110 protein-coding genes, 4 tRNA genes and 1 other RNA gene (2 of these 115 only partly in view) are annotated in these 111,976 nt (G+C 69.6%); 72 read left to right on the forward strand and 43 right to left on the reverse strand.

All coding sequences use genetic code 11. The features are described 5' to 3' along the window. Together GON06_RS01580 and GON06_RS01585 are read right to left on the reverse strand one after the other, a co-directional pair. Positions 1-396, reverse strand: the 5' portion of a protein-coding gene (locus tag GON06_RS01580) for a DedA family protein (RefSeq protein ID WP_116241803.1). Its footprint begins 240 nt before the window's first position; only the first 396 of its 636 coding nucleotides appear in the window; the start codon lies at positions 394-396; its stop codon lies off the left edge, out of view. Between the two features lie 77 nt (positions 397-473). Further along, the gene (locus GON06_RS01585; protein ID WP_157310539.1) at positions 474-1,070 is read right to left on the reverse strand and encodes a TetR/AcrR family transcriptional regulator; all 597 of its coding nucleotides are present in this window, start codon (positions 1,068-1,070) and stop codon (positions 474-476) included. Between the two features lie 47 nt (positions 1,071-1,117). Between GON06_RS01585 and GON06_RS01590 the strand changes: the two genes are divergently transcribed. Together GON06_RS01590 and poxB are read left to right on the forward strand one after the other, a co-directional pair. Continuing rightward, the gene (locus GON06_RS01590) at positions 1,118-1,741 is read left to right on the forward strand and encodes an NAD(P)-dependent oxidoreductase (protein WP_157310540.1); all 624 of its coding nucleotides are present in this window, start codon (positions 1,118-1,120) and stop codon (positions 1,739-1,741) included. 36 nt (positions 1,742-1,777) lie between these two features. Continuing rightward, a complete protein-coding gene (poxB, locus tag GON06_RS01595) occupies positions 1,778-3,502 on the forward strand; it encodes a ubiquinone-dependent pyruvate dehydrogenase (protein ID WP_157310541.1) in 1,725 nt (574 codons plus the stop codon). Here poxB and GON06_RS01600 read toward each other — a convergent pair. From GON06_RS01600 to GON06_RS01610, 3 genes are read right to left on the reverse strand one after another with little or no spacing between them, the layout of a single operon-like run. Beyond that, entirely contained in the window at positions 3,499-4,233 is a 735-nt protein-coding gene (locus tag GON06_RS01600; protein WP_157310542.1) for an aquaporin, read from the reverse strand. The two genes, poxB and GON06_RS01600, sit on opposite strands and share 4 nt — an antisense overlap. Before the next feature lie 43 nt (positions 4,234-4,276). Further along, entirely contained in the window at positions 4,277-7,075 is a 2,799-nt protein-coding gene (locus tag GON06_RS01605) for a hypothetical protein (RefSeq protein ID WP_157310543.1), read from the reverse strand. A gap of 34 nt (positions 7,076-7,109) precedes the next feature. Then, on the reverse strand, positions 7,110-8,933 hold the full coding sequence (locus tag GON06_RS01610; protein ID WP_157310690.1) for an HSP90 family protein: 1,824 nt from the start codon (positions 8,931-8,933) through the stop codon (positions 7,110-7,112). Positions 8,934-9,114: 181 nt separating this feature from the next. Between GON06_RS01610 and GON06_RS01615 the strand changes: the two genes are divergently transcribed. From GON06_RS01615 to nusG, 3 genes are all read left to right on the forward strand, one after another. Next, a tRNA-Trp gene (locus GON06_RS01615) sits at positions 9,115-9,187 on the forward strand. Between the two features lie 39 nt (positions 9,188-9,226). Continuing rightward, entirely contained in the window at positions 9,227-9,496 is a 270-nt protein-coding gene (gene secE / locus GON06_RS01620; RefSeq protein WP_157310544.1) for a preprotein translocase subunit SecE, read from the forward strand. Positions 9,497-9,536: 40 nt separating this feature from the next. After that, entirely contained in the window at positions 9,537-10,556 is a 1,020-nt protein-coding gene (gene nusG / locus GON06_RS01625; RefSeq protein ID WP_332837062.1) for a transcription termination/antitermination protein NusG, read from the forward strand. Between the two features lie 59 nt (positions 10,557-10,615). On the opposite strand, the gene GON06_RS01630 is transcribed toward nusG, so the two are convergent. Further along, positions 10,616-11,023: a VOC family protein gene (locus GON06_RS01630; RefSeq protein ID WP_157310545.1), complete on the reverse strand. Its 408-nt coding sequence runs from the start codon at positions 11,021-11,023 to the stop codon at positions 10,616-10,618. Positions 11,024-11,122: 99 nt separating this feature from the next. On the opposite strand from GON06_RS01630, the gene GON06_RS01635 reads away from it, so the two are divergent. From GON06_RS01635 to GON06_RS01650, 4 genes are all read left to right on the forward strand, one after another. Then, on the forward strand, positions 11,123-12,127 hold the full coding sequence (locus tag GON06_RS01635) for a helix-turn-helix transcriptional regulator (RefSeq protein ID WP_157310546.1): 1,005 nt from the start codon (positions 11,123-11,125) through the stop codon (positions 12,125-12,127). A 160-nt stretch (positions 12,128-12,287) separates the two neighbouring features. Then, complete coding sequence (rplK, locus tag GON06_RS01640; protein ID WP_056312763.1) at positions 12,288-12,719, forward strand: 50S ribosomal protein L11; 432 nt, start codon at positions 12,288-12,290, stop codon at positions 12,717-12,719. 11 nt (positions 12,720-12,730) lie between these two features. Continuing rightward, the gene (gene rplA / locus GON06_RS01645; RefSeq protein WP_157310547.1) at positions 12,731-13,420 is read left to right on the forward strand and encodes a 50S ribosomal protein L1; all 690 of its coding nucleotides are present in this window, start codon (positions 12,731-12,733) and stop codon (positions 13,418-13,420) included. A 77-nt stretch (positions 13,421-13,497) separates the two neighbouring features. Further along, on the forward strand, positions 13,498-13,860 hold the full coding sequence (locus GON06_RS01650; protein WP_157310548.1) for an iron chaperone: 363 nt from the start codon (positions 13,498-13,500) through the stop codon (positions 13,858-13,860). Positions 13,861-14,066: 206 nt separating this feature from the next. On the opposite strand, the gene GON06_RS01655 is transcribed toward GON06_RS01650, so the two are convergent. Next, positions 14,067-14,726, reverse strand: coding sequence for a LysE/ArgO family amino acid transporter (locus tag GON06_RS01655; protein ID WP_332837063.1), 660 nt, complete (start codon positions 14,724-14,726; stop codon positions 14,067-14,069). A gap of 25 nt (positions 14,727-14,751) precedes the next feature. On the opposite strand from GON06_RS01655, the gene GON06_RS01660 reads away from it, so the two are divergent. After that, entirely contained in the window at positions 14,752-15,684 is a 933-nt protein-coding gene (locus GON06_RS01660; RefSeq protein ID WP_157310549.1) for a LysR family transcriptional regulator ArgP, read from the forward strand. A gap of 120 nt (positions 15,685-15,804) precedes the next feature. On the opposite strand, the gene GON06_RS01665 is transcribed toward GON06_RS01660, so the two are convergent. Next, on the reverse strand, positions 15,805-16,482 hold the full coding sequence (locus tag GON06_RS01665; protein WP_332837064.1) for a YqaJ viral recombinase family protein: 678 nt from the start codon (positions 16,480-16,482) through the stop codon (positions 15,805-15,807). A gap of 261 nt (positions 16,483-16,743) precedes the next feature. Here GON06_RS01665 and GON06_RS01670 point away from each other — a divergent pair, with 261 nt between their 5' ends. The 3 genes from GON06_RS01670 (at position 16,744) to rplL (ending at position 19,010) form a co-directional block, all read left to right on the forward strand. Continuing rightward, positions 16,744-17,718, forward strand: a complete 975-nt coding sequence (locus tag GON06_RS01670) for a hypothetical protein (RefSeq protein ID WP_157310550.1) — start codon at positions 16,744-16,746, stop codon at positions 17,716-17,718. 368 nt (positions 17,719-18,086) lie between these two features. After that, complete coding sequence (gene rplJ / locus GON06_RS01675) at positions 18,087-18,575, forward strand: 50S ribosomal protein L10 (protein ID WP_116241817.1); 489 nt, start codon at positions 18,087-18,089, stop codon at positions 18,573-18,575. Positions 18,576-18,626: 51 nt separating this feature from the next. Beyond that, a complete protein-coding gene (gene rplL / locus GON06_RS01680) occupies positions 18,627-19,010 on the forward strand; it encodes a 50S ribosomal protein L7/L12 (protein ID WP_157310551.1) in 384 nt (127 codons plus the stop codon). Between the two features lie 63 nt (positions 19,011-19,073). Here rplL and GON06_RS01685 read toward each other — a convergent pair whose 3' ends face one another. After that, on the reverse strand, positions 19,074-20,078 hold the full coding sequence (locus GON06_RS01685; RefSeq protein ID WP_157310552.1) for a LacI family DNA-binding transcriptional regulator: 1,005 nt from the start codon (positions 20,076-20,078) through the stop codon (positions 19,074-19,076). Between the two features lie 244 nt (positions 20,079-20,322). Here GON06_RS01685 and GON06_RS01690 point away from each other — a divergent pair, with 244 nt between their 5' ends. From GON06_RS01690 to GON06_RS01705, 4 genes are all read left to right on the forward strand, one after another. Beyond that, positions 20,323-21,651 carry an ABC transporter substrate-binding protein gene (locus tag GON06_RS01690; protein WP_157310553.1) on the forward strand — a complete coding sequence of 443 codons (1,329 nt, stop codon included), beginning with the start codon at positions 20,323-20,325 and terminating at the stop codon, positions 21,649-21,651. 90 nt (positions 21,652-21,741) lie between these two features. Then, positions 21,742-23,085, forward strand: a complete 1,344-nt coding sequence (locus GON06_RS01695) for a carbohydrate ABC transporter permease (RefSeq protein ID WP_157310554.1) — start codon at positions 21,742-21,744, stop codon at positions 23,083-23,085. Further along, complete coding sequence (locus tag GON06_RS01700; RefSeq protein ID WP_157310555.1) at positions 23,085-24,062, forward strand: carbohydrate ABC transporter permease; 978 nt, start codon at positions 23,085-23,087, stop codon at positions 24,060-24,062. Before GON06_RS01695 ends, GON06_RS01700 begins: the two co-directional genes overlap by 1 nt. Before the next feature lie 240 nt (positions 24,063-24,302). Continuing rightward, positions 24,303-25,532, forward strand: coding sequence for a multidrug effflux MFS transporter (locus GON06_RS01705; protein WP_157310693.1), 1,230 nt, complete (start codon positions 24,303-24,305; stop codon positions 25,530-25,532). A 3-nt stretch (positions 25,533-25,535) separates the two neighbouring features. Here GON06_RS01705 and GON06_RS01710 read toward each other — a convergent pair whose 3' ends face one another. Beyond that, positions 25,536-25,853: a cupin domain-containing protein gene (locus tag GON06_RS01710; RefSeq protein ID WP_157310556.1), complete on the reverse strand. Its 318-nt coding sequence runs from the start codon at positions 25,851-25,853 to the stop codon at positions 25,536-25,538. Between the two features lie 137 nt (positions 25,854-25,990). Between GON06_RS01710 and GON06_RS01715 the strand changes: the two genes are divergently transcribed. The 5 genes from GON06_RS01715 to trhO all read left to right on the forward strand — a co-directional run bounded on the left by GON06_RS01715 (position 25,991) and on the right by trhO (position 29,130). Further along, positions 25,991-26,620: a phosphatase PAP2 family protein gene (locus tag GON06_RS01715; RefSeq protein WP_157310557.1), complete on the forward strand. Its 630-nt coding sequence runs from the start codon at positions 25,991-25,993 to the stop codon at positions 26,618-26,620. A gap of 14 nt (positions 26,621-26,634) precedes the next feature. Continuing rightward, positions 26,635-27,255 carry a GNAT family N-acetyltransferase gene (locus GON06_RS01720; protein WP_332837065.1) on the forward strand — a complete coding sequence of 207 codons (621 nt, stop codon included), beginning with the start codon at positions 26,635-26,637 and terminating at the stop codon, positions 27,253-27,255. 19 nt (positions 27,256-27,274) lie between these two features. Further along, positions 27,275-27,362 (forward strand) — tRNA-Ser (locus GON06_RS01725). A 56-nt stretch (positions 27,363-27,418) separates the two neighbouring features. Then, positions 27,419-28,189, forward strand: coding sequence for a tyrosine-protein phosphatase (locus tag GON06_RS01730; RefSeq protein ID WP_157310558.1), 771 nt, complete (start codon positions 27,419-27,421; stop codon positions 28,187-28,189). A gap of 35 nt (positions 28,190-28,224) precedes the next feature. Next, complete coding sequence (gene trhO / locus GON06_RS01735) at positions 28,225-29,130, forward strand: oxygen-dependent tRNA uridine(34) hydroxylase TrhO (protein ID WP_332837066.1); 906 nt, start codon at positions 28,225-28,227, stop codon at positions 29,128-29,130. On the opposite strand, the gene GON06_RS01740 is transcribed toward trhO, so the two are convergent. From GON06_RS01740 to GON06_RS01750, 3 genes are read right to left on the reverse strand one after another with little or no spacing between them, the layout of a single operon-like run. Then, positions 29,117-31,348, reverse strand: coding sequence for a transglutaminase family protein (locus GON06_RS01740; protein ID WP_157310559.1), 2,232 nt, complete (start codon positions 31,346-31,348; stop codon positions 29,117-29,119). The genes trhO and GON06_RS01740 overlap by 14 nt on opposite strands. Beyond that, positions 31,341-32,525, reverse strand: a complete 1,185-nt coding sequence (locus GON06_RS01745) for a DUF58 domain-containing protein (RefSeq protein WP_157310560.1) — start codon at positions 32,523-32,525, stop codon at positions 31,341-31,343. Before GON06_RS01745 ends, GON06_RS01740 begins: the two co-directional genes overlap by 8 nt. Before the next feature lie 2 nt (positions 32,526-32,527). Further along, on the reverse strand, positions 32,528-33,505 hold the full coding sequence (locus tag GON06_RS01750; protein ID WP_157310561.1) for an AAA family ATPase: 978 nt from the start codon (positions 33,503-33,505) through the stop codon (positions 32,528-32,530). 89 nt (positions 33,506-33,594) lie between these two features. Between GON06_RS01750 and ffs the strand changes: the two genes are divergently transcribed. The 13 genes from ffs (at position 33,595) to GON06_RS19025 (ending at position 47,107) form a co-directional block, all read left to right on the forward strand. Further along, an RNA gene (gene ffs, locus GON06_RS01755) (signal recognition particle sRNA small type) lies at positions 33,595-33,691 on the forward strand. Between the two features lie 48 nt (positions 33,692-33,739). After that, on the forward strand, positions 33,740-34,420 hold the full coding sequence (locus GON06_RS01760) for a hypothetical protein (protein WP_157310562.1): 681 nt from the start codon (positions 33,740-33,742) through the stop codon (positions 34,418-34,420). Between the two features lie 39 nt (positions 34,421-34,459). Further along, positions 34,460-34,750 (forward strand): hypothetical protein, encoded by a 291-nt coding sequence (locus GON06_RS01765; RefSeq protein WP_157310563.1) that lies wholly within the window; start codon positions 34,460-34,462, stop codon positions 34,748-34,750. A gap of 85 nt (positions 34,751-34,835) precedes the next feature. Then, positions 34,836-36,962, forward strand: a complete 2,127-nt coding sequence (pta, locus tag GON06_RS01770) for a phosphate acetyltransferase (RefSeq protein ID WP_332837067.1) — start codon at positions 34,836-34,838, stop codon at positions 36,960-36,962. Beyond that, positions 36,959-38,179, forward strand: coding sequence for an acetate/propionate family kinase (locus GON06_RS01775; protein ID WP_157310564.1), 1,221 nt, complete (start codon positions 36,959-36,961; stop codon positions 38,177-38,179). Before pta ends, GON06_RS01775 begins: the two co-directional genes overlap by 4 nt. A gap of 60 nt (positions 38,180-38,239) precedes the next feature. Then, positions 38,240-38,971: an HAD family hydrolase gene (locus GON06_RS01780; RefSeq protein ID WP_332837068.1), complete on the forward strand. Its 732-nt coding sequence runs from the start codon at positions 38,240-38,242 to the stop codon at positions 38,969-38,971. Positions 38,972-39,019: 48 nt separating this feature from the next. Next, a complete protein-coding gene (locus tag GON06_RS01785; protein ID WP_157310565.1) occupies positions 39,020-41,509 on the forward strand; it encodes a glycoside hydrolase family 65 protein in 2,490 nt (829 codons plus the stop codon). A 161-nt stretch (positions 41,510-41,670) separates the two neighbouring features. Continuing rightward, positions 41,671-42,027 (forward strand): Imm8 family immunity protein, encoded by a 357-nt coding sequence (locus GON06_RS01790; RefSeq protein ID WP_157310566.1) that lies wholly within the window; start codon positions 41,671-41,673, stop codon positions 42,025-42,027. Positions 42,028-42,454: 427 nt separating this feature from the next. After that, positions 42,455-42,661: a hypothetical protein gene (locus tag GON06_RS01795; RefSeq protein WP_157310567.1), complete on the forward strand. Its 207-nt coding sequence runs from the start codon at positions 42,455-42,457 to the stop codon at positions 42,659-42,661. 46 nt (positions 42,662-42,707) lie between these two features. Continuing rightward, a complete protein-coding gene (locus GON06_RS01800) occupies positions 42,708-42,941 on the forward strand; it encodes a hypothetical protein (RefSeq protein ID WP_198346570.1) in 234 nt (77 codons plus the stop codon). A gap of 52 nt (positions 42,942-42,993) precedes the next feature. Further along, positions 42,994-45,534: a DNA polymerase III subunit gamma and tau gene (locus GON06_RS01805; protein ID WP_332837069.1), complete on the forward strand. Its 2,541-nt coding sequence runs from the start codon at positions 42,994-42,996 to the stop codon at positions 45,532-45,534. Further along, the gene (gene recR / locus GON06_RS01810; RefSeq protein WP_116241835.1) at positions 45,534-46,127 is read left to right on the forward strand and encodes a recombination mediator RecR; all 594 of its coding nucleotides are present in this window, start codon (positions 45,534-45,536) and stop codon (positions 46,125-46,127) included. The genes GON06_RS01805 and recR overlap by 1 nt, the downstream gene beginning before the upstream one ends. After that, complete coding sequence (locus GON06_RS19025; protein ID WP_332837070.1) at positions 46,124-47,107, forward strand: DMT family transporter; 984 nt, start codon at positions 46,124-46,126, stop codon at positions 47,105-47,107. Before recR ends, GON06_RS19025 begins: the two co-directional genes overlap by 4 nt. 83 nt (positions 47,108-47,190) lie before the next feature. On the opposite strand, the gene GON06_RS01820 is transcribed toward GON06_RS19025, so the two are convergent. Further along, on the reverse strand, positions 47,191-47,643 hold the full coding sequence (locus GON06_RS01820) for a DUF2871 domain-containing protein (protein WP_378736417.1): 453 nt from the start codon (positions 47,641-47,643) through the stop codon (positions 47,191-47,193). Between the two features lie 94 nt (positions 47,644-47,737). Between GON06_RS01820 and GON06_RS01825 the strand changes: the two genes are divergently transcribed. From GON06_RS01825 to GON06_RS01860, 8 genes are all read left to right on the forward strand, one after another. Next, positions 47,738-49,045 carry a sensor histidine kinase gene (locus tag GON06_RS01825; RefSeq protein WP_198346571.1) on the forward strand — a complete coding sequence of 436 codons (1,308 nt, stop codon included), beginning with the start codon at positions 47,738-47,740 and terminating at the stop codon, positions 49,043-49,045. Beyond that, complete coding sequence (locus GON06_RS01830) at positions 49,042-49,656, forward strand: response regulator (RefSeq protein ID WP_157310570.1); 615 nt, start codon at positions 49,042-49,044, stop codon at positions 49,654-49,656. Before GON06_RS01825 ends, GON06_RS01830 begins: the two co-directional genes overlap by 4 nt. Before the next feature lie 76 nt (positions 49,657-49,732). After that, positions 49,733-51,019 (forward strand): aspartate kinase, encoded by a 1,287-nt coding sequence (locus GON06_RS01835; RefSeq protein ID WP_332837071.1) that lies wholly within the window; start codon positions 49,733-49,735, stop codon positions 51,017-51,019. Positions 51,020-51,155: 136 nt separating this feature from the next. Then, complete coding sequence (locus GON06_RS01840; protein WP_157310571.1) at positions 51,156-52,229, forward strand: aspartate-semialdehyde dehydrogenase; 1,074 nt, start codon at positions 51,156-51,158, stop codon at positions 52,227-52,229. Between the two features lie 82 nt (positions 52,230-52,311). After that, entirely contained in the window at positions 52,312-53,769 is a 1,458-nt protein-coding gene (mqo, locus tag GON06_RS01845) for a malate dehydrogenase (quinone) (RefSeq protein WP_332837072.1), read from the forward strand. A 9-nt stretch (positions 53,770-53,778) separates the two neighbouring features. Then, positions 53,779-54,405, forward strand: a complete 627-nt coding sequence (locus GON06_RS01850; RefSeq protein ID WP_332837073.1) for a thymidine kinase — start codon at positions 53,779-53,781, stop codon at positions 54,403-54,405. Positions 54,406-54,627: 222 nt separating this feature from the next. Next, complete coding sequence (locus GON06_RS01855) at positions 54,628-55,347, forward strand: FadR/GntR family transcriptional regulator (protein WP_157310572.1); 720 nt, start codon at positions 54,628-54,630, stop codon at positions 55,345-55,347. A gap of 11 nt (positions 55,348-55,358) precedes the next feature. Then, on the forward strand, positions 55,359-56,615 hold the full coding sequence (locus tag GON06_RS01860; RefSeq protein ID WP_157310573.1) for an alpha-hydroxy acid oxidase: 1,257 nt from the start codon (positions 55,359-55,361) through the stop codon (positions 56,613-56,615). Positions 56,616-56,687: 72 nt separating this feature from the next. Here GON06_RS01860 and GON06_RS01865 read toward each other — a convergent pair whose 3' ends face one another. From GON06_RS01865 to GON06_RS01885, 5 genes are all read right to left on the reverse strand, one after another. Further along, a complete protein-coding gene (locus tag GON06_RS01865) occupies positions 56,688-57,452 on the reverse strand; it encodes an HAD-IIB family hydrolase (protein WP_157310574.1) in 765 nt (254 codons plus the stop codon). Continuing rightward, a complete protein-coding gene (locus GON06_RS01870; RefSeq protein WP_157310575.1) occupies positions 57,449-57,898 on the reverse strand; it encodes a VanZ family protein in 450 nt (149 codons plus the stop codon). The genes GON06_RS01865 and GON06_RS01870 overlap by 4 nt, the downstream gene beginning before the upstream one ends. Positions 57,899-57,955: 57 nt before the next feature. After that, a tRNA-Pro gene (locus GON06_RS01875) sits at positions 57,956-58,032 on the reverse strand. A gap of 590 nt (positions 58,033-58,622) precedes the next feature. After that, the gene (locus tag GON06_RS01880; RefSeq protein ID WP_157310576.1) at positions 58,623-59,579 is read right to left on the reverse strand and encodes a metallophosphoesterase; all 957 of its coding nucleotides are present in this window, start codon (positions 59,577-59,579) and stop codon (positions 58,623-58,625) included. After that, positions 59,576-62,215: a transglycosylase domain-containing protein gene (locus GON06_RS01885; protein WP_157310577.1), complete on the reverse strand. Its 2,640-nt coding sequence runs from the start codon at positions 62,213-62,215 to the stop codon at positions 59,576-59,578. Before GON06_RS01885 ends, GON06_RS01880 begins: the two co-directional genes overlap by 4 nt. A 79-nt stretch (positions 62,216-62,294) precedes the next feature. Between GON06_RS01885 and GON06_RS01890 the strand changes: the two genes are divergently transcribed. Beyond that, positions 62,295-62,513 carry a hypothetical protein gene (locus GON06_RS01890; RefSeq protein ID WP_157310578.1) on the forward strand — a complete coding sequence of 73 codons (219 nt, stop codon included), beginning with the start codon at positions 62,295-62,297 and terminating at the stop codon, positions 62,511-62,513. A gap of 4 nt (positions 62,514-62,517) precedes the next feature. Continuing rightward, positions 62,518-62,976: a RidA family protein gene (locus GON06_RS01895; RefSeq protein WP_157310579.1), complete on the forward strand. Its 459-nt coding sequence runs from the start codon at positions 62,518-62,520 to the stop codon at positions 62,974-62,976. 110 nt (positions 62,977-63,086) lie between these two features. On the opposite strand, the gene acs is transcribed toward GON06_RS01895, so the two are convergent. Continuing rightward, positions 63,087-65,057 (reverse strand): acetate--CoA ligase, encoded by a 1,971-nt coding sequence (acs, locus tag GON06_RS01900; protein WP_157310580.1) that lies wholly within the window; start codon positions 65,055-65,057, stop codon positions 63,087-63,089. A gap of 374 nt (positions 65,058-65,431) precedes the next feature. Here acs and GON06_RS01905 point away from each other — a divergent pair, with 374 nt between their 5' ends. The 12 genes from GON06_RS01905 (at position 65,432) to GON06_RS01960 (ending at position 76,148) form a co-directional block, all read left to right on the forward strand. Beyond that, entirely contained in the window at positions 65,432-66,433 is a 1,002-nt protein-coding gene (locus tag GON06_RS01905) for a TadA family conjugal transfer-associated ATPase (RefSeq protein ID WP_157310581.1), read from the forward strand. Next, complete coding sequence (locus GON06_RS01910; RefSeq protein ID WP_332837074.1) at positions 66,430-67,344, forward strand: type II secretion system F family protein; 915 nt, start codon at positions 66,430-66,432, stop codon at positions 67,342-67,344. Before GON06_RS01905 ends, GON06_RS01910 begins: the two co-directional genes overlap by 4 nt. A gap of 45 nt (positions 67,345-67,389) precedes the next feature. Beyond that, positions 67,390-67,593, forward strand: coding sequence for a DUF4244 domain-containing protein (locus tag GON06_RS01915; RefSeq protein WP_157310582.1), 204 nt, complete (start codon positions 67,390-67,392; stop codon positions 67,591-67,593). Beyond that, the gene (locus GON06_RS01920; RefSeq protein ID WP_157310583.1) at positions 67,593-67,946 is read left to right on the forward strand and encodes a TadE family type IV pilus minor pilin; all 354 of its coding nucleotides are present in this window, start codon (positions 67,593-67,595) and stop codon (positions 67,944-67,946) included. Before GON06_RS01915 ends, GON06_RS01920 begins: the two co-directional genes overlap by 1 nt. Before the next feature lie 13 nt (positions 67,947-67,959). Continuing rightward, the gene (locus tag GON06_RS01925) at positions 67,960-68,289 is read left to right on the forward strand and encodes an Rv3654c family TadE-like protein (protein ID WP_157310584.1); all 330 of its coding nucleotides are present in this window, start codon (positions 67,960-67,962) and stop codon (positions 68,287-68,289) included. Between the two features lie 80 nt (positions 68,290-68,369). Further along, the gene (gene topA, locus GON06_RS01930; protein ID WP_157310585.1) at positions 68,370-71,258 is read left to right on the forward strand and encodes a type I DNA topoisomerase; all 2,889 of its coding nucleotides are present in this window, start codon (positions 68,370-68,372) and stop codon (positions 71,256-71,258) included. Next, complete coding sequence (tmk, locus tag GON06_RS01935; RefSeq protein WP_332837075.1) at positions 71,255-71,875, forward strand: dTMP kinase; 621 nt, start codon at positions 71,255-71,257, stop codon at positions 71,873-71,875. Before topA ends, tmk begins: the two co-directional genes overlap by 4 nt. A 235-nt stretch (positions 71,876-72,110) precedes the next feature. Further along, positions 72,111-73,268, forward strand: coding sequence for a DNA polymerase III subunit delta' (locus GON06_RS01940; protein ID WP_157310586.1), 1,158 nt, complete (start codon positions 72,111-72,113; stop codon positions 73,266-73,268). After that, entirely contained in the window at positions 73,265-74,818 is a 1,554-nt protein-coding gene (locus GON06_RS01945; protein WP_332837076.1) for an alpha/beta hydrolase, read from the forward strand. Before GON06_RS01940 ends, GON06_RS01945 begins: the two co-directional genes overlap by 4 nt. Before the next feature lie 72 nt (positions 74,819-74,890). Continuing rightward, a tRNA-Thr gene (locus tag GON06_RS01950) sits at positions 74,891-74,962 on the forward strand. A 74-nt stretch (positions 74,963-75,036) separates the two neighbouring features. Further along, positions 75,037-75,615 carry an isochorismatase family protein gene (locus tag GON06_RS01955; protein ID WP_157310587.1) on the forward strand — a complete coding sequence of 193 codons (579 nt, stop codon included), beginning with the start codon at positions 75,037-75,039 and terminating at the stop codon, positions 75,613-75,615. Continuing rightward, the gene (locus GON06_RS01960) at positions 75,612-76,148 is read left to right on the forward strand and encodes a DUF1697 domain-containing protein (protein ID WP_332837077.1); all 537 of its coding nucleotides are present in this window, start codon (positions 75,612-75,614) and stop codon (positions 76,146-76,148) included. Before GON06_RS01955 ends, GON06_RS01960 begins: the two co-directional genes overlap by 4 nt. Positions 76,149-76,194: 46 nt before the next feature. Here GON06_RS01960 and GON06_RS01965 read toward each other — a convergent pair whose 3' ends face one another. Further along, the gene (locus GON06_RS01965) at positions 76,195-76,641 is read right to left on the reverse strand and encodes an SgcJ/EcaC family oxidoreductase (RefSeq protein WP_157310588.1); all 447 of its coding nucleotides are present in this window, start codon (positions 76,639-76,641) and stop codon (positions 76,195-76,197) included. A 75-nt stretch (positions 76,642-76,716) separates the two neighbouring features. On the opposite strand from GON06_RS01965, the gene GON06_RS01970 reads away from it, so the two are divergent. Beyond that, positions 76,717-77,298, forward strand: coding sequence for a PadR family transcriptional regulator (locus GON06_RS01970; RefSeq protein ID WP_157310589.1), 582 nt, complete (start codon positions 76,717-76,719; stop codon positions 77,296-77,298). Beyond that, positions 77,295-77,942 (forward strand): IMPACT family protein, encoded by a 648-nt coding sequence (locus tag GON06_RS01975; protein ID WP_332837078.1) that lies wholly within the window; start codon positions 77,295-77,297, stop codon positions 77,940-77,942. Before GON06_RS01970 ends, GON06_RS01975 begins: the two co-directional genes overlap by 4 nt. Before the next feature lie 9 nt (positions 77,943-77,951). Here the strand turns inward: GON06_RS01975 and GON06_RS01980 are convergent, their stop codons facing one another. Further along, entirely contained in the window at positions 77,952-78,167 is a 216-nt protein-coding gene (locus GON06_RS01980) for a hypothetical protein (protein WP_157310590.1), read from the reverse strand. A gap of 25 nt (positions 78,168-78,192) precedes the next feature. On the opposite strand from GON06_RS01980, the gene GON06_RS01985 reads away from it, so the two are divergent. Next, complete coding sequence (locus GON06_RS01985; RefSeq protein WP_157310591.1) at positions 78,193-78,711, forward strand: CGNR zinc finger domain-containing protein; 519 nt, start codon at positions 78,193-78,195, stop codon at positions 78,709-78,711. A gap of 11 nt (positions 78,712-78,722) precedes the next feature. Here GON06_RS01985 and GON06_RS01990 read toward each other — a convergent pair whose 3' ends face one another. The 7 genes from GON06_RS01990 to GON06_RS02020 form a co-directional block, all read right to left on the reverse strand. Beyond that, complete coding sequence (locus tag GON06_RS01990) at positions 78,723-79,334, reverse strand: response regulator transcription factor (RefSeq protein ID WP_157310592.1); 612 nt, start codon at positions 79,332-79,334, stop codon at positions 78,723-78,725. Further along, the gene (locus GON06_RS01995; RefSeq protein WP_157310593.1) at positions 79,331-80,557 is read right to left on the reverse strand and encodes a sensor histidine kinase; all 1,227 of its coding nucleotides are present in this window, start codon (positions 80,555-80,557) and stop codon (positions 79,331-79,333) included. The genes GON06_RS01990 and GON06_RS01995 overlap by 4 nt, the downstream gene beginning before the upstream one ends. 33 nt (positions 80,558-80,590) lie before the next feature. Then, positions 80,591-81,412: an ABC transporter permease gene (locus tag GON06_RS02000; protein WP_157310594.1), complete on the reverse strand. Its 822-nt coding sequence runs from the start codon at positions 81,410-81,412 to the stop codon at positions 80,591-80,593. Between the two features lies 1 nt (position 81,413). Next, entirely contained in the window at positions 81,414-82,385 is a 972-nt protein-coding gene (locus GON06_RS02005) for an ABC transporter ATP-binding protein (RefSeq protein ID WP_157310595.1), read from the reverse strand. A gap of 138 nt (positions 82,386-82,523) precedes the next feature. Then, on the reverse strand, positions 82,524-83,969 hold the full coding sequence (locus GON06_RS02010) for an MFS transporter (protein WP_157310596.1): 1,446 nt from the start codon (positions 83,967-83,969) through the stop codon (positions 82,524-82,526). A 26-nt stretch (positions 83,970-83,995) separates the two neighbouring features. Continuing rightward, entirely contained in the window at positions 83,996-84,769 is a 774-nt protein-coding gene (locus tag GON06_RS02015; protein WP_157310597.1) for a hypothetical protein, read from the reverse strand. A 73-nt stretch (positions 84,770-84,842) separates the two neighbouring features. After that, positions 84,843-85,289 (reverse strand): pyridoxamine 5'-phosphate oxidase family protein, encoded by a 447-nt coding sequence (locus GON06_RS02020; protein WP_198346572.1) that lies wholly within the window; start codon positions 85,287-85,289, stop codon positions 84,843-84,845. A gap of 936 nt (positions 85,290-86,225) precedes the next feature. Here GON06_RS02020 and GON06_RS02025 point away from each other — a divergent pair. Further along, entirely contained in the window at positions 86,226-86,855 is a 630-nt protein-coding gene (locus GON06_RS02025; RefSeq protein ID WP_157310599.1) for a DNA-directed RNA polymerase subunit beta, read from the forward strand. 106 nt (positions 86,856-86,961) lie between these two features. Here GON06_RS02025 and GON06_RS02030 read toward each other — a convergent pair whose 3' ends face one another. The 9 genes from GON06_RS02030 to GON06_RS02070 all read right to left on the reverse strand — a co-directional run bounded on the left by GON06_RS02030 (position 86,962) and on the right by GON06_RS02070 (position 97,540). Continuing rightward, positions 86,962-87,840, reverse strand: coding sequence for an aminodeoxychorismate lyase (locus tag GON06_RS02030; RefSeq protein WP_157310600.1), 879 nt, complete (start codon positions 87,838-87,840; stop codon positions 86,962-86,964). Between the two features lie 373 nt (positions 87,841-88,213). Further along, a complete protein-coding gene (locus GON06_RS02035) occupies positions 88,214-89,131 on the reverse strand; it encodes a type IV toxin-antitoxin system AbiEi family antitoxin domain-containing protein (protein ID WP_198346573.1) in 918 nt (305 codons plus the stop codon). Positions 89,132-89,511: 380 nt separating this feature from the next. Continuing rightward, positions 89,512-90,291 (reverse strand): phosphate ABC transporter ATP-binding protein PstB, encoded by a 780-nt coding sequence (pstB, locus tag GON06_RS02040; RefSeq protein ID WP_157310602.1) that lies wholly within the window; start codon positions 90,289-90,291, stop codon positions 89,512-89,514. 28 nt (positions 90,292-90,319) lie between these two features. Next, entirely contained in the window at positions 90,320-91,408 is a 1,089-nt protein-coding gene (gene pstA / locus GON06_RS02045; RefSeq protein WP_157310603.1) for a phosphate ABC transporter permease PstA, read from the reverse strand. 1 nt (position 91,409) lies between these two features. Then, positions 91,410-92,354: a phosphate ABC transporter permease subunit PstC gene (gene pstC, locus GON06_RS02050; protein WP_157310604.1), complete on the reverse strand. Its 945-nt coding sequence runs from the start codon at positions 92,352-92,354 to the stop codon at positions 91,410-91,412. An 85-nt stretch (positions 92,355-92,439) separates the two neighbouring features. Continuing rightward, positions 92,440-93,546, reverse strand: coding sequence for a phosphate ABC transporter substrate-binding protein PstS (gene pstS, locus GON06_RS02055; RefSeq protein WP_332837079.1), 1,107 nt, complete (start codon positions 93,544-93,546; stop codon positions 92,440-92,442). 143 nt (positions 93,547-93,689) lie between these two features. After that, positions 93,690-94,652, reverse strand: a complete 963-nt coding sequence (locus GON06_RS02060; RefSeq protein ID WP_157310605.1) for an NUDIX hydrolase — start codon at positions 94,650-94,652, stop codon at positions 93,690-93,692. Further along, positions 94,649-96,814 carry an RNA degradosome polyphosphate kinase gene (locus GON06_RS02065; RefSeq protein WP_157310606.1) on the reverse strand — a complete coding sequence of 722 codons (2,166 nt, stop codon included), beginning with the start codon at positions 96,812-96,814 and terminating at the stop codon, positions 94,649-94,651. Before GON06_RS02065 ends, GON06_RS02060 begins: the two co-directional genes overlap by 4 nt. 48 nt (positions 96,815-96,862) lie before the next feature. Next, positions 96,863-97,540: a response regulator transcription factor gene (locus GON06_RS02070; protein WP_332837080.1), complete on the reverse strand. Its 678-nt coding sequence runs from the start codon at positions 97,538-97,540 to the stop codon at positions 96,863-96,865. A 40-nt stretch (positions 97,541-97,580) separates the two neighbouring features. On the opposite strand from GON06_RS02070, the gene GON06_RS02075 reads away from it, so the two are divergent. From GON06_RS02075 to ygfZ, 3 genes are all read left to right on the forward strand, one after another. Further along, a complete protein-coding gene (locus GON06_RS02075; RefSeq protein ID WP_157310607.1) occupies positions 97,581-97,874 on the forward strand; it encodes a hypothetical protein in 294 nt (97 codons plus the stop codon). A 157-nt stretch (positions 97,875-98,031) separates the two neighbouring features. Beyond that, the gene (locus tag GON06_RS02080; protein WP_332837081.1) at positions 98,032-98,625 is read left to right on the forward strand and encodes an FABP family protein; all 594 of its coding nucleotides are present in this window, start codon (positions 98,032-98,034) and stop codon (positions 98,623-98,625) included. Further along, complete coding sequence (gene ygfZ / locus GON06_RS02085; protein WP_157310609.1) at positions 98,622-99,722, forward strand: CAF17-like 4Fe-4S cluster assembly/insertion protein YgfZ; 1,101 nt, start codon at positions 98,622-98,624, stop codon at positions 99,720-99,722. Before GON06_RS02080 ends, ygfZ begins: the two co-directional genes overlap by 4 nt. Positions 99,723-99,885: 163 nt before the next feature. On the opposite strand, the gene GON06_RS02090 is transcribed toward ygfZ, so the two are convergent. After that, on the reverse strand, positions 99,886-100,713 hold the full coding sequence (locus GON06_RS02090; RefSeq protein WP_157310610.1) for a class I SAM-dependent methyltransferase: 828 nt from the start codon (positions 100,711-100,713) through the stop codon (positions 99,886-99,888). A 238-nt stretch (positions 100,714-100,951) separates the two neighbouring features. Between GON06_RS02090 and GON06_RS02095 the strand changes: the two genes are divergently transcribed. Next, positions 100,952-101,695: a phosphoglyceromutase gene (locus GON06_RS02095; protein WP_157310611.1), complete on the forward strand. Its 744-nt coding sequence runs from the start codon at positions 100,952-100,954 to the stop codon at positions 101,693-101,695. Between the two features lie 66 nt (positions 101,696-101,761). On the opposite strand, the gene phoU is transcribed toward GON06_RS02095, so the two are convergent. Next, positions 101,762-102,472 carry a phosphate signaling complex protein PhoU gene (gene phoU, locus GON06_RS02100; RefSeq protein ID WP_157310612.1) on the reverse strand — a complete coding sequence of 237 codons (711 nt, stop codon included), beginning with the start codon at positions 102,470-102,472 and terminating at the stop codon, positions 101,762-101,764. A 200-nt stretch (positions 102,473-102,672) separates the two neighbouring features. Between phoU and GON06_RS02105 the strand changes: the two genes are divergently transcribed. Together GON06_RS02105 and GON06_RS02110 are read left to right on the forward strand one after the other, a co-directional pair. Next, a complete protein-coding gene (locus tag GON06_RS02105; protein WP_157310613.1) occupies positions 102,673-103,887 on the forward strand; it encodes a sensor histidine kinase in 1,215 nt (404 codons plus the stop codon). Continuing rightward, entirely contained in the window at positions 103,884-104,567 is a 684-nt protein-coding gene (locus tag GON06_RS02110) for a response regulator transcription factor (protein WP_157310614.1), read from the forward strand. The genes GON06_RS02105 and GON06_RS02110 overlap by 4 nt, the downstream gene beginning before the upstream one ends. Before the next feature lie 79 nt (positions 104,568-104,646). Here GON06_RS02110 and GON06_RS02115 read toward each other — a convergent pair whose 3' ends face one another. Beyond that, the gene (locus GON06_RS02115; RefSeq protein WP_332837082.1) at positions 104,647-105,204 is read right to left on the reverse strand and encodes a DNA modification methylase; all 558 of its coding nucleotides are present in this window, start codon (positions 105,202-105,204) and stop codon (positions 104,647-104,649) included. Positions 105,205-105,353: 149 nt separating this feature from the next. On the opposite strand from GON06_RS02115, the gene GON06_RS02120 reads away from it, so the two are divergent. From GON06_RS02120 to GON06_RS02140, 5 genes are all read left to right on the forward strand, one after another. Beyond that, the gene (locus tag GON06_RS02120; RefSeq protein ID WP_116241884.1) at positions 105,354-105,836 is read left to right on the forward strand and encodes a CarD family transcriptional regulator; all 483 of its coding nucleotides are present in this window, start codon (positions 105,354-105,356) and stop codon (positions 105,834-105,836) included. 74 nt (positions 105,837-105,910) lie between these two features. Beyond that, complete coding sequence (gene ispD / locus GON06_RS02125; RefSeq protein WP_332837083.1) at positions 105,911-107,134, forward strand: 2-C-methyl-D-erythritol 4-phosphate cytidylyltransferase; 1,224 nt, start codon at positions 105,911-105,913, stop codon at positions 107,132-107,134. Between the two features lie 37 nt (positions 107,135-107,171). Then, the gene (cysS, locus tag GON06_RS02130; RefSeq protein ID WP_332837084.1) at positions 107,172-108,581 is read left to right on the forward strand and encodes a cysteine--tRNA ligase; all 1,410 of its coding nucleotides are present in this window, start codon (positions 107,172-107,174) and stop codon (positions 108,579-108,581) included. Then, positions 108,574-109,572, forward strand: coding sequence for a 23S rRNA (guanosine(2251)-2'-O)-methyltransferase RlmB (rlmB, locus tag GON06_RS02135; RefSeq protein WP_157310616.1), 999 nt, complete (start codon positions 108,574-108,576; stop codon positions 109,570-109,572). Before cysS ends, rlmB begins: the two co-directional genes overlap by 8 nt. 60 nt (positions 109,573-109,632) lie before the next feature. Further along, positions 109,633-110,274 carry an NAD(P)-dependent oxidoreductase gene (locus GON06_RS02140; RefSeq protein ID WP_157310617.1) on the forward strand — a complete coding sequence of 214 codons (642 nt, stop codon included), beginning with the start codon at positions 109,633-109,635 and terminating at the stop codon, positions 110,272-110,274. Between the two features lie 9 nt (positions 110,275-110,283). Here GON06_RS02140 and GON06_RS02145 read toward each other — a convergent pair whose 3' ends face one another. Continuing rightward, on the reverse strand, positions 110,284-111,606 hold the full coding sequence (locus GON06_RS02145; protein WP_378736463.1) for a DUF4032 domain-containing protein: 1,323 nt from the start codon (positions 111,604-111,606) through the stop codon (positions 110,284-110,286). Between the two features lie 96 nt (positions 111,607-111,702). Further along, positions 111,703-111,976, reverse strand: the 3' portion of a protein-coding gene (locus GON06_RS02150; RefSeq protein WP_157310618.1) for an ABC transporter ATP-binding protein. It continues 833 nt past the right edge of the window; 274 of the gene's 1,107 nt are visible here — the last part of the coding sequence; the start codon falls outside the window, past its right edge; its stop codon occupies positions 111,703-111,705.

Below are 111,976 nucleotides of genomic sequence, written 5' to 3' on the forward strand. Positions count from 1 at the left end.
GATGAGGCTGCGCACGATCGGGACCATCCTCCCCAGGAAGACGGCCTTGCCACCGTGCCGGGCGAACCAGGCCTCGGCGCGGTCGACATCGGTGACCTTCATCAGCGGCATCCGGTCGACGATGCGGCGCAGCCGCTGCGGGCCGAGCCAGGCGCCGAGCCCGTAGAGCAGCAGTGCGCCGATCACCGACCCGATCGTGGTCCAGAGCAGCACCTCCCAGAGGACCAGTGAGCCGCGGCGCGCGGTGAAGCCGGCGAGCGGCAGGATGATCTCGCTCGGAATCGGCGGGAAGAGGTTCTCCAGTGCCACCGCGATCCCGGCTCCGACGCTGCCGAGGCGCTCCATCAGCGACATCGCCCATTCCGCGATCGTCCCGAGCTGTTCTGTGCTGTCCATGTCTCCATGCTGGACAGCCGCGCCGCCGGTGTCACTGCGGCCGACCGCACACCCGGTGCGGAAAACCGCAGTCCTCTTCAGCCCTCGGGGCTGAGTGCGGGAAGCAGCACACCGGCGATGCCGGAGGCGACCCGGCGCGAAGCGGGCACGTCGTCTCTGCCGTCGAATGCGGCCAGAAACCCCTGGTGGAACGCGGCGCCGACGAGCGTGCGCGCAGCGGCGGTGGTGTCGGCGTCGCGACGGATGCGGCCGGCCCTGCGCTCGGCCTCGAGGTATCGGCGCACCTCGGTCACAGCCTCGGCCGGGCCCTTGCCGTGCGCGGCCACGCCGTCGCGGTGCTGCGCGAGCAGCTCCGGCGTGCCGAACACCGACGCGGCGAGCGGGAACGAGCGGGCGAAGAACGCCATCAGCTGCTCCACCAGGGTCATGATCGACTCGAAGAGATCCTCCGACCCGGTGGCGTCCGGATCGAATCGTACCCGCGGCGTGCGCTCCTCGAGCACGCACAGGAACAGGTGCTGCTTGTCGTCGAAGTTCTTGTAGAGCAGCGCCTCGGACAGCCCTGCGCGCTGCGCGATGAGCTTCGTCGTCGTGTTCGCGATGCCGCGCTCGCGCATGACGAGCAATGCGGCGTCGAGGAAGCGTTCGCGGGCGGGGGGAGCGGGTTCGGCCATGGGGCTATTCTAGTGAGTAAGTGTTCACTCACCCTTAGGAGAATCGCATGCGCGTCGTCATCATCGGAGCATCGGGCAGGTCCGGCCGGCGGGCCGTCGCCCACGCTCTCGCCGCCGGGCACGAGGTCGTCTCGGTCGTGCGCACACCGTCGTCCGCGCCGGAGTCGACGGAGGTCGCGCGAGCGGATGCCCGAGACGTCGACGCTCTCACTGTCGCGATGACGGGCGCGGACGCCGTCATCTCCACGCTCGGCTTCGTCAAGGGCGACGCCGACGCGCGCATCCTGCGCGAGGGGATGGCGGCGACGCTCGAGGCGATGCACCGCACCGGCATCCGCCGCCTCATCGCGATCTCCGCCGGTGCGCCCTACGTCGCCGGCGACGATCCGCTCGCGCGGTTCGTCGCGAAGCCGATCCTGCAGCGCGTACTGCGCGCCAACAACGAGGACACGATGGCGATGGATGCCGCGATGGCGGCATCCGGACTCGACTGGACCAGCATCCGCCCCGGCCGTCTCGTGCAGGGGACAGGGGCCGTCGACTACCGTCGGCGCGTCGACCTCTCTGTGCGCTGGCACTACAGCACGACCTTCGACACGGTGGGCCGTGTCGCAGTCGACGCGCTGACGCATCCGGACTGGATCGGCCACGCGGTGTACATCACGGAGTAGCGTCGGAGGCGTCCTGTCCCTTCATGAGAGGCCGCCATGACCACCGTCGCCGAGAACATCGTCCAGAACCTGCGCGCGAACGGGGTGCAGCGCGTCTACGGCATCCCGGGGGACTCCCTCAACGGGTTCACCGACGCGCTCCGCAAAGACGGCACGATCCGCTGGGTGCATGTGCGCCATGAGGAGACCGCGGCCTTCGCGGCCGCCGCAGACGCCGCGCTGACCGGCGACCTCGCCGTCGTCGCCGGCTCGTGCGGGCCGGGCAACCTGCACCTGATCAACGGGCTCTACGACGCGAACCGCTCGCGGGTTCCGGTGCTCGCGATCGCCGCGCACATCCCGACCAGCGAGATCGGCACCGGCTACTTCCAGGAGACGCACCCGCAGGAGCTGTTCCGCGAATCCAGTGTCTACGTCGAGTACGTCGCCGACCCGAGCCAGATGCCCCGTGTGCTCGAGATCGCGATGCGCGCGGCGATCGAGCAGCGCGGCGTCGCGGTCATCGTCATCCCCGGCGACGTCGCCCTGGCGGATGCCCGTGACACGCGCACCACCGTGATCGAGCGCACCCGTCCGGTGATCGTGCCCGGGCCGGCCGAGCTCGAGAAGGCCGCGACGATCCTGAACGGATGCCACCGCGTCACGATCCTCGCCGGCGCGGGCGTCGAGGACGCCCACGACGAGGTGATCGCGCTCGCCGACCGGCTCGGCGCTCCGATCGTGCACGCTCTGCGCGGCAAGGAGTTCATCGAGTGGGGCAACCCCTACGACGTCGGAATGACGGGTCTGCTCGGCTTCGCCTCCGGCTACCGCGCGATGGATGCCGCAGACGCGCTGCTGCTGCTCGGCACCGACTTCCCGTACACGCAGTTCTATCCCGACGGCGTCACGACGATCCAGGTCGACATCCGCGGATCGCAGCTGGGTAAGCGGCATCCGCTCGATCTCGGGCTGGTGGGCGATGTGAAGGCCACCGCCGAGGCGCTCCTGCCGCGGCTGAAGCACAAGGACGACCGCGCGCACCTCGACGACGCCGTCGCGCACTATCGCAAGACGCGCGCGAAGCTCGACGAGCTCGCGGTGCCCTCGCGCGGCAAGGCGCCGATCCATCCGCAGTATCTCGCCAGCCTGCTGGACGACGCGGCCTCCTCCGACGCGGTCTTCACCGCGGATGTCGGATCGCCGACGGTCTGGGCGGCGCGGTACTTCACCATGACCGAGAACCGCCGCCTGATCGGGTCGTTCAACCACGGCTCCATGGCGAACGCACTGCTGCACGGCATCGGCGCGCAGGTCGCATATCCCGACCGGCAGGTCGTCGCCCTCGCCGGCGACGGCGGGCTGTCGATGATGCTCGGCGAGCTGATCTCGCTCACGCAGAACAAGCTGCCCGTGAAGGTCATCGTCGTGAACAACTCGTCGCTGAACTTCGTCGAGCTCGAGATGAAGGCCGCCGGGTTCGTGACCTACGGCACCGACCTGCAGAACCCCGACTTCGCGGCGGTCGCGCGGGCTCTCGGCATCTTCGCCCGGCGCGTGGAGCGCTCAGAGGATCTGCTCGACGCGGTCGCCGAGGTGCTCGCGCACGACGGCCCTGCGCTGCTCGACGTGGTCACGGAGCGGCAGGAGCTGTCCATGCCGCCGGCGATCAAGGCGGACCAGGTCAAGGGCTTCGCACTGTACGCGCTGCGCACGGTGATGTCGGGTCGTGGTGACGAGCTGCTCGACCTCGCGAAGGCGAACTGGCGGCAGCTGTTCTAGCCGACCGGCTCCGGTTCGTGCACGAGCGGCACGTCGGTCCCCGGCGTGCGCGGATGCGGGAACAGCAGCACGGCGAGGCCGATGCCCACACCGGTGCCGATGAGCTGCGCGACCAGGAAGGGCAGGAACGACGCCGGGGCGATCCCGCCCGCGGAGTCGGTGATCAGACGGCCGACGAGCACAGCCGGGTTGGCGAACGCGGTCGAACTGGAGAACCAGAACGCCGCGCCGATGTACGCGCCGACGGCGGACGCGATCACCATGATGCTGCGCCCCGCCCGCACCAGGCCCACGATGAGCAGGACGAGTCCGGCGGTCGCGACGAGCTCGCCGAGCAGCACCGGTATCGTGGCCCGTTCCACGCTGCCGAGCCCGGCAGGCACCTCGAACATCACGTTCACGAGCAGCGCGCCGAGAACTGCGCCGATGACCTGGGCCAGTACGTAGGCGCCGAGCTCGACCGGGCGAAGCCCCTTGCCGCTGCCGCGCCGGCTCAGCACCGCGTCGGTCAGCGAGACCGCGGGGTTCAGGTGCCCGCCGGAGACAGGACCGAACAGCAGGATCAGCGCGCCGAGACCGAGCATGGTCGCGAGCGACCCCTCGAGCAGCCTCAGCCCGGCATCCGTCGAGAGCTTCTGGGCCGCCGCCGCCGAGCCGAGCGTGACCGCGGTCAGCAGCGCGGTGCCGAGAAGCTCGGCGCCGGCGCGCCGGAGCAGGGGGACAGGTTCCATAGAAGGATCATTCTGCCGTGTCCCCGGCCCCGGCTGCGCCTGGTCAGCCCTCCGCGATCGCGCGCGCCTCGGCGGCTTCGGCACTGCGCCCGAGGGCCGAGAGCACGTCGCCGAGTTCGAGCGCCGCGACCTGTCGCAGCGGAGGGATCTCCGCAGCCCGGTCGATGGCGCTGCGGAACAGCGGCACGGCGTCGTCGCGCCGGCCGGCCTCGGTGAGCACACGGGCGGCGAACAGTTCGGACCCGCCGGCCGATCCGGCGTCTCCCAGCTCGGCGAACGCGTCCGCAGCGGTCAGCGCCGCTGCCGTCGCCTCGTCGATCCGGCCGAGTTCGGCGAACGCCCGACCGCGCGAATCGGTCACATCGGCGATCAGCCAGGCCGCGTCGTTCTCGGCTGCGATCCGTGCGACCTCGTCGAACAGTGCGAACGCCCGCTCGTCCTTCTGCGATCCGTAGCCCTGACCGAGCTCGTGCAGCACCTGTGTGATCGCGCCGGCGGCCTCGGTGGGGCGCACCACGTCCGCCGCCTCCTCGAGCGTCTCGATCGCCTCGTCCATCTCGCCGAAGCGCGCCAGGATCCTGGCCTGCTCGAGCATCGCCATGGCCTGATCGGCGGGCTCCTCGGCCTCGGCGTGCAGGCCGGCCTGGTAGCCGAACGCGCCGACCGCCTGTCCGAATTCGCCGGAACCTGCGAGTGCACGCGCCAGCATGCCGACCGTGATCGCCCGCGACCCCGCAGGCGCCTCGGCGGCCTCCTCGCGCTGCAGCACGTCGCTGAGCAGCTCTGCTGCCTCCGCCGCGTCGCCGGCGGCGAGCATCGCCTTGGCCTGGCGGAACTCCACGCCCTCGCGGTCACCGCCGTGCTCGGCCACCAGCCGCGCCGCCAGCCGGTACCGGACCACGGCCTGCTCGGGGGAGCCGGCGTCCTCCCACAGGGCACCGCCGAGCAGCTGCGCGTTCGCCAGAGCGCGCTCGGCGCCCAGACCTGCGAGAAGGCCGGCGGCGCGATCGGCGTCTGCCGCGCCTGCGCCGAAGTCGCCGTCGCCGCCGCGCACACGGGCGCGCAGATCGAGCGCCCTGGCCCGGTGCCCGTTGTTCAGTCCCTCACCCTCGACCAGCTGGTCCAGCAGCTCGGCCGCCTCTGCGGTCCGCTCGGATCGCAGCAGCGCGACGGCGGCCGTCAGCACCGCGGTGGTGGCGAGACGGTCCTCACCGACGCCCTCGTAGATCCGCTGCGCCTGGGCGGCCAGCTCGAGGGCGGCAGGGTCGCCCGCTCCGGTGCGCGCGGACGCGAGGGTCAGGGCGAGATCGCCGCGCGGACGCTCCGGCAGCGAGGCGGCATCCGCCCATTCCCGCTCCAGCGCGGCGATGTCCTCCGCCGTGCCGCGGCCGAAGATCGACAGGCCGAGGCGCTCCTCGAGCTCGGCCTGGTCATCCTGATCGGACGCGCGCAGCTCCGCGAGACGCGGAGCGAGCAGAGCGGATGCCTCGTCGAACTGCTCGAGCGAGACCAGAGCGCCGATACGCAGCCCCAGCATGCGGGCGCGCTTGGCGGGATCGGAGAGCCCGGCCGACTCGGCGCGGTCCGCGGCTGCGAGGGCATCCTGCTCGGAGCCGTAGCTGCCGATCGCCACCGCACGGTCGTACCAGCCGTCCGCATCCACCGGGGTGGCGTTCGCGGGCGCGGGAGCGAAGGCATCCGAGCGGATCGGCACGTCGTAGTGCTCGGCGGCCAGCGCCTGCATCCGGGCACGGCGCTGCGCGTGCCCGTCGGTGCCGTCGCGCTCGTCGAACGCAGTGCCGATGCGGTCCGCCGCCGCCCATGCCGCCGCCGCCAGCTGCTCCGCGGTCCAGACGCCGTCGTGCTCGCCGAAGAACGGCACCAGCGCCGCGGCATCCGCACCGCGCACCGGGGTGTCGCCGTGGCCCGCCGCCGTGACGCGGTCCAGCGCGAAGGCGATCGTGCTCAGGGCGGCGTGGTGCCCGTCGACGTTGAGCTGGTCGTGCGCGAGCCAGGGCAGGTGCCGCTCGATCATGGTCAGGGCGCGCGCCTCGTTGCCGGTCAGCGCGGCGAAGTCGATGTTGTTCGCGACGATCACGAGGTTGTCGGGGTTGTCCTTCGCGAGCCGGTAGCTGCGCAGGTGCGCGGCCTTCGCCTCCTCGAAGCGGCCGAGGTGCAGGTAGGGGATCAGGGCCCGCGAGAGCGCGTGCTCTGGTTCCTCGCCGCACGAGAAGCCGCCCTCGATCATCTCCTCGACCAGACGGACCGCCTCCTCCTCGCGATCGGTCGCGGCGAAGAATCCGGCGATCTGGCTGCGGCTGCAGGCGTCGCAGTGGCTGTAGTCATCGCGCGGGGCAGCCTCCAGGCGCACGCGCAGCTCCTCGGCCTCGTCCATCCGTCCGGCATCCCAGGCGTCCTCGAAACGCGCGGTGAGCACACCGCTCATGCCGATGCCGGCGGCGCGGTAGTGCGCCTCCATGTCGTCCAGCACCGCGGCGATCTGCTCCTGCGAGAACGACGGCGAGGAGCGCAGCGAGGCGGCCATCCACTTGAACTGCCACATCAGGTCGGCGCCGCCGTTCTCGATGTCGGCGGGGAAGCGCACCGGGTCGGCGTCGTGCCTGGCCAGGCACCAGGCGAACGAGTTCAGCATGACGTCGGTCGCGCCGCCCATGTTCGCGGATGCGGTCTGCCGCATCCGGGCGCGGTACTCGAGCTGCTCGTCGCCGATCTCGACCGCGAGTGCCACGGCCTCCGCCGTGAGCGCCTGTTCCGCAGGACCCCAGGGGGTGCGGTCGATCTCCTCGAGCAGCTGCTCGAAACGCTGGGCAGGACGGGGCATGGTGCTCCTTCTGGGTGCGGGGCGGCGCGCAGGGTCAGCGCGGGTCGTCGAAGGGGAAGACGTCGGCCTCGAGGCCGGCGGAGAGGGACACGAGGTCGGCGAGGGCCGTGGTCATCAGCGTGCGGTCGGCGTCCGAGAGTGGATGATGCCCGGCGAGCAGCGACTGGATGTAGAGCAGCTGCACGGTGCGAGCGAACACGGCGTCGTCCTGCACGCCGACGAGGGCGCGCACCACGCGGTTGCTCCAGTTCAGGCACAGCCGCGCCGCGAGGTCGTCGTCGCGTCCTGCCCCGACCTGGTCGTCGATCCGGGAGAGCACGCCGCCCCACAGCGAGTTCGTGATGCCCTTGGTGCGGGTGCGGTCCATCGCGCGCAGCACGTCGGGGTCGGCGACGTACAGTCCGGTCAGTTCGGGGCGGTCGATGGTCCGCACCACGACCGCGCAGCCGGATGCCGCGAGCACAGCGCTCGCCCGCTCCTCGAGCGCCACCGCGGAGTCGCGATCGTCCAGCGGCGGCGGGTCGAGCCGGTCGAGTTCGCCGGTGACGTCGACCTGCTCGACCGTGAGGTGGGGGTACAGCTCCGGCAGCATCCGCACCAGGTCGGCGTCGTACAGGTACCCGCCGTTGACCAACACCTCGCCGGGTCGCGCGATGCCCGCCACCTGGCGGAACTCGTCGACCGTCGCCGCGTAGCGGATCAGCGGATACCGCTCGGCGAGGTCGCCGAGGCGCATCGTCCCGTGCGTGGTCTCGACCGTGAGCCAGCGCGTGATGAAGCGCGCGAGCTCCTCGTCGTGCCGGACCAGCGACTTCAGCCCGATCTCGTGCACGGCGACGAACTGCGCCAGGCGGTGCGGCTCGCGCAGTCCGAGCTCGAGCACCCAGCGGCGGATGCCGGCGCCGAGCTGCTCACGGACGTGCTCGAGCGCCGGGTCCTCGACCAGGGACTCCCGGCTGGCGGTGGGGGACAGACCAGTGGAGTCGACCACCGCGCGCACGAAGAACGCCCAGCCGGGCAGCACGTCCGAGGTGTGCTCCGAGAGCAGCATCCGGCCGAGGTACATGCGGGTCGCCTGCCTGGCGCTCGGCGGCGGGGCATAGGGGAGCACATAGGCGAGGCCGCGCGTGCCGGTGCCGGGCTCCGCGATCTCGATGACGTCGAGCGGGGCGGCGCCGATGAGGTCGCGGCCGTAGCCGCGGGCGGCGTCCGCCCACGCGGCATCCGACATCGTCCCGTCGAGGAACGGCGCAGAGCGCGTGACGTCGACGTCGCCGGCCGGGGTGTCCAGCACCACGCGCACGGGCAGGAACTCGGCGAAGGTCTGCGCGAGCTCGAGCACGGCGGGGCCGCGCAGCAGGTCGTCGGCGTCGAACCGCGGCACCAGGTGCACGCTGGTGCCGATCGGAAGCTCCTCGTCGAGCTCGGCGACGACGAAGGTGCCGTCGGCGTTGCCGGTCCACTCCACGGATGCGCCGCCGCGGGCGCTGCGCGAGCGGATCACGATGCTGTCGGCGACCATGAAGCAGCTCAGCAGCCCGATGCCGAACTGGCCGAGGAAGTCGCTGCGGGGCAGATCGAAGATGTCGCGCTTCGAGCTGCGGCCGACGGTCGCGAGCAGCTCCGCGACCTCGGCGGCGGTGAGTCCCACCCCGTCGTCGCGCAGCACGAACTCGCCGCTGTGCTCGGACAGTGGGGTGATCCGGATCAGCCCGCCACCGCCGTCCACTTCGCGACGCGCCGTGATCGCGTCCCTGGCGTTCTGCAGGAGTTCCCGCAGATACACCCGCGGGCTCGAGTAGATGTGGCGACTCAGAAGGTCGACGACACCGCGCAGATCCACCTGGAACTGCTGCATCCCCTCGGTCACTGAAACCCCTCCCGTTCGCGGCCGCTCGCAGAGCCTAACAGGGGACGGGTTCCGACCCCGGTTCGTCGGAGGGTTCCGGATGTCGTACACTGGTGGGGCAGTTGTCTGCATTCTTTCGCCGTGCCTCAGGTCGGTGGGGGATGCAGATCCCAGGGGCCTCCGGGTCTCTAGGGCGGTAGCTCAATTGGCAGAGCAGCGGTCTCCAAAACCGCAGGTTGCAGGTTCGATTCCTGTCCGCCCTGCGCGTCAGCGCGACGCTGACCACGAAAGGTACATGCAGGATGGATCAGGACGAACCGCGCGGCGAGGTCGCAGCGTTCGGCGGAACCGCCACCCGCGACAAGAAGCTGGGCTTCTTCGGTCGAATCGCGTTGTTCTTCCGGCAGGTGATCGCCGAGCTCCGCAAGGTCGTCACGCCGACCCGCAAGGAACTCGTGAAGTTCACGCTGGTCGTGCTCGTGTTCGTGCTGATCGTGATGGGCGTCGTGTACGGCCTGGACACGCTGTTCGCAGCGTTGACCCACTTCGTATTCGGCGTCCCGGCCAAGTGACGCCCTGCGGCGATCGCCGCAGTGAAACGAAAGAAGCACAGTGTCTGAAAGATATTCCGACGACGCCGACTGGGCGACCGCGGCCGAGCAGTCGAGCGAGGAGGACGAGTCCCAGGAGGGGAACGTCCTCGCCGCCGAAGAGCTCTCCGCGACCGCGGTCGAGCACGTCGCCCTGCACATCGAGGACGACGAGGAATACGACGAGACAGATGACGACACTGACGACATCGACGACCCGGAGGCGGACGCGATCGTGAACGACGCTCTCAACCTGGACGAGACGGCCGAGACCGAGGCCGCCGCAGAGGTTCTCAACGATTCGGCTGCCGAGGAGGCCGCTGAGCAGGAGGCGGAGGAGGCGGCCGAGGTCGCACCCTACGACGGCCCCGAGCTCGGCGACGACTCGGACGAGCCCGACGACGACGAGCAGGCCGAGGAGGACCCGTACGAGGCCTTCCGTCTCGACCTGCGCATGCTCCCCGGCAAGTGGTACGTCATCCACTCCTACGCCGGCTTCGAGCGCAAGGTGAAGGCCAACATCGAGCAGCGCAAGTCGACGCTCGAGGTCGAGGACGACATCTACCAGGTCGAGGTCCCCATGGAGGACGTCGTCGAGATCAAGAACGGCCAGCGCAAGATGGTCACCCGCGTGCGCATCCCCGGCTACGTGCTGGTGCGCATGGAACTCAACGAGGACACCTGGTCGGTCGTCCGCCACACGCCCGGTGTCACCGGCTTCGTGGGCAACGCGCACAACCCGACCCCGCTGCGCTTCGAAGAGGCCTTCAACATGCTGAAGTCCCTCGTCGAGGTCAAGGACGTTCCGACTGCGAAGTCCATCGCCGCCAAGGGCGGCACGGCTGTGGCCCGCCCGGTCGCGGCCGAGGTCGACTTCGAGATCGGTGAGACGATCACCATCAAGGAGGGCTCGTTCGCCGGCCTTCCCGGTTCGATCAGCGAGATCAAGCCCGAGAGCGGCAAGCTCACCGTGCTGGTGTCGCTCTTCGAGCGCGAGACTCCGGTCGAACTGTCGTTCGACCAGGTCACCAAGATGATCTGACGCCCCGAGCGTACGAGAACGGCCGTCCCTTCCGGGGCGGCCGTTCTTCGTCTGCGGGATCAGGCGTGCTGCGCCGCCCAGTGCGGGCTCTGGATCAGGCCGATCAGGTTGCCGAACGGGTCGCTGACGGATGCCGAGTACCAGCCCTCGCCGCGCTGGGTCACCGGGTCGAACGTCGCGGCGCCGAGCGCGATCAGGCGGTCGAAGGACGCCTGGATGTCGTCGACGTGCATGCTGACCAGTGCGCCGCCGGGCTGGGGGAGTGCGGGGCGGAACCGGGAATCCATCAGGGCGAACTCGTCGTCATCGTCGCCGAAGCGCCACTCGGCGTACTGCGCGGGGCCCTGTCCTGCGGCGGGCTCAGGACGGACGAAATAGGGGGCCGAGTCGAACACCTGCGTGTACCAGTCGACGGCGGCGATCATGTCGTCGGCGACGAGGTTGAGGTTGGCGAGGCCACGGAACATGTCGTTTCTCCTTCGGTTGAACTGCTGATACTTCTATGCTCGAGGATTAAGTGATCATCTTCTGATCACTTAAAAAAGTTCTCGGAGAAGGCCCTCGAAATGCGTGCCGACCGCCTCATCCAGGCGCTCCTGCTGCTGCAGGGGCGCCCGCAGATCACGGCCGCCGAGCTGGCCGAGGAGCTCGAGGTCTCGATCCCGACTGCGCGCCGCGACCTCGAGGCGCTGGCGATGTCGGGCGTTCCGATCTACCCGACCCGGGGCAGAGGCGGGGGCTGGCGGCTGATAGGCGGTGCGCGCACCGATCTGACCGGACTCACCGAGGGTGAGGTGACCTCGCTGCTGATCGGGCTGAGCCAGAGCGGGCATGCCGATCCAGAGCGCATCGCCGCCGTACGCAAGCTGGTGCGCGCGATGCCGGCGCCGTTCCGCGAGGGGGCGCAGCGCGTGGCGGCATCCACCGTGCGGGACGCGCCGTGGGGTGAGGTCGCGGATGAAGCGGCGTCGACGACGGTCGCGGCCCTGCAGCGTGCCATCGCCGGGCAGCGCCGGGTGCGTCTCTCGTACGAGGGGACGCGCGGCTCAGTCGAGTTCGACCTGGTCCCGCTCGTGATCGGCAGCCGCGGGAACAGGCAGTACCTGCTCGGCGCGCCCGCGCAGGAGGAGTCGGATGCCGCGGATGCGGAACGGCTGCGGATGTACCGGATCGACCGGATCCGCACTGTGAGCGTGCTGCCGGAGCGCGGAGCGGCACCCGACGGCTTCGACGTCGCCGCAGCCTGGGCGCGCATGGTCGAGCGGGTGGAGGACCTGCGTGGCGCGGTGCGGGCGATGGTCCGAGTCGAGCCGTGGGCGGTGCGGGCGCTGCAGGACCGCTTCGGCGCGCAGGCATTCGTGCTGGAGGCGGAGCCCGACGAGAACGGGCGTGCGCTCCTGGAGGTGCGCGCGCACAGGGTGGACGCCCTCGCGGAGCAGCTGGTCGGCTGGGCCGGTGTCGCCGAGGCGATCGGGCCGCCGGAGGTGCGCGCGGCGCTGCGGGAGCTGGGGGAGCGGATCACCGCGCTCTACCGGAGCGACGGGGCACCGCGCACCCGGCATCCGCTCTGATCGGGTAGACTTGTCTGGTTTGTGCGCCGCTTCGGCGTGCGCGCATTCAACACCGCGCTCCGGAGATGCCGGATCTGCGGGAGAGGGACGCTCGTCCTGAGCGAGGCGCGAAGCGCCGAGACGAAGGGCCCCAGGGCATCCGCTCGAGAAAGGAATCACAATGGCACCGAAGAAGAAGGTGACCGGCCTGATCAAGCTTCAGATCAACGCCGGTGCAGCCAACCCGGCGCCGCCGATCGGCCCCGCGCTCGGTCAGCATGGCGTCAACATCATGGAGTTCTGCAAGGCGTACAACGCCGCGACCGAGTCGCAGCGCGGCAACGTCATCCCCGTGGAGATCACCGTCTACGAGGACCGCAGCTTCACCTTCATCCTGAAGACCCCGCCGGCTGCGGAGCTCATCAAGAAGGCCGCAGGCGTGCCCAAGGGCTCCGCCACGCCGCACACCGTCAAGGTCGCGAAGATCACCAAGGACCAGGTCCGTCAGATCGCCGAGACCAAGCAGGCCGACCTGAACGCGAACGACATCGAGGCCGCGTCGAAGATCATCGCCGGTACCGCCCGTTCCATGGGCATCACGGTCGAGGGCTGAGGGAGATAACAATGGCTACCAAGTCCAAGGCTTACAAGAACGCCGCTGCGAAGATCGAGGCGGACCGCTTCTACACGCCCACCGAGGCCGTCGTCCTGGCGAAGGAGACCGGCTCGGCGAAGTTCGACTCGACCGTCGAGGTCGCGCTGAAGCTCTCGGTCGACCCCCGCAAGGCCGACCAGATGGTGCGCGGCACCGTCATCCTCCCGCACGGCACCGGCAAGACCGCCCGCGTCATCGTGTTCGCCAACGGCCCGGCTGCTGAGGCCGCCATCGCCGCAGGCGCCGACGAGGTCGGTGGCACCGAGCTGATCGAGAAGGTCGCCGCCGGCTGGACCGACTTCGACGCCGCCGTCGCCACCCCTGAGCTCATGGGCCAGGTCGGCCGTCTGGGTAAGGTGCTGGGCCCCCGTGGTCTGATGCCGAACCCGAAGACCGGCACCGTGACCCCGAACACGGCCAAGGCCGTCGAGGAGATCAAGGGCGGAAAGATCGAGTTCCGCGTCGACAAGCACGCCAACGTGCACTTCGTCGTCGGCAAGGCCTCGTTCTCGGCCGAGCAGCTCGACGAGAACATGAAGGCCGCGCTCGAGGAGATCGTGCGCCTCAAGCCGTCCAGCTCGAAGGGCCGCTACATCCAGAAGGGCGCCGTCTCGACCACGTTCGGCCCCGGCATCCCGCTGGACGTCAACGCCATCTGAGCCTGACGCTCATTCGGAAGACCCCTGCCTTCGGGCGGGGGTCTTCTGCGTTCCCGGCGCGGATGCGAGGATGCCGTATGGGAACGATCGACGACTACCTCGAGGGACTGGACCCGGACGACCGCGCGGTGATCGCGCACGTCTACGAGATCGCCCGGGCGACGGCGGGCGAGACCGAGCAGGGCAAGAGCTACGGGATGCCGGCTCTGCTGCACGGCGGAAAGGCGCTGATCTCGGTCATGCGCACCAAGAAGCACATCGGGCTCTATCCGTTCAGCGGAGGGGTGCCGGATGTCGTGGCGGACGCGCTCGCCGGCTTCGAGCACGACAAGGGGACGATCCGGTTCCAGCCGGAGCATCCGCTGCCGGATGACGCGATCCGGGCCATCGTCTCGGCGCGGATGGCCGAGATCGACGACCCGTCGCTGCGCCGCAGTTGACGTTCGGGTCGCAGCCGGGCGCGATCCGGTCTGCCCCTCCGTCCGGGTCGCAGTTCGTCCCGGTTCCGCCGGCTTTCCTGCGTTCGGGTCGCAGTTCGTCCCGGTTTCCGGCATTCTCATCGAGCCGAAGCGCGACCTGGATGCGGGTGAGCAGCAGCGATGGTCGCTGCGGTAGGACGGCAGTCGCGACCGATCCGCCCGCTGACTCAGCCGGTGAACACCGGCACCACCAGCGCGATGCCCATCGTGACCAGCAGCACTGCGATGCCGGTGTCGAGGATGCGCCAGGCGCGCGGGGTGCGCAGCCAGCGCCCGAGGTAGCGGGCGCCGTAGCCGAGCGCGAAGAACCAGGTGATGCTGCCGATGATGGCCCCGGTGGCGAACAGCCAGCGCTGGTCGCCGTGCGTCGCGGCGATGCCGCCGATCAGCAGCACGGTGTCGAGGTACACGTTCGGGTTGAGCCAGGTGAACGCCAGGGTGGCGAGGATCACGGGTGCGAGGCGCGTCCTCGTGGCCAGGGCCGTGCCGCCACCGGGGGCCGTGCCCGCGGCTTCCGCGTCGGGATCGGCGACCAGCGACTCGCCGCCCGCCGCCCATGCGCGGCGGGCGGCGAAGATCCCGTATACGACCAGCGAGATGCCGCCGGCCCAGCGGGCGACGACGATCAGCCAGGGCGCGGAGTTCACGAGGTAGCCGAGACCGGCGGTGCCGGCCAGCACCAGCAGGGCGTCGGATGCCGCGCAGATCAGTACGACCGGCAACACGTGCTCGCGGCGCATGCCCTGGCGCAGGACGAAGACGTTCTGCGCGCCGACGGCGATGATCAGCGAGTACATGAGACCGAGGCCGGACAGGAGGGTGAGCACGGATCCACGCTAAGCGTCAGTCAGCATGAACTCCAGCGAAGAGAACTGCATCAGCATTAGCATTACTTATGTGCAGATCGACGCCCAGCTCGCCGCCACCGTCGCCGCTGTCATCGACGAGGGCAGCTTCGATGCCGCGGCGCGGCGACTGCATGTGACGCCCTCCGCGGTCAGCCAGCGCCTCAAGTCGCTCGAGCAGCAGCTGGGCAGGGTCGTGGTCGTGAGGTCGAAGCCGGTGCGCGCGACCGAGGCGGGCGAAGCACTGGTGCGCCTGGCGCGCCAGGTGGCGCTGCTCGAGCACGACACGATCACCGCCTTCGGCCTCTCGCCCGACGACGCGGGGGAGACCAGGGTGCGCGTGCCGCTCGCCGTGAACGCGGACTCGATGGCGACATGGTTCCTCCCGCCGATCGCCCGGGTGGCCCAGAAGCACGACATCGACGTGGATCTGCACCGCGACGATCAGAACTACACCGCCCGTCTGCTCGAGTCCGGAGAGGTGATGGCGGCGGTCACCTCGGAGAGCACCCCGGTCGGCGGATGCCGGGTCGAGCCGCTCGGCGTGCTGGAGTACCGTCCGATGGCGACGGCGGAGTACCTCGCGCGGTGGCTCCCCGACGAAGTGACCCCCGATGCCCTTGCCCGCGCTCCGTTCGTCGACTTCGATCGGCGTGACGAGCTGCAGCACGACTGGCTGCGCGCCCGCGGAGTCGACCCGTGGTCGGTGCCGCGGCACTACGTGCCGGCATCGTACGACTTCGCGCAGGCGGTGCGGCTCGGCTTGGGCTGGGCCCTCATCCCTGTCGTGCAGGGTGTCGAGGGGCTGGTCGACCTCGGCGGCCCGGCGACCCGGGTGCCGCTGTACTGGCAGCAGTGGAACCTGCGTTCCCCGCTGCTCGACGCCATCGCCGCGGAGGTCGCGGCCGAGGCATCCCGCGCCCTCGCTCCGCTGCGCTGAGGGCGCGGTGGCTGTGGGCGCGAGTGCACGGCTTGCTCGCGAGCGGACGGGTTGTTGGCGCGAGTACGTCGTGCACTCGGCAGGAAGGCGTGCACTCGGCACCGGGCCGGGCGGCGCGCGTTAGTCGGAGAGGGCCAGTGCGCGGAACATGTCGCGCTCGCGCAGCGCCTCGCGGGCGCTGGCGGCGGCGGGCGCCTGCTGGGGAGGACGCTGCCCTGTGGTGCGGTGGTACAGCTCGTCGATCAGGCGCGTGGCGAGGCCCACCAGCCGCCCGATCTCGCGGTCGTCTCGATCGATCCACACCGACTTCGGCTCGTCGTGGATCGGACGGAAGTCGTCGTGCTCCTCCCACACGAACAGCGTGCGCTCGGCGCCGAGCACGTGCTGCTGCCACCACACCTGACGCAGGTAGGTGCGCGGGATGGACCGCCACGACTTGTTCGTCGTCTTGATCTCGGCGAGCAGCACGCGGCCGTCCGCCTCCTGCACGATGCCGTCCGGGGTGGCCAGGTGCCGTTTCTCGACCTCGGCGCAGAACAGCGCGGACGAGGGCAGGATGCCGTGGGTCGCGGCGACCCACGCGGCGATCTCGGGTTCACGGCGGCGACCGTGGTCGGTGTAGGCGTTGCCGCCGAAGCGGGGGCCGGCACCGAGCTTGGAGTCGGCGGCCCGGGTGATGGACGCCTCGCTGGACAGTCCGGCGACATCCGTCGCGGTGATCCCTCGTGCCCTGGCCCGCAACCACGCGACCCGATCGCGGGAGTCCGCGACGATACGCGCTTCGAGTTCCGGGGTCACCTCACGAGGCTACCCCTGACCACAGGCATCCGCCCGCACACACGCCGCCCGCCCTGGCACGCTGTATGCGCGGAAGTCGGCGAGTGCACGGGATGCCGCCGAGTGCACGGGTCATGAGTGAGAACACCTCGTGCACACGCGAACAAGCCGTGCGCTCGGAAGACGCGATCTCGTTCTGCACCGGGCGAGATGCGGTGCGAAGCTTCCACAGGGCCGGGAAACAGGGGAGATCCTTCCTGTGTGGCGAGATCAGGATGTCGGATGCGAAACTCCGTCCTCGACCTCGCTCCGCAGATCCGCTCCCGTCGAATGATGCTGCTCGACGGCTGGACCGACCGAGGTCTGGCCGAGGCCGTGCGCGCCGGTGCGCTCCATCAGGTTCGTCGGGGCTGGTACATCGGAGGCGAGGAATGGCGGTCGATGTGGCCCGAAGACAGACATCGTGTTCATGTCATCGCCGTGTCGCGTGACGCGACAGGGGGAGCGGTCGCTGCGGGCCCGTCTGCCGCGGTGCTGTGGCGCATCCCGCTGTACCGCCTGCGGCTTCCGCAGGTGCATCTGATCACCGATGCGCCGAGGCGCATCTCCAGCGGCGGCGACGTCGTCCGTCATGTTGCTCCGTTGTCGGAGCTCGACACCGACGTCGTCGACGGCATCCGCTGCACGAGCCTGTCCCGCACGGTCTTCGATCTGATCCGCACGACTCCGCTCGAGGCCGCCGTCAGCGCAGCCGACGCGGCCGAGCGGATGATGGCTCAGCGAGGGAGGGAATGGGATCTGGATGCGGTCGAGTCGTGGCGCATGGCCATCGCGCAGCGCATCGCCGACGCATCCGGTGCGCGCGGTATCCGGCAGGCCCGCTGGGTCGCGGATTTCGCGGACGGGCGCGCGCAGTTGCCGGGAGAGAGCGTGAGCCGTCTGCATCTGCACCGGCTCGGATTCGCCCGTCCGCGGTTGCAGGTGCGGATCCCCGGCCCGAACGGCGCCCCGTTCTTCGTCGATTTCGGACTGGACGACGTCGACAGCTTCGGCGAGTTCGACGGCGAGACCAAATACAGTGACGAAGCTATGCGGCGGGGCAAGTCTGTCGAAGACGTGCTGCTCGAGGAGAAGCAGCGGGAGGACTGGATACGCGGACGGACGGGTCGACGTTTCGCGAGGTGGGGTTCGCCGCACATCGAGACAGTCCGCGTATTGGCGGCGCGTCTCCGTGCCTTCGGGATCACCCCGCCGTGACCTCGCGGCGACGCGAGTGCACGGGGATCTGCCGAGTGCACGACCTGTGCACGCGCGCAGGCCGTGCGTTCGCGAGCAAGTCGTGCGCTCGGCGGAATGGAGGGGGGAAGGGGAGAGGAGAGAAGGGAGGGGGCGATTTGGGCGGTGGCGCGGGATGCCTTAGAGTAGGAGCAACCGAAGACCGCCGGTCATCGTCGTGCGCGCAAGCGCGAGGCGATCGAAGCACTGCATCGCAGGGGCCCGCGCAGGTGTGCGAGATCAGTTTCCAGAGCTCCGTGCGCTTGCGCCGGAGCTTTCTTCATGCGGGGCCGGAGTCGAGGTCGATGTCCCACCTCCGTGAGGCATCTCGTACACATCAAGGAGTGACCATGGCGCAGAAGGATGCATCGGTCGCGGAGCTCACGAAGTCATTCGAGGACTCCAACGCCGTTCTGCTGACCGAGTACCGCGGTCTGACGGTTGCCCAGCTCAAGGAGCTGCGCAACAGCATCCGTCAGAACGCTGAGTACGCCGTGGTGAAGAACACGCTGACCAAGATCGCCGCGAACAACGCGGGGATCAGCGCTCTGGACGACGACCTCAAGGGACCGTCGGCCATCGCGTTCGTGCACGGCGACTTCGTCGCCACCGCGAAGGCCCTGCGTGACTTCGCCAAGGCCAACCCGCTTCTCGTGATCAAGGGCGGCATCTTCGAGGGCAACGCCCTCGACGCCGCCGAGGTCGACAAGTACGCCTCGCTGGAGAGCCGTGAGGTTCTGCTGGCGAAGGCCGCGGGCATGATGAAGGCGACGATGGGCAAGGCTGCAGCCACCATCGACGCGCTTCGCGAAAAGCTGGAGACCGCCGAAGCCGCGTGAGCGGCCTGGTGATCTTTTACCCCAAAACCCCATCAATCTAGGAGATACATCATGGCTAAGCTCACCACTGAGGAGCTGCTCGAGCAGTTCGCCGGCCTGACCCTCGTCGAGCTCAACGACTTCGTGAAGGCGTTCGAGGAGAAGTTCGAGGTCACCGCTGCTGCTCCGGTCGCCGTCGCCGGTGCTGCCGGTGGCGCTGCCGGTGCCGAGGCCGAGGAGGAGAAGGACGAGTTCGACGTCATCCTCGAGGCTGCCGGTGACAAGAAGATCCAGGTCATCAAGACCGTCCGCGAGCTGACCTCGCTGGGCCTCGGCGAGGCCAAGGCTCTCGTCGACGGCGCTCCGAAGCCCGTCCTGGAGGGTGCGAACAAGGAGGCCGCCGAGGCCGCCAAGACCGCCCTCGAGGAGGCCGGCGCCACGGTGACCCTGAAGTAATTCGCTTCACCGCGCTTTCGAAGGCCCCGGGAGAGATCCCGGGGCCTTCGTGCATCCTCGGCACTATCGGATGCCGGAGGTGGACGACCGTGCGACGAGTTCGATCGGCAGGGTCACCTGCGCAGGCGCGGCATCCGGGTGCTCCATGCGTGTGCGGAGCAGGCGCACGGCGGCGGCGCCCTGCTCGCGCGGATGCTGCCGCACCGTCGTCAGGGAGAACATCTCGGCGTGCTCGTGATCGTCGATTCCGATCACGCTGAGCTCCGCAGGGACGGCGATGCCGAGCCGGCGGGCGGCGACGATGCCGCCGATCGCCGCCTCGTCGCAGATGCCGACGAAGGCCGTCGGCCTCTTGCGCCGGTCGCCCAGCACCCGCACCGCCGCCTCGTAGCCACCGGGCATCGTCGGCGGACCGGATGCCTGTCTGACGTGCTCATCCAAGCCGGCGGCGATCATCGCCGCGCGGTAGCCGTCGAAGCGCCGCTTGTCGCCGACGGCATGGGTCGCGGCATCCGCCCGTCCGCCGAGCAGCACGATGTCGCGGTGTCCGAGATCGATGAGGTGCTCCGTCGCGATGCGCGCGGCGACGGCGTCGTCGATCGACACCGCGCTGGTGCCCTCGCTGTACGGCCCGATGCTGATGACGGGGGAGGACACCTGCAGCAGTCGCTCCAGCTCGTGCGCGCTGGGCTGGATGCCGACTGCGATGATGCCGTCGAACCGACGCCTGGGCAGGATGTGCTCGAAGAGTCGCGCCCGCTCCGCGGACCCCTCCCTGATGCCGTACAGCACGAGGTCGTACCCCTCGGCGAACAGGGCGTCCTGCACCCCGGCGAGCAGCTCGGCGAAGAACCAGCGGTCCAGCGACGGCATGATCACGCCGACGGACAGTGAGCGACCGGTCGCCAGGCTCATCGCCGACGAGTGAGCGACGTACGAGAGCTCGTCGGCGGCGGCCTGCACCCGGTCGCGGGTCTCGGGTGAGACGTAGCCGTTGCCGCTCAGCGCGCGGCTCGCAGTCGCCTTCGAGACCCCTGCGCGGGCGGCGACATCGGCGATCGTGCTCATGATTCCTCCGGTCCGCACACGGCTCCGGCACAGCGTATCGGAAGACGTGCATATACGGAACCGGTTCCATGGGTTAGGCTGTGGGAGCGCTCCCACGATGGGAGCAGATGGTTGCCCTGTTGTAACAGTCTCGGCATTGTGCCGGGGCACCGCGGCCGGATAGGTTGGGCTGGAAGCGGTTCCTGAACGGATGCCGCATGGCGACCGTCGAGCAATCGACAAGCACTCGAAGAGGAGAATTCACATGGCTTTGTCACAGCGATACCGCCTTCTTGCTCCGCTCGCCCTGGTCGGCGCCGCGGCGCTCGTCCTGACCGGTTGTGCGGAGGGCGACACCGGTGGCTCCGGCGACGATGGTGCCAAGACCGTCAAGATCGCCGGCGGCATCACCGGCTCCGAAGCGGATGCCCTCAACGAGTCCTTCGATCAGTTCACGAAGGACACCGGCATCAAGGTCGAGTACACCGGCGACAAGAGCTTCGAGGGCAACATCGTCACCAAGGTGACCGGTGGCTCGGCACCCGACGTGGCGATTGTCCCCCAGCCCGGTCTGCTGAACTCGCTCATCGACACCGGTGAGGTGAAGGAGGGCACCGACGCCGTCTCGAAGAACGTCGACGAGTACTGGGGCGAGGACTGGAAGTCCTACGGCAGTGCGGACGGCACGTTCTATGCGGCGCCGATGCTCGCCAACGTCAAGGGCTACGTCTGGTACCAGCCGGCGAAGTTCAAGGAGTGGGGCGTCGAGGTCCCGAAGACCTGGGACGAGCTGCTCACGCTCACCCAGACCATCCAGTCCAAGACCGGCACGCAGCCCTGGTGCGCAGGGTTCGAGTCCGGCGACGCCAGCGGATGGCCGGGCACGGACTGGATCGAGGACCTCGTGCTTCGCACCGCCGGCCCCGACGTCTACGACAAGTGGGTCTCCGGTGACGTGAAGTTCACCGACCCCGAGATCAAGAAGGCCTTCGACGAGACCGGCAAGATCCTGCTGAACGGCGACTACGTGAACGCCGGCTTCGGTGACGTGAAGAGCATCAACTCCACGCCGTTCGGCAACGACATCGCGGCGAAGGTCGCTGACGGCACCTGCGCGCTGACGCACCAGGCATCGTTCCTGACCGCGAACTTCCTCGCGGTGAAGAACGCCGATGGTGAGACCCCTGAGGTCGCGCCCGACGGCGACGTGTACGCGTTCGTGCTCCCGGGGATGACCGAGGGCGAGCAGGCGATCGAGGGCGGCGGCGAGTTCGTCACCCGCTTCTCGGACGACGACGCCACCAAGCAGGTCGTCGAGTACATGTCCACGCCGGAGTTCGCCGACGCCCGCGTGAAGCTCGGCGGAGCGATCTCGGCCAACAAGGGCGCCGACCCGGAGCTGGCATCCAGCGAGTTCCTCACCGACGCCATGAAGCTGCTGCAGGACCCGGCGACCACGTTCCGCTTCGACGCTTCCGACATGATGCCGGCGACGGTGGGCTCGGGATCGTTCTGGAAGGGCATGGTCAACTGGATCGACGGTCGTCCCACCGATCAGGTGCTGAAGGACATCCAGGCGGGCTACGAGAACTAGTCACGAGGGGCTGCGCTCCGGCAGGATGGGGTCGTCCGCATCGCGGACGGCCCCATCCGAGTCCGAAGACGCGCTCAGAAAGGCAGGGTCATGACTGATACCCGAACCCTCACGACCTCTGAGGAGACCGCTGCTGCGCCGCATTTCGCGCCGAAGCAGGGCAAGTACTCCGCCCGGGTGACCGGCGTGGTCGCCCTCATCATCGGCGTGCTGATCGTCGCGCTGTTTCTGTTCATGGTGACGCGCACGCCCCTGGAGGAGCCGAAGCCGACCTCGCTCGGCTTCTCACTGAACAGCTTCTTCATCTGGATCGGCGGACTCAGCCCGCTCGTGCAGATCCCCGTCGTCATCGCCGTGTTCGGCGTGGTCGTCGCACTCATCCTGGTGCTGATCGAGTACGCGCCGCGCCCCGGCACCGGCTACACGATCCTGCGCGTGGCGGCCTGCTTCGTCATCCCGCTGATCGCGTTCATGATGATGCGGCCCTATCAGGGGGCCGTGCTCTACGTGGTCGCGATCGCGCTGCTGGCGGGGGCGCTGCTGTTCTTCGCGGACTACCGCGCGAGGGCGGGCGCCGGCTACCTGTTCCAGTTGATCATCTTCCTCGCCCCGGCGGCGATCCTGCTGCTGGTCGGCCTGGTCTACCCGACCATCGCGACCTTCGTCCAGTCGTTCTTCGACAAGACCGGCAAGGAGTTCGTCGGACTGGACAACTACGTGTGGACCTTCACACAGCCCGAGGGCTTCTGGTCGGTGATCAACACGCTGATCTGGGCGCTGCTGGCTCCCACCATCTCGACGCTCATCGGACTGGCCTACGCGGTGTTCATCGACCGGGCGCACGGCGAGAAGATCCTGAAGGTGCTGGTGTTCATGCCGGTGGCCATCTCGTTCGTCGGCGCGGGCATCATCTGGAAATTCGTCTACGACTACCGGCAGGGCGACCAGATCGGCATCCTGAACGCCATCATCACCTGGTTCGGCGGGCAGCCGATCGGATGGCTTGACGCGACGCCGTTCATCAACACGTTCTGCCTGCTCGCGGTGTTCATCTGGAGCCAGACCGGCTTCGCGATGGTGTTCCTCTCCGCGGCGATCAAGGGCGTACCGGCCGAGCAGATCGAGGCGGCCGAGCTCGACGGCGCGAACGCCTGGGAGCGGTTCAGGAACGTCACCCTGCCCGGCATCCGCTCGTCGATGATCGTGGTGCTCACCACGATCACCATCGCATCGCTGAAGGTCTACGACATCGTCGCCAACATGACCGGCGGCCGGTCGAACTCGTCGGTGCTGGGCTTCGAGATGGTGAACCAGCAGCAGCGGTTCCAGAGCTACGGTCATTCGTCGGCGCTGGCCGTCGTGCTGTTCCTGTTCATGGTGCCGCTGATCGTGTACAACGTGCGCAACCTGCGCAAGCAGAGGGAGGTGCGCTGATGGCCACCGTGGACACCACACCCGCGCCGCGTTTCGACGGCAAGGAGGCCCGCCGGGTCGCGCGGCAGACGCGCAGGCTCGAGAACGAGGCACAGAAGAAGCTCGCCTCGAAGGGCGCCACGATCGTCGCGATCGTGATCGCCGTCGTCTGGACCATCCCGACGCTCGGTCTGTTCGTCACGTCGTTCCGTCCCGGTGCCGACTCGTCGGTCACCGGCTGGTGGACGGTCTTCGTGGATCCGAACTTCACGCTCTCCAACTATGCCGAGGCGCTCACCTCCGGCGGCACGGCGCTCACGCTGGCGGACTCGTTCATCAACTCGCTGGTGATCACGATCCCGGTGACGGTGTTCGCGATCGCCGTCGCCTCACTCGGCGCCTACGCGTTCGCGTGGATCCCGTTCCGTGGCAGGGGCTTCCTGTTCGTGGCGGTGTTCGCACTGCAGATCGTGCCGATCCAGATGACGCTGGTGCCGCTGCTCAGCCTGTTCTCCCGGGGGCTGACGGTCAACGGCGTGCAGATCTTCCCCGGGCTCGCGCTGCGCGACGTCGACCACAGCTTCGCGACCGTGTGGATCGCGCATACGATCTTCGCGATCCCGCTGGCGATCTTCCTGCTGCACAACTTCATCGCCGAGCTTCCCAGCGAGCTCATGGAGGCGGCGCGGGTGGACGGCGCAGGACACGGGCAGATCTTCTTCCGCATCATCCTGCCGCTGTCGATGCCGGTGATCGCGTCCTACGCGATCTTCCAGTTCATCTGGGTGTGGAACGACCTGCTGGTGGCGACGATCTTCGCGCCATCGAGTTCGCTGCCGTTGATGCAGACGCTGAACTCTCTGTCGGGATCGTGGGGCGACCGCTGGTTCCTGCAGTCCGCGGGAACGTTCATCTCCATCGTCGTGCCGCTGATCGTGTTCTTCGCGCTGCAGAGGTTCTTCGTGCGCGGCCTGCTGGCCGGAGCGACGAAGGGCTGAGCCCCGCACGAAAGGCCGCCGGGGACCGTCCGAGACGGATCCCGGCGGTCTTCGCGTGCGCGGGATGCCGGATAGAGTGGAGACTTCTCGAATCGATTCGGCAATCCGCCTCGAAAGGCCTCAGTGACAGACGAGCGCACCCCCACCGGCAGCATCCGCGCCATCACCGGCAGCATCCGCACCTCGACATCCACCGGAGCGATCCGCACCCTCGGGTCGAACCCGGCCACCGCGCCGGTCATGCTCCACCCGGGCGACGCGATCCCGACCGGTCGCAGGGTGCTCTACATCATCCTGCTCGGTGCGCTCACCGCGCTCGGCCCGTTCACGATCGACCTGTACCTGCCCGCGTTCCCGGTGCTGGAGAGCGACTTCCAGACCACCGCGGCGATGATCCAGCTCACGCTGACCGGCACCATGATCGGTTTCGCACTCGGCCAGCTGGTGGTGGGTCCGCTCAGCGACAAGGTCGGCCGCAGGGTGCCGCTGATCACGGTGACCGCCCTGCACGTGCTCGCCAGCGTCGCGGCGGCTCTCGCACCGAACCTGCTGCTGCTGGGCGGGGCGCGTGTGCTGATGGGGGTCGGCGCCGCGGCCGGCGGCGTGGTGGCGATGGCGATCGTGCGCGACCTGTTCGGCGGCAAGCGCCTCGTCGTCATGCTGTCGAGGCTCGCCCTGGTCTCGGGCGTCGCGCCCGTGGTCGCGCCGCTGATCGGATCGTGGCTGCTGACGGTCATGTCCTGGCATGGGATCTTCGTGGTGCTCGCCTGCTACGGCGCGGTCATGCTCATCACCACCGCGGTCTTCATCCCCGAGACCCTGCCCAAGGAGCGCCGTCAGGAGCGCGGCACCGGCACTGCTCTGCAGCGCTACCGCAGCGTGCTCACCGACCGGGTGTTCCTCGGTGTGCTCGTCATCGGCGGCATGACCTTCTCGGGTCTGTTCTCGTATCTCTCGGCTTCGCCGTTCCTGTTCCAGCAGACGCACGGCCTCGACCCGCAGCAGTACGGCCTGCTGTTCGCCGCGAACTCGCTCGGTGTGGTGCTGGGCGTGCAGACCGCCGCGCGTCTGGCCGCCCGGTTCGGGCCGCAGTGGGTGCTCGCGGTCTCGACGGCCATGCTGCTGATCTCGGGCGTTGCGATCATCGTGTGCGATCAGTTCGGGCTGGGTCTGTGGGGCACCGTGATCCCGCTCTTCGTGTTCATGACGTCGTGCGGGTTCAGCTTCCCCTGCGTGCAGGTGCTCGCGCTCGACCGGCACGGCAAGGCCGCGGGCACCGCGGCATCCATCCTCGGCGCGAGCAACAACGGCATCGCGGCGCTCATCTCGCCGGTCGTCGGTTGGATCGCACGGGATGCCGGGATCACCGCGACGACGATGGCGTCGGTCATGGCCGGATGCGCCGTCGTCGCGATCCTGTCACTCTGGCTGATCGTGCGCCCGCGCACGGTCGGGATGCTGGCTCCGTAGCACCTACCCCAGCAGGGTGAGCAGCACGTGCGAGGCGTCGACGGCTTCGACCTCGTGCGGCACGGAGGCGTCGACCTGGATCGCCCCTCCCGCGGAGAGGTCGTGCTCTGCACCCTCGACGCGGAACAGGACGCGACCGGACGCGACCTGCACCAGGATCGGCACGGGCGCGCGGTGCTCACGCAGCACCGTTCCGGCATCCATCGCCAGGGTCCGGATCTTGAACCTGTCGCCGTCCATCGTCTTGTGCGGGCGCACCCGGCCGGCCTCGATCGGGTAGCGGGCTGCGAGATCTGCGGCGGACGAGGCGATGAGGGTCATGGGCCGAGCATACGACCCGGTGATCGGGCGGAGATCACAGTTCGGACGGCGCGGAGACGGCGTGCCGGAGAGCGACACGCCGCACGGCGGACGGAGGGTCTGTGATTCCCGATGCTGAGGCCGGGCAGAATGGCACGATGGACAGGCGCACGGCAGGGATCACCGGTGGAGCTCTCGTGGTCGCGGCTGTGCTTCTCGGAGTGCTCGTGACTCTCGTGCCGGTCATGAGCGCACCGGATTCCGGCTGGCACGACCTGATGGTGGGGCTCCGGGCGCCTTGGATGATCGATGCCGCGCTGTTCTTCAACTGGATCGGCGGGGGATGGCGCGCGGTGCTCCTGGTACCGCTCGGCTTCGCCGCCGTGCTGCTGGTGCTCCGCCGCCGCATGGAGGCGCTGTTCGCGCTCACCGCCTTCGCCCTGAGCGCCGGGCTGGTCCAGGTCATCAAGCACATCGCGGGCCGCGCGAGGCCGGAGGACCTGCTCGTGCCATCGGACTTCGGTTCATTCCCCTCCGGGCATACGGCCAATGCGGCGACGATCGCCCTCGTGCTGTGGCTGATCGCGCCACGGGTCTGGGTCGCCGTCCTCGGTACCCTGTGGACGCTGGCGATGGCCCTCTCCCGCACGATCCTGAGCGTGCACTGGCTGACCGACACGATCGGCGGCATGCTGGTCGGCGCCGGAGCGCCCCTGCTGGTCGCCGCGCTGCTGTGGGGCTGGCTACGCTGGGATCGGCGTCCGCCGCAGGCGGAGCTCGCCGCCTGACCGAGGAGAATCCCGTGCCGCAGATCCGCCCGTACCGCCCGGCCGACCGTGACGGCCTCTACGACGTGTGCGTGAAGACCGCGGACTCCGGAGCGGACGCCACGGGCATCCTCTCGGACGACCGGCTCTGGGGCGACATCTGGGCGGTGCCCTACGCGGAGCGGCATCCCGATCTGTGCTGGGTCGTGGAGTCGGATGACGCACGGGTGATCGGCTACATCGTCGCCACGGACGACACGCTCTCGTTCGAGCGCTGGTTCCACGACGAGTGGTGGCCGACGCGCGTCGGCGAGTACCCCGAGCCACCGGTGCCGGGTCACCCGCGCCAGGACTGGGCGATGTCCTATGCGGCCGGCCGCGGCCGGAACGAGGAGCCGAACGCCGCCGAGTATCCGGCGCACCTGCACATCGACCTCCTTCCCGAGACCCAGGGCATGGGGCTGGGGCGCCGGCTCACGGAACTGCTGTTCGCCGAGCTCGCGGACCGCGGTGTCGCAGGGCTGCACCTGGGCATGAACCCGGACAACACCGGCGCCGGCAAGTTCTACGAGCGGCTCGGCATGCAGGTGCTGCCGTCCGGCGAGGGCGTGCGCGTGTACGGGGTGAGGTTCGGGGCACCCTCCGCGATCGGATAGACTGTTCAGGTTGTTCCTTGGTGACGTGTCCGAGCGGCCGAAGGAGCACGCTTGGAAAGCGTGTGTTGTGCAAGCAACCGCGGGTTCGAATCCCGCCGTCACCGCCATTCAGAGAAGGGCTCCCGCATCGCGGGGGCCCTTCTTCGCACCATCAGGAGGCCGCGTGAGCGCCATCATCGACGGAACGTACAACTCGCGCGACACCGGCGGGATGCCGCTTCGCGACGGCGGCACGACGCGATCCGGCGTGTTCTACCGCACCGATGCGCTCGCCGGTGTCACCGCCGCCGGGCTCGAGACTCTCGAGAACAGCCCCATCGGCGCGGTCGTCGACTTCCGCACCGACGTCGAGCGGGCTCAGGCGCCGGACCGGCTCCCTGCAGGTCGCGACATCCGGGTCGTGCAGCTGTCGATCCTGGAGGCGGCCCTGGCCATGCCCGCCGATCTCACGCTGGACGACGCGGCGACGAAGGCGCTGCTCTCGCGCATCCCGAGCCTGGCGGACCTCTATCGCGGCATGCTGCAGCACAGTCCTTCGGCGTTCGCCGAGGTCGCCCGCCTGATCGTGAACCCGCCGGATGCCGCGCATCCGGCGGTGCTCGTGCACTGCACCGCGGGCAAGGACCGCACCGGCGTGGCGGTCGCGCTGCTGCTCGACGCCATCGGCGTCGAGCGTGCGGCGATCGTCGCGGACTACGTATCGAGCCAGGCGAACCTCGCCGGCGAGTGGGCGGACGGGATGCTGGCGAGGATGACGGCGATGGGCGTGCCCGCACTGCCCGCGATCGTCGAGGTCGTCACCGGCACACCGCCGTCCGCGATCGAAGCGGCCTTCACATGGCTGGACGAACGCGGCGGCAGCGCGGAGTACCTCCTGAGCGGCGGACTCACCCCGGGCGAACTGGACGGCCTGCGCGAGCGCCTCGCCGGCTGAGCCTCGTCTCCAGCGCGGCATCCTAGAATCTCCTGGTGCCCACCCCGAAGATCGTGCTGTTCTATGCCTTCGCGCCGCTCGCCGACCCCGAGGCGATCCGGCTCTGGCAGCGGGACGTCTGCGAACTGCTGGGACTGCGCGGGCGCATCCTCATCTCGGCGCAGGGCATCAACGGCACGCTCGGCGGCGACCTGCCGAACGTGAAGAAGTGGCTGCGCCGGTTCCGCGAGCATCCGGCGTTCAAGACCGCCGACATCAAGTGGAGCGAGGGTACCGGCCTGGACGCCGACGGGCTGAGCCTGGACTTCCCGAAGCTCAGCGTGAAGGTGCGCGACGAGATCGTCTCGTTCGGCGCCCCCGACGAGCTCGCGGTGGACGACCACGGAGTGATCGGCGGGGGAGCGCGGCTGACCCCGGACGCCCTGCACGAACTGATGTCCGAGCGCGGCGACGAGGTCGTCTTCTTCGACGGGCGCAACGCCCTCGAGGCCGAGATCGGGCGCTTCCGGAACGCGATCGTGCCCGCGACCTCGACCACCCGCGACTTCGTCGGGCTGCTCGACAGCGGCGCCTACGACCACCTCAAGGGGAAGCCGGTCGTGACCTACTGCACCGGCGGCATCCGCTGCGAGGTGCTCTCCAGCCTAATGACCGCGCGCGGCTTCGGCGAGGTGTACCAACTCGAGGGCGGCATCGTCCGCTACGGCGAGCGGTTCGGCGACGACGGCCTGTGGGAGGGATCGCTGTACGTCTTCGACAAGCGGGGATCGATCGACTTCTCCGACCACGCCGCTGTGATCGGCACGTGCGCCGGATGCGGCTCGCCGACCAACCGCACGGCGAACTGCCCCGACGCGTCCTGCCGGCGCCAGTTCGTGGCGTGCGAGACCTGCGTCGCAGTGCCCTGCGAGGAGCACGCCGCCCAGGTCACTTCCCGGTGACGACGGCCGCGCCGTCCCGGCGGCGCGGCAGCAGTGAGCGCGGCACCAGCCGGGCGCCCAGGCGAGCCGGCGTACTGGACGACGCCCGCAGCGCGCGGTCGATCCGCGTCACCGCGCCGCCGAGACCGGATGCCTCATCCGCCGTCTCCGCGTAGGCCGCGCGCTCCACGGCACGGACGAGGGCCGCGACGTCCGCGGCATCCGCAGTGCTCTCGGCCACGATCCAGTCGCCGCGCGTGCGCGCGGTGTCGGCGTCCGACACCGGCATCCGCAGGTCGACCATGGTCGCCTGCAGCTCGCGCCAGGCGGCCAGGGCGTCTCCGGCCGCGGCCCGGCGCAGCCGCCCGAACTGCAGCGCCAGGCGGATCAGAGCGGGAATCAGCAGTGCCACGAGCAGTCCGAGCATCGTCCACAGGAACGGCGCGGGGTTCGCGGTCTGCAGAGTTCCGGTTCCGCCGTTCTGCGCTCCGGGGTCCTTGAGATCCTCGGTCGGTGCCGCCGAGGGCGTGTCGGTCGGCGCGGTGGTCGGTCGCTCGGCGTCCGGGAGGTCGTCGCCGCTGCCGCCGGCCGCGCTGAACTCGGTCGGCACTCCCAGCGTCGCAGTGGGCTCGAACGGCACCCAGCCGATGCCGTCGAAGTGCACCTCGGGCCAGGAGTGCAGCTGGTCGCTGTCCACCTGGAAGACGGTCCGGTCGTCGCGGCGCTCCTCCGTCGCCCGGCCCGGCAGATAGCCGACCACGATGCGCACCGGCATGCCCATGCTGCGCGCCATCAGTGCGAAGGCGCCGGCGAAGTGGATGCAGTACCCCGACCGCACTTCCAGGAACGACGCCACGGCCTCGGCGCCCGTCCCGTCGAATCCCTGGTCGACGGGGGTCTCCAGCGAGTAGGTGAACTGACTGCGGAACCAGTTCTGCAGCGTGATCAGGCGGTCGTAATCGTTCGTGGCGTTCGCGGTGACCTCGCGGACGGTCTCGGCGATCACGGGCGGAAGGTCCGCAGGGACATCGCCGACGTCGGCGCCCCCGGCGCTCGCGGCGCGGATCTGCTCGAGCGTGGGCAGCACGGCGGTGGATGTGACCGTGTAGTCGGCGCCGTCCGCGTTCCGCGTCTCCGACGAGGCGGTGCGGTTCCCGGGCATGGCCTCCCAGCCGTTCCCGAGGTCGGCTACCTTCTCAGCCGCGTAGGGCAGCGGCAGCCGCGAGCTCGACATGCCGGTCACCCGGATGGAGGTGTTCTGCTCCTCGACCTTCACGGAGGACGCCCAGTCCGGAGTGCCGAAGCCGTCGTCGATCGACTGCTTCGCCGGACGGTCCGGGCGCCAGACCTCGCCGTCGAAGCGCGAGAGCGTGGCCATGCGCAGATACGGCGGGTTCAGGGCGCTCGTGACGACGGACATCACGGGGACGCTCCGCGGACGGCGCAGATCGTCGCCCAGCCGAAGGCTCGCATCGACACGGACCGAGGGGCCGGTGCCGGGCAGCGTCGCCGACACGGGCATCCCGGGCGCGATGACCAGTGCGATCACCACCGCGACGGCGCCCACCGCGGTCGCCACCGCCCCAGAGCTGCGTCGGGGCGCGCGGTCGTCGTGCCGGGCACCGTACCGGAACAGGACGAGCACGAGCAGCGCGAGGAGCACGAACCACACGACATCGACGCCGTCGCCGATGATGATCATCGGCACGGCGCCGACAGTGGCGACCACGAGCGCGGTGGCGATCACGCAGCGCAGCGCGACGAGCTGATCCATGATGACGGCGAGCAGGCCGAAGGCGGCGCCGAGCAGCACCGCCATGCCCGTGGTGGCATCGATCGGTGCGACCCCGGCTGCCACCTCGCCGAAGGCCCGGCCGAGGTGTGCCGCAGCGAGGCGCAGCGCCGTCGGCGTCGGGACGATGCCGAACCAGGCGGCCTCGCGCACCAGCATCGTGGTCAGCACGAGCGTGACCACCACGAGCTGCGCGACCAGCGTCGTCCACCCGCGCACGGCGGCTCTGCGGCCACCGAGCAGTTTCCGGACCACGATTCCCGTGATCGCGGTGGCGATGATGACGACGACCACGACCAGGGTCCACCTGCCCGGCTGCACGGCGGCCGTGTACGGCCAGGCGGCGATCGCCGTCGCGCCGGCGGCCAGTAGTGCGGGCGCGACGGGGGCGGGCCTGGCGTCGGGATTGCGGACGCCCCAGGCGCTCTGCGGCGAGGGATCAGCCATGCAGCGCCCCCGGCATCGGGATGACGTCCTGCCAGGCATCCGCGAGGTCGGTGCCGGATTCGATCTCGGCCGTGCGCCAGCCGTGCGCGGCGGCGGCATGCAGAGCGCCCTCGCCGGGAGCGGCGGCGAACAGGATCGGGGCGGCCGCGCCTGCCGAGCGCAGCCGGTCGGCGTCGGTCTCGGTCACGGCGCCGGTGATGACGACGAGCGGACCGGGTGTCGATCCGCCGATCAGCGCCCCGATGTCGCGCGCCTCACCGCGCGGGGAGATCGTCGCGAGGGCCACCAGCAGGCCGTCCCGGTCGTCCTCGTGGCCGTGCAGCGATCCGAGCAGTTGTCCGGCGCTGTCGATCACGTCCACGCCGTAGCCGTCCTGCACGAGGCGGATCGCGACCGAGGCGCACAGCGAGACCGCGGTCTCGAACAGCGGATCCGGAGCGAGTGCCGGACGTGCCCAGCGTGAGGCGGCGCGGTCGAGCACGACCACGGCGTCGGGGCTCGCCTCCTCCTCTTCCTGACGCACCATCAGGTCGCCGCGGTGCGCGGTGGCGCGCCAGTGGATGCGGCGCATCGAGTCGCCGGGCACGTAGTGCCGCGGGGTGAGGTTGTCGCTGCCGGGGCCCAGGCGGCTGGACCGGGAGTGCGCGCTGCCCCCCGACGCCCCGACGCGCACCGGCAGCGGCTCGAGGGCGACCACCTGCGGCACGACGGTGATCGTGCTGGTGTCGCCGAACTGCTGCTCGCGCTGGGCGAGACCGAACGGATCGACGGTGCGCAGCAGCAGAGGACCGAGCGCCGAGACGCCGCGCCGCACACCGGTGACCTGGTAGCGCAGCGAGGTGCTGCCGCGCTCGTACTCCCCGGATGCCTCGCCGCTGACGGCGGCGGGGAGCTCGTCGCGCCAGAGACCGTAGGGGGTGCGCAGCGCCCGCAGATCGAAGCGCACCGTCACGCGTGAGGTCTCGCCGACCGTGAGCAGGTCCGTCGAGATCACCCGCGAGACCGCGCCGGCGCGTCGCGGCAGGTGCACGGCGATCGAGGCGACGATCGGCAGCGCGAACAGCAGTACCGCCAGGTAGATCAGCACGGGCGCGGCGATGAGGTTCGCCGCGATCACCAGCAGGATGCCGCACAGCAGGCACCCCACACCGCGCAGGGTGAGCGGACGCCGGCGCATGATCAGAGCCGCGCGGCGAGCGGCACGCGGACCCGGTCGAGGATCTGCGCCAGCGCGGCCTCGACGGGCTGGGCACCGGCGCGGTGCGCGCCACGCGCGGGCAGCAGCCGGTGTGCGAACACGGGGGAGAGCAGCTCGGCGAGATCGTCGGGGATGACGTAGTCTCGGCCGTCGAGGGCGGCGTGCACCTTCGCCGCGCGCACGAGCTGCAGAGTCGCCCGGGGGCTCGCGCCGAGGTGCAGGCTCGGGTCCATCCGGGTGGCCTGGGCGAGGGCGACGGCGTACTCCTCGACGGCCTCTGCGACGTGCACCCCGCGGGAGTGCGCGATCAGCGCGCGCACCGATGCCGCGTCGGCGACCGGGGCGACGGCGGACAACGGGTTGACGGTGTCGCGCTGGCGCAGCATGAGGGCCTCGGCGGCGGCATCCGGGTATCCCATCGAGATGCGCATCATGAAGCGGTCGCGCTGTGCCTCGGGCAGCGGGTAGGTGCCCTCCATCTCGAGCGGATTCTGCGTCGCGACGACGAGGAACGGATCGGGCAGCGTGTGCGTGGCGCCGTCGACGGTGACCTGGCCCTCCTCCATGGCCTCGAGCAGCGCCGACTGGGTCTTCGGCGAGGCCCGGTTGATCTCGTCGGCGATCACGATGTGGGCGAAGATCGCGCCCGGCTTGAACACGAACTCACGGTCGACCGGGTCGTAGACCGAGACGCCGGTGACGTCGCCGGGGAGCAGATCGGGGGTGAACTGGATGCGCCGCACCGTGGCATCCACGCTGGCGGCCAGCGCGCGGGCGAGCATCGTCTTGCCGACGCCGGGGACGTCCTCGATGAGCAGATGGCCCTCGGCGAGCAGGCAGACGAGGGCGCTGCGCACGGCGTCGGGCTTGCCGTCGATGACGGCGCTGACGGAGGCGATGATCCGCGAGGTCTGCGCAGCGAACTGCTCGGCCGTGATCGAGGGTGCGTCGTCGGTCATGGAGTCCCTTTCGCCCGTCAGTGCGCGTGGTTCGATCGTAACGCCCCGGTGGGCGGCTCGGACCTCCTCGGATGTCCGTTAGACTGTTCAACGGCTCTCCGCGTGACGACACCCAGGCCAATTCCCCCAGGACGGAAACGTAGCAAGGGTAACCGGGCTCTGTCGGGTGCGCGGAGGGTCTTTTCTTTGCCTGTTTCCGTTCTGTTCACAGCGGATGCTGGCACGATGGCGAGCATGCATGCCACCAGTCGGGCGGCCGCCGCACGGCGCCGCAGGAGCAGGACACGTCGTCCGGTCCGCCGGCCGAGCCGTGCTTCGACTGCGCGCCGCCGTTCCGCACGCAGCGCCCTGCGCGCTCGCCGCTGGCGCGGGTTCGCGATCGGCGGGCTGATCGTCGCGGTCGCCGCGCTGCTGGTGATGGTCCCGCTGCGGATGGCTGAGCAGCCTCCGCTGTGCGCGGCGGACCCGGCATCCTTCCCCGCTGCCGGCGTGGCAGGCTGGCAGGGCGATCAGCTCGAGAACGCGGCGACGATCGTGCAGACGGCGCGGGCGCTGGGCTTCGCGCGCGACGGGCAGATCCTCGGTGTGATGACCGCGATGGGCGAGAGCAGCCTGCGCAACATCGACTACGGCGACTGGGAGACGATCGGCTTCACCAACCCCGACGGCAGCCGCACGACCAGCATCGGCCTGTTCCAGCAGCAGAAGTGGTGGGGGAGCGTCGAGACCCGGATGGATCCCGCCGGTGCCGCCGGGCTGTTCTACGCGAAGCTGGCGACGCTGGACGGCTGGCAGAGCATGCCGCCGACCCAGGCGATCCACCGCGTGCAGGTGAACACCGACCGTGACTACTACGCGCAGTTCCAGGACGACGCGACCGCCGTGGTGGATGCGCTCTCCGGGGCGTGCGTCTGATGCTTCGGACCGCGTCGCGGTGACGATAGCGTGAAGCGCATGACATCGGACACACGACGCATCGAGCTGAACCTGCACAGGCCCAGGTTCGCGCTCTACGCCGGAATCCGTCCGACACTCGTGATCGGCGGCCGAGGGCAGCCCAGCCAGTGGGGCGTCGGTACATGGCAGGTGTCGGCCGCACGTCCCGAGCGGCTCGAGGTGTTCCTGTTCAACCGGATGTGGCGATTCGGTCAGGCCGAGATCACGCTCTCACCGGCTGACGCAGGCGAACTCGTGTACCGGGCGCCGGTGCTTCCGTTCGGACGGGGCGAGCTGCGGGTGCAGTAGTGCGCCCAGGTCAGGGGGTGCTCCTGACGGATTCCCCGGTCCTGGCCGATGGCCGTGGGTCAGCACCCCGGCATAGGCTGGCCCCGTGGCGCAGAGCATCTACATCACCTCCGCCGAGGGGCACACCGGCAAATCCACGATCGCGCTCGGAGTGCTCGACGCGCTGATGCGCGTCTCGCCACGGGTGGGGGTGTTCCGGCCCATCGCGCGTTCGACCAGCGAGCGCGACGACATCCTCGAGCTGCTGATCGCCCATGACGGCGTGCAGCTCGGCTACGACGAGTGCATCGGCGTCACCTATGACGATGTGCGGGCCGACCCCGACGCCGCGCTCGCCGCGATCGTCGCGCGTTTCAAGGCCGTCGAGGCGCAGTGCGACGCCGTCGTCGTGCTCGGCAGCGACTACACCGACGTCGCCAGCCCTGCCGAGCTCGGCTACAACGCCCGCGTCGCCGCGAACCTCGGCGCCCCGGTGCTGCTGGTGCTCTCCGGCCGCGACCAGCAGACCCAGGCGGAGCGGCTCGGGACCACCACCGCCCGTACACCGGCGCAGGTCGGTCAGATGGCCTCGCTCGCGATGGCCGAGCTCGCCGCGGAGCGCGCCGAGCTGTTCGCCGTGATCGTCAACCGCGCCGACCCGGATGCCCTGGAGCCGACGATCGAGGTCGTCGAGGCAGCCCCGCACAAGCGCACCCCGGTGTGGGCGATCCCGGAGGACCGCTCGCTCGTGGCGCCCTCCATGCGCGGCGTGCTGCGCGCGGTGGACGGACGACTGCTCAAGGGCGATCCGGCCCTGCTCGATCGCGAGGCCCTCGACGTCGTCATCTCGGGCATGTCGATGGTCAACGTGCTGCCGCGCATCACCGAGGGCGCTGTCGTGGTGATCGCCGCCGACCGCACGGAGGTGCTGCTCGCCGCCCTGCTGGCATCCGCCTCCGGCACCTTCCCGCAGATCGCGGGCATCGTGCTGAACGGCCCGTTCGAACTGCCAGAGCCCATCGAGCAGCTACTGGAGGGCTTCGAGATCGGCGTGCCGATCGTCGCGACCGACCTCGGCACCTTCGACACGGCGACCCGCATCATGAACACACGCGGCCGACTCAGCGTGCATTCCGGACAGCGCTACGACAAGGCGCTCGCGCTGTTCCAGCGACACGTCGACCTCACCGAGCTGACCATCGAGCTGGGCCTGGCGGAATCGTCGGTCGTCACGCCGCTGATGTTCGAGTACGGGCTTATCGAGCGGGCCCGCGCCGACCGCAAGCGCATCGTGCTGCCCGAGGGAGGTGACGATCGCATCCTGCGTGCCGCCGCGATCCTGCTCGCGAGAGACGTCGCCGACCTGACCATCCTCGGCGACGAGAGCGACATCCGCGCCAGGGCATCCTCCCTCGGTCTCGACCTCGACACCGCGCAGATCATCAGTCCCACCGACCCGGCCCTCGTCGAGCGCTTCGCCGCCGAGTATGCGCGGCTGCGCGCGCACAAGGGCGTCACGCTGCAGCAGGCATCCGACACCGTCACCGACGTGTCGTACTTCGGCACGATGATGGTGCATCTCGGCCTCGCCGACGGCATGGTCTCGGGGGCGGCGCACACCACCGCGCACACGATCCGCCCGGCGTTCGAGATCATCAAGACCCGGCCGGGCGTCGAAGTCGTCTCGAGCGTGTTCCTGATGGCACTCGCGGATCGGGTACTCGTCTACGGCGACTGCGCGGTGATCCCCGAGCCCACCAGCGTGCAGCTGGCCGACATCGCCATCTCGTCGGCCGCGACGGCGCGGCAGTTCGGCATCGACCCGCGGGTGGCGATGCTGTCGTACTCGACGGGGGAGTCCGGCTCGGGCGCCGAGGTCGACAAGGTGCGCGCGGCCACCGCCCTGGTCCGCGAGCGCGCGCCCGAGCTGCCCGTCGAGGGGCCGATCCAGTACGACGCCGCGGCCGACGCCGCCGTCGCACGGGCCAAGCTGCCCGACTCGGCCGTGGCGGGACGCGCGACGGTCTTCGTCTTCCCCGACCTGAACACCGGCAACAACACGTACAAGGCGGTGCAGCGCTCGGCCGGCGCCGTGGCGATGGGCCCGGTGCTGCAGGGGCTGAACCGGCCGATCAACGACCTCAGCCGCGGCGCGCTCGTGGAGGACATCGTGAACACCGTCGCGATCACCGCGATCCAGGCGCAGGGACAGACGCAGGGAGAGAACCGATGACCGCCGTCCTCGTGATCAACAGCGGCTCCTCGTCGCTGAAGTACAGCCTGCTCGACATGGATCGCGAGACCGAGCTCGCGAGCGGCCTGATCGAACGGATCGGCCAGTCCAGCGGAGTCGTGTCGCACACGATCCGTCAGGCGGCGGGGCCCGGCGAGCCCGCCACCACCATGCTGGACGCCACGGCGAAGGACGAGCGCCCCGTCGCCGACCACGACGTCGCGTTCGCGGTCATGCTGGAGCAGTTCGCCGCGCACGGTCCGTCGCTCGACGAGCATCCGCCGGTCGCGGTCGGGCACCGGGTCGTGCACGGGGGCGCCCGGTTCTTCAAGCCCACCGTGATCACACCACTGGTCGAGATCAACATCGAAGACCTCGCGGTGCTCGCCCCGCTGCACAACCCGGCCAACGTCGCCGGCATCCGCTCCGCGCGCAAGGCGTTCCCCACGGTGCCGCACGTCGCCGTGTTCGACACGGCATTCCACCAGACCCTGCCGCCGGCCGCGTACACCTACGCGATCGATGCGGATCTCGCGCACGCGCATCGCGTGCGCCGGTACGGGTTCCACGGCACCAGCCACAAGTACGTCAGCGAGCAGGCCGCCGCCTTCCTCGGCCGCGATCTCGCCGACCTGCGCCAGATCGTGTTCCACCTCGGCAATGGGGCATCCGTCACGGCGATCCGCGGCGGCGAGTCCGTCGAGACCTCGATGGGGCTCACACCGCTCGAGGGACTCGTGATGGGCACCAGGTCCGGCGACATCGACGCCGCAGCCCTGTTGCACCTGGCCCGCCGCGCGGGCATGGGAACGTCGGATCTGGACACCCTGCTGAACAAGCGCAGCGGCCTGCTCGGGCTGGCCGGGCGCAGCGACATGCGCGACATCCTCGCCGGGCGCGAAGCGGGAGAGGATGCCGCGACGCTGGCCTACGACGTCTACATCCACCGTCTGCGCGCCTATGCCGGCGCGTACATCGCGCAGCTCGGCGGCGTCGACGTGATCTCGTTCACTGCGGGAGTCGGCGAGAACGCCGCGCCGGTGCGCGCGGACGCGCTCGCGACGCTGGGCTTCCTCGGCCTGCGCATCGATCCCGAGCGGAACGCCCAGCGCGGCGGCATCCGGCGCATCTCCGCGGACGACTCGTCGGTCGAGGTGCTCGTGGTGCCTACCGACGAGGAACTGGAGATCGCGCGGCAGACGCTCGCCGTGGTCTGACGGGCCCTGTCGCCACTACGCTGGAACCGGTCCCATTCCGATCGACGACAAGGGAGAACCGTGCCCGAGTCCCTGCCCGACCTTCGTGCCGCCGCCGGAGTCCTCTTCGACCTCGACGGCGTGCTCACCCCCACGGCCGAAGTGCACATGCGCGCCTGGCAGGCCGTGTTCGACGACGTGTTCGCGCAGTGGGGCATCACGCCGCCCTACACGGACGACGACTACTACGCGCACGTCGACGGCAAGAAGCGCTACGACGGGGTCGCCGCCGTGATGCACAGCCGCAACGTGGAGATCCCGTGGGGGCACGTCGACGACGCTCCCACCGAGGACACGATCTGCGGCATCGGCAACCGCAAGAACGCCGCCTTCGCCGCCGAGCTGCGCAGCGGCGGCATCGCCCCGTACCCGGGATCGCTCGCGCTGATCGAGCAGTTGCGGGATGCCGGCATCCCGATGGGCGTCGTGTCGAGCTCGAAGAACGCCGAGGAGGTGCTCGGCTCCGCCGGCATCCGCTCCTTCTTCACCGTCGTCGTCGACGGGGTGGTCGCCGAGCGCGACCACCTCGCGTCCAAGCCCGCGCCGGACATGTTCCGCGCCGGCGCCCTGGCGCTGGGCGTCGAGCCCGCCGAGGCAGCCGCCGTGGAGGACGCGGTGTCGGGCGCGGCATCCGCGGCATCCGCCGGATACGGCGTCGTCATCGGCGTCGATCGCGGAGCCGGCGAGGCCGCCCTGCGGGATGCGGGCGCGACGAGTATCGTCGATGATCTCGCCCGCCTGCTGGCATCCTGATCCCTTCGTCCTGAGCCCTTCGTCCGAATCCCGATCCACGGAGACCGCATGTTCGACAGCGACCGTTACTCGTCCGATCCCTGGCGTCTCGTCGAGAGCCGCTATGACGCGGACGGCCTGCCCGAGACCCTCTTCGCGGTGGGCAACGGCTACCTGGGTCTGCGCGGCAACCACATCGAAGGCCGCGGCGCGCACGAGCACGGCACGTTCATCAACGGCCTGCACGAGACCTGGCCCATCCGGCACGCCGAGCAGGCCTACGGCTTCGCCGAGGTCGGGCAGACGATCATCAACGCGCCGGATGCCAAGATCATGCGCGTCTACGTCGACGACGAGCCGCTGTCGTTCGACGACGCCGACGTGCGCGAGTACAGCCGCACGCTCGACATGCGCACCGGCATCGTGCACCGCGACGTGCTGTGGGTGACGCCCTCGGGCAAGCGGGTGCGACTGCGCGACGAGCGGATGGTGAGCTTCGACGAGCGCCACCTCGCGGTGATGCGGCTCGACCTCGTGGTCGAGAACTCGGATGCCCCGGTGACGATCAGCTGCCAGCTGCTGAACCGGCAGGACGGCGGCACCGTGTACACCGGCACGCCGGAGGCGGCGCAGAAGGCGGCGGCGGGCAAGGCCGGTTTCGACCCGCGCAAGGCCGAGAAGATCACCGAGCGGGTGCTGCAGCCGGCCGAGTACTGGCAGGACGGGCTGCGCGCGGCCCTGTCGTATCAGGTGACGGACTCGGGGATGACGCTGGCCGTCGTCGCCGATCACGTGATCGACACCGAGAACGACCACAGCGCGCGCACGCTGATCGAGCCGGACATCGCGAAGAACGTGTTCCGGGTGCAGGCCAAGGCGGGCGTGCCGATCCGGCTCACCAAGCTGGTGAGTTACCACACGTCGCGGGGCGTGCCGCCGCGCGAGCTGGTGGACCGCTGCCGCCGCACCCTCGACCGTGCCGCCGTCGAGGGAGTCGACGCCCTGTTCGCCCGCCAGGCGGAGTGGCTCGCCGACTTCTGGGAGCGCAGCGACGTGCGCATCGGCGGTCACGACTCCCTGCAGCAGGCCGTGCGCTGGTGTCTGTTCCAGCTGGCGCAGGCCTCGGCGCGGGCCGACGGTGCCGGTGTGCCGGCGAAGGGCCTCACAGGGTCGGGCTACAGCGGGCACTACTTCTGGGACACCGAGATCTACGTGCTGCCGTTCCTGACCTACACGTCGCCGCAGTGGGCGCGCAACGCACTGCGGGCGCGCGTGCTGATGCTGCCGGCGGCGCGCCGCCGTGCGGCGCAGCTGAACGAAGCGGGGGCGCTGTTCCCGTGGCGCACGATCAACGGCGAGGAGGCGTCGGCGTACTACGCGGCGGGCACCGCGCAGTACCACATCAACGCCGACGTCAGCTTCGCGCTGGGCAAGTACGTGTACGCCACCGGTGACGTGGAGTTCCTGCGCAGCGAGGCCGCCGACATCGCCGTGGAGACCGCGCGGCTGTGGGCGACGCTGGGGTTCTGGCGCGGCACGAACGGCGACTCGACATTCCACATCCACGGCGTCACCGGCCCTGACGAGTACACCACGGTCGTCAACGACAACCTGTTCACCAACGTGATGGCCAGGCACAACCTGCGCCTGGCCGCCCGCGTGGTGCGGACGATGGCGGAGTCCGCTCCCGACGCGTACGCGGCGCTGGTCGCGCGCACCGGACTGGATGCCGGGGAGCCGGACGGCTGGGAGCGCGCCGCCGAGGCGATGCACATCCCGTACAGCGAGGGGCTCGGCATCCACCCGCAGGACTCGCTGTTCCTGGAGCGCGAGGTCTGGGACCTGGCGAACACCCCCGACGAGCAGCGCCCGCTGCTGCTGCACTTCCACCCGCTGGTGATCTACCGGTTCCAGGTGCTCAAGCAGGCGGACGTGGTGCTCGCGCTGTTCCTGCAGGGCAGCCACTTCACGGCGGAGGAGAAGCTGGCCGACTTCGACTACTACGACCCGCTGACGACCGGCGACTCCACGCTGTCGGCCGTGGTGCAGTCGATCCTCGCCGCCGAGGTGGGGTACCAGGAGCTCGCGCTCGAGTACTTCCGCGAGGCGCTGTACGTCGACCTGCACGATCTGCACAACAATGCCACCGACGGCGTGCACGTGGCGTCGGCGGGCGGCGTGTGGTCGGCGCTGGTGAGCGGCTTCGGCGGCATGCGCGACTACGCCGGAGAATTGAGCTTCGACCCGCGGCTGCCCGCGGAGTGGCCCTCGCTGGAGTTCCCGATGCAGTGGCGCGGGTCGTCACTGCGGGTGACGATCACCCGCGGGGAGCTGCGGATGCGGGTGCTGTCGGGCGATCCAGTCTCGTTCACTGTGCGGGGGGCGGCGCACACGGCGTCGGTGGATGCCGATGCCGAGGTGCTGCTGGCCGGACAGGGGCCGGTGCGCCCAGGTCGACCGACGCTGCGCCAGTTCGCCGACGCCCGCCGCGAGGACGGCACGCTGATGTCGCCGACGGTGCCCGTGACCACGACGATCCCGGTGCTCGCGATCGACTGACCGGCGTCCGGCTCCCTGAGCCTGTCGAAGAGCCCCGGTCGTTGAGCGAGCGACGAAGGAGCGAGACGAAACGCGCTCAGCTCTTGCTTCCGATTCTCCAGACCGGTACTTGTTGACTCACGCCTGCGAGTCCTCAAAGGTGATTGAAATTGGATAGTGGAGTGATCACCGCAGAGCTGAGATACATCTACAGCACCGACATCGACGTCGACACCTACCGGTCTCCGACGCCGGATGACGATGGGCAATGGATTCGGCTGATCGTCGGCCCGAAGGATGCTCTCGGCGAAGAGTCCCTGGACGTGCTCGTGTGCACCTCACATTGGCTCGCTCGTGAGATCCGTGACAACGGGCCACGTCTGGTTCGGCACACACTGCTCATGCCCGAGTTCGATATTCATACTGCCGAGGCGATCCTCAGGCGCGAAGTCGAGAAAGCCACCGGGGAGACATGGGAAGACGTCGCACAGTCGCTGGTTCAGACCGGCTACTGGGAGTTCGACTCCTATCGCCCGTGATGCGGGTTCTGGGGAAGCGCCCGAGGGGTGCGGACGGAACGGCCATGGAGGATCCCGTTGAGATCGCACTCACGGGCGATGAGGCGCTCGTCCTGTTCGAGTGGATCACGTGAATCAACGATGGCACGATTCAGGTTCCACGCGGAGGAGCAGAGCAGCGGATCCTCTGGGACATCGAAGCGGTGCTCGAAACGACTCTTGTCGCACCCTTCAGACACGACTACGACGAGCTGCTCGATGCCGCGAGGGCGAGGATTGAGGCTCTCGAGAATCCGGATGGGGAGATCGAGACATAGTGAAGGGCCCGAACCTTCCGTGGACATCGTATGTATGCTTCGAGATTCCGCCGTGGTGGGAGCGTGAAGAGCTATCGCGCAGCGCCGCAAGATCTGTGTTCCGGCACTTCGTTGAAGAGCGGGAGCACCGCGTGCAGCTCACATCTCTCCTCGCTACAGACGGCGTGATCATCGACGGATCGGACCGCGCAATCCAGTCCTTGAACGACTGGTTCCGCGATCAAGTCCAGTCATTGGCAGAAGATGTCCGGATGCCGGACGGGCTGACGCTGTCGATCACGGAAGACATCGCCATTCTCCTCGCAGAGACGATGATCGCGAGGGCATCCGAACCTTGAATGGCGGATGGAGGAGAGTAAGAAGCGCGATGACTATCAGTCGCCGGTGATCGCGGGCTTCATCGACGAACCGGATTGGCGCGTCATCGGGCTGTCCGGCAACGTCTACACAGACGCAGTCCTGATTCTGGAGGACCGTTTCGCGACGCTCCCCGATCTCGAGGTGGAGGTTCGCGGACGGGAGTTCGTGCTCTCGGGCGAGTTCCTGCGCGTTCGCCCGCAGACGGATCAGTTCCTGACGTACCTGCGCTTGGCGGCCGAGTTCAATACGCCCGGGTGAGCGGAAGCGCACGCCCGGCCGCAGTGTCCGGGGCACACCGTAGGCTGTTCTGGTGACCACAGCCCTTTACCGCCGCTACCGGCCCGAGAACTTCGGGGAGATGATCGGTCAGTCCCAGGTGACCGACCCGCTCATGACCGCACTCCGCGGTGACAGGGTGGGTCACGCCTACCTGTTCTCCGGTCCGCGCGGATGCGGAAAGACCACGTCCGCCCGCATCCTGGCGCGCTGCCTGAACTGCGCCGAGGGTCCGACAGACACCCCGTGCGGCGTGTGCCCGAGCTGCGTCGAGCTGTCGCGCAACGGCGGCGGTTCGCTCGACGTCGTCGAGATCGACGCAGCCAGCCACAACGGCGTTGACGACGCCCGCGACCTGCGCGAGCGCGCGACCTTCGCGCCCAGCCGCGACCGGTACAAGATCTTCATCCTCGACGAGGCGCACATGGTCACGCCGCAGGGCTTCAACGCCCTGCTGAAGCTGGTCGAAGAGCCCCCGGAGCACGTGAAGTTCATCTTCGCGACCACCGAGCCCGAGAAGGTGCTCGGCACCATCCGCTCGCGTACGCACCACTATCCGTTCCGGCTGGTGCCGCCGGCGGCCATGCTCGAGTACGTCGAGAAGCTCTGCGCCGAGGAGGGCGTGCAGGTCGAGGAGGGCGTGCTCGCGCTCGCCGTCCGCGCAGGCGGCGGATCGCCGCGTGACACGCTGTCGCTGCTCGATCAGCTGATCGCCGGCTCCGAGGACGGCAACGTCACCTACGCGCGGGCTGTTGCGCTGCTCGGCTACACCCACGCCGAGCTGCTCGACGAGATCGTCGACGCGCTCGCCGCCGGCGACGCCGCGGCGGCCTTCCCCGCAGTCGATCGCGTCGTGCAGACCGGCCAGGACCCGCGGCGCTTCGTCGACGACCTGCTCGAGCGGCTGCGCGACCTCATCGTGATCGCCGCCGTCGGCGACGGCGCCTCCGCCGTGCTGCGCGGAATTCCGGCTGACGAACTGCAGCGGATGCAGGCACAGGCCGTCGCGTTCGGATCGGTGCGGCTGTCCCGCACTGCGGATGTCGTCAGCCAGGCGCTCGACGACATGACCGGCGCCACTTCACCGCGCCTCCACCTCGAGCTCATGGTGGCGCGCGTGCTCGCGAGCGCGGGCGAGGGGGCGGCTGTCGCGCCCGCACCGGTCGCTTCTGCTCCGGCGGCTTCCACCCCCGTTGCTTCCGCTCCGGTCGCCCCGCGAGCGACGAAGGAGCGGGACGAAACGCCTTCAGCTGACGCTGAGGCCGCGTCGCCGATTCCCGCACCCGAGACATCGGCTCCCGATGTCTCGTCTGCACCTCGTACCTCGGCTCCGCTCGACGACCCGCAGAAGGATGCCCCGGCTCCGGTCGCCCCGGCTCCGGTCGCCCCGCCGGAGCCGAAGGCGGTGGTTGAGCGGAGCGACGAAGGAGCGAAGACGGAACGCAGAGACGAAACGCCTTCAGCGCCCGCGGTCTCCGGCCCCGTCACCTTCGAGCGCATCACGGCCGAATGGCCCGCGGTCCTCGACAAGCTTGCGGCGATCAACCGCAATGCCTGGCTTCTCGTCACCGGTGTGCAGCCTCTCGCTTACGCCGATGAGGTGCTCACGCTCGGTTTCGCGGCCCCGTCCGATGTCACGAGGTTCAAGGGACCGACCCCGGGCCCCGGGCCCTCCGACCACCTGCGCACCGCGATCGAGCAGCAGCTCGGCGTGCGCGTGAAGTACCGCCCGGCCCCGCTGCCGGCCGGCAACGCCCCTGGCGGGGGAGCGCGCTCTCCGCAGGACGGACCGGAGCAGGGCGGAGCATCCGCTCCCGCTGAGCCCGCGCCCGCCGACCCTGCGCCGGCGCGCGCCGAGCACCAGGGTGACACCGCGCCCGCCTCCGGCTGGGCGACACCCGGCGTGCCGCAGGCCGACGCCCCGGAGCCTGCTCCCGCCGCGGCAGCGGTGCAGCAGACCGCGCCCGCCACAGCGCAGCAGACGGGTCCCGCGGTCGCGTCGCGGCAGCAGCCGGCACCCGCCGCGCGCCCGGCGCAGTCCCGCCCGTCGGCATCCGCAGCCGCTCCAGTGACGGAATGGGCGGTCGCGCCCATCCCCGCCTCGCATGAGGAGCCGGTGCAGCCGCAGTTCGCCGTCGACGAGGAGCCCGCAGAAGTCGAGTCCGCGGCATCCGCACCGATGCCGCCGGTGGACGGCGCGATCGACCGCGACGAGCCGCCGCTGCCCGGCGACGACGAGGCTCCCGACATCGACGAGCCGCCGTACGACCCGCACTACGACGCCGCGCCGCCCGACGCCGGCGACAGGATGCCGGTCGCGCAGGCTCAGGCGCACCAGACTCCGCCTCGCCAGGCGCCGGTGCAGCACACCCCGGTGCAGCAGGGCCCGGCACGCCAGGCGCCGCAGGCGTCCGCCCCGCAGCGCTCTGCTCCGCTGACCGCCGCGCCGGTCGTCACCAGCCGATCCTCCGCCCCGGACGGCGTGGAGCGCCGCGGCGAGGCCGTGATCCGCCAGGTGCTCGGCGCGACGTTCATCCGCGAAGAGCCCTTCGAGCCCCAGACGAGGTTCAACTGATGTACGACGGCATCGTCCAGGAGCTGATCGACGAGTTCGGCCGGCTGCCGGGCATCGGACCCAAGTCCGCTCAGCGCATCGCGTTCCACATCCTGCAGACTCCGTCGTTCGACGTCGCCCGCCTCGCCGAACTGCTCACCGAGGTGCGCGCCCGCGTGCGCTTCTGCGAGATCTGCGGCAACGTCTCCGAGCAGGACCGCTGCGCGATCTGCCGCGACCCGCGTCGCAACGCCGCGCTCATCTGCGTGGTCGAGGACGCCAAGGACGTCGCCGCGATCGAGCGCACCCGCGAGTTCCGCGGGCTGTACCACGTGCTCGGCGGGGCGATCAGCCCGATCGCCGGTGTCGGACCCGACGATCTGCGCATCGCCCAGCTGATGACCCGCCTCGCAGACGGCACCGTGCAGGAGGTCATCCTCGCGACCAACCCCAACCTCGAGGGTGAAGCCACGGCGAGCTACCTCAGCCGCCTGCTGACCACGATGGAGATCACGGTCTCGCGCCTGGCCTCCGGACTGCCGGTCGGCGGCGACCTCGAGTACGCCGACGAGGTCACCCTGGGTCGCGCCTTCGAGGGCCGGCGCCGGCTGTGAGCCCGCACGGCGGGTTCACCCGCAAGGGCTGGATCCTCTTCGCGATCATGTCGATCGTGTGGGGCATCACCTACCTCTTCATCAAAGAGGCGGTGGTGTCCTTCTCGCCCCCGGCTGTGGTCTCCGCACGCACGCTGCTCGGCGCGCTCGTGCTGCTGCCGTTCGCGATCCGCTCGGGCGCGCTGAAGTCCGCACTCAAGGTGTGGCCGTGGGTGCTCGCCTTCGGCGCGATCGAGATGGCAGGGCCCTTCCTGCTGCTCAGCCATGCCGAGACCCAGCTGCCCTCAGGGCTCACCGGACTGCTGGTCTCGACGGTTCCGTTGTTCGCAGTGATCATCGCCCTGATGCGCGGCGACCGCTCCGTGCTCGCACCGACCCGCCTGGGCGGTCTGCTGGTGGGCTTCGCCGGTGTCGCGATCGTCGTCGCCGGCCCCGGCCTGTTCGCGCACGGCACCGCGAGCTACATCGCGATCGGCGAGATCCTGCTCACCGCCGTGCTGTACGCGATCGCGCCGTTCATCATCGCGCACAAACTGGCCGATGTTCCCTCGATCGGCACCATCACGCTCGCCCTCACCGTGGTCGGTCTCGCCTACCTGCCGGCGGGGCTGCTCACACAGCACGATGTCCCGACCGTGCGCTCGACCGTATCGCTCGTACTGCTCGGCGTGATCTGCACCGCCCTCGCCTTCGTGTTCTTCTTCGCGCTGATCCGCGAGGTCGGCCCGGTGCGCGCGCCGCTGTTCACGTACATCAATCCGGTGGTCGCGATCATCCTCGGCACCATCCTGGTCGGCGAACCGGTCACGCTCGGCCTGCTGATCGGGTTCCCGATCATCCTGGTCGGATGCTGGTTCGCCGCCACCGGCGGCAGGCTGAAGTCCGGAGAGGCCGATCTGACGACAGGACCGGTGACGACGGCCGAGACCGCCGAGGCGATCTGCGACGGCTCGGAGCCAGACCCGGACCCCACCCGCTGATCCACTCCCGGTTCCGGTCTCACTCGTTGCGGGTCTGGGACTGCTTGCACCCGCATCCAGTGAGACCGGAGCGGTGAGACGGATCAGTTCCGACGGATCGCCTTCCACAGCATCAGGAGCAGCAGCACGAACCCGGCGCCGATCAGGATGTGGCCCAGCCCGGCGATGCCGGAGATCGCCGCCGAAGCCTTCGTGCCCAGCACCTGCAGCGTGCCGTGCCAGACCATCATCGCCGTGGTCAGCACGACTCCCGCGTTGTAGATCCAGAAGAACCAGCCGAACAGCCTGCTAGTCGACAGCCGGAACGACTTCTCCAGCGCCAGCACGATGAGCGGCACGATCATTCCCAGCACCAGCAGGTGCGTGTGCGTGACGGCGAGCTGACCAGGGAACCCCTCGGGGAAGCCGTTCCCCTTCGTGAACTCCCGGTAGAACAGTCCCGCGCCCAGGCCGAGCACGGTGTACACGGCCGTGGCGGAGAAGAGCTTCGTCAGCGCTGAGCGCTGGGTGCGGACATCGACGGATGCTTCGGTCATGGCACCAGTCTCTTCCACGAGCTGCGCGAGCGCATCCATCGAAGGATCGACAATCCGCCATGCGCGGCGCGGCCGTTCGCGCGAGAATCGGAGGATGTCCGCCGCAGCATCCGTCTCGAGCCGCCATCGGATGCTGCGCACCGCACGCGTCGCGCTCCATCTGATCGCCGTGCTGCTCGTCGTGGTCACCACGATCCGAGCCATCGTCGCCGGCCTGGCTCCGCTGCCTGCGATCCTCGCCGCTGTCGCCTTCCTCGGCTGGTACGGCGCCGGCGCCCTGCTGATCCAGGGCCCGGGCGCGCGTTGGTGGCTGGGCGGGCTCACCGTGCTCTGGGGTGGGATGCTGGTGCTCTCGCCCGAGTACGTGTGGCTGGCATTCCCGCTGCTGCTGCTCGCCGGGCACCTGATCCGCGGGCGCGCGGCGTGGATCTACGCGATGATCGTGATGCTCGGGGCCGTAGCCGCTCCGGTGCTGCATCACACCCAGCTGACCTTCGCCCACATCGCCGGCCCCGTGCTCGGCGGGGGCTTCGCGCTGGCCATCTCGCTCGGCTACGACACGCTGCTGCGCGACGCCGGAGAGCGCGAGCGCCTCATCGCCTCGCTGCTGCAGGCGCAGCACGAGACCGCCGCCCTGCAGGACGAGCTCGCCCGCACACAGCACGAGGCGGGCGCCGCCAAGGAACGCACCCGCCTGGCCCGCGACCTGCACGACACGATCGCGCAGGAGCTCAGTTCCGTCTCGCTGCTCGCGCGCAGCGGCGACGTGGAGCGGATGCCGCAGATCGATGCCCTCGCGCAGCAGTCGCTGATCGAACTGCGCCGCATCGTCGCCTCGCTCGCGCCCGCCGAACTGGAGGACTCCGCCCTCGCCGGGGCTCTGGGCAGGATGCTCGACACGCTGCGCACGGATGCCGGGATCGAGACCGCGCTGGAGGTGTCCGAGCCGATGCCCGCGCTGCCGACCGGCGTCGAGGTCGCCTTCCTCCGCGTGGCGCAGTCCGCGCTCGCCAACGTGCGGCAGCACTCGGGCGCCATGCGGGTCGACGTGCGCCTGGGCGTCGCGGACGGGGTCGCCCGACTCGAGGTCGCCGACGACGGGCACGGCTTCGACCAGGCATCCGCCGGCCGCCCCGGGTCGTCCTACGGCCTGATCGCGATGCGCTCCCGGCTCGAAGAGCTCGGCGGGTCCCTCTCGGTCAGCAGCGCCGCCGGCGACGGCACTCTGCTGACAGCGACCGTACCGCTCGTCTTCGACGGTGCGGTCAGCACCGTCGAAGAGTCCGCCCGCGGAGCAGCGGAGCCGACCGTGCTGCAGCGGGACGCGCCCGCCGGCGCGTCCCGCGCGGCGGCCGAATCGACCGCGCCAGTCCCGCGACACTCAGGGGAGGTCCAGCGATGAGCATCCGCATCCTCCTCGTCGACGACCATCCGATCGTGCGCGCGGGTCTCCGCGCGGTGATCGAGAGCCGTGGTTTCGAGGTGATCGGCGAGGCAGCCACGGGCGAGGACGCACTCGTCGCGGCATCCGAGCTGCGCCCCGACGTCGTGCTCTGCGACCTGCGCCTGGGGGACGGCATCGACGGCGTAGCCGTGACGGCGGCGCTGCGCGCGACGCCGTCGCCGCCCGCGGTCATCATCCTCACCACCTTCGACCACGATGCGCAGATCGTCCGCGCCATCGAGGCCGGGGCCGCCGGCTACCTGCTCAAAGAGGTGGACACCGACACGATCGCGAGAGCGATCACCGATGCCGCATCCGGCGGCCTGGTGGGAGGGCTGGCCGACGACCGGCTGATCGGCGCGCTGCGGGCGCCTCGGGTGACGCTGACCGCGCGCGAGCGGGAGGTGCTCCAGCTCGTGGACGAGGGTGCGGCCAACCGCGAGATCGCGAACCGGCTGTTCATCAGCGAGGCCACGGTGAAGACGCACGTGGTGCATCTGCTCGAGAAGCTCGGCGTGCAGAGCCGTACGGCAGCCGCCGCCGAGGCCCGCCGCCGCGGGCTGATCTGACACATACGTAATGAGGCATGAACTCGCTCCGTAGAATGTGGATGGGCTGATCGCCCGGCAATCCCAGGGAGTGAACGTGGCCCTCATCGTGCAGAAGTACGGCGGTTCGTCCGTCGCCGACGCCGACAGCATCAAGCGCGTCGCCAAGCGCATCGTCGACACCCGTCGCGCCGGGCACGACGTCGTGGTCGCCGTCAGCGCCATGGGCGACACCACGGACGAGCTGCTCGACCTCGCCCACGAGGTCGCCCCCATCCCGGCTCCGCGTGAACTCGACATGCTGCTCTCCAGTGGAGAGCGCATCTCGATGGCGCTGCTCGCCATGACGATCCACTCCATGGGCTTCGAGGCGCGGTCGTTCACCGGCAGCCAGGCCGGCATGATGACCGACTCGCACCACGGCAAGGCGCGCATCGTCGACGTCACCCCGGTGCGGGTGCGCGAAGCGCTCGACGAGGGCGCGATCGTCATCGTCGCCGGCTTCCAGGGCATCAACCGCGACACCCTCGACATCACCACGCTCGGCCGCGGCGGGTCCGACACCACTGCCGTCGCGCTCGCCGCCGCGCTGAGCGCCGACGTCTGCGAGATCTACAGCGACGTGGACGGCATCTACACCGCCGACCCGCGCGTGATCCCGAACGCCCGCAAGCTCGACCACGTCGCCAGCGAGGAGATGCTCGAGCTCGCCGCCAACGGCGCCAAGGTGCTGTACATCCGCGCCGTCGAATACGCGCGCCGGCACGGCGTCCTGATCCACGCCCGCTCGACCTTCTCGACGGCCGAGGGCACCTACGTTCTGGGCGAGGGCATGAAGAACCCCCGCGAATCCGAGGGAGCAGCCATGGAAGAACCCATCGTCGCCGGCGTCGCCACCGACCTCAGCCAGGCCAAGATCACCGTCTCCGGCGTTCCGGACGTGCCGGGCAAGGCGGCCGAGATCTTCACCGTCGTGGCCAAGTCCGGCGCGAACGTCGACATGATCGTGCAGAACGTGTCCGCGGCATCCACCGGCCGCACCGACATCTCGTTCACCCTTCCCAAGGCCGATGCCGCATCCGCGCTGAAGGCGCTCGCCGCCGAGCGCGCCGGCATCGGCTTCGACTCGCTGCAGCACGACGACCAGATCGGCAAGCTGTCGGTCGTCGGCGCCGGCATGCGCACGCACTCGGGCGTCTCCGCGATCCTGTTCGAGGCGCTCTCGACGGCCGGCATCAACATCGAGATGATCTCGACCTCCGAGATCCGCATCTCCGTCGTGCTGCGCGCCGACGAGCTCGCCGACGCCGCCCGCGCCGTGCACACCGCCTACGGCCTCGACAGCGAGATCGAGGCCGTCGTGCACGCCGGCACCGGGCGCTGACCGCCTGATGTCACACCGGCGCCGCGCCCTCCGGGGCACGGTAGACTCACCGCAACCCTGACATCGGCGCCGGGCGAAGCATCCGCGACCCGGGGCTGAGCCTGGCGTATCCGTCTTAACGCCAAGGACCCCAGTCATGACCCGCATCTCCGATTCCGGATACTCCGTCGCCGTCGTCGGCGCCACCGGCCAGGTCGGCCGCGTGATGCGCGAGATCCTCGCCGAGCGCTCGTTCCCGATCCGCGAGCTGCGCCTGTTCGCCTCCGCCCGCTCCGCGGGCACCGCCATCGACTTCGGCGGTGTCGACGTGATCGTCGAGGACGTCGAGAAGGCGGATGCCGCGGGCATCGACATCGCCCTGTTCTCGGCGGGTGCGACCGCCAGCCGCGCCTACGCGCCGAAGTTCGCGGAAGCCGGCGCAGTCGTCATTGACAACTCCAGCGCCTGGCGCAACGACCCCGAGGTGCCGCTGGTCGTCAGCGAGGTCAACCCGCACGCGATCGACGAGCGCCCCCGCGGCATCATCGCCAACCCGAACTGCACGACGATGGCCGCCATGCCGGTGCTGAAGGCCCTGCACGCCGAGGCCGGCCTCGAGCGCCTGATCGTCTCGACCTACCAGGCCGTCTCCGGGTCGGGCATCGCGGGTGCCGAGGAGCTGCTCGGCCAGGTCCAGGGCGTCCTCGCCCAGGGCGACACGCTGCGTCTGGTGCACGACGGCTCGGCCGTCGACTTCCCCCAGCCCGAGAAGTACATCGCCCCGATCGCCTTCGACGTCATCCCGTTCGCCGGCAACCTCGTCGACGACGGCGACAACGAGACCGACGAGGAGAAGAAGCTCCGCAACGAGAGCCGCAAGATCCTCGGGCTGCCCGACCTCCGCGTGGCGGGCACCTGCGTGCGCGTCCCCGTGTTCACCGGGCACTCGCTGTCGATCCACGCCGAGTTCGGTGCCGACATCACGCCCGACCGTGCGCGTGAGGTGCTGGCGTCCGCCCCGGGTGTCTCCCTCGAAGAGGTGCCGACTCCGCTGCAGGCGGCCGGCAAGGACGACAGCTTCGTCGGACGCATCCGCGCCGACCAGTCCGCCCCCGAGGGCAAGGGACTCGTGCTGTTCATCAGCAACGACAACCTGCGCAAGGGCGCGGCGCTGAACGCCGTGCAGATCGCCGAGCTGGTTGCAGAGCGTCTGGGCGCACCCGTCGCCTGACCCGTCCGTCGCGGCGAATATCGTCGTCGGGATGGACGCGGCGGCGAATCGCGGCCTTCGTCAGGCGAACTAGACTGGTGTGGTGACTGAATCCGTCGACGTCGTCCTGATCGGTGGTGGCATCATGAGTGCCACCCTGGGTACTCTGCTGCACGAGCTGCAGCCGGACTGGAAGATCGTCGCGTTCGAACGCCTGAGCGACGTCGCCGAGGAGAGCTCCAACGCGTGGAACAACGCCGGCACCGGCCACTCCGCGCTCTGCGAGCTCAACTACACACCCCGCGGTGAGGACCGCCTGCTCGACTCGAGCAAGGCCATCAACATCAACGAGCAGTTCCAGCTCAGCCGTGAGCTCTGGTCGTCGTGGGTCAAGCGCGGCATCCTCGACGGGCCGAAGACGTTCATCAACTCGACCCCGCACATGACGTTCGTGCGCGGTGAAGACGACGTGCAGTACCTGCGCGAGCGCTACGCCCTGCTCAAGGACGAGCCGCTGTTCGCCGGCATGGAGTACAGCGAGGACTCCCGGGTCATCAACCAGTGGGCTCCGCTGCTCATGCAGAAGCGTCGCAAGGGCGAGCCGTTCGCGGCGACCCGCAGCGTGGCAGGCACCGACGTCGACTTCGGTGCGCTCACCCGGCAGCTCTTCGATCACCTCCGCGAGAGCGGCGTCGACGTGCGCACCAACACCGAGGTGCGCAAGCTCAAGCGCGACAAGGACGGCAGCTGGAACATCAAGTACCGTCGCACGATCGGGCGGGCACCCGGCGACATCAAGGCGCGCTTCGTGTTCGTCGGCGCCGGCGGCTGGGCCCTCAAGCTGCTGCAGGGCTCGGGCATCCCCGAGATCCGCGGTTACGGATGCTTCCCGATCGGCGGTCAGTGGCTGAAGACCTCCGACCCGAAGATCGTCGCCCAGCACAAGGCGAAGGTCTACTCGCAGGCGCCGGTCGGCGCTCCGCCGATGTCGGTCCCGCACCTGGACACCCGCGTCGTCGACGGTGAGAGCAGCCTGCTGTTCGGCCCGTTCGCGACGTTCAGCCCGAAGTTCCTCAAGAACGGCGGGATGCTCGACATCGTCACCCAGGTGCGACCGCACAATCTGGGCAGCATGCTCAAGGTCGCGTTCACGAACTTCGACCTCATCACGTACCTCGTCAGCGAGCTGCTGAAGACCCCCAAGAAGAAGGTGGCGACGCTGCGGCAGTTCATGCCGACCGCGGCAGACGGCGACTGGGAGCTGCTGCAGGCCGGCCAGCGCGCGCAGGTCATGCGCGACGGCAAGCTGCAGTTCGGCACCGAGATCGTCGCTGCCGAGGACGGCTCGATCGCCGGACTCCTCGGTGCTTCGCCGGGCGCCTCGACGGCGCCTCCGATCATGCTGCAGCTGCTCAAGCGGTGCTTCCCCGAGCAGTACGCGGGATGGGAGCCGCAGCTGCGCGAGCTCGTCCCGACTCTGGGCGCGAAGCTGAACGACGATCGTGAGACCGCCGACATGGCGATGAGCGCGACCGCGACGGCACTCGACCTGACGGCCTGACTCACGACCGTGGCGAAGCTCTACTTCCGCTACGGCGCGATGAACTCGGGCAAGTCGACGTCTCTGCTGCAGGCGGCGTACAACTACGAGGAGCGCGGCCAGCACGTGCTGCTCGCGAAGCCCGCGATCGACACCAAGGGCGCGTCGCAGATCGAGAGCCGTCTCGGCGTCACGCGCGAGGTCGATTTCCTTATCGGCGCCGAGGATGACGCCCGAGCGCTGTTCGCGTCCGAGCGGGAGCGGATCCGGCAGCGGGATGCCGCCACGTTGCTGCCTCAGCAGGTCGACGTGGCCTGCCTGCTGATCGACGAGGCCCAGTTCCTCACGCCCGAGCAGATCGACGATCTGTTCCGGATCGCGGTGCTGGACGGGATCCCGGTGATGGCCTACGGCATCCGCAACGACTTCCTCACCCACGCGTTCCCCGGATCAGCCCGCCTGCTCGCGATCGCACACTCCCTGGAGGAGCTGAAGACGATCTGCCGCTGCGGTCGCAAGGCCGTGTTCAACGGCCGGCTCGTCGACGGGCGCTTCGTGTTCGACGGCGATCAGGTCGCGATCGACGGTGCCGCCGTGACGTACGAGTCGCTGTGCGGCAACTGCTATCTCGAGGAGTCCGCGGGAGCGCTCGCCTGACCCGCTCCTGGGGAATGTCCCTGTTTGCCGCATCCCGGCCTCGGATGCGACCAATTGCGACATTCCTCAGGGGGTGGGTGCCTCGGCAGTCCTGGGGAATGTCCCTATTTGCCGCATCTCGGCCTCGGATGCGACCAATTGCGACATTCCTCAGAGAGGCTGCGCGCGGGTTGCGTGGTCTGACCACAGGGGATAACCTGTGGTCAGACCACAGGAGGACGGATGGCGGAGCCCACAGCCGCGCGCGCCTGGCGCACGGTGCTGGAGCGCATCGAGCGCGACCTCGTGGAGGGGCGCCTCGGTCCCGGCGATCGGCTGCCCTCCGAGCGCGAACTTTCCTCCGAGCTCGGCGTCGGGCGCTCGAGCGTGCGTGAGGCGCTGCGCGTGCTCGAGGTCATGGGTCTCATCCGCACCTCGACCGGCTCCGGCCCCCAGGCCGGCGCGATCGTCATCGCCACGCCCGCCGGGGGACTGGAGCAGCTGCTTCGACTGCAGGTCGCCGCCCAGGGGTTCCCGATCGCCGATGTCGTGCAGACCCGTGTCGTGCTCGAAGGGGCCGTGGCGGCATCCCTCGCCGCTTCCGAGAGTCGCGAGACGGCCGACGCACACATACTGCTGGAGGCGATGGACGACGCGACCCTGCCTGCACCGGAGTTCCTCGCGCTGGACGCCCAGCTTCATCTGGCGCTCGCCGAGGCATCCGGCAACGCGGTGATCGCGGCGATGATGGCGGGCCTGCGCACCGCCATCGAATCGTACGTGCTGGAGGGATCCGCGCGCATCGACGACTGGACCGGCATGGCCCAGCGTCTGCGCGTCGAGCACCGTGCCCTGGTCGCGGCGATCGACGACGGCGACGCAGACCGTGCGCGGGTCCTCGTGCGCGACCACATCATCGGCTATTACACCGCGGCGGGGCTGGTCCCCGACACCGCTGTCTGAAGGAGAAGACCATGGTCCAGCGACAGCTGCCCAAGCCCGCAGAGCTCTTCGAGCTGATGCAGTTCAAGAAGCCCGAACTCGACGGGCGCAAGCGCCGCCTCGACGCCGCGCTCACCATCTACGACCTGCGCACGATCGCAAAGCGCCGCACTCCGAAGGCCGCATTCGACTACACCGACGGCGCCGCCGAGGGCGAGCTGTCGCTGGCCAGGGCGCGCCAGGCTTTCGAGGACGTGGAGTTCCACCCCGGCATCCTCAAGCCGGCTCCCACCGTCGACACGAGCGTGCAGATCCTGGACGGTCCCAGCGCCCTGCCGTTCGGCATCGCGCCGACAGGGTTCACCCGCCTGATGCAGACCGAGGGCGAGGTCGCCGGAGCCGGAGCCGCCGCCGCCGCGGGCATCCCGTTCACGCTCTCCACGCTCGGCACGACCTCGATCGAGGGAGTGAAGGCGGCCAACCCCGACGGTCGCAACTGGTTCCAGCTCTACGTCATGCGTGACCGTGAGATCTCCTACGAGCTCACCCGCCGTGCTGCCGCCGCAGGCTTCGACACCCTGCATTTCACTGTCGACACACCGGTCGCCGGCGCCCGCCTGCGCGACAAGCGCAACGGGTTCAGCATCCCTCCGCAGCTGACTCTCGGCACCGTGATCAACGCGATCCCGCGACCGTGGTGGTGGATCGACTTCCTGACCACGCCGAAGCTCGAGTTCGCGTCGCTCAGCACCACCGGCGGCACCGTCGGTGAACTGCTGGATGCCGCGATGGACCCGACCATCAGCTACGCCGATCTCGACGTGATCCGCGACCTCTGGCCCGGCAAGATCGTGGTCAAGGGCGTGCAGAACGTCGAGGACTCCGTGCGCCTGAAGGATGCCGGGGTCGACGGCATCGTGCTGTCGAACCACGGCGGACGCCAGCTCGACCGTGCCACCATCCCGTTCCACCTGCTGCCGCAGGTGCGCAAGGCCGTGGGAGACGACTTCACCGTCATGGTCGACACCGGCATCATGAACGGCGCCGACATCGTGGCATCCGTGGCGCTCGGCGCCGACTTCACGCTGATCGGCCGGGCGTACCTCTACGGCCTGATGGCCGGCGGCCGCCAGGGCGTCGACCGCACGATCGCGATCCTGCGCACCGAGATCGAGCGCACGATGCGCCTGCTGGGCGTCTCGTCACTCGCCGAGCTCGAGCCCGCGCACGTGACGCAGCTGACCCGGATGGTGCCGCTGGGCTCGGCCGCCGCCCGCGCAACCGTCTGACAGTCGCGTTCCCGTCGCACTCTTCGTCGCTACCGCCCTGTGCACGGCGACGAAAAGTGCGACGGGAACGGATCAGTTCGTGGAGATTCCGGCGAGCAGCGCGTCGAGCTGGTCGGCGGTGTCCTCCCAGCCCTCCACGGCCACGCACGGGACGCCGATCGCGAGCACCGGATAGTCGTTGCCGCCCTCGTCCAGGCGATCGCCGTAGAAGAGCATGTCGGTGAGCGGGATGCCGGTGAGCTCGGCGAGCTGCCGCATGCCGTACGCCTTGTCGATGCCGGCGCGAGTGATGTCGATCGATGTCGACCCGCCCGAGCGCACCTCCAGGCCGGGCAGCCGGGCGGAGACCGCGTCGCGCAGGGCGGCGCGCTTCGCGCCGTCCGGGTCCCAGGCCACCTTCGCGTCGCGGGGAGCGCGCTGGCCGAGCGCCGAGAACGTGATCTGCGAGCCGCGGTCCTCGAGGATGTCGCCCCAGGGCTCCGGCTCCCAGAGGCCGAGACGCTCGGCCTCCTCACGGAGCGCCTGCAACGCAGCATCCCGTTCGTCAGCGGTCAGGTCGCGCGCGTACACCGGCGTGAAGTCGTGACCGTCGTGGCGCAGGTAGCGGGTGCCGCAGGTGGGTAGCAGGTGCAGGCGCGCCAGATCCGCGGCATCCGTGTCGCCGAGCTGCGCGATCACCTGGTTGCGGAACTGCTCCTCGTTGCCGCCGGAGATGATGGCGACGTCGACGCGGTGCATGAGCGCGCGCAGGAGATCGGCGATGCGAGCGTCGATCGCGCCCTTCGAGGGGGCCAGCGTGTCGTCGAGGTCGAAGGCGACAAGGCGGGGCGCAGTCATCCCTCCAGCTTAGCCGGGCCGCCCTCTCGTGACCTGCGCAGGGCCCGTACGGCGAGCGTGATGCCTGCGCCGACGGTCGCGCCGAGCGAGTTCAGCAGCAGGTCGCTGAGCGTCGCGGACCGGTGCGACAGCGCGAGCCCCTGGACGGTCTCGATGATCGCCGACAGCGCAGGACCGACGAACAGCGCCAGGGGCCAGACCCGGAGCGGGACGAGCACGGCCGCGAGCACCCCGACCGGGATGAAGACGAGCACGTTCGCGATCTTCTCGAGTGCGGTGAAGCCCAGCCAGGTCCAGCCGAGGGTGTGCCGGCCGAAGTCGAGCACCGCATCGAGGACGACCGGGAACCGGTCCTGCAGCCCCTGCGGCGAGATGGTCAGCACCAGGAGGAACGCGAGGAACGGGATGCCGATGACGAGGGCTGTCGTGACGGATCGGCGGGGCATGGCTCGAGCGTAGAGGGAAACGAAAAGGACCCGCCATTCGGCGGGTCCTTTCAGTGATGGTCGGGGTGACAGGATTTGAACCTGCGACCTCGTCGTCCCGAACGACGCGCGCTACCAAACTGCGCCACACCCCGTTTTTGCAACTGTTCGAGTCTACATGGCGGAGGCCGTAACGACGAATCGAGGGTGGTTCCGATCACCCGCCGAAAGGACGCATGGGCTCGCCTCGCTACATCCCCGAAGGTTGTTCAGGAGTGTCGGCTGGACATTCCCTCGGCTTGGTTGTCACCTGCTCGGCTGTGACCGTGACGACCTGACAGGATCGTCCCCAGTACGAACCACTGCCCCAGATCAAGGAGCCATCCTCCCACCAGAAGTAGAAGGTGACAGGGATTCGGGATCCATCTCGGTCACCCACTACCCACTCGGTGTTCCAGAATCGTTCCGCATCACCTGGGTCAAGGAGCCACGACTCAGCGGCCTGCGGACGATCCGATGGATCCACGTCCGCGATCGCGTCGGAGATCTTCGGCACCAGAATCTCACCGGTCCGCGCTGCTTCCTCATCTCCCGCACGAAGGACAGGCTCGTGGGGCGCGCTCGAACGCGCGAATACAGCGAGAACGACGGCCAGGGCGAACAGTCCGGCGATCAGCCACAGCCGCCACCGTCTGGAACCTCCATCTCGCGGCTTCGTGGTCACGTCATCTCTCTGTTGGGCTTCTCAGCGGCTGAGCGTCTCCGCGGGGGAGGGCGCCGCGACGAGCGTGAGCAGCGACGCCTCGGGCCGGCAGGCGAAGCGCACCGGAGCGTAGATCGACGTGCCGCATCCCGCGCTGACGTTCAGCGGCACGGAGCGGCTGCCGTGCGACCAGGTGCTCAGCCCCTTGGCCTGCTTCAGCGGGATGTCGCAGTTCGCGACGATCGTGCCGTATCCGGGCAGGCAGACCTGCCCACCGTGCGTGTGGCCGGCGATGAGCATGTCCGCGCCGAGGTCGACGAACTCGTTCAGCACCCGCTGGTACGGCGCGTGCGCGACTCCGAGCACCGATGCCCCGGCATCCCGGGGCCCGAAGGCGGCGAGCCGCTCGGGCAGCTCCTCCATGCGATCCCAGCCGCGGTGCGGGTCGTCCACGCCGAAGAAGTCGACGCTGCGCCCTGCGACCCTCAGGCGGGCGGCGTCGTTGTTCAGGTCTGTCCAGCCCAGCTCATCGGTGAAGTACGCGTCCATCGCGGCGGTGTCCAGGCGCGGCGCCGTGGAGTGCCGCTTGGACGGCCCCATGAAGTACTTGAAAGGGTTGCGCGGTGCCGGCGCGTGCACATCGTTCGAACCGTGCACGAACACGCCAGGGATGCCTGCCAGCGGGGCGAAAGCGCGGCGGATGCCGTCAAGGCCGTCGATGTGCCCGAGGTTGTCGCCGGTGTTCACGACGAGATCCGGCTCCAGAGCGGCGAGAGAGGCCAGCCACTGCTGCTTGCGGTGCTGCCAGGGTGCCATGTGCGCATCGGACAGATGCAGCACGCGGATCGGGGCGGACCCGGGCGAGAGCACCGGAACCGTCGCCGTGCGCACCGTGAACAGGTAGCGTTCGATTCCGATTCCCCAGGTGGCGGCCGCGATGCCGACGGCCCCCACCGCGCTGAGCGCGATGAGGGCCGGGCGGGCACTCGAGGAGGTCAACGGCCGTTGTCCTTCTCGCACTGCACCTTGATCTGCTGGGTGGCCTGAGCCATCGACCCCGCCGGGGGATCGGTGTCGGTGACCTGCGAGCTGGGCTGGCACTTGCCGTCCCACTTGACGTTCGAGAATCCGGCGCCGTTGAGCATGATCACCGCCTCTGCGGTGGACTTGCCGCTCACATCGGGCACCTCGATCCCTGTCTCCACCTGCTTGCCGGTGCTCGGCGAGATCGTGACAGTGGTGCCGGCCGCGACCTGGCCCGCTCCCGGAGCCTGAGCGGCCACGATGCCCGCCGCCTGGTCGCTGTCCACAGCCTCACCGACGCTCACCTGGAACCCGGCGTCCTCGAGTGTCTTGGTCGCAGCATCGACGGTCATGCCGACGACGTTCGGGAGGTCCTTCAGCACGTTGCGGGTGAGGTTCTTGTCCGGGCTCGGGAAGGCATCGCCGCCGTAGATCTCGTTCGCGGCGCGCTGGATCGCCTTCGCCATCGAGTATCGGATGTTGTTGAGCTGAATGCCCTTGTACGAGAACTTTCGCAGCGACTCGTCGCCGGTGACGTTTCCGACCCAGACCGCGGTGGCGACCTTGGTGCTCGACTCGACGAGCATGGTGTGCGCCTTCTCAGCGGTACCCGTCTTGCCGATCAGCTGGACTCCGTTGCGGGGGTTGGCGTTGGAGCCGGTTCCACCCTCCATCACACCGCGCAGGGCGTAGGCGGCGGTCGCCGCGATCTCGGGAGCGATGACCTGCGTGCAGGACTCCTTCGGGGGCGCGATCTCCTTGCCGTCCTGCCCGATGATCTTGTCGATCACGCGCGGCTCGCAGTACTTGCCGTTGTTGGCCACGGTCGCGTAAGCGCCGGCGATCTGGAGCGGCGCGATGTTCTTCGAGCCGAGCACCGAGGCGAACGGGTCGTTCGCACCGGGGTTGTACTTGTTGTCCGACTTCGTCACGTCCCACCCGCTGCCGAGGTGCACGCCCATCCGCTTCGCCACCTGGTTGATGTCGCACAGGTTGAGCTGTTTCGCCATCGCGAGGAAGCCGGAGTTCAGCGAGGCTGCGGTGAACTTCATCACACTGCCCGTGTAGCCCGGGTTGTTGCCGGAGTTGCCGATCGCCCTGTCGGGCTGGCGCGGCAGCGTGTAGGCGCCGCCGCAGCCGTCACGGTTGTACTTTCCGAAGACGGAGCTGGTCCGCCCGTCGAGCACCTCGTTGACCGAGTGGCCCTTCTCGAGCCAGTCGATCAACGTGAAGAGCTTGTAGGTCGAACCGACCGAGAAGCCGATGCCGCCGCCGTGCTTGCTGTCCGCCGCGAACACCTGTGAGGACTGGCCCTTGGCCAGCGAAGCATCCGCCGCCTCGCTGAACGACGTGTTCTGCGCCATCGCGAGGATGCGTCCGGTGGCGGCCTCGACGGAGACACCGGCGCCGCCGACGGCGATGCCGCCCATCGTCGGCGGTACGCGGTCGTGCACGGCCTGGATGGCAGGACCCTGCAGGCGCATGTCGAGCGAGGTGTACACCGACATGCCGCCGCGCTTCAGGTTCGCGGCGCGCTCCTCGGCTGTGGCGCCGAACGCGGGGTCGTCCTTGAGCACGCTCTGCACGTACTTGCAGAAGTAGGCGTTGTCGCCGGCGGTCGAGCAGCCCTGTCGGGTATCGGAGAGCTGGGGGGTGACCGGAGTGGCCTTGGCCTCGTCGTACTGCGCCTTGGTGATCTGGCCGTTCTTGTACATCTGGCCGAGCACGTAGTCACGACGATCCTTGGTCGTCGCGTAGCCATCGGCCTCGCTGTTCTGACCGACGTCCTGGCCGTCGACCTTCTTGGTCCAGGTGCCGCCCGGGCGGTCGATGCGCAGCAGGTTGGGCTCCTGCACCATACCGGCGAGGGTCGCGGCCTGAACCAGGCTGACATTCGCGGCGGTGGTGCTGAAGTAGCGCTGCGCTGCGGCCTCGATGCCGTACGTCGTGCCGCCGAAGTTCGAGACGTTCAGGTACCCGAGCAGGATGTCGTTCTTCGAGTAGTCCTTCTCGACCTGGAGTGCATAGCGCATCTCCTGCAGCTTGCGCTCGATGCCCGCCGAGCCCTTCGCCGTCGCAGCATCCAGGTAGCACTGCTGCATCTTGTCGTCGTAGTGCTCGTCGTCCGTCGGGACTTCCTGCTCGCACTGCTGGATGAGCACGTTCTTGACGTACTGCTGAGTGATCGTCGACGCACCGCGTGACGAGGTGCCCTTGAAGTTTTCGACCGCAGCCTTCACCGTCGACAGCAGGTTCACGCCACCGTGGGAGTAGAAGTTCTTGTCCTCACTGGACAGCAGCGCGTCTACCAGGGTCGGAGAGAGCTTGCTGAACGTGATCGGCGTGCGGTTCTGCTCGTAGAACGTGGCGAGCTTGAACGGCTGGCCGTTCTCATCGTTGGCGTAGATGGTCGTCGGAGCCATCGGCTCGGACGGCTTCAGGTAGCTCGGCAGCTCGTCGAAAAGAGTCAGCGCCTGCGAGCCGGTGTAACCGGCCATGGCGATCGCAGGGGTGACCGTCGCAGTGACCAGGAGGCCGGCGACCGCGCTCAGGCCCACGAGGCCGAGCAGTCCGCCGAGCACACCTTTCACCGTGCGTTTCGTTTGGGGCATACGCTTGATCGTAGGGGAGTTCCCTGAATAACAGCCCGAATGCCAGGCCATCACGGGCCTGCTGACGCACAGGAGTGCCATGACCACGTGGGAGTATCTGACCACCCCGCTGCTGATCCACAACACGGCGGCGATCCTCAACAACTGGGGCAAGCAGGGCTGGGAACTCGTGCAGGTCGTGACCGGGCCCGAGGGCGGGCTCGTCGCCTACTTCAAGCGCCCCGTCCAGGAGTCCGCCGCGCAGAACGCCGGCCTCGCCGCAGCGGCCGAGGCCGCCCGCCAGTTCGAAGGGAACTGATCAGATGAGCACCACCGCGCGCCTGGCCGAGCTGGGCATCGAGCTGCCCGCCGTCGCCGCACCCGTCGCCGCCTACGTGCCCGCCACCGTCCACGGAGATGTCGTCTACACCTCCGGCCAGCTGCCGTTCGAGGGCGGCGTGCTCCCCGCCACCGGCAAGGTCGGCGCCGGGATCGAGGCGGAGGACGCCAAGGGCTACGCCCGGATCTGCGCGCTGAACGCCCTCGCTGCGGCCGCGGATGCCGCCGGTGGCGCCGACCGGATCGTCGGTGTGCTCCGGGTGGGCGCGTTCGTGGCATCCGACCCGTCGTTCACCGGTCAGCCCGCCGTCGCGAACGGCGCGAGCGAGGTCCTCGGCGAGATCTTCGGAGATGCCGGCAAGCACGTCCGGGCCGCCGTGGGCGTGCCGGTGCTGCCGCTGGACGCCCCCGTCGAAGTCGAGGTCGCGTTCCTGCTCGGCTGATCTCGCTTCCCACACGAAGAACGCCCCTCCGAGGAGGGGCGTTCTTCGTGTCCGGACTCTTCGACAGGCTCAGGGATCCACTCTGGGGCGCTGAGCCTGTCGAAGCGCGCTTACTTGACCTGCGCCGAGATGATGCTCATCACCGCGGTGTCGGCCAGGGTGGTGGTGTCGCCGACCTCACGGCCCTCGGCGACGTCGCGCAGCAGACGGCGCATGATCTTGCCGGAGCGGGTCTTCGGCAGCTCGCCGACGATGTAGACGTCGCGCGGCCGGGCGATCGGGCCGATCTGCTCTCCGACCCAGGTGCGCAGCTGCGTCGCCAGCCCCTCGGGGGTGTGCTCGGCGAGGAAGCTCTCCTTGAGGATGACGAAGGCCACGACCGCCTGGCCGGTGGTCTCGTCGGACGCGCCGACGACGGCGGCCTCGGCAGTCGCCTCATGTGCGACCAGCGACGACTCGATCTCGGCCGTGGAGAGGCGGTGACCCGAGACGTTCATCACGTCGTCGACGCGGCCCAGCAGCCACAGGTCGCCGTCCTCGTCGAGGCGGGCGCCGTCACCGGCGAAGTAGAAGCCCTGCTCCTCGAACTTCTCCCAGTAGGTCTCCTTGAACCGCTCCGGGTCGCCCCAGACGCCGCGCAGCATCGCCGGCCAGGGCTTGGTGATGGCAAGCAGACCGCCGGCGCCGTTCTCGACCGCGTTGCCCTGCTCATCGACCACGTCGATCGAGATGCCGGGCAGCGGCACCTGGGCGGAGCCCGGCTTCGCGGCGGTGATGCCGGGCAGCGGCGAGACCATGATCCCGCCGGTCTCGGTCTGCCACCACGTGTCGACGATCGGGGTCTCGCCCCCGCCGATCACCTCGCGGTACCACATCCACGCCTCGGGGTTGATGGGCTCGCCCACCGAGCCGAGCAGACGCAGGGTCGAAAGGTCGAACTCGTTCGGGATCTGGCGTCCGAGCTTCATGAACGAACGGATCGCGGTCGGCGCGGTGTACAGGATGGTGACGCCGTACTTCTGGATCAGCTCCCACCAGCGGCCGGGGTGCGGGGCATCCGGCGTGCCCTCGTACATGAGCTGGGTCGCGCCGTTGGCGAGTGGGCCGTACGTCACATAGGAATGACCGGTGATCCAGCCGATGTCGGCCGTGCACCAGTAGACGTCGGTCTCGGGGTGCAGGTCGAACACGTACTTGTGCGTGTAAGCGGCCTGCGTCAGGTAACCGCCCGAGGTGTGCAGGATGCCCTTGGGCTTGCCCGTCGTTCCCGACGTGTAGAGGATGAACAGCGGGTTCTCAGCGCCGAACGCCTGCGCCTCGTGCTCGGCGGATGCCGCAGGAACGACGTCGTGCCACCAGATGTCGCGGCCCTCGGTCCACTCCACGTCGTTGCCGCCGCGCTTGACGACGAGCACGTGCTCGACGGTCTGCTGCTCGCCTTCGCCGTTGCGGTCGGCCAGCGACTGGTCGACGGCGGGCTTGAGCGCCGACACCTTGCCCTTGCGGTAGCCTCCGTCGGCGGTGATGACCACCTTCGCGCCGGCGTCGTCGATGCGCGATCGCAGGCTGTCTGCGCTGAAGCCGCCGAAGACGACGGAGTGGATCGCACCGAGGCGGGCGACCGCGAGCATCGAGATCACGGCCTCCGGAATCATCGGGAGGTAGATCGCAACCCGGTCGCCCTCGCCGACGCCGAGGTCCGCCAGCACGTTCGCGGTGCGCCTGACCTCATCGGTGAGCTCGGCGTAGGTGATGCTGCGGGAGTCGCCCGGCTCGCCCTCCCAGTGGATGGCGACGCGGTCGCCGATGCCGGCCTCGACGTGCCGGTCCAGGCAGTTGTAGGCGACGTTCAGCTCGCCGTCGCCGAACCACTTCGCGAACGGCGGGTTCGTCCAGTCCAGCACCTCGGTGAAGGGCTTGTGCCAGTGCAGCAGCTCGCGCGCCTGGTCGGCCCAGAATCCCTCGCGGTCGGCGGCCGCGCGCTCGTAGAGAGCGGGGTCGTCGATGGACTGGGCGACGAACTCGGGCGAGGGCGGGAACTGCCGAGACTCGTTGAGAAGATGATCGATCTGGCTGCTCATGGCGCTCGCTCCTTTGCGCGGATGGTGGGGTCATGCAGGGACACGACCGTGACACGGCGAATCTATCCTCGGTACCCGACGCGGCATACTGCCGAAAGTCAGTATCGCCGGCGGGTTTTGTGAGGGCACCTACCTTGCGTACACTCTTGCTCAGCCGAAATCGTATTCCGGCTTTCAGCGCGCCCGACACCCCCGATTCGGCGGCGCGCTCTGGGCGGCATCTCATTCCCCCCGTGAGATGCCGCCCTCCATTTTGGGAGCGCTCCCGCGGGTTCTCGGCAGAAGCCCTCCACAACCGGGGTCCTCCCTCTCTTGTGCACAGGGAGTGGGTTCCCGGCGTTCAGGCGTCCGCGCACCCTTCTAGCGTCTGGGACATGACCGATCCGTTCGTGCTCCGTCCCCGCCGCGCACCGGCAGCTTCCGGCGTTCCCGCCGCGCCGCTGCAGGTGGATCCGGCCTTCGGCGCTCTCGCCGAGCACTGCGCTGACGAGCGGGTCACGGACATCTTCGTCAACGGCTCGAGCGGACTCTTCGTCGACAGAGGACAAGGCGCCGAGCGGGTTCCGGAGTGGCGGGCCTCCGAGCGCGAGGTCCGTGATCTGGCCGTGGCGCTTGTGGGCCTCGGCGGCAGGCACCTCGATGACAGGGCTCCCTGCGTGGATGTGCGCCTCGACTCCGGCATCCGGGTGCACGCGGTGCTCGCGCCGGTGTCGACGTCGGGAACCGCACTCTCTATCCGCGTGCCGCGGGTGCGCGCAGCGGACCTCGTCGCGCTCGCCGCACTCGGCGCCTTCGACGGCGCACAGCATGCCTGGCTGCGCACGCTCGTCGCCGAGCGTGCCAACGTGCTCATCACCGGAGGGACGGGCACGGGCAAGACGACGCTCCTCTCGGCGATGCTGGCTGCGGTGCCCCCGGGCGAGCGCATCGTCACGATCGAGGACGTCGCCGAGCTGCGTCCGCCGCATCCGCACCACGTCGCGCTCGAGGCGCGTCAGGCGAACCTCGAGGGCGCAGGCCGGATCACGCTCGCGATGCTGGTGCGCGAGTCGCTGCGGATGCGGCCGGACAGGCTCATCGTGGGGGAGTGCCGCGGCGAAGAGGTCCGCGATCTGCTCACTGCGCTGAACACAGGCCACGACGGCGGCGCCGGAACGCTGCACGCGAGCGGGCTCGCCGACGTGCCGGCCCGGCTGGAGGCGCTCGGCGCGCTGGCCGGGATGGATGCCCCGGCGCTGGCGCGTCAGGTCGTGAGCGCGTTCACCGTGGTGGTGCATCTCGCGCGCCGGCCTGATGGCACCAGGCAGATCGTACAGACCGGCCGATTCGTCCTCGCCGGTGAACGCCTGGGCATCGAGGAGGTGCAGCCGTGGTGAGTGCGCGCTTGCTCCGTGGATCCCGCACAAGGACGGATGCCGGGGCCCAGGCCGCCCAGGCGGCCGCCGCGGTGCGCACGCTCGCCGTGCTGCTGCAGGCCGGTGCCCGGCCGATGACGGCCTGGCGGCATCTCGCCGAGTCCGGCGACGCCCACGCACAGTGCGTGGTGGCGCGCTGCGAAGAGGGCGGCGACCTGGTCGCGGAGATCGCCGCGGAGGGCGGAGCCTGGGCCGACGTCGCCGCCGCCTGGGAGATCGCGACGACCGTCGGTGCCCCCCTCGCAGAGGTACTGCGCTCCCTCGCCGAGTCGCTACAGGACGCGGCCACGGCGGCCGACGACGTGCGGATCGCGCTCGCCGAGCCGACCGGCACTGCGCGGCTGCTGCTGTGGCTGCCGTTCGCAGGGCTGCTGCTCGGTTTCGCACTCGGCTTCGACACGATCGGAGTGCTGGTGACCAACCCGTTCGGTGCGGGATGCGTCATCGTCGGCGTGCTCCTCGTGCTCGCCGCACGCGGATGGACGGCCGCGCTGGTGCGGCGTGCGCAGCCTGCGCACGGCACGCCGGGGATGCACGCCGAACTGATGTCGGTCGCTCTCGCCGGCGGCGCAGCGATCCCGCGGGCGCTGCAGCTGGTGGAGCGCAGCACCGCGTCACTCGGCGACGATGCCGAGCGCACCGCCTCCGTGCTCGAGCTGTCGCGCTCGGCCGGAGTTCCCGCGGGCGAGCTGCTGCGGGCGTCGGCCGCGCAGCAGCGCCAGGAGGCCCGGGTGCAGGGACGGCTGCGCGCGGCCCGGCTGTCGTCCAGGCTGCTGCTGCCGCTGGGTGCCTGCACGCTGCCGGCGTTCCTGCTGCTCGGCGTGGCTCCGCTCATGCTCAGCGTGCTCACCTCGACGCCGCTGCCGATCTGAAACGTCCGGGCGCAACGGGCGTCCGCCGAGAGAGAGAAGAAGGAAATGAAGGAGAACCCGATCCCCGATCTGACCCGGCGCAGAGCCGCGTCGCTGTTCACCGACGAGTCAGGCGCGGCGACCGCGGAGTACGCGATCACCACGATGGCGGCAGTGGCGTTCGCCGGACTGCTGGTCGTCATCATGCGCTCCGACGAAGTGCGCGGAATCCTCACCGATCTCGTGCGCCGGGCACTCACGGTGTCGTGATGCGAACGCGCGGGCGGCGGACGCGTGACGAGCGCGGCTCGGTGGCGGCGGAGCTCGCCGTCGCCGTGCCCGCCGTGCTGCTGGTGCTGATGCTGGGCGTCGGCGCGCTCTCGGCCGCCGCCCGCCAGGTCGCCCTGCAGGATGCCGCGGCCGACGCCGCTCGACTGCTCGGTCGCGGCGAGAGCGAGGGGCGGGCGTTCGGCTCCGTCAGTGGCGCCGTCCACGGGGCCGGCGCAGTATCCGAGCAGCGCGGCGACCTCATCTGCGTCACGGCGACGGCGGACCTGGCGATCGGGCGGGTGATCTCGGTGCCGCTGCGCGCGTCGAGCTGCGCGCTGACCGGCGGGCTCTGACGAAAGGAACCTCATGGCAGGAACAGCATTCGCGACCGGCGTCCTCGCCGTCACGGCCACGCTCGTCCTCGGCTTCGCCGCGGTGGGTGGGGCATCCGTCACCGCACAGCGAGCGGCGAGCGCGGCGGACGCCGCCGCGCTCGCCGCGGCAGACACGGCATCCGGCGCAGTGACCTCGGCCGACGACCCCTGCGTCGTCGCGGAACGCGTGGCCGCGGCAGCCGGAACCTCGGTCACGGAGTGCGTCGTCGACGGGCTGGTGGCGACCGTGCAGGTCCAGGCGGCGTACGCTGGTCTCGCCGCCGTCTCCCGGGCCCGAGCAGGGCCACCCGACGGGACGTGACTGCGGAACTCCCCTCATCGACGCTGTGTTCACGACACGAACGCGGTGTGTATGGTGTGCTTCGAAGAAAGGACGCACCCTTGGCTGAAGGCAAGAAGCTCGTCATCGTCGAGTCTCCGACGAAGATGCGGTCTATTCAGGGGTACCTCGGCGACGGCTACGAGGTGCTCAGCTCTGTGGGTCACATCCGCGACCTCGCCGACAAGAAGGACATCCCCGCCGCCGACAAGCAGGCGTACGGCAAGTACTCGATCGACGTAGATCACGGCTTCGACCCTTACTACGTCGTCTCGGATCGCAAGACGAAGACCGTCGCCGAGCTCAAGCGCGCACTGAAGTCCGCGGACGAGCTCCTGCTCGCCACTGATGAGGACCGCGAGGGCGAGGCCATCGCGTGGCACCTTCTCGAGACTCTCAAGCCCAAGGTGCCCGTCAAGCGGATGGTCTTCCACGAGATCACGAAGGACGCCATCCAGGAGGCCGTCGGAAAGACGCGTGAGCTCGATCTCGCGCTCGTCGACGCGCAGGAGACCCGTCGCATCCTCGACCGCCTGTACGGCTGGGACGTGTCGCCGGTGCTCTGGTACAAGGTCAAGACCGGTCTGTCCGCCGGCCGTGTGCAGTCCGCAGCCACCCGCATGATCGTCGACCGGGAGCGCGAGCGCATGGCGTTCACCTCCGCCGAGTACTGGGACGTCGAGTCGACCGCATTTGCGCCGCGCCCTGAGCGAGCGCAGCGAGACGAAGGGTTCCGGGTGCGCCTGGTGCGCGTCGACGGCGGCCAGCTCGCCCGCGGCACCGACTTCGACGACACCGGAAAGCTGAAGAAGGCCGTCGTCGTCCTCAGCGAGAAGCAGGCGGCCGAGATCGCCGCCGCCGTGGATGCTGCGGCCCGCGCGACCGTCACCAAGGTCGAGGCCAAGCCCGGCACCCGCAGCCCGTACGCCCCGTTCACCACCTCCACGATGCAGCAGGAGGCCGGACGCAAGCTCTCGATGAGCGCGAAGCAGGCGATGAGCACCGCCCAGCGCCTGTACGAGAAGGGCTACATCACCTATATGCGCACCGACTCGACGGCGCTGAGCACGCAGGCCGTCCAGGCCGCGCGCAACCAGGCCGTCGCGCTGTACGGCGACGCCGCCGTGCCGCTCAAGCCGCGCGTGTACAAGTCCAAGAGCAAGAACGCGCAGGAGGCGCACGAGGCCATCCGCCCGTCCGGCGAGACCTTCCGCACTCCGGCATCCGTCTCCTCGCAGCTGGACCGCGACGAGCAGCGCCTCTACGACCTGATCTGGAAGCGCACCGTCGCCAGCCAGATGTCCGACGCGAAATACGAGACGACCACGGTCACGCTCGAGGCGGACACTTCGACGGAGCTCAGTGCAGGTGCAATCAAGCGCGTCGAGTTCACCGCCTCCGGCACGGTGTACACCTTCAAGGGCTTCCTGGAGGCCTATGAAGAGGGACGGGACGAGAAGCGCAACTCCCAGGACGCCGCGGAGAACCAGTCGCTGCCGGCGGTCGCCGTCGGCGACGAGCTCGGCATGGCCGAGTCCGAGGCCAAGGGGCACCGCACCAGCCCCAAGCCGCGCTACACCGAGGCCTCCCTCGTGAAGGCCCTCGAGGAGCACGGCATCGGGCGCCCGTCGACGTTCGCCAGCATCATCGGCACCGTCATCGATCGCGGCTACGCGACCAAGCGCGGGCAGGCGCTCGTGCCCACCTGGATGGCGTTCAGCGTGGTGCGGCTGCTCGAGCAGCACTTCGCCGAGCTGATCGACTATGACTTCACCGCGGCGCTCGAGGACGACCTCGACGCGATCGCCCGAGGCGAGCAGAAGCGGGCCGAGTGGCTGAACTCGTTCTACTTCGGCTCGAACGAGCATGTCGGTCTGCGCCAGATCGTCGACAACCTGGGTGAGATCGACGCACGTGCACTGAACTCCACGCCGATCGCCGAGAACGTGACGCTGCGGTTCGGCAAGTACGGCCCCTATCTCGAGGTCGCGGATCCTGCGAACCCCGAGGCGAAGCCGCGCATCGTGAACGTGCCGGAGGACCTGGCTCCCGACGAGCTCACCGCCGCCAAGGCGCAGGAGCTCGTCGACGCTCCGGTCGCCGGCGACCGCGTGCTGGGCGAGAATCCCGAGAACGGCAAGATCATCGTCGTCAAGGACGGCCGGTTCGGTCCCTACGTTCAGGAGAACGACCCGGTCGCCGAGGATGCCGAGGTCGATGCGGCCACCGGCGAAGTCGTCGACGACGCGCGCCGTGCTGAGCGAGCGCAGCGAGACGAAGCGAAGCCGAAGAAGAAGGCCAAGAAGGAGGCTGCGCCGAAGCCGCGCACCGGGTCGCTGTTCCGCTCCATGTCTGTCGACACGATCGACCTCGACACCGCGCTGAAGCTGCTGAGCCTGCCCCGCGTGGTCGGCGCCGATCCCGAGTCCGGCGAGGAGATCACGGCGCAGAACGGCAGGTACGGGCCGTACCTGAAGAAGGGCGCAGACTCGCGCTCGCTGGAGAACGAGCAGCAGATCTTCGACATCACGCTCGATCAGGCGCTGGCGATCTACGCGCAGCCGAAGTACGGTGCGGGTTCGCGTCGCGCGTCCAGCGCGATCGCCGAGTTCGAGGCCGACCCGGTCAGCGGCAAGCCGATCCGCATCCGCGACGGCCGGTTCGGCCCGTACGTCACCGACGGCGAGACCAACGTCACGATCCAGCGCGGCCAGCAGCCGACCGACATCACCTTCGAGACCGCCGTGCAGATGCTCGCCGACAAGCGCGCCAAGGGGCCGGCCCCGAAGCGTGGTGCGAAGAAGGCTCCCGCCAAGAAGGCACCCGCCAAGAAGGCTCCCGCGAAGAAGGCGCCGGCGAAGACGGACGCCGAGAAGGCGGCGGCCCGCTCGGCAGCCGCGAAGAAGGCGGCGGCGACGCGCGCCGCGAACGCGGCGAAGAAGAACTCGTGACCTCAGGGCTATGGATCACGTTCGAGGGCGGTGACGGCTCGGGGAAGACCACGCAGTCCGAGCTGCTCTCGACCTGGCTCGGCTCGGGTGGGCGCAGTGTGCTGCACACCCGTGAGCCGGGCGGTTCCGAGGTGGGCCGGCTGATCCGTGACATCGTGCTGCACCATCGCGGAGACATCGCCCCGCGTGCCGAGGCACTGCTGTACGCGGCCGACCGCGCGCACCACGTGGCGACGGTCGTCCGGCCGGCGCTGGCTCGTGGCGAGGTCGTCATCCAGGACCGGTATCTCGACTCGTCCGTCGCGTACCAGGGAGCGGGCCGCGTTCTCGACGGCGCCGAGGTGCGCGACCTGTCGCTGTGGGCGACCGAGGGAGCGCTGCCGGATCTGACGGTGCTGCTCGACCTCGATCCCGCGGCGGCACGCCTGCGCCTTGATGCCGACGACAAGCCCTTCGACCGCCTGGAGGCCGAGAAGGAGGAGTTCCACACCCGCGTGCGCGAGGCGTATCTGGCACTGGCGGATGCGGAGCCCGAGCGCTTCCTCGTCGTCGACGCGGCGCTTCCCGCGCACGAGATCGCCGCCCAGATCCGCGACCGCGTGGAGCCCCTGCTCTGACCAGCGGGCGTCGCCCCGGCTCGGTTGGCGCTACTGTTCTCTGCTCGCGCTGCTGTTCTCTGCGTCCGATCCGGGTCGCGCTGCTGTTCTTTGCTCGTGTGGCGCGTATTCGCATAGCTCGAGCGAGATCGTGTAGCGCGGCGGCGCCCCCGCGCGCCTGACCCGCCCGCGCCGAGGCGCGCAGCGCCGCTGCTCTGACCGGCGGGCGTCGTACCCTCCGATTAGGCTGGAGTCCATGACCCCCACGACGCTCGCTCCGTTCCCGTGGACGGACGTCTGGGGGCAGGACGCCGCAGTCGAGACGCTGCGTCAGGCGGCCTCCGATCCTGCGGCGCTCTCGCACGCCTGGCTGCTGACGGGCCCGCCCGGATCCGGGCGCTCCACGCTCGCGTACGCCTTCGCCGCCGCGCTCATCGCGGACGGCCCCGACGACGAGAACACCATGCGGCAGGTGCTCGCCGGCACGCATCCGGACGTCACCGCGCTGCGCACCGAGAAGGTGCTCATCACGATCAGGGAGGCGCGCGACCTCGTGGCGCGCTCCTACTTCGCGCCCTCCGCGGGCCGCTATCGCGTGATCGTCGTGGAGGACGCTGATCGCATGGTCGAACGCACCTCGAACGTGCTCCTGAAGGCGCTCGAAGAGCCGCCCGAGCAGACGGTGTGGATCCTCTGCGCCCCCAGCGAGGCAGATCTGCTGCCCACCATCCGATCCAGGGTGCGTGCGATGCGCCTGCGCGAGCCGGATGCCGCGGACGTCGCACGCCTGATCGTGGAGCGCACCGGTGTCGACGAGCAGATCGCCGAGCAGGCGGCACGCCACGCGCAGCGCCACATCGGCATGGCCCAGCGCCTCGCCACAGACGAGGCGGCTCGGCGCCGCCGTGACGAGACGCTGCGCGCGGTGCTCGGCGTGCGCGGAGTGCGGGACGCGGTCGACGTCGCCGGCCGTGTCATCCAGGCGGCGACCGACGATGCGAAGGCGCTCACGGCCGAGCGCGACGCCGCCGAGCGCGCCGCTCTGCTGCGCACCGTCGGCATCGCCGAGGGGCAGGCCGTGCCGCCCGCCCTTCGGACTCAGATCTCGGCGCTCGAGGACGACCAGAAGAAGCGCGCCACGCGCAGCCTGCGCGACGGCATCGACCGGGTGCTCACCGATCTGCAGTCGATGTTCCGCGACGTCATCATGCTGCAGTACGGCCGCGGCGACGACCTCATCAATCGCGAGCTCGAGTCCGAGCTGCGCACCATCGCCGAATCCTGGCCGATCGAGCGCACCCTGACCGTGCTCGACCATCTCGCCGACACCCGTGAGTCGCTGGAGCGCAACGTCGCCCCGCTGCTCGCCCTGGAGAGCCTTCTCGTGACAGTCACGAGTGGAAGGACGCCGTGAACAACCGAACGACCTCCAGGCTGCGCCGGATCGCCGCTGTCGTGGCCGGTGCCGCCACGGCGGCACTCGTGCTGAGCGGATGCCTGTACTCGATGATCCCCGAGGAGTCCGCCCCTGCGGCGTCGAAGACGCCGGACACGTCAGGCGTCGCGGACGATCTGCTGCCGTTCTACGGCCAGGAGATCGACTGGAGCAGCTGCGGCCCGTCGTTCGACTGCGCGGACGTCAAGGCGCCGCTGGACTGGGAGAACCCGGATGACGGTGAGATCGAGCTGGCCATCGTGCGGCACCGCGCGAGTGGTACCGCGAAGGGGTCGCTGCTGGTGAACCCCGGCGGTCCGGGTGCGAGCGGCAAGGACTTCGTGCGGGACAGCCTGGACTACGCGGTGGGTCCCGATCTCATCGACTCCTTCGACGTGGTCGGGTTCGATCCGCGCGGAGTCGGCGAGTCGACGGCGGTGACCTGCTACGACGCCGAGCAGATGGACGAGTTCCTCTACGGCATCCCGAAGTCCCCGCGCAACACTCCGGCCTGGGAGGCGGAGCTCAACGCCCGCAACAAGGGGTTCAGCACGGCCTGCGATGAGAACTCCGGCGGCATCCTGCCGTTCGTCACGACGGTGAACGCCGCCCGCGACATGGACCTGCTGCGCGCGGTGCTGGGCGACAAGGAGCTGAACTACCTGGGCTACTCCTACGGCACCTTCGTCGGCGCCACCTACGCGAAGCTCTATCCAGAACGGGCCACGCATCTGGTGCTCGACGGAGCGATCGATCCGTCGGTTCCCGGCCTCGAGGTCGGCACCACTCAGGCGCTCGGGTTCGAATCGGCGCTGACCGCCTACCTCGAGGACTGCGTCTCCGGCAGGGAATGCCCGTTCAACGGCACCGTCGACGAGGCGCGTGCCGACCTCTCCGCTCTGCTGGCCGCCGTCGACCGCAATCCCCTCAAGGGCGGCGACGGGCGGCTGATGGGTGCCGACACGATGCTGACGGGCATCATTCAGGCGCTCTACTCCCAGGACTACTGGGGCTACCTGAGCCAGGCGCTGAGCGGCGCACTGCAGGGCGACCCGACGCAGATGTTCTTCCTCGCTGACAGCTACAACGGCCGCGACGAGGACGGCACCTACGCCGACAACCAGACCGAGGCGTTCTCGGCCTACAACTGCATGGACTATCCGGTCGACACCGATCCCGCCGACGAGCAGGCGGCGCGCGAGAAGGTCGAGAAGGGGGCGCCCACGCTGGCCCCGTACTGGAGCGCGCCCGACCCGTGCCTGCAGTGGCCGTACCCGGCCACCGGCGTGCGGGAGAAGATCACCGCGCCGGGATCCGGACCGATCCTCGTGGTCGGGACGACCAACGACCCCGCCACGCCGTACGACTGGTCCGTGTCGCTCGCCGACCAGCTCGAGAACGGCGTGCTGATCACTCGCGTCGGCGAGGGACACACCGGCTACAACAAGGGGAATTCCTGCGTGGACGACGCCGTGGAGTCGTTCCTCCTCGACAGTACGGTGCCGAAGGACGGTCTGCGGTGCGGGTGATCGGCGGCTCGGTTTCGCGGCACCGCCTCTGACAGGGTAAGATCGTTGATCGTGCCGCGGTTCGCGGTGCAGGCCACCTTAGCTCAGGGGTAGAGCAGTTCCCTCGTAAAGAACAGGTCGTCAGTTCAAATCTGACAGGTGGCTCCGAAGAAGGCCCGGGATGCAGCATCCCGGGCCTTCCTCGTACCCGGGGACGCCGCCCGGCGTAGGCTCGAGCCATGGCCAGAGCACTTCTCGTCGTCGACGTGCAGAACGACTTCACCGAGGGCGGCGCACTCGCCGTCGACGGCGGCGACGCCGTCGCATCCGGCGTCTCGCGCCTGCTCGCCGAACGCGCCGGCGACTACGCCGTGATCGTCGCCTCGCGCGACTGGCACGATGCAGAGGGCGACAACAGCGGGCACTTCTCCGCGGAGCCCGACTACGTGGACACCTGGCCGGTGCACTGCGTCGCCGACACCGAGGGTGCGGCCTACGACCCGCTGCTGGACACCGCGGCGATCACGCACCACGTGCGCAAGGGGCAGGGGCGTCCCGCCTACTCGATGTTCGAGGGCACGGCCGACGACGGCGCCACCGTCGCCGAGATCCTCGCCGCGCACGGCATCGTCGAGGCGGATGTCGTCGGCATCGCCACCGACCACTGCGTGCGGGCATCCGCCCTCGACGCCGTCTCGCACGGCGTGCATGTTCGCATCCTCACCGACCTGGTCGCAGGGGTGGGGGAGGACTCCAGCGCCGCCGCGCTGGCCGAGCTCGCGCACGCCGGCGCCGAACTCAGCGAGAGCGGCGCGTGACCGAGCGCTGTGCGCTGCTGCTGCGCGCGGTGAACGTCGGCGGCCGGAACCGGGTACCGATGGCCGAACTGCGCGCCCTGCTCGCCGATCGGCTCGGGCTGCAGAACGTGAAGACCTACATCGCCAGCGGCAACGTGATCTGCGACCTCCCCGTCGACAGGCACGCCGTGCGGGCGCTGATCGCCGCCGAGTTCGATGTCGACACCCCCGTGGTGCAGCGCACTCATGATGAGCTGGTCGCGGCGCTCGAAGAGAACCCGTTCCCGGATGCCGCGGCGGAGAAGATGCTGCACGCGATGTTCCTGGACGGTCCCGCCGCAGCTGATGCGGTGGAGGCGCTGACACCGCGGCTGCAGCCGGGCGAGCGGATCGCCCTCGTCGGCGACGACCTCTGGATCGACTACGGCTCAGGGGGCGTGCAGTCCACGAAGCTCACCGGACCCGTGCTGGATCGTGCCCTCGGCGTCGCGGGCACCGCGCGGAACCTCCGCACGGTGCGCACGCTCGCCGAGCTGACCGCACAGCCGGCCTAGTCGTCCAGGTCGGTGGAGACGACGACGCCGTCCCCGCTGAAACCGGTCAGGCCGCGGCCAGGCGCTGCTTCTCGCGAGCGTTCACTGCGGCGAACAGCCGGTTGCGCTTCGTGTTCTGGAATGCCGCGCACCGCCAGCGGTCGCCCTCGTGCACGAGCACGTAGGTCTGCACCTTGTCGTGTCGGATGCCGCCTGCACGCCGGCCGCCGCGCCCCTTGCCGATGCCGCCCTCGGTCACGACGACGGCGGTATCCGCTCCGAGCATCCTGACGTCGAGGACGGTCATCGACATGCGGCTGCCGCGCTGCCAGCGCTCGAAGACGGGCACGTGGTCTGCGCGGATCTCGTCGCGGCCTGTGCTGATCAGTCCGGCGAAGATCACGTAGCTGGCGTCTTCGGTGAACTCCTCGGCGTAGGCCGCTGCGTCGCCGGCATCCCACGCGCTGCGCATGCGGTCCAGTGTCTCGTCGATCCCTGCGGGGTAGTCGTCCATGTCATCTCCTTAGTGCAAGTTGCACTAAAATAGTGCAGGGTGCACTAATCTGTGTCAAGCCCTAGACTCGCAGGGATGACCGAGCCGAACCGCCCGCTGACCCGCGCAGAGCGCGATCTTCCCGCGCTCACCGTGCTCGCTCTGCTGACGATCGGACCGCGGCATCCGTATGACATCCATCGCTTCGTGGTCGAGACGCGCAAGGACTTCGTCAGCGGCGCCCCGCGCAGCATCTACCACGCCGTGCAGCGGCTCGAGGCGGCCCATCTCATCGAGCCCATCGGCTCGGAGCAGGCGGGCGGGCGCCCGGAGCGCACCGTGTTCGCGCTCACCGACGCCGGGCGAGCGGAGGCCCGCCGGCGCGTCTTCGCGCTCGTGTCGACACCGCAGGCCGATCGCACGGTCACCGTCGCTGCGCTGTCGTTCCTCGGAATCCTCGGCCGGGGCGACGCCGTGGTCGCCGTGCATGCGCGCGTCGCCGCGCTGGATGCCGCGCTCGCGCTCGCCGCGACGGATCTCGCGGCCGCCTCAGACCTCCCGCCGATCCTGCTCATCGAGGCGGAGTACGACCGCCACCAGCTCGTCGCCGAGCGCGAGTGGTTCGCGGACATCGCCGCGCGCCTGGATTCGGGCGAGCTCGGCTGGCTGCCGACGTGACCGACTATCCCGCCACGATCGCAGTCGCGGTCGACCACGAGCTCGTCATCAAGAAGTCGCGCTTCCTCGCCCACGTCGCGCCGGTCGGCTCGCCGGAAGAGGCGGACGAGGTGATCGCGGCACTCAAGAAGAAGTACTGGGATGCACGGCACAACTGCTCCGCGCAGGTCACCGGACTGCGGGGCGATCGCGCACGGTCGTCCGATGACGGCGAGCCGTCCGGCACCGCAGGCATGCCGATGCTCGAGGTGCTGCGCCGCCGTGAGCTCACAGACGTGGTCGCCGTGGTCACTCGCTACTTCGGCGGAGTGAAGCTCGGCGCCGGGGGACTGGCACGTGCGTACTCCTCCGCAGTGTCGGAGGCGCTCGACCTGGCTGCGCTGCGCGATCGGATGCTGCTGGCGCAGGCGACGGTCGCCGTCCCGCATGCGGAGGCCGGCCGCTTCGACAACGCGCTGCGCGAATGGGTGGGCGCGCACGGTGCGGTGCTCGGGGAGATCGCCTACGCGGCCGACGCGGTCTTCGAGGTGTGGGCGCCCGCCGATGAGCTCCACTCTCTCGAGGCCAATGTCGCGGCGCTGTCGGCCGGGGCGTGGCATCCGCTCGTCACCGGCTCCTCGCGCGTGATCGACGTCCCGCGCTGACGGGGGAGATCAGGCGGCGGGCGGAGCCGGTGCGGTGCGGCTCGCGGCGGCCGGCGGCAGCCCGCAGAAGGGCAACAGATCGACCCGCCGCGCGCCGCAGTCCGCGCACCGCACGTAGACGATCACGCCCTCCGACGTGCGGTGCCGTGACTCCGTGGTCCAGACGTGCTCATGGCTGTGCGGCGGGGCGGGAGTAGGGGTCGGCGCGGTGCGGGATGCGGTCATGTCTCCACGATGATGTAATGCTCTTATGCATCTCAACCCTTACGGTGAGTACGCGGTGCTGCTCGCGGCCTCGCTGGCGAACGACTGGCCGGAGACGCGAGACGGCATCGAGGAACGGACCCGCGACTTCGGGATGACCATGGTCTTCGCCGTCTCGCCCGACGACCACACGGCCACGCGTGCGGTGCTGGACGAGTGGCTGCGGGTCGTCGACGCCGACACGGACGCGGAGCGCGCGCGGCTGCTGAACGGGCAGATGGCCGCACGAGGCGCCTACCCGCAGCTCACCGACCATGACGGCGAGGGCTGGCACCTGCACTACCGCGACGACGCAGCGACGCTGCCGCTCGTGCTCGGGGCGGTGTTCAGCGTCGGCACCGCCCTGCACCTGGCGGGCCGGGGGATGGGGCGGCTCGGTCGTTGCGGGGCCTCCCCCTGCCGCGACGTCGTGGTCGACGTCACCCGCAACGGCAGGCAGCGCTACTGCTCGGTGCGCTGCGCCAATCGCGACGCCGTGCGAAGGCATCGGGCGCGGAAGGCCTGATCACCGGGCGCTCAGCCGAGCCAGCCGCGCTCCTCGGCGATGCGCGCGGCGTCTGCACGGGTGCGCGCCTCGAGCTTCTGCATGCCGGACGAGAGATAGTTGCGGGTCGTGCCCTCGGACAGGTGCAGCTCGGCGGCGATGTCGGCGATCGTTCCGCCGCCGCGCGCTGCCGACAGCACGTCGGTCTCGCGTGGCGTCAGCGGGGACTGCCCGGCGGTGAGTGCGTCGGTCGCCAGCGCCGCATCGATCACGCGTTCGCCGCGCATCACGCGTCGCACCACGTCGGCGAGCTCTGCCGACGGCGTGTCCTTGACGACATAGCCGGTCACGCCCGCCGCGAGGGCGCGCGACAGGTAGCCCGCGCGCCCGAAGGTCGTCACGATCACGACCCGGATGCCGGGATGCTCCCGCTTCAGCCGTGCGGCGGCGGTCAGTCCGTCCATACCGGGCATCTCGACGTCGAGCAGGGCGACGTCCGGACGGTGCTCGCGCGCGGCATCCAGCACCTCGTCCCCGCGCCCCACCTCGGCGACGACCTCGAGGTCGTCCTCGAGGGAGAGCAGGGTGGCCAGGGCGCCACGGACGAGCGCCTGGTCGTCTGCGACGAGGATCCGCACGGTCATGCCCTCACCTCCAGCAGGAAGCCGCCGCGGCGCGAGCGGCCGATGCGCACCGCGCCGCCGGCGTCCTGCACCCGCTCGACCAGGCCGCGCAGCCCGTTGCCCTCGTCTCCGGCATCCTCTGCAGGTCCGATGCCGTCGTCCTCCACCGTGATCCGGTGCGGGGAGAGCGTGACCCAGCACTGCCGTGCCTGCGCGTGCCTGATGACGTTCGTGGCCGCCTCGCGCAGCACCCAGCCGAACAGCTCGCGGTTCTGCTCCGGCACCTCGTCGGTCGTCGTCGGCAGATGCGGGATCAGTCCGGCTGCCGGCAGCAGCGTGCGCAGGGAGGCGAGCTCGCTCGCGACCCGCACCTGCCGGTATCCCGAGACCACGGCGCGCATGTCGCCGAGTGTCGATCGCGCGAGTGTCTGCACCTCGCGGATCTCTCGTGCCGCCGCCTGCGGGTCGCGCTCGGACAGCGCGGCGGCGAGGTCCGCCTTCACGGCGATCGCCGACAGCGAGTGCCCGAGGATGTCGTGCATGTCGCGACCCACGCGGTTGCGCTCCTCCTCGACCGCGACCGCCGCGAGCTCGTTGCGTGTGGCATGCAGCAGGCGCAGCGTCGCGATGTTGCGCGCGAACGCGACCATGAGCACGCCGGTGGAGAGGATGATCAGCGGCATAGCCCAGGCGGGCAGGTCGCCGAGGGGCTGCCAGACGGCGAGGCCGAACGCGGCGAGTGCGAGTCCGATCACGATCAGCAGCGACGTGCGCGGCTGCATCAGCGAGATCGCGTAGGACACCGCCACATACGCCCAGAGGCCCGTGAACCCCGAGTCGAGTTCGAGCGCGAACACCGTGGACAGGAGCAGCAGCACCGTCGCCGGCACCCACCGCCAGCGAGCGGGAAGCGCCATCGCGATCGGCGCGGAGGCCAGGAACAGCACGACGAACACCGCGAGCGCGACAGTCCACAGCACGACCGTGTGCGGGGGTTCGCCCTGCACCAGCGGCAGCAGGAAGAACAGGATCGTGATGCCGACGCTGATGGAGGCGCCGGAGTACCACCGGCGGGCGCCGCGGGCGAGCAGTGCATCGCGCAGCCAGGTCAGGCCGCGGGCGAGGGCCGAGCCGCCCCGGGTGACGCGATCGTCCGAGGGGGAGGGGATCCAGTCCGCGCTCCGCACGGCGTGCTCGACATCACGGTGCAGGGCGGCCCGGTCGTCGTCGCGCTGCTCGCTCATGCCCTCATCCTCTCGTGCTCGTCACCGTACCGGTCACACGCGCTTCGTGTCCCGGCGGAACATCAGCACGGCGAAGCCGGTGAACAGCACGAACCAGATGATGAGGTTCGGCAGAGCCCACACATCCGGTGCGATGCCCATGATCGCCGACTGCGACAGGTTCGCGATGCCCCACACCGGGGTGAACTTCGCCGCGATCTGCACGCCCTCGGGCAGCAGCGCGAGCGGGAGGAACAGTCCGCCCATGAAGCTCAGGATCGGCAGGATCGGACCGAGGTACCGCATCGCGTTCTGCGCCGGGAAGGCGTAGCCGACGGCCAGACCGAGGCTCGTCATCATCAGTGAGCTCAGCCAGGCGAGCAGACCGGCGAGGATGAGGCTGCCGAGCGGGGCGGTGATGCCCAGTGCGGCGCCCAGGATGAGCGTGACGGCCACGGCGATGCCGCCGAGCACCATTCCGCAGAGCACCTTCACCAGGATGTACACCACGGGGTTCAGCGGGGTCAGCCGCAGCTGCCGGCTCCAGCCCTGGGTGCGCTCGGCCGCGACCGTGACACCGGTCATCGTGCTGGCCATCATCGCTCCGTAGACGGCCATCGAGATCATGATCGGCACGGCCGCGGACATCCCGCCCTGCGAGATCGGCACGTCGCTGATCGGCACGTCCTTGTTCGGCAGGCCGACCCCGACCAGCATCGCGATGGGGAAGATCAGCGTGAAGATCACGACCGTCGAATTGCGGAACAGGCGCTTCAGCTCGACGGAGAGGAACGTCCAGCTGAAACCTCCGTATCCGGGGGCGCGGCGGGTGGACGGGTCGATCGCGTCGAGACGCCCGAGAGCTGAGGTGGTCATGTCATTCTCCTTCGGAGGTCTCGTCGTCGTCACCGGTCAGTCGCAGGAACGCCTGCTCGAGGTTCTGGCCGGTGATGGTCACGTCGTGGGCGTCGGTCTGTCCCAGCAGGTAGCGCGCCACGGCATCCGAGTCGCCGGAGCGCACGATCACGCGCGTTCCGCGCACCTCGACGGAGTCGACGCCCGGAAGGCGGGACAGAGCGAGCTGATCCGCGACCGCCCACTCCGCCTCGATCGTGCGGCCCGAGGCCATCGCCTTGATCTCGGCGGTGGTGCCGTTCGCGACGATCCGCCCCCTGCGGATCAGCAGGATGCGGTCGGCGTACTGATCCGCCTCCTCGAGGTAGTGCGTCGCGAACAGCACGGTGCGCCCGCGCTGGGCGTCGGCGTGGATGGCCTGCCAGAACGAATGGCGCCCCTCGACATCCATGCCGGTGGTCGGTTCGTCGAGCACGATCAGGCCGGGATCGGAGACGAGCGCCATCGCGAAACGCAGTCGCTGCTGCTGACCGCCGGAGCACTTGGACACGCGCCGGTCGGCGATGTCGAGGATGCCGGCTCGTTCGAGCGCCGCATCGATCCCGGTGGTCTGCGCGAACAGCGATGCGGTGAGCTTCATCGTGTCGCGGACGGTGATGTCGCTGAGCAGCCCGCCGGTCTGCATCACCGCCGAGACGAGGCCGCGGCCGATCGCCTGACGCGGGGTGAGGCCGAACAGGCTGACCTCGCCGCGGTCGGGCTGCGAGAGGCCGAGCAGCATGTCGATCGTGGTTGTCTTGCCGGCGCCGTTCGGGCCGAGGAATGCGACGACCTCGCCCTGGCCGACCCGCAGGTCGACGCCGTCCACGGCCGTGACGCCGCGGAACGTCTTCGTGAGGCCTGTGGCCGCGATCGCGGGGAGCGTGGACGCGGCGGATGCCTGCGGCGCGGCACTCGGCGTGAACGATGCCGATGTGGTGGCTGTCTGTGTCATGACTCCAGTCTTCGGCGGCCGGAGCCCGACGCGTCATGAACGATGTCATGGATCGGGCATGACATCCGTCATGCCCGGGCGCATGGATGCGGCGATCCGCTGTCGCGAACCGCCGCATCCGATGCATCCAGGTGCCGGTCAGCCGGCCGTGTCCAGAGCCGGCTCGGCGGCCGGAGCCGGCGTCGCCGCCGGTGTGCGGCGGAAGAAGGCCAGCGCGAGCAGTCCGCCGACCAGCGCGACTGCCGCTGATCCGAGGAACGCCGCCGAGTACCCGTCGGTGAGTGCCGGCAGGTCGCCGAGCTGTTCCGCGCCGAACGAGGCCGCCAGGGCGGTCATCGCGGCCAGGCCGAGTGCGGACCCGACCTGGTAGCTGGTGTTCACGATGCCGGAGGCCAGTCCGCCCTCCTCGGGGCGGGCCGCCGAGATGGCCGTGCCGAGCGAGGGGATGAAGGCCAGCGACATTCCGAGCGCGGCGACCAGAGAACCGGGCAGCACGTCCACGAGGAAGTTGCCGTCCGGGCGGACCAGCGACAGCCATCCGAGTCCGGCCGCCAGCAGGACGAGTCCGGCGACGATCGGCGTCTTCATGCCGAACCGCGCGATCACCCGCGGTGCGAGCACGATCATGCCGATCATGATGAGGGCCGTCATCGGCAGCAGCGCCGCGCCGCTGGGGAACGCGCTGTAGCCGAGCACCTGCTGCAGGTACAGGTTCAGGAAGAACCACATCGGGATCCACGCGCCGCCGAGGAAGAACTGCGCGAGGTTCGCGGCGCCCAGCCGCGGCGCGCGGAAGATCGACAGCGGCATCAGCGGGCTGCGGGAGCGGGACTGGATCACGAGGAACAGCGCGAGCAGCACCACGCCGCCGCCGATCGCGATCAGCGTCTCGAGCGCCGCCCAGCCGGCCTCGGGAGCACGGACGATGCCGTAGACCAGCGCGCCCAAGCCCAGCGTGGCGGTCAGCGCGCCCAGCAGATCTATGCCGCCACGAGCGCCGGATGCTCCGCCGGGGAGCAGCGAGCGGGCGGCGAAGACGGCGACGAGGGCGATCGGGATGTTGATGTAGAACACCCAGGGCCAGGACGCGTACTGCGTGATCAGGCCGCCGAGGAAGACACCGGCGGTGCCACCGGCAGGAGCGGCGGCGCCGTAGAGCGCGAGTGCACGCGTGAGCTCCTTCGGATCAGCTCCGAAGAGCATCATCAGCAATGTCAGTGCCGACGGGGCGATGAGCGCGGCTCCCGCGCCCTGGACGACGCGTCCGACGAGCTCGATGGTCGCATCGCCCGCAGCGCCGGCGATGAAGGAGCCCACGAGCAGGATGATCCAACCGGTGACGAACAGTCGGCGGGCACCGAACAGGTCGGAGAGCCTGCCGCCGAGCAGCAGGAGACCGCCGAAGGCGATGACGTAGGCGTTGAACACCCAGGAGAGGGTGCTCGGGGTGAAGCCGAGATCCTCTTGCATTCGGGGGAGCGCGACGCCGATGATCGAGGTGTCCATGATCACCATGAACTGCGCGATGGCGATGAGTCCGAGCGCCCACCATCGGCGGCGGCTCGGGGCGGGGGATGAGGTCATGATCTTCTCCAGTCGTGATGGTCGGGTCAGTGGGTGTGGACTGCGTGGTGTTCGTGATGGTCGGCGGTCGCCGTCGGGGCCGCGCCCGAAGCCTCGACGACGAACGAGGCGGTGCGCACGCGTCCGTCGACCTGGAAGTCGAGGAAGAGGAAGTAGCGGCCGGCGGTCGGAGCGGATGCATGGAACGCGACCTCGGGGCCGGAGAGGTCGCCCGCCGCCGGGGTCTCACCGAGCGCGTGCACGTGCAGGTACGCGAGGTCGCCCTCGCGCAGCGCGACCAGGTGGCCGTAGGCGCCGAGATAGGGCTCGAGGCGCTGCACCGGATGCCCGTGCTCTGAGACCGTCGCGGTCAGCACGCCGCCGTCGCCGGTGCGCAGCGTCCCGTCGAGGTGCACCTCGATGCCGTCGACGGTGACGTGGCGGCGCTCGCCGCGGTGCTTGGCCGGTCGGAGGTCGCCCTCGACGTCGATAGTGCGAGTGAGGGTGACGCCGTCGGCGCCGAGCGGGGTCGCGTCGGCGAAGAGGCGGTACGAGCCCGCGGCATCCCAGGTCACCGTCGTCGACCACACGCCGCTCGCGGCGTCGAGTTCAGGGTGCAGGTGGCGGTAGCCGGTGCCGTCGGTGCGGACCACGATCAGGTGCAGTGCCCTGCCGTGGCTCTGCGCGAACGCCGTGACCGGGGTGCCGTCGGCATCGCGGATGGTGAACGACAGCGTTCCCGTCTCGCCCGCGGTCGCCGGGGCGCCGACCTCGGTCAGCAGATACCCGTCGCGGGAGAGTGACGTGCCGATGATGTCCATGTTTCCTCCTCGAATGGATGATTCGAAGAGGAGGAACGGAATACCCCAGGGGGGTATTCCGAACTACCTGAGATCAGTCTCGCCAGGCGGCCTCGGCGACGTGTGCCGGGCGCATGCCGGCGTCGTAGACCCGCACCCAGTCGGGGCGCACGGCGACCACGAGGAACCCGTCCGCGAACGCTCGGGATCCGGGGAAGCGGCGCTCGTAGGCTCGGCCGTACCGATCGCGCTCGGCACCGGCGGTGATGGTCGCTGCGCCCTCGATCTGCAGGCTCACGTCGTCCTGGCTCACGACCACCGCGACCCGCGGGCTGGTGCGCAGGTTGTCGACCTTGCGCGCCGCATCTGGCGTGTTGAAGATCAGGGTGCCGTCCTCGAGCGCGGCGAGGCCGACCAGGGCGGCCTCCGGCGCGCCGCCGGGGGAGACGGTCGCGACGACCCCGCATCCGATCCCGTCGACGAACGCGGCGATCGAGGCGGGGTCGTGCGGGACGGGGTCGTGCGGGGCGGGGGTGGTCACGGCGTGCATGCTGGAGACCTTAGCGAACGCCGGGTGGGACGATGAGTCTGTGTTCGAGGACGCGCGTTCTCTCGCCGACCACGTGCGCGTTCAGACGAGTATGTGACTATCGCGTGGCAATTGCGGCATCGCACATCGCATTTCGCGATCTCGGCGTCCACGATCGGGATGCTGAATCCGTTGCGAACGAGCTGCATCACGCCGTCGCGTTTTTCCGTTCCGGGCCGATGATCGAAGTCGAGCACTCGGATGTCGGAGGCGCCGCAGTCGACGCAGGGATGTGAGCTCAAGTATCGTGCGACATGTGCTCTGCTGAGGTCGCGTTGGGCGTTGTTCCTGGCCCGGATCACCGAAATGTGGTGCTGGCGATTCTCGGCGTAATACCTCCGAGACGACGCCCTGTTGCACTCGCGGCAGACTTCCTGGAGCCCGTCGGGGCGTGAAGACTTCCGGTTGAATGCGCTCGGAGGAAGCGCGCGACCACACGTGCCACATCGCTTGTCCATATGCTCTCCCGACGACGCCTCATCAAGAAGGTATCGTCGGGCACCGACATCGCGTCCGGTGTTCAACTACACGGTGGGCCCCGTGGGGCTCGAACCCACGACCCGCGGATTAACCTGCCACTTCGGCTTTCGCCGCCGCCCGGGTGGGCGTTCGTGGTCTGGACTGTCCCTTCACCTTGGCTTTCGCTGTAGGTGCCACCCGTCCAGTCTCTACACCTTCCGAACTGGGTTCGGCTTGGCTCGGGATTGCCAACTGGTCTCCCAGGAAGGGTTCCCCGACTTTGAGTGGTGTCATCCTCGGGGTTTCCCCCGAGGCGCTCCTATTCTGTTGAAGTCCGATGCTCTGCCAACTGAGCTAGAGGCCCGTGTCCTTCCAGTCTAGAGGGAACGACTGGGCGCCCCGTTCGGGCATCGCGCGTAGCCTGGTGCGATGCCTGCGCAGTTCCACCGCCCCGAGCGCCGTCCCTCGGCAGCCTTCGACAATCTTGTCGGGTCGCACGACCCCGCCGAGGAGACGCGGATCGCGCATGCGACGGCATCCGCTCTGCTCGCGCGCGTGCGTGCGGACGACAGCGGAGTGAGCGCCGAACGCCTCATCGCGTACACCGGCGAACACGGGATCGACGAGATCGCCGAGTTGTGGTCGAAGGCGACTTCGCGCTCGCTGCCGGGCGCACTGTGGCGGCTGTACCTCGTGCAGGCAGCGATCCACGGCGACCCGACCACCACTGCGCTGCTGTACGAGCGCGGCCGGGTCGAGCTGCGCAGCGCGGATGCCGTGATCGCCGGTGCGCCCGCTCCCGCGAGCCCGGACGAACTCGTCTCCCTCATCGACACGATCATGCGCGGAGCGTTCCGCGGCGACTTCGCCGTTGCGCTGGATCGCGCCGCATCGTTCTGCAGGGTGCAGGCATCCGGCGCGACGCACACCGCCGACGACTACGAGCTCACCGAGCCGGAGCGCGCGAGCGACCTGACCCGTCGAGCGGCGCGCCTGAGCTCGTACGCCGACGACCTCACGGCGTCGGCGAAAGCCTGGCGCGCCGGCATGCTCACCTGAGCCGGGCGCGGCCGCGTGCCGAACTTCGGATGCCGGAGAAGACGCGCCGTAGCATCCGGCTGTTTCGAAGGCGTGTTCCGTCTGCGATCCGAATTCGGGTACGCGCTCAGCGCGGGCTGAGCAGGAACGCGTTGATCTCGGTCGTCAGCGGGTCGATGGGCAGGACGCGATCGTCGATCGCGACGATCGGCGCAGCCAGACGCACGCTGGAGACCAGCCATGCGGCATCGGCCTTCGCGAGATCGGATGCCGGGATCTGCGCGTATCCGGCGTCGAACCCACGTGCGGCGAGGTGCTCGTAGACGCTCAGCTGCGTCGTGCCGTGCAGGATGCCGCCGGACGGCGCCGGAGTGATGAAACGGTCGCCGAAGCGCAGGATCAGCGATGCGGTCGGCGCCTCCAGCACGAAGCCGTCGGAGCTGAGGAACACGGCGTCGTTCGCTCCGCGGCGGTGCGCCTCGCGGATGGCGGCCATGTTGACCGCGTACGACAGCGTCTTCGCTCCGAGCAGCAGCCACGGAGCGCGCTCCGCCGCGCCGATGTCGTAGCCGCGGTCGAGGGTCACGACCCGGATGCCGTCGGTGCGCGGCACGGTGAAATCTCCGGCCCTCGTCGCCGTGGCCCAGGCCGTCGGCGTCGGTCCGTGCTCGACGCCACGGCTGAGGATGAGCTTGATCACGGCCTCGCCCCTGGGGCACTCGGATGCGGCGACCGCGACAGCCTGCCGCCACTGCTCGAGGTTCGGAGGGGGCAGCTCGCAGAGCTCGGCGGAGTGCGCGAGGCGCTGCACATGCGCCTCGACCTCCTGGGGGTGCCCGTCCACGACCCCGATCGACTCGAAGACGCCGTCGCCCCGCTGCGTGCTGAGCTCTCCGACGCTGAGCGCCGGCGCCGAGGCATCCACGGCGCGGAACGAATCGGAGAAGTCCGCGCGCTCCTCATCGGCTTCGGCGGGCACGATCATGAGGGCGAAACGGGTGGCCATGACACGAGCTTAGGACTCCGGGAATACCTCGGCGCCACACGCGTTACACTAGATCGGCCGGGCCGCATAACCCCGGGCTCCAACTTCTGCCGCTTCGAGCGGCCTTCCGCCGAGAGGCGTTCTTGCGGCCCGGTCTTTTCATGTCTGTGATCGGCTGTCGGCCCGGCATCCGGATCGGAAATCACGGATGGGATGCTCCGCGTACGGTGCGTCGTTGGGCTGTGTAACCTGGCACGCCGCGGGCCGTTCGGATCCTCTGTGATCTCCGCGCGCGTAACCGAGGCCCACGGACGGGTGCCGAGATGCGAGCGCGCGGTCCGTGATCACCGGCATTCGCCTACGAGATCGTCGGCAGCCCCGCGACCGTCGGATTCTACGGATCGAATGCCCGCGGTGCGGTGTTTCGTGCGGCCTGCCGGGCCGACACGCGGTCGTCCATCCCAGTAGCCTGTGAGTTCCGACGAGGATCGACAGATCCTGAGCGCACCTTGGCGAGGATAGCCGCCTCGACCACGGCCCAATCGTGCACGATCATCGAATAGTCGAAGCGCAGCGTCTCGTATCCGCGCGCGGCCGCCGCCGCATCCCGCATCAGATCCTTGTGCCGCTCCGCCTCGCGCTCATGGTTCTCGCGGCCGTCGCACTCGATGATCAGCCATCCGCCGTACACGAAGTCAACTTCGCCGACGCCGCGGATCGCGACCTGGCGGCGAAGGCGGATTCCGAACCGGCGCAGTCGCAGGCGCACCAGGGACTCCAGACCGCTGTCGGCATCGCTCTGCGCGAAGTCGAGCAGCCAGCGCATCCTCACCGGGAGGTGCTTCCACAGCCAGGCGATGCCCCCGGGCGAGATCTTCGACCAGCGCAACGCGGATTCGTATGCGGCGAAGAAGGTCTCCTCGCCCGCGCACTTCGCGATCTGCAGCAGAACGTTGTGCACGGGCGGCAGCCGTCCGGTCTGAACCAGACCCTCGTCCCAGTGGAACCGGCAGTCCTTGCATCCGCCGTGCCGGTTGCCCGCGGTGCCGAGCCAGATGTGGCGCTCGCCGTCCGCGAGGACCCACAGCCCGTGCAGCCGCGCGGCATCCGTGCATCCGGGCGCACCACCGTGCTCGGCCGCGTGCATCATGATCGGATCGACGCCGGGTAGGGCGTACAGGCCTTGTCGGATGCGGGTGACCTCGCCGGAGCGCACCGACCAGGTCAGCTCACGCTCGGTGACACCCCGAGCCTTGAGCTCGGAGGTGCGGGCGATCCGGCCGAAGGCGGTGAGGACGGACACGACGGACATTCCGACATCGTCGGTGTCGCCGGGCACGACGGATGCCCGCATACCCCACGAATGAGGACAACCGACGGGGTGCCTGGAGATGAGGAGGGGAACTCGGATGCGGGGACCCATTGGTCATCCGGTCGTCGCACGGCGTGTCGATGGTCGTGGGTTGCAGAACACGCCGTGTCGCGGGCGAACCGTCTGTGATCTCCTACGCCACGGGTCGATCAGCGCGGTAGCGAGCGTCGGGACCGGGGTGGAACTCGTATGGAGATCAGAGACGATCCGGCCGCCGCGGGGCGTGCCGAAGGCTCGGGTCGCGGAACACGCCGTGTCGCGGGCAGACGGTCCGTGACTTCCGACGCGGCCGACGCGGCCGACCCGCGGGCGACCCCTGCTTACCCGAAACGCCCCGACACGTAGTCCTCGGTGGCCTGCACCGACGGAGTGGTGAAGATCGTCGCGGTGTCGTCGTACTCGATGAGCTTGCCGGGCTTGCCCGTGCCGGCGATGTTGAAGAACGCCGTACGGTCGGAGACGCGGGATGCCTGCTGCATGTTGTGCGTCACGATCACGACCGTGTACTCGTTCTTCAGCTCGCCGATGAGCTCCTCGATCGCGTAGGTCGAGATCGGGTCCAGGGCCGAGCACGGCTCGTCCATCAGGATCACCTCGGGCGAGACCGCGATAGCGCGTGCGATGCACAGACGCTGCTGCTGGCCGCCGGAGAGGCCGGAACCGGGCTTGTCGAGGCGGTCCTTCACCTCGTTCCACAGGTTCGCGCCGACCAGCGAGCGCTCGACCAGGGCGTCCTCGTCCGACCGCGACATCCGCTTGTTGTTGAGCTTCACGCCCGCGAGGACGTTCTCCTTGATCGACATCGTCGGGAACGGGTTCGGGCGCTGGAACACCATGCCCACCTGACGGCGGACGAGCACGGGGTCGACGCCGGGAGCGTACAGATCGCGGCCGTCGAGCAGCACCTCGCCCTCGACGCGGGCGCCAGGGATGACCTCGTGCATGCGGTTGAGGGTGCGCAGGAAGGTCGACTTGCCGCAGCCGGACGGGCCGATGAAGGCGGTGACACTGCGCGGCTGGATGTCGAGGGAGACGCCCTCGACGGCGAGGAAGTCGCCGTAGTAGACGTTGAGGTCGTTGACTTCGATGCTCTTGGACATATCGGGTTCCTTGTCTGAGAAGGTGCGCTCAGCGGCCCTTGGCCGGGGCGAAGAACTTGGCGATGAGGCGGGCGATGAGGTTCAGCGCCATGACGATGAGGATCAGGACGAGCGCGGCGGCCCAGGCCCTGTTCACGTACGCCTCGGGCGGGATGCCTTGGTTCATGTACTGCGTGTAGACGAACACCGGCAGGGTCATCATCCGGCCGTCGAACAGGTTGTAGTTCATCGACGCGGTGAACCCGGCGGTGATCAGCAGCGGTGCGGTCTCGCCGATGACGCGGGCGATGGCGAGCATGACACCCGTCACGATGCCGGCGATCGAGGTCGGCAGCACGACCTTGAGGATGGTCAGCCACTTCGGCACGCCCAGCGCGTAGGACGCCTCGCGCAGCTCGTTCGGCACCAGCCGCAGCATCTCCTCGCTGGAGCGCACCACGACCGGGATCATCAGCACGGCCAGCGACAGCGCGCCCATGATCCCGAGGCGGATGCCGGGACCCATGATCAGTGCGAACAGGGCGTAGATGAACAGACCGGCGACGATCGAGGGGATGCCGGTCATCACGTCCACGAGGAAGGTGATGCCGCGCGCGAGGCGGCCGCGCCCGTACTCGACGAGATAGATCGCGGTGAGCAGGCCGATCGGGATCGAGATGACGGCTGCCGCCAGTGTGATCTCGACGGTGCCCATGATGGCGTGCAGCGCGCCGCCGCCCTCACCGACCACGTTGCGCATCGAGTTGGTGAAGAACTCGGCGGACAGGCCTTTGACGCCGTTCTCGACCACGGTGATCGCCACCGAGACCAGCGGCACCATCGCGAGCAGGAAGGCCCCGCTCACGAGGCCGGTGACGACGCGGTCGGTCGCCTTGCGGCGTCCCTCGACGACCGTCGAGATCACGGCGATGAGGACGATGTACAGCAGCGCGGCGACGATCAGCCATCCGGCGATGTTGAAGCCGTCGCCGCTGACGGCGACCACACCGAAGACGGCGCCGGAGACGACGAGCGCGAGGCCGAGGATGGCCCACGGCGCCCACGACGGCAGGTGTCCGTTCGTGATGCGCATGGCGGCCGGTGCCGGAGCGACCGGGGGAGTGGCGGTGAGGGTCATGTCAGTTGGCTCCCGAGAATTCCTTGCGGCGGTTCACGATCCAGCGGGCGGCGGCGTTCACCAGGAACGTGACCACGAAGAGGATGAGGCCGGTCGCGATCAGCACGTTGACACTGACGCCGTACGCCTCGGGGAAGGTCTGCGCGATGTTCGCGGGGATGGTGTTGGGGTTCTGGGCGGTGAGCAGACGCCAGGTGATGCCGCCGGAGGCGGACAGCACCATGGCGACGGCCATGGTCTCGCCGAGTGCGCGGCCCAGTCCCAGCATCGCGGCCGAGACGATGCCGCCGCGGGCGAAGGGGAGCACCGCCATGCGGATCATCTCCCAGCGCGTCGCGCCGAGGGCGAGGGCGGCCTCCTCGTGCAGCGGCGGGGTCTGCAGGAAGATCTCGCGGCAGATCGCGGTCATGATCGGCAGCACCATGACCGCCAGCACGATCGCGGCGGTGAGGATGCTGCGCCCGGAGGGGTTCCCGTCGAAGAGCGGGATCCAGCCCATGTTCTGGTTCAGCCAGGTGTAGACGGGCAGAGCGGCGGGGGCGAGCACGGCGATGCCCCAGATGCCGAAGACGACGGAGGGCACCGCGGCGAGCAGGTCGACGATGTAGCCGAGCCCCTGCGCGAGCCGGCGCGGTGCGTAGTGCGAGATGAACAGGGCGACGGCGATCGACAGCGGCACCGCGAACAGCAGCGCGAGGGCCGCGGCCCAGATGGTTCCGAACGCGAGCGGCGCGACGTAGCCCCAGAAGTCGGTCTTGAGGATCGTGGCGTCCTCGGGCGTCGCGATCAGGCCGGGGATGGACTGCACGACGAGGAAGACCGCGACGGCTGCCAGGGTGACGAGGATCATCGACCCGGCGAACAGCGCTGCCCCGGAGAACCAGCGGTCCCCTGGCCGCTGCTTCGCGGTCGCCGCCGGTGCGGCGGCCTTCGCGGTGGTGGTCATCGAGGGCTCCTCGTGTGGTGTCGGGTGGTCTGCGTGCCTGCGGCGGCCCGGCAGCGCAGGTGCGCTGCCGGGCCGCCGCGATGGATCACTTGGTGACGATCAGGTCGACCGCGGCCTGAGCCTTGGTGCGCAGGTCGTCGGAGATGGGGGCGCTGCCGGATGCCTCGGCGGCGGCCTTCTGGCCGTCGGCGCTGATCGCGACGTTGAAGAAGCCCTTCACCAGCGCGGCCTGCGCGGCGTCTGCGTACTCCTCGCAGCCGATCAGGTAGCTGACCAGGACGATCGGGTAGACGCCCTCCTCGGTGCTGGTGCGGTCGAGCTTGATCGCGAGGTCGCCGTCCGCGCGACCCTCCTCCAGCGGCGAGTGGTCGACGATGGCCGCGGCGGCCTCCGGCGAGTAGCCGACGAACTCGTCGCCGACCTTCACCGAGACGGTGCCGAGCTCACCGGCGCGCGAGGCGTCGGCGTAGCCGATGGTGCCCTGGCCGCCCTCGACGGCCTGGACGACGCCCGAGGTGCCCTGGGCTGCCTCGCCGGCCTCGATCGGCCACTCCTCCACGGAGCCGTAGGTCCAGGCATCCGGAGCTGCGGCGCCGAGGTAGTCGGTGAAGTTGCCCGTGGTGCCGGACTTGTCGGCGCGGTGCACGGGGTTGATGGCCAGGTCGGGCAGCGTCGCGTCCGGGTTGGTCGCGGCGATCGCCGGGTCGTTCCACTTCGTGATGGTGCCGGCGAAGATGCCCGCGAGCGTCTGCGGGTCGAGGTCGAGCTTGTCGACGCCCTCGACGTTGAAGATCACGGCGATCGGCGAGATGTAGGCCGGGACCTCGATGATCGGCGAGTCGGCGGCGCAGCCCTTGAACTCCATCGAAGACAGCTCGTCGCTCTTGAAGGCGCGGTCGGAGCCGGCGAACGTGTACGCGCCTGCGGCGAAGGACTCGCGGCCGGTGCCGGAGCCCTGCGGGTCGTAGTCGACGGTCACGTCGGGGTTGGAGGTCTGGAACGACTTGGTCCAGGCCGAGATGGCGACTTCCTGCGAGGTCGCGCCGCCGCCGACCAGGTTGCCGCTCAGCGCGGACTCGGAGGGGGCGTCGGACGACGCGGGCGCGGCGCCCTCGTTCGCGGCGCAGCCGGAAAGGGCGAGAGCGGCGATGGCGCCGACGGCGCCGATACGGGCGATGCGGGAGATCTTCACTGTGGATCCGTTCGATCGTGGGTGGGTTTCGGGCCCGGTGCAGGGCACACAGTGACGTTAGGAGCGACGGTTAACGAGACTGTCCCGTGCGGGTGAACGGAAGGTGAACGGATGGCGGCGCCGAGAAGACGACCCGCGGGAAATCAGACCTGAGGGTCGTGCGTCTCGATCGAGATGATCCCGGAACCGGGGTTGGTGGCCGAGAGGTGGACCACCGAGAACGCGCCCGGCTCGAGGGCGCTCGCGCTGGCGACGTAGGAGCCGCGCATGGTCCCGGTGGCGAGGGCGATCTCGGACAGGATGTCGGGCAGAACCGGGCCGTGGCTGCAGATCACGGCGGCCTCGCGCAGCCGCACGCGCTTGCCGATGACTCCGCGCAGATCCGCGGTGCCCGCCTCCCAGGCATCCTGCCCGATGCGATCTGTCCTCTTCGGCTTGATGCCGAGCGCCTTGGCGAGGGGCTTCACGGTGCGCATGCAGCGCACCGCGTCGCTGGTGACGATCTTGCTCACGCCGAACGCCCGCAGTGGTCCGACGATCGCCTTGGCCTGCGCCTCGCCCCGCCCCGTGAGGGGGCGCTCGACGTCGGGTCCGTCCCAGTCTGCACGCGCGACGGCCTTGCCGTGCCGCAGGGCGATGAGGGGGAACGTCTGCAGCACGCCGTCTTCGACCAGGCCCGCGAAGTTGTCGAGGATCTCGGTGTCGACCGGATAGCTGAGATGGGCGCGCGCCTTCTTCAGGCTCACCCACTCGATCGCGGCGATCTCGTGGTTCGGTACGAAGGTGGATGCCCGGATCGCGTCGTCGGTGGCCTCCGCGGCCCAGTAGTGCACGACCTTCTGCCGCTTCGGCTTGAGGAAGTAGCGACTCACGCCGACGGGTGCGCCGAGCAGCACCCGGATGCCGGTCTCCTCGTGCACCTCCCGCACCGCGGTCTCGGCGAGCGTCTCGCCCGGATCGACCTTGCCCTTGGGCAGGGTGACGTCCTGATACTTGGTGCGGTGGATGAGCAGGATGCGCAGCTTGCCGTCGACGAGCCGCCACACCACGCATCCGGCCGCGTAGACGGCCTTGTCAGACGCCAGCGCGATCGTCGTGGGGATCATCGCACCGCGCGCTTGCGCCGACGTCGCTGGACCTGGACCATGGTCTCATCCTGCAGGTCGGTGAGCGGATTGCCGTCGGAATCCTCGGTGTGGCGTGTCCACACGCCGCCGGCCTCGAGATGCCACGAGTTCGTGCCGTCGTCCATCGCGCGGTCGAACAGCGTCGTGAGCTCCTGCACGTGCGCCTCGTCGGTGACCCGCACCAGCGCCTCGACCCTGCGGTCCAGGTTGCGGTGCATCATGTCGGCACTGCCGATGAACACCTGCGGGTCGCCGTCGTTGTCGAACGCGAAGATCCGCGAGTGCTCCAGGTAGCGGCCCAGGATGCTGCGCACGGTGATGTTGTCGCTGACCCCCGGCAGGTCCACGCGCAGGCTGCAGATACCGCGCACCCAGACGTCCACCTGCACGCCGGCCTGGCTGGCGCGGTAGAGCGCGTCGATGATCTGCTCGTCGACCATCGAGTTGACCTTGATGCGGATGTGGGCGGGCTTGCCCTTCTCGGCGTTCGCGCGCTCCTTGTCGATCAGCCGCAGCAGTCCTCGGCGCAGGTGCAGCGGGGCGACGAGCAGACGCTTGAACTTCTTCTCGATCGCGTAGCCGCTCAGCTCGTTGAAGAGGCGGGTGAGATCGCGGCCGACCTGCGGGTCCGCGGTGAAGAGGCCGAAGTCCTCGTAGATGCGGCTGGTCTTGGGGTTGTAGTTGCCGGTGCCGACGTGGGAGTAGTGGCGCAGCACGCCGTCCTCCTCGCGGATCACGAGGGCCAGCTTGCAGTGCGTCTTCAGCCCGACAAGGCCGTACACGACGTGCACGCCGGCCTTCTCGAGCTTGCGCGCCCAGACGATGTTGTTCGCCTCGTCGAAACGTGCCTTCACCTCGACCAGGGCCAGCACCTGCTTGCCCGCCTCCGCGGCGTCGATGAGAGCCTGCACGATGGGGCTGTCGCCCGAGGTGCGGTACAGCGTCTGCTTGATCGCGAGCACGTGCGGGTCGCGGGCGGCCTGCTCCAGGAACGCCTGCACGCTGGTCGCGAACGACTCGTAGGGGTGATGCACGAGCACGTCGGCCTTGCCGATCGCCTTGAACACGTCGGGGCGCTCGTTGCTGTCACCGGGCTGGAACGCCACCGCGGTGGTGGGCACGTGCGGCGCGTAGCGCAGATCAGGCCGGTCGATGCGGGACAGGTCGAACAGGCCGCGCAGGTCGAGCGGTCCGGGGAGCCGGTAGACCTCCTGATCGGTGATGTCGAGCTCCTTCAGCAGCAGCTCGAGCGTCACGTCATCCATGTCGTCGGTGATCTCCAGGCGGATCGGAGGTCCGAACCGCCGCTTGAGCAGCTCGGCCTCGAGCGCCTGGATGAGGTTCTCGGACTCGTCCTCCTCGACCTCGACGTCTTCGTTGCGGGTCAGCCGGAAGGCATGGTGGTCGAGCACCTCCATGCCGGGGAACAGGTCGCCGAGGTGGTTGGCGATCAGCTCCTCGAGGCGGATGAAACGCAGGATCTCGCCGCCGCCGGGGACGGCGACGAAGCGGGGCAGCATCGGCGGCACCTTCAGACGGGCGAACTCCTGACGGCCGGTACGGGCATTGCGGATGCGGATCGCGAGGTTCAGCGAGAGCCCGGAGATGTAGGGGAACGGATGGGCCGGATCGACTGCGAGCGGCATCAGCACCGGGAACACCTGGGCCTGGAAGTACTCGCCCAGCGCGTCGCGTTCGGCGTCGGTGAGGTCGTCCCACTCCGTGATCTCGATGCCGGAGTCGGACAGCGCCGGCCTGACCTGGGAGGTCCAGACGTCGGCGTGCCGCAGCTGCAGCGCGTGCGCCTCGGCGGAGATGTCGGCGAGCACGTCGGTGGGGGCGCGACCGACGTTGGTCGGCACGGCGAGGCCGGTCAGGATGCGGCGCTTGAGCCCGGCGACGCGAACCATGAAGAACTCGTCGAGGTTGCTGGCGAAGATCGCGAGGAAGTTCGCGCGCTCCAGCTCGGGAAGGGTCGGGTCCTCGGCGAGCTCCAGCACGCGCTGATTGAACGCCAGCCAGCTCAGTTCGCGGTCGAGGTACCGGTGGTCGGGCAGCAGTGAGTCGGGTTCCTCGATGGCGTCGAAGTCGTCGTCCTCGGCGTCGCCGAGCCCGGAGTCTGCCAGTAGGGGATCGATCATGGGTACATCCTTGCACCGACCGATGACGCGGCGGTTAACCGATGACGGTCACTCGTCCGTGGCATCCTCGTCGTACAGGTTGAAGCGGTAGCCGACGTTGCGGACCGTGCCGATGGCCTGCTCGGCGTCGCCGAGCTTGGCACGCAGGCGGCGCACGTGCACGTCGACGGTGCGGGTTCCGCCGAAGTAGTCGTAGCCCCACACCTCGCTGAGCAGCTGCTCGCGCGTGAACACCCTCGACGGGTGGGTGGCGAGGAAGTGCAGCAGCTGGAACTCCTTGTAAGTGAGGTCCAGGGGCTTGCCGTGCAGCTTCGCCGAGTAGGACTGCTCGTCGATCGTGATCCCGGATGCCTGCACACGGACCGGCTCTGCGGACTCGGCGGCGCGGGCCAGCACGAGCCGGATGCGGGCGTCGACCTCGGCGGGCCCCGCGGAGGTCAGCAGCAGGTCGTCGAACCCCCAATCGGCGGCGACCGCCGACATCCCGCCCTCGGTCACCACGAGCAGCACCGGGGTGCGCTCGCCGGTCGTGCGCAGCAGCCGGCAGAGAGCCTTCGCCGCGGAGAGATCGGTGCGCCCGTCGACCAGCAGCAGATCGGCCTCAGGGGCGGACAGCAGGTGCCCGGCATCCGCGGGATGCGGGCGCACGGCGTGCGTGAGGAACTCCAGTGCGGGCAGCACGGCATCCGCATCCGCATCCGAGGTGAATACCAGCAACCGGGCCACCTGCCCATGCTATTCAGTCTGAGGTGAGAGGATGGGACACATGACCGAACCTGCGCTCGCGCCGCGTAACGCATACGTCGGCGTGTACATCGTGTGGGGCATCTCCGTCGTCGCCTCTATCGTGCTGGGCGTCGTGCTCCCCGAGGACGATCGCGTGCCCTGGATGCTGGTGGCCTTCGGCGTCGTGGTGCTGCTCTCCTTCGCCGTGCAGCTGTGGTTCGGCAGGGTCGAGGGCTTCATCGTGCGGGTCTCGGCCAGCGTGATCGGCGCGCTGCTGATCATGGGCCTGATCTCGGTCGGGTTCGGTCTGGCCGCACTCGTGCCCGCCGTATAGCGGACGTGCGTCGCGCGAGCAGATAGAGTGAGTGTCATGGACGTCGTCGCGCTCGAATTCTTCTTCCTCGGTCTGCTGGGCCTCGCGAGCCTTGCGATCGCCTTCGTCTCGGTCGTGGTTCTGGTCAACCTGTTCCGCGGTCAGCGCTGACCGGATCGTGTTCGATCTGCCCACAGATCTCCCCGCCGACCTGGTGCCGCTGTCGTGGCTGCTCGGCGTGTGGGAGGGCACGGGTGTCATCGACTACACCGCGGGCGATCAGCACCTGCAGGGTGAGTTCTCGCACCGCGTGAGTTTCAGCCATGACGGCGGCCCGTTCCTGAACTACGCCGCGACCGCGTCGTTCCTCGGTGGCGACGTGCCCGTCCCGCTGCTCGCCGAGACCGGATTCTGGCGTCTCGGCCGCACGCACGGCGAGGCCGATCCCGGCCCGGCACTGCTGCCGCCGACCGCGGAAGCGACCTCGCGCACCGCCGCCGACGTGGAGCAGCTGCGCACCGACCAGGGCTTCCCGCTCGAGGTGTCGCTCGCGCACTCCGACGGCACCCTCGAGCTCTACCTCGGCCGCATCGACGGCCCGCGCATCGACATCGCCACCGACGCGGTGGTGCGCACAGCAGGAGCGAAGCCCTACAACGCGGCATCCCGCATGTACGGCCTGGTCGACGGCCACCTGCTCTGGGCGTGGGACATCGCGGCGTTCGGCTCGCCGCTCGCATCGCACGCCTCCGCGAGATTGGCGAAGGTATGACGCTCGACGCTTTCGCGGCCCTGCCGGGTGCCGTGCGCGACGGAGACACGATCGCGCACTTCGGCGACCCGATCGGCGAACAGCGCCGCCTGGCATCCGGCTCCGCCGTCGTGCCGCTCGGCGACCGCACCGTCATCGAGGTGGCGGGGGAGGACCGGCTGACCTGGCTGGACTCGATCACCTCGCAGGCCCTCACCGGGCTGCGTCCTGGCGACAGCACCGAGCTCTTCGTGCTCGACCCGCAGGGGCGCATCGAGCACGACGCCGCTGTCCTGGAAGACGGCTCGTCGGTGTGGCTGATCGCCGACGCCGGCGACGCGGAGGGGCTGGCGACGTGGCTGCAGCGGATGGTGTTCCGCTCGCGCGCCGTGGTCACGCTGCGCCCCGAGTTCTCGCTGATCGGCTTCGTCGACGGAGGATCGGCTGCAGAGTCCGTCACGGCGGATGCCCCGAACGGCGTGCCCCTGGTGTGGGCCGATCCGTGGCAGCACGTGCAGCCTGGCGGGTTCCAGTACTCGCAGGTGGCGGAGCATCCCGGTGCGGAACTGGCCTGGCGAGTCGCGATCGTCACTGATCCGTCGGCGCTCGCCGCGGGAGAAGTCTCCGGTGCGCTCGCCGCGGAGGCGCTGCGCATCGCGGCCTGGCGACCGCGCTGGACATTCGAGGTCGACGAGAAGTCGATCCCGCACGAGGCAGACTGGATCCGCAGCGCGGTGCACCTGAACAAGGGCTGCTACCGCGGGCAGGAGACCGTCGCCAAGGTGCACAACCTGGGGCATCCGCCCCGTCGGCTGGCGCTGCTGCAGCTCGACGGCAGCGACGCGGTGCTGCCCGAACCCGGTGCGCCGGTGTTCGCCGGCGACGCCGAGGTCGGGCATGTGACCTCGTCCGCCAGGCATCACGAGGACGGTCCGATCGCGCTGGCGATCCTGTCGCGTCGCGCGCCGGTCGGCGACCTGGTGGTGCGTGCCGACGGTGTCGACATCGCGGCGGCTCAGCAGGTCATCGTCCCGGCGGATGCGGGTGCCACAGCCGAGGTCCCTCGGCTCACCCGCCTGTCCCGCCGCCCGGCCGGCCAGGACCCCCGCAACGCCTGACAGGACTGGGACGCTCGGCGAACAGCGCTGGTCCCGACATTGCGCCCTCAACGGAACGAGTGCTTCCACCATTCCGGTCTCACTCGGTGCGGGTGTCCGCACCCGAACACTCGCAACGAGTGAGACCGGAACAGGAGGTGCGCCGGCTGAGGGGAGGGTGCGGTCAGAGCTCGTAGGAGGGGGCGACGGTGCGCCAGGGCACCGTCAGCTCGCCCAGGCGCCAGCGGCGCCGATCGCCGAGCACCGGGACGTCTTGATCGCGCAGCGCCGTGGCCACGGCGATGAAGCGCTGCGCGGCGCCGAAGGCCGACAGCGGAGCGGCACGGTCCCACTCCCGATCCAGCGCGACGAGCAGGTCGTGCACGCGCTCGCCGCGGATGTTGCGGTGGATGAGTGCCTTCGGCAGTCGCTCCGCGACGACGGACGGATGCTCGAGCTCGGACAGCTTCAGCGAGATCGTGAAGCGCTGCGGGATGCCGTGCTCGTCGACCTCGACCCACGAGGCGATGCGGCCGATCTCGTCGCAGGTGCCCTCGAACAGCAGGCCGCCGTGCGCGAGCCGCGACGTCATCCGCCCCCAGGCATCGGGCACCTGGGCCTCGTCGTACTGCCGCAGCACGTTCATGGCGCGGATCACTGCGGGGCGATGCCCATCCGGCAGCGGAACCTCGAACCCGCCGCGTGCGAACGACACCGGCAGATCCGCGGGGAACGAGGTCGCCCCCGTCCGCACCTCCTCGAGCTGTGCGGATGCCGTCGCGACGCGCTCCGGGTCGAGTTCGAGCCCGATCACCGAGAGGTCCGGCCGAACCTTGCGCAGCCGTCGGGCGAGCTCGAACGCGGTCACGCCGCTCGCTCCGAAACCCAGGTCGATCACCAGCGGGTCCGCCGCTTTCCGGAACGCGTCCGATGCTGCGATGGCCCGATCGTTCCGCCGCAGCCGGTTCGTCCCCGTCGTCCCCCGCGTGGGCTGCCCGATCACTCCCGCCATGCCCCCATTCTCCCAAAGCCCACAGATCCCCAGGCGCCTCCACCCTCGCATACCTCACCCCCATGAGGGCGCGCTCCTCCGGAAGCACGAGGGCGCAGTGACGTTCCCGGAGCGAGCATCGGGAGGGGCCCGCGAAGCGGGAAGGAACCCGCTCTGCGAGCGCAGGGAACGTCACGGAGCCCGCCTCCGGGAGCATACGTCCCGTAACCCACGAAGCCCCCACGATAAACTGACCATCATGACCCGCACCCTCATCCTGCTCCGCCACGGCCAGAGCGAATGGAACCAGCTCAACCTCTTCACCGGCTGGGTCGACGTCCGCCTCACCGAGCAGGGCAAGGCCGAGGCGCGCCGCGGCGGCGAGCTGCTGGCCGAGTCGGGTCTGCTGCCCGACGTGCTGCACACGTCGCTGCTGAGCCGCGCGATCCAGACCGCGAACATCGCGCTGGACACCGCTGACCGGCTGTGGATCCCGGTGACCCGATCCTGGCGCCTGAACGAGCGCCACTACGGTGCGCTGCAGGGCAAGGACAAGGCGCAGACGCTGGCCGAGTTCGGCCCGGAGCAGTTCCAGCTGTGGCGCCGCTCCTTCGACGTGCCGCCGCCCCTGCTCGACGACGACAGCGAGTTCAGCCAGGTCGATGACCCGCGCTACGCCGGCATCGACGGCGAGGTCCCGCGGACCGAGTCGCTCAAGCTCGTCATCGACCGCCTGCTGCCGTACTGGGAGTCCGCGATCGTCCCCGACCTGAATGCCGGGAAGACCGTCCTGGTGACCGCGCACGGCAACTCGCTGCGCGGCCTGGTGAAGCACCTCGAGGGCATCGGCGACGACGACATCGCCGAGCTGAACATCCCCACCGGCATCCCGCTGGTCTACGAGCTCGACGAGAACAACAAGCCCGTCGCCCCTGGTCGCTACCTCGACCCCGAGGCCGCCGCGGCCGGCGCCGCCGCGGTCGCCGCACAGGGCAAGAAGTAGCCACAGGGCACGAGCAGAGGAGGGGCGGATGCTGCAGCATCCGCCCCTCCTCTCATGTCCGGCCGCTCAGGCGTGGCCCGAACCGGTGTCCTCCTGCTCCTGCGCCTCCGCGGCGAGGGCGATGTCCTCCTCATCGACGGCCCAGTCGCCGGTGGCGAGGTAGACGACCTTCTTCGCGACGGCGACGGCGTGGTCGGCGAAGCGCTCGTGGTAGCGGCTCGCGAGCGTGGCATCCACGGTGGCGGTCGCCTCGCCCTTCCAGTTGTCGCTGAGCACCTTCTCGAACACGCGGGCGTGCAGCTCGTCGACATCGTCGTCCGCGTTGCGGATCGCGTCCGCCAGGCGCAGGTCCTGGGTGCGCAGCAGCTCGGCGAGGGTGCGGGCGATCTCGACATCCAGCTCGCCCATCCGGGTGAAGGTGCCCTTCAGGCCCTTCGGGATGGCGCGCTCCGGGAAGCGCAGGCGCGCGAGCTGCGCGATGTGCTCCGCCATGTCGCCCATGCGCTCCAGCGAGGCGCTCACGCGCAGCGCGGTGATGACGATGCGCAGGTCGCGGGCGACCGGCTGCTGGCGGGCGAGGATCTCGATGGCGCGCTCGTCGAGCGTCACCGCCATCTCGTCGATCCGTGCGTCGTCGGCGATGACCTCCTCAGCGAGGGAGACGTCGCTGGTGGCGAAGGCACGGGTTGCCTTGTCGATCGACACGGTGACCATCTCGGCGATCTCGACCAGCTGGGCCTGCAGATCCTCGAGGGACTGGTGGAAGACTTCGCGCATTGTCCGGCGCAACCTTTCGTCATGGGCCCGGGCTCGTGTCGCCGGGTGTGCGGCGCGCGCAACGCCTGCTGCGCGCCCTGGGCGATTGTGTCCGCCGAAGGTTAACGGACGGTGCCCGGCATGTGAACAGTATGCCGTGCACCCGCGGAAGTCCGGGCGAACGGCAGGTGACGCACTCGCCACGGCCCTACGCTGGTGGCATGACCTCGCCGCATATCGCGCTGTTCGCCCTTGCCGTCGGCGCGATCATCGGAGCGGGCCTCGTGCTGCTGGTCGGCTGGGCGTATCGCGCCAGGGCGCAGGCCGCGGAGGAGACCTCGCAGGCCGTCCCCGCCGGCACGATCGACGTGCTCGCCAGCATGGACGACGCGGCCTGCGTGCTGGACGCCTCCGGCCTGGTGCTGGCGGTCTCGCAGGCGGCGACGAGGTTCGGCATCGAGGCCGGCGCCGTGCTGGAGAACGCCGAGCTGCGCCAGCTGGTGCGCTCGGTGCGGCAGTCCGGCGGCACCGCGACCGAGACGCTGCGCATCTCGCGCGGCGGCGTGCGACTGGATCCTCGCCTGGTGTCGGCGCGCGCGAGCGCGATGGGTGCGCGACTCACGCTGCTGATCATCCGCGACGTCACAGAGCGCGAACGACTCGATCAGATGCGCAACGACTTCGTGGCGAACACCAGCCATGAGCTGAAGACCCCGGTGGGCGCCGTGACGCTGCTGGCCGAGGCGATCGAGTCCGCGGCCGACGACCCGGAGCAGGTGCGGAAGTTCGCGGGCCGGATCCAGGCCGAGGCCGGCAGACTCGGCCAGCTCACCGGGCGCATCATGAGCCTGTCCCGGCTGCAGTCATCCGACGGACTGTCCGGCCTGCGGCCGGTGTCGCTCGACGAGGTGATCGCCTCCTCGCTCGAGGCGCACGCGGTGCAGGCGGACTCCGCCGCCGTCGAGCTGGCGCGCGGCGGCGACCGGGGCGCGTGGGTGCTCGGCGACGCGCAGATCCTGATCGAGGCGGTAGGGAACCTCGTCGCGAACGCGATCGCCTACTCTCCGCAGGGCTCGCGCGTCGGCGTCGGCGTGCGTGTGGATGGCGAGGTCGTCGAGATCGCCGTCACGGATCAGGGCATCGGCATCGCCGAGGCCGACCGCGAGCGCATCTTCGAGCGCTTCTACCGCGCCGACGAGGCCCGCTCGCGCCGCACCGGCGGTACCGGTCTCGGCCTGTCGATCGTCAAGCACGCCGCTCAGCGCCACGGCGGGGAGGTGCGGCTGTGGTCGCGCCCGGGGCGCGGATCGACCTTCACCGTCCGGCTGCCGCGCATCGAGGCGCCGTCGGCCGATCCGGCGGACAAGAAGAGGAAAAAGAAGAAGCGGGCGAAGAAGGACAACACGGCCCGCACCCGGAACGGAGAGAACGCATGACCCGCATCCTGCTCGTCGAGGACGAACCCGATCTCGCGGACCCGCTCGCGTACCTGCTGCGCCGCGAGGGCTACGAGGTCGAGATCGCCGAGGACGGACCGGGCGCCCTCACCGCGTTCCGGGAGCGCGGCGCCGACATCGTGCTGCTCGACCTCATGCTGCCGGGGATGCCCGGCACGGAGGTCTGCAAGCAGATCCGGCAGTCCTCGGCCGTGCCGATCATCATGCTGACGGCCAAGGACTCCGAGATCGACATCGTGGTGGGCCTGGAGCTCGGAGCGGACGACTACATCACCAAGCCCTACTCGTCGCGCGAACTGCTGGCGCGCATGCGTGCCGTGCTGCGCCGTGTCGTTCCCGGCGAGGAGGACCTCGACGAGCGCGTGCTGGACGGCGGCCGGGTGAGCCTCGACATCGACAGGCACACCGTCACCGTGGCCGGCGAACAGATCAACATGCCGCTCAAGGAGTTCGAGCTGCTCGAGGTGCTGATGCGCAACTCCGGGCGCGTGCTCACCCGCGGACAGCTGATCGACCGCGTCTGGGGCAGCGACTACTTCGGCGACACGAAGACCCTCGACGTGCACATCAAGCGCATCCGCTCGCGCATCGAGGAGAATCCCTCCGAGCCGGTCATGCTCGTCACGGTGCGCGGACTGGGCTACCGCTTCGAGGGCTGACGCCCGCGTACGAGAAGAGGCCGGCCGCGGAACGCGGGCCGGCCTCTGGTGTCGTGCTCTTGTGCACGACGAGCGGTTGTCAGGACGCGGGCGTCTCGGTGGGAGTCGGCGTCGCTGCGGGCGTCTCGCGCAGGAGCGTGGGCTTCGGGCTCGGCACCAGGTCGGAGTAGTACGGCAGCGTGCCGTCGAGCACGGGCACGTCGGCCGTCCGGCCGGAGGAGTCGCCGGACTGGAAGAGCACCTCGACGGTCGCACCGGGCTGGACGTCCAGGTCGTCGATGCGCAGCGGGTCCTCGTCGGCGCCGAGGCTGACGCGCTCGCCTGCCGGAACCTCGACCTCGAACGGGTCCTGACCCTCGAGGGAGATGGTGATCGTCTCGTCCTCGGCGGTGTCGTTGACCAGACCGGCCACGAAGTTGCCGATGGAGCCGTCCTCGGTCGCGATGATCATCGCGTTGCGCACCTTGACCGGGCCTGCGTCATTGCTGACGTTGACGCCGTCGGAGGGCGAGTAGGGGATCTCGGTCGCCTGGTCGGTGATGAAGGTGCATCCGGTGGTGCCGAGCAGGGCGACCGCGCCGAGCGCGATCGACGCCAGAAGGCGCGGGGCGATGGACGCAGCAGGGCGCGATTTCACGGATCCTCCAGAGGTGCGAACGGTGGGCCGCCACAAGTCTAGTGGGTGAGCGTCGTCTCCTGTGGGCGCGCGCCCGTGAGGCCCGCGGCGGCGAACCTTAGTGCATGTCCGTTGTGGTATCCTGGAGGTTGCCGAAAGGACACGTTTTTATGCTTTTTGAGGTTGGCGAAACTGTCGTCTACCCGCACCACGGGGCCGCGACGATCATCGAGGTCAAGGACCGTGTGATCAAGGGTGAGACGAAGAAGTATCTGAAGCTCAACGTCACCCAGGGCGATCTCATCATCGAGGTCCCGGCTGAGAACGTCGACCTCGTCGGCGTGCGCGATGTGATCGGCAAGGAGGGCCTCGACCACGTGTTCGAGGTGCTGCGCGCGCCGTTCACCGAGGAGCCGACCAACTGGTCCCGCCGCTACAAGGCCAACCTCGAGAAGCTCGCCTCCGGCGATGTCATCAAGGTCAGCGAGGTCGTGCGCGACCTGTGGCGCCGCGATCAGGACCGCGGCCTGTCGGCCGGAGAGAAGCGGATGCTGGCCAAGGCCCGGCAGATCCTCATCTCCGAGCTCGCGCTCGCCGAGAAGATCGACGAGGACAAGGCCGGCGAGCTGCTCGACGAGGTGCTCGCCTCCTGACGGAGTCTTCCGAAGGGCCGGATGCTGACGCATCCGGCCCTTCGTCGTCTCCGGGGCGGCGATACCCTGAGAGCGTGACTGTGCTTCCCGTTCCGGACACCGCGATCGTCGTCGTCGCGGCGGGCTCCGGCACCCGCCTCGGCGCGGACGCCCCCAAGGCCCTGGTCGGCATCGACGACCGGACGATCCTGCGGCTCGCTCTGGACGGCGTGTTCGCCGCAGCGCCGATGCAGGTCGTCGTCGTCGCACCGCCCGGACTCGAGGGCGTCGCCGAGGCCGAGATGCGAGCGGCGGCGGGTGACCGCGCCGACCTGGGTCGCGTCGTCACGGGCGGCGACACCCGCCAGCGCTCCGTGGCGGCGGGGCTCGCCGCGCTCTGGGGCGACGTCAGCACCGTGCTCGTGCACGACGCCGCCAGGGCGCTCACGCCGCCCGCCCTGATCGATGCGGTCGCTCACGCGGTGCGGGACGGAGGAGCAGTCGCGGGCGTCATCCCGGCGCTCCCGGTGGTCGACACGCTGAAACGGGTCGAGGCCGCGGACGTCGTCGGGGCGGTGGATCGCAGCGCCCTCGCGGCCGCGCAGACGCCACAGGGCTTCCGACGCGAGCCGCTCGAGGCGGCGTACGCCGTGGCGCTGGCCTCGGGTGCCGAGTACACCGACGACGCTGCGCTGTTCGCCGCGGCCGGGCATCCGGTGCAGCACATCGCCGGCTCCGAGCGAGCCTTCAAGATCACGGTGCCGGCGGACCTGGAGCGCGCCAGGCATCTGCTGTCGGCGTCGCGCGTCCGCACCGCGAGGCCGCAGCCCGGCGTGCCGCTGCCCCGAGTCGGGGTGGGAACGGATGTGCATGCCTTCGGTGGCGAGGGAAACCTCTGGCTCGCCGGTCTCGAGTGGCCTGGCGAGCAGCCGCTTTCCGGGCACTCCGACGGCGACGCGGTCGCGCATGCCATCGTCGACGCACTGCTCGCGGCTGCCGGGCTCGGCGACATCGGCGAGCACTTCGGCGCCGCGCACCCGGAGTACGCCGGCGCGCACGCCGAGGTCTTTCTGGCGCGCACCCGCGAGCTGCTCGGCGAAGCAGGTTTCGCGATCGGCAACGTCTCGGTGCAGTTCCAGGGGAATCGCCCGCGGTTCAGCGCCCGCCGCGCCGAGGCGGAGCGAGCGCTCTCCTCCGCGCTCGGGGGTGCGCCGGTCGCTGTGGCGGCCACCACGACGGACGGGCTCGGATTCCCCGGTCGCGGCGAGGGCGTCGCGGTGACAGCCGTGGCGCTGGTGGTCGCGCGCTCCGCGGAATGAGGGGGATCGGTCAGGCGCCGCCCGGTAGTCTTGTGCGGTGACTCTCCGCCTGTACGACACCCGCGCCCAGCAGCTGCGCGACTTCGTTCCTCTCGATCCCGAGAACGTGACGATGTACGTCTGCGGGCCGACCGTGCAGTCCGGGCCCCACATCGGTCACGTCCGGGCGGCGCTGAGCTTCGACATCCTGCGCCGCTGGCTCGACCTCCGTCACGGCCGCGTCACCTTCGTGCGCAACGTGACCGACATCGACGACAAGATCCTCGTGAACGGCACCGACGCCGAACCCTGGTGGGCGCTCGCGTATCGGATGGAGAAGGAGTTCACCGCGGCGTACGAGGCCGTCGGGATCCTGCCGCCGACCTACGAGCCCCGCGCGACCGGTTTCATCCCGCAGATGCACGAGATCATCGAGCGGCTCATCGAGAACGGCCACGCCTACCCGGCGCCGGACGGGTCCGGCGACGTCTACTTCGACGTGCGATCCTGGCCGGCCTACGGCGACCTGACCCACCAGTCCGTCGACGCGATGGAGGCGGCCGAGGACGCCGACCCGCGCGGCAAGCGCGCCCCGCAGGACTTCGCGCTGTGGAAGGGCGCCAAGCCGGGTGAGCCGGCGGATGCCACGTGGGATTCGCCCTGGGGACCGGGGCGGCCAGGGTGGCACATCGAGTGCTCCGCGATGTCCCGGCGCTACCTCGGCTCCGAGTTCGACATCCACGGCGGCGGTCTCGACCTGCGGTTCCCGCACCACGAGAACGAGCTGGCCCAGTCCACGGCGGCCGGCGACGGCTTCGCACGGTACTGGGTGCACAACGGCCTGGTGACGGTCGACGGGCAGAAGATGTCGAAGTCGCTCGGCAACTTCACCCTCGCTGCGGACGTGCTGAAGGCGCACGATCCTCTCGTCGTGCGCTATGCGCTGGCCGCCGCGCACTACCGTTCGAGCCTGGATCTCAGTGACTCGTCCTGGGTGGAGGCGGATGCTGCGCTCGGGCGCATCCGGACGTTCCTGCAGCGCGCGGTGCGCGCCGCAGGGGGCGGCTTCGGCTGGTTCGCGTCGGACCTTCCGGAGGCCTTCCGCACGGCGATGGACGATGACCTCGGCGTGCCGCAGGCGCTGGCGGTGCTGCATGACACCGTGCGCGCCGGCAATGCGGCACTCGACGGGGGCGACGCGGATGCCGCGCAGGCGGCACTGCGCCAGGTGATGGCGATGACCACCGTGCTGGGCATCAACCCCCTCTCGCCCGAGTGGCGGACCGGAAGCGGCGGCGCCGAGGCATCCGCTCTGGACGCCCTCGTGCAGACCATGATCGTGCAGCGCGCGGCGGCGCGCGCTGACAAGGACTGGGCCTCGGCAGATCGCATACGCGATGCGATCGCGGCCGCAGGCATCACTCTGGAGGACACTCCGGACGGAACACATTGGAGTATCGATGGCTAAGCCGAGTCGCCCCGGAGCGGGCAACAGCAAGAAGAAGGGCGCCTCGAAGGGCACCGGCGGTCACAGCCGCAAGGCTCTCGAGGGCCGTGGGCCGACGCCGAAGGCCGAGGACAGGGCATGGCACGTCGCCGGCAAGCGCAAGGCCGCGGCCGAGCGCTACGCGGCGGCCGGCGGTAAGGGCCGCCCCGGCCAGAAGCCCCAGGGCCGCGACATGAACCGGCAGGCACGGGCGAAGTCGACGGACGACACCGAGACCGTCACCGGGCGCAACTCGGTGCTCGAGGCGCTGCGCACCAAGATCCCCGCGACGACCTTCTACATCGCCCAGCGCGTCGAGATGGACGACCGCGTCAAGGAGATGCTGGCGATCGCACGGCACCGCGAGATCCCGGTGCTCGAGGTCACCCGGCAGGAGCTCGACCGCATGGCCGGCTTCGACGGCGTGCACCAGGGCGTCGCGCTCAAGGTCCCGCCTTACGAGTACGCGCACCCGCAGGATCTGCTCGAGAAGGTCATCGACCGCGGTGAGACCCCGCTGTTCGTCGCCCTCGACGGCATCACCGATCCGCGCAACCTCGGTGCGATCATCCGCTCCACCGCCGCGTTCGGCGGGCACGGCATCATCCTGCCGCAGCGCCGCTCGGCGAGCGTGAACTCGGCTGCGTGGAAGACCAGCGCCGGAGCCGCTGCGAGGCTGCCCGTCGCTCTGGCGTCGAACCTCACCACTCAGCTCAAGGAGTTCAAGAAGCAGGGTGTGTTCGTGCTCGGCCTCGACGGCGGGGGAGATGTTGCGTTGCCCGCGCTCGAGCTCGCCGACCGCCCGGTCGTGATCGTCGTCGGCTCGGAGGGCAAGGGCCTGTCGCGTCTGGTCACCGAGACCTGCGACCAGGTCGTGTCGATCCCGATCTCGGCGGCGACCGAGTCGCTGAACGCCGGCATCGCGGCGTCCGTCGCGCTCTACCAGGTGGCGACGCTGCGCGGCGCGGAATAACCGGACGCGGTGCCGCCTTTCACACTGCATACGTCTGAATGCAGTGTGAAAGGAAAACGCATGGCCCGCATCATCGTCGTCGGAGGAACCGGATACGCCGGAGCGCACATCGTCCGCGAGGCGGTGAGCCGAGGACACGATGTGGTCGCCATCGCGCGCAGCACGCCGGATGCCCCGATCGAGGGGGCCACCTATGTGCAGGGCTCCGTGCTCGACATCGACGGTCTCGGCGACATCTTCGACGGAGCGGATGCCGTGGTCTCGGCGATCTCGCCGCGCGGTGACATGGCCGACAAGGCCGTCAGCGCCCTCGACGGCGTCGCGGCGAAGCTGTCCGGCACGCCCACCCGCCTCGGTGTGGTCGGCGGTGCGGGTGGCAGCCTGGTCTCGCCCGGCGGCCCGCGCCTGTTCGATCTGGACTTCCCGGAGGAGTACAAGCACGAGGCCCAGGTCGGCATCGACGAGCTCGCCCTGCTGCAGGACTCGGACGCCGGACTCGACTGGTTCTTCGTGCACCCCGCCGAGGTGTTCGGCCCGTGGGCCGAAGGAGAGCGCACCGGTTCCTACCGCGACGGCGGCGACGTGCTCGTGCGCGCCGAGGACGGCAGCTCCACGATCTCCGGCGCGGACTTCGCCATGGCGATCGTCGACGAGATCGAGGCGCCGAAGCACCGTCGCGAGCGTTTCACCGTCGGGTACTGAGCTCCGGGATCAGACCAGGTCCCGCCAGTCCACCTCACCGGTGTCGTCGGACACGTCCACGGCACCGGTGACCACGGGCAGGCTCATCGTCTCGGTGGGCGGTCCCATGATCGTCGCCTCGTCGCGCCGGTGCCGGAGCACGTCGTTGATGTAGCTCGTCAGCACCTCGGCGATCGGCACCGAGCGCCCCTGAGCCTGGGACAGGTACCATCGGTGCTCGAGCACCTGGTGGAACACCTCGGCGGGCTCGAGCTTCGCGCGCAGGTCGTAGGGGATCGCGCGGACGACCGGCTCGAACACGCGGGTGAGCCACTCATGCGCGTACATCTCCTCATCCGCCCACTGCTTGGTGGAGCGGGCACGGAACTCGTCGAGGTCGTTCAGCAGCCGACGGGCCTGGTTCTCCTCGACGTCGAGACCGGTCAGACGGATCAGCCTGCGCTGGTGGTGACCGGCATCCACGACCTTCGGCTGGATGTGCACGACGGCGCCGTCCGCGGTGGTCTTCATGGACATCTCGTCGATGTCGAACCCGAGGGCGTTCAGCTGCTCGACGCGCTCGGTGATGCGCCAGGTCTCGTTCGCCGAGAACGACTCCTCGGCGGTCAGCGCGGCCCACAGCGCGCGGTACGACGAGACGATCCCGTCGGCGATCGCCACGGCATCGACGCCGTTCTCGAGCCGGCCGCCGGCTGCGAGGTCGAGGATCTCGCCGGCGATGTTCGTGCGGGCGATGTCCAGGTCGTAGGAGCGCTGGCCGTCGGTCAGGCCCTCCTCGTGCAGCTCGCCGGTCTCGGCATCGACCAGGTACGCGGCGAACGCCCCGGCATCCCGCCGGAACAGGGTGTTCGACAGGGACACGTCGCCCCAGTAGAACCCGACGTTGTGCAGCCGCACCAGCAGCAGCGCGAGCGCGTCGACCAGGCGCGTGGCGGTGTCAGGTCGCAGCACGCGTGTGAACAGCGCACGGTACGGCATCGAGAACTTCAGGTGCGAGGTCACCAGCGCCGCGGGAAGCGGCTTGCCGTCGGCATCCTGTCGGCCGGCGATCACGGCCACCCGGCTCACACAGGGCACATCGAGGCGGGCCAGGCTGCCGAGCATGTCGTACTCGCGCTGGGCCATCTCGGCCGTGGTCTCCTTGACCGCGACCACCCGGCCGGAGAGATCGGCGAAACGCACAAGGTGCCGCGACAGGCCCTTCGGCAGCGAGACGATGTGCTCGCTCGGCCACTTGCCCAGCGGAGTCGACCACGGCAGCGCGAGCAGGCCGGGGTCGACGGAGCTGGCGGTGATGCGCAGAGTGCTGGACAGGCGCCCGGTGTCGGCCATGCGCGCTCCTCGGATGCTGATGCGGGACTCGGAGGGAAAGACGACGCGGCGCGGGCGACCCAGAAGGTCGGCCCGCGCCGCGCTGCGTGAGGTGTCTCAGGAAGCCGAGACGATCGGCTTGTCGTTCAGCCGCTCGCCCGACTCGATGTCGAAGGCGTGCACGTGCCCCGGGTTGGCGGCAAGAGTGACCTTCTCGCCCGCGTTCGGGTGGTTGCGGCCGTCGACGCGTGCGACGATGTCGCTGCGCTTGCCGTTGATCTCGGTGTGACCGTAGAGGTAGCCGTCCGCACCGAGCTCCTCGACCAGGTCGACGGTGACGGCGATGCCCTTGCCGTCGGCCGGGCCGACGGTGATGTCCTCGGGACGGACG

The organism is Microbacterium sp. MAH-37, assembly GCF_009758255.1.
Lineage (GTDB): Bacteria > Actinomycetota > Actinomycetes > Actinomycetales > Microbacteriaceae > Microbacterium.

What these genes read in the sequence shown, in the direction of transcription:
- GON06_RS01605 (WP_157310543.1), bottom strand. Translation starts at nt 7,075, where the DNA reads ATGCCCCGTCCTGCCCAGCGTTTCGAGCAGCTGCTCGAGGAGATCGAC.
- GON06_RS02025 (WP_157310599.1), top strand. Translation starts at nt 86,226, where the DNA reads ATGCCTGCGCAGTTCCACCGCCCCGAGCGCCGTCCCTCGGCAGCCTTC.
- secE (WP_157310544.1), top strand. Translation starts at nt 9,227, where the DNA reads ATGGATCAGGACGAACCGCGCGGCGAGGTCGCAGCGTTCGGCGGAACC.
- GON06_RS01590 (WP_157310540.1), top strand. Translation starts at nt 1,118, where the DNA reads ATGCGCGTCGTCATCATCGGAGCATCGGGCAGGTCCGGCCGGCGGGCC.
- GON06_RS01695 (WP_157310554.1), top strand. Translation starts at nt 21,742, where the DNA reads ATGACTGATACCCGAACCCTCACGACCTCTGAGGAGACCGCTGCTGCG.
- GON06_RS02010 (WP_157310596.1), bottom strand. Translation starts at nt 83,969, where the DNA reads ATGACCTCATCCCCCGCCCCGAGCCGCCGCCGATGGTGGGCGCTCGGA.
- GON06_RS01760 (WP_157310562.1), top strand. Translation starts at nt 33,740, where the DNA reads ATGCATGCCACCAGTCGGGCGGCCGCCGCACGGCGCCGCAGGAGCAGG.
- GON06_RS01635 (WP_157310546.1), top strand. Translation starts at nt 11,123, where the DNA reads ATGCGTGCCGACCGCCTCATCCAGGCGCTCCTGCTGCTGCAGGGGCGC.
- GON06_RS01940 (WP_157310586.1), top strand. Translation starts at nt 72,111, where the DNA reads ATGACCCCCACGACGCTCGCTCCGTTCCCGTGGACGGACGTCTGGGGG.
- rlmB (WP_157310616.1), top strand. Translation starts at nt 108,574, where the DNA reads ATGGCTAAGCCGAGTCGCCCCGGAGCGGGCAACAGCAAGAAGAAGGGC.
- GON06_RS01585 (WP_157310539.1), bottom strand. Translation starts at nt 1,070, where the DNA reads ATGGCCGAACCCGCTCCCCCCGCCCGCGAACGCTTCCTCGACGCCGCA.
- GON06_RS01705 (WP_157310693.1), top strand. Translation starts at nt 24,303, where the DNA reads ATGCTCCACCCGGGCGACGCGATCCCGACCGGTCGCAGGGTGCTCTAC.
- acs (WP_157310580.1), bottom strand. Translation starts at nt 65,057, where the DNA reads ATGAGCAGCCAGATCGATCATCTTCTCAACGAGTCTCGGCAGTTCCCG.
- GON06_RS01885 (WP_157310577.1), bottom strand. Translation starts at nt 62,215, where the DNA reads ATGCCCCAAACGAAACGCACGGTGAAAGGTGTGCTCGGCGGACTGCTC.
- GON06_RS02060 (WP_157310605.1), bottom strand. Translation starts at nt 94,652, where the DNA reads ATGATCCCCACGACGATCGCGCTGGCGTCTGACAAGGCCGTCTACGCG.
- GON06_RS01670 (WP_157310550.1), top strand. Translation starts at nt 16,744, where the DNA reads ATGCGAAACTCCGTCCTCGACCTCGCTCCGCAGATCCGCTCCCGTCGA.
- GON06_RS01715 (WP_157310557.1), top strand. Translation starts at nt 25,991, where the DNA reads ATGGACAGGCGCACGGCAGGGATCACCGGTGGAGCTCTCGTGGTCGCG.
- GON06_RS01650 (WP_157310548.1), top strand. Translation starts at nt 13,498, where the DNA reads ATGGGAACGATCGACGACTACCTCGAGGGACTGGACCCGGACGACCGC.
- GON06_RS01685 (WP_157310552.1), bottom strand. Translation starts at nt 20,078, where the DNA reads ATGAGCACGATCGCCGATGTCGCCGCCCGCGCAGGGGTCTCGAAGGCG.
- GON06_RS01955 (WP_157310587.1), top strand. Translation starts at nt 75,037, where the DNA reads ATGGCCAGAGCACTTCTCGTCGTCGACGTGCAGAACGACTTCACCGAG.
- GON06_RS01785 (WP_157310565.1), top strand. Translation starts at nt 39,020, where the DNA reads ATGTTCGACAGCGACCGTTACTCGTCCGATCCCTGGCGTCTCGTCGAG.
- GON06_RS01710 (WP_157310556.1), bottom strand. Translation starts at nt 25,853, where the DNA reads ATGACCCTCATCGCCTCGTCCGCCGCAGATCTCGCAGCCCGCTACCCG.
- recR (WP_116241835.1), top strand. Translation starts at nt 45,534, where the DNA reads ATGTACGACGGCATCGTCCAGGAGCTGATCGACGAGTTCGGCCGGCTG.
- pstB (WP_157310602.1), bottom strand. Translation starts at nt 90,291, where the DNA reads ATGTCCAAGAGCATCGAAGTCAACGACCTCAACGTCTACTACGGCGAC.
- rplK (WP_056312763.1), top strand. Translation starts at nt 12,288, where the DNA reads ATGGCACCGAAGAAGAAGGTGACCGGCCTGATCAAGCTTCAGATCAAC.
- GON06_RS01830 (WP_157310570.1), top strand. Translation starts at nt 49,042, where the DNA reads ATGAGCATCCGCATCCTCCTCGTCGACGACCATCCGATCGTGCGCGCG.
- GON06_RS02075 (WP_157310607.1), top strand. Translation starts at nt 97,581, where the DNA reads ATGACCGAACCTGCGCTCGCGCCGCGTAACGCATACGTCGGCGTGTAC.
- GON06_RS02090 (WP_157310610.1), bottom strand. Translation starts at nt 100,713, where the DNA reads ATGGCGGGAGTGATCGGGCAGCCCACGCGGGGGACGACGGGGACGAAC.
- GON06_RS01745 (WP_157310560.1), bottom strand. Translation starts at nt 32,525, where the DNA reads ATGCGCCGGCGTCCGCTCACCCTGCGCGGTGTGGGGTGCCTGCTGTGC.
- GON06_RS01905 (WP_157310581.1), top strand. Translation starts at nt 65,432, where the DNA reads ATGACCGATCCGTTCGTGCTCCGTCCCCGCCGCGCACCGGCAGCTTCC.
- GON06_RS01915 (WP_157310582.1), top strand. Translation starts at nt 67,390, where the DNA reads ATGAAGGAGAACCCGATCCCCGATCTGACCCGGCGCAGAGCCGCGTCG.
- GON06_RS02005 (WP_157310595.1), bottom strand. Translation starts at nt 82,385, where the DNA reads ATGACACAGACAGCCACCACATCGGCATCGTTCACGCCGAGTGCCGCG.
- GON06_RS02035 (WP_198346573.1), bottom strand. Translation starts at nt 89,131, where the DNA reads ATGTCCGTCGTGTCCGTCCTCACCGCCTTCGGCCGGATCGCCCGCACC.
- pstC (WP_157310604.1), bottom strand. Translation starts at nt 92,354, where the DNA reads ATGACCACCACCGCGAAGGCCGCCGCACCGGCGGCGACCGCGAAGCAG.
- GON06_RS01820 (WP_378736417.1), bottom strand. Translation starts at nt 47,643, where the DNA reads ATGACCGAAGCATCCGTCGATGTCCGCACCCAGCGCTCAGCGCTGACG.
- GON06_RS02095 (WP_157310611.1), top strand. Translation starts at nt 100,952, where the DNA reads ATGACCCGCACCCTCATCCTGCTCCGCCACGGCCAGAGCGAATGGAAC.
- poxB (WP_157310541.1), top strand. Translation starts at nt 1,778, where the DNA reads ATGACCACCGTCGCCGAGAACATCGTCCAGAACCTGCGCGCGAACGGG.
- GON06_RS01870 (WP_157310575.1), bottom strand. Translation starts at nt 57,898, where the DNA reads ATGCCCCGCCGATCCGTCACGACAGCCCTCGTCATCGGCATCCCGTTC.
- GON06_RS01860 (WP_157310573.1), top strand. Translation starts at nt 55,359, where the DNA reads ATGGTCCAGCGACAGCTGCCCAAGCCCGCAGAGCTCTTCGAGCTGATG.
- GON06_RS01700 (WP_157310555.1), top strand. Translation starts at nt 23,085, where the DNA reads ATGGCCACCGTGGACACCACACCCGCGCCGCGTTTCGACGGCAAGGAG.
- GON06_RS01970 (WP_157310589.1), top strand. Translation starts at nt 76,717, where the DNA reads ATGACCGAGCCGAACCGCCCGCTGACCCGCGCAGAGCGCGATCTTCCC.
- GON06_RS02015 (WP_157310597.1), bottom strand. Translation starts at nt 84,769, where the DNA reads ATGGACATCATCGGCACGTCACTCTCCCGCGACGGGTATCTGCTGACC.
- GON06_RS01920 (WP_157310583.1), top strand. Translation starts at nt 67,593, where the DNA reads ATGCGAACGCGCGGGCGGCGGACGCGTGACGAGCGCGGCTCGGTGGCG.
- GON06_RS01840 (WP_157310571.1), top strand. Translation starts at nt 51,156, where the DNA reads ATGACCCGCATCTCCGATTCCGGATACTCCGTCGCCGTCGTCGGCGCC.
- rplA (WP_157310547.1), top strand. Translation starts at nt 12,731, where the DNA reads ATGGCTACCAAGTCCAAGGCTTACAAGAACGCCGCTGCGAAGATCGAG.
- GON06_RS01965 (WP_157310588.1), bottom strand. Translation starts at nt 76,641, where the DNA reads ATGGACGACTACCCCGCAGGGATCGACGAGACACTGGACCGCATGCGC.
- GON06_RS01690 (WP_157310553.1), top strand. Translation starts at nt 20,323, where the DNA reads ATGGCTTTGTCACAGCGATACCGCCTTCTTGCTCCGCTCGCCCTGGTC.
- GON06_RS01890 (WP_157310578.1), top strand. Translation starts at nt 62,295, where the DNA reads ATGACCACGTGGGAGTATCTGACCACCCCGCTGCTGATCCACAACACG.
- GON06_RS02065 (WP_157310606.1), bottom strand. Translation starts at nt 96,814, where the DNA reads ATGATCGATCCCCTACTGGCAGACTCCGGGCTCGGCGACGCCGAGGAC.
- phoU (WP_157310612.1), bottom strand. Translation starts at nt 102,472, where the DNA reads ATGCGCGAAGTCTTCCACCAGTCCCTCGAGGATCTGCAGGCCCAGCTG.
- GON06_RS01630 (WP_157310545.1), bottom strand. Translation starts at nt 11,023, where the DNA reads ATGTTCCGTGGCCTCGCCAACCTCAACCTCGTCGCCGACGACATGATC.
- GON06_RS01980 (WP_157310590.1), bottom strand. Translation starts at nt 78,167, where the DNA reads ATGACCGCATCCCGCACCGCGCCGACCCCTACTCCCGCCCCGCCGCAC.
- GON06_RS02105 (WP_157310613.1), top strand. Translation starts at nt 102,673, where the DNA reads ATGACCTCGCCGCATATCGCGCTGTTCGCCCTTGCCGTCGGCGCGATC.
- GON06_RS01985 (WP_157310591.1), top strand. Translation starts at nt 78,193, where the DNA reads ATGCATCTCAACCCTTACGGTGAGTACGCGGTGCTGCTCGCGGCCTCG.
- pstA (WP_157310603.1), bottom strand. Translation starts at nt 91,408, where the DNA reads ATGACCCTCACCGCCACTCCCCCGGTCGCTCCGGCACCGGCCGCCATG.
- GON06_RS01600 (WP_157310542.1), bottom strand. Translation starts at nt 4,233, where the DNA reads ATGGAACCTGTCCCCCTGCTCCGGCGCGCCGGCGCCGAGCTTCTCGGC.
- GON06_RS01925 (WP_157310584.1), top strand. Translation starts at nt 67,960, where the DNA reads ATGGCAGGAACAGCATTCGCGACCGGCGTCCTCGCCGTCACGGCCACG.
- GON06_RS01775 (WP_157310564.1), top strand. Translation starts at nt 36,959, where the DNA reads ATGACCGCCGTCCTCGTGATCAACAGCGGCTCCTCGTCGCTGAAGTAC.
- ygfZ (WP_157310609.1), top strand. Translation starts at nt 98,622, where the DNA reads ATGACGCTCGACGCTTTCGCGGCCCTGCCGGGTGCCGTGCGCGACGGA.
- GON06_RS01825 (WP_198346571.1), top strand. Translation starts at nt 47,738, where the DNA reads ATGTCCGCCGCAGCATCCGTCTCGAGCCGCCATCGGATGCTGCGCACC.
- GON06_RS01610 (WP_157310690.1), bottom strand. Translation starts at nt 8,933, where the DNA reads ATGCAGCAGTTCCAGGTGGATCTGCGCGGTGTCGTCGACCTTCTGAGT.
- GON06_RS01855 (WP_157310572.1), top strand. Translation starts at nt 54,628, where the DNA reads ATGGCGGAGCCCACAGCCGCGCGCGCCTGGCGCACGGTGCTGGAGCGC.
- GON06_RS02110 (WP_157310614.1), top strand. Translation starts at nt 103,884, where the DNA reads ATGACCCGCATCCTGCTCGTCGAGGACGAACCCGATCTCGCGGACCCG.
- GON06_RS01765 (WP_157310563.1), top strand. Translation starts at nt 34,460, where the DNA reads ATGACATCGGACACACGACGCATCGAGCTGAACCTGCACAGGCCCAGG.
- GON06_RS02120 (WP_116241884.1), top strand. Translation starts at nt 105,354, where the DNA reads ATGCTTTTTGAGGTTGGCGAAACTGTCGTCTACCCGCACCACGGGGCC.
- GON06_RS01895 (WP_157310579.1), top strand. Translation starts at nt 62,518, where the DNA reads ATGAGCACCACCGCGCGCCTGGCCGAGCTGGGCATCGAGCTGCCCGCC.
- GON06_RS01750 (WP_157310561.1), bottom strand. Translation starts at nt 33,505, where the DNA reads ATGACCGACGACGCACCCTCGATCACGGCCGAGCAGTTCGCTGCGCAG.
- GON06_RS01740 (WP_157310559.1), bottom strand. Translation starts at nt 31,348, where the DNA reads ATGGCTGATCCCTCGCCGCAGAGCGCCTGGGGCGTCCGCAATCCCGAC.
- GON06_RS02030 (WP_157310600.1), bottom strand. Translation starts at nt 87,840, where the DNA reads ATGGCCACCCGTTTCGCCCTCATGATCGTGCCCGCCGAAGCCGATGAG.
- rplL (WP_157310551.1), top strand. Translation starts at nt 18,627, where the DNA reads ATGGCTAAGCTCACCACTGAGGAGCTGCTCGAGCAGTTCGCCGGCCTG.
- GON06_RS01995 (WP_157310593.1), bottom strand. Translation starts at nt 80,557, where the DNA reads ATGAGCGAGCAGCGCGACGACGACCGGGCCGCCCTGCACCGTGATGTC.
- GON06_RS02145 (WP_378736463.1), bottom strand. Translation starts at nt 111,606, where the DNA reads ATGGCCGACACCGGGCGCCTGTCCAGCACTCTGCGCATCACCGCCAGC.
- GON06_RS02000 (WP_157310594.1), bottom strand. Translation starts at nt 81,412, where the DNA reads ATGACCACCTCAGCTCTCGGGCGTCTCGACGCGATCGACCCGTCCACC.
- rplJ (WP_116241817.1), top strand. Translation starts at nt 18,087, where the DNA reads ATGGCGCAGAAGGATGCATCGGTCGCGGAGCTCACGAAGTCATTCGAG.
- GON06_RS01990 (WP_157310592.1), bottom strand. Translation starts at nt 79,334, where the DNA reads ATGACCGTGCGGATCCTCGTCGCAGACGACCAGGCGCTCGTCCGTGGC.
- GON06_RS01865 (WP_157310574.1), bottom strand. Translation starts at nt 57,452, where the DNA reads ATGACTGCGCCCCGCCTTGTCGCCTTCGACCTCGACGACACGCTGGCC.
- GON06_RS02140 (WP_157310617.1), top strand. Translation starts at nt 109,633, where the DNA reads ATGGCCCGCATCATCGTCGTCGGAGGAACCGGATACGCCGGAGCGCAC.
- GON06_RS01660 (WP_157310549.1), top strand. Translation starts at nt 14,752, where the DNA reads ATGAACTCCAGCGAAGAGAACTGCATCAGCATTAGCATTACTTATGTG.